The organism is Nonomuraea sp. LPB2021202275-12-8, assembly GCF_037044575.1.
GTDB lineage: Bacteria > Actinomycetota > Actinomycetes > Streptosporangiales > Streptosporangiaceae > Nonomuraea.
In genome coordinates, this window is record NZ_JBAHWD010000037.1 from 1 (window position 1) to 92843 (window position 92843).

Consider the following 92843-nt stretch of genomic DNA (forward strand, 5'->3'; position numbering starts at 1 on the left):
TTATCTAAACGGCATTGGTGACCAGCCCAGGGGACCCCAAATCTTGGCCCGTGTGTGGCCCGCGAATGGCCAGTCACGGTGAGACTCAGTGAGATTGCGCGAGACGCCATGCTCCGGCCGCCGTCTGTACTTCCGCAGGTCAGACAGCAGATAACCCCCTGACCAGCTATGGACGATCTCTTTCGAGACGATCCACGGGCCGCCTGTGTGTTTCCAGGGAAACGGCCGCTGACCGGATGATGGCGAGCCGCCGTTACGCGAGCCCCCACTTGCCCACTCTCCACGGAAAGTGTCATCCGGACCCGGGAGGTCACCGGGGCTGGCGGGGGATCTTCACCATGGTCGTGAACGGCTCGCCGTTGTTGAGGCGATGGATCAGGGTGCGCAATCCCGCTCGATCGCCGTTCTGGTCAAGCCAGCGGCTCACCTGGCACGCGGACTTCGCGTAGGTGGCCGGGTCCTGACCTGCGGCGCGGAGCCAGTCTTCCAGGGTCACCGGCAGGGGCTCGCTCGGCTCGGTCAGGCAGCGGTCGGGGGCCGACTCGGGGGCGAGGTAGCGCGGGTCGTTCGAGACCGCCACCGCCAGACCCTCGTCGAACCACTGCGGGATGTCCGACCCTCCGCCGAGCCGCTCGTGCAGCTCCACGTGGGACAGCTCGTGCGAGGCGATCACCGGGTCCAGCCCTCGTGGCGAGAGCATCACCGCCCGGTTGAGCACAGCGATCCCCCGCTCCTTGCCGCCGCCGATGCGCTGATAGCAGTCCTCGGTCAGGCAGATGAGCAGTGCCGGGGAGCCGGCCTGGCCGCCGTAGAAGTCGCTGACCCGTCGCCGTGCCGTCTCGACCACCCGGGTCACGTGCGCCCGCTGCTCGTCGGACAGGCCCTGCTCGGTGTAGACGCCGGGGTGGAGCTCCGTCAGGCCGTAGCAGCCGGGGCAGGTGGTCGCCGCGACGGACGGGTAGGCCACCACGACGCCCAGCGTGCCGGCGATGAGCAGGGCGACCAGGCCGGCCAGGGCCCTCGTCCAGATGGTGCGAGATCTCCTGCGCGTCGCCTGCATGTCGCGGCCCCCAAGGATTGTCAGGTCGTTGCCGTGAGGATTTTCGCGCATACCCCAGGGAGGCGCATCGGCCCGAGGTATGTCATTCCGGAGGTGGAGACGTGTCCACGGGAGGACAAAGGCCGCATAATGCCAAGCTCAGAGCTAGGCAAAAGATGCCCAATATAGGGAGTTAAGTCGGGATTTGTGAGCATTACTCCCCGATGGACTGGAGATTCCGTCCTGAAGGGAGTCCTATGGGGATCGCCACCCGCACGTTCGCAGGTCTCGCCGCCGCGACGGTGATCGGCGGTGTCAGCCTGCCGATCGCCGAAGCAGGAGTGAGATCCGTGATCACTCCAGACCCCGACACCTGCCGGTATGCCGTCGTACCCGATGGGCAGGTCCCGCTCAGATCCGGCCCGGGCAAGAGGTTCGAGACCACCGGCGAGCTCCAGCCGTCGCAGGACCCGCTCGCGGGCAGCTGCGCCATCAGCGGGAAGGGCGGCATGCAGAACTGGGTGCGGATCCTGCGCGAGGAGCACCAGAACGCGTGAGTCCGGCGGAACCGGCTCCAGCCGTGGGGCGGCTGGTCGATCGTCGCTGTCTCCCGCCACCCTCGCCCGGGCGTCTGCTCGACGTCACACACCATCCGGATGGCGGCCCCGCCGGGCCGCACTGAGCGATCAGCGCCCCAGGAAGGCGAGCAGCCGCTCCAGCGGCCAGGTGTTGATGACGTCCTCCGTCGTCAGCCACGCGCGCTGCGCGATCCCCACCCCGAACCGCTGGTGGGCCAGATGCGGGATCGCGTGCGAGTCGCTGTCGACGGAGAACTTGACCCCATGGTGCTTGGCCAGCCGCACCAGGTCAGAAGGCAGATCGGAGCGGTCGGGGTAGGAGTCGATCTCCATCGCCGTGCCCGTCCGGGCGGCCGCGCGGAAGACTTCGTCCCAGTCGGCGTCCACCGGCGGGCGCTTGCCGATCTTGCGGGTGGTGGGGTGGCCGATGATGTCGACGTACGGGTTCTCGCAGGCGGCGATGAAACGGCGGGTCATCTCGTCGCGGGTCATCCCGAAGTGGGAGTGGACCGAGGCGACGCAGACGTCGAACTCGCGCAGGATCTCCCCGGGCCAGTCGACCGAGCCGTCGGGGGCGATGTTGAGCTCGGTGCCGTGCAGCAGGCGCATGCCGGGGTAGAGCTGCTGCAGCTTGGCCACCTGCTGGCGCTGCTCCAGGGCCTTGTCGAGGGTCATGCGCTGCATGGTGAGGTCGGGGGCGTGGTCGGTGACCGCGTAGTAGGAGTAGCCGCGGGCGTGGCCGGCCGCGACCATGTCCTCCAGCGAGGCGATGCCGTCGGTGAGGTCGGTGTGCGTGTGCAGGTCTCCGCGCAGGTCGCCCAGCTCGACGAGGGTGGGCAGCTCGCCGCGGAGCGCCGCGCGCACCTCGCCGCCGTCCTCTCGCATGGGCGGGGGCACGAACTGCATGCCGAGCGCGGCGTAGATCTCCTCCTCGGACTCCGAGGCGATCACCCGGTCACCCTCGAACAGTCCATACTCCGACAGCTTCCAGCCCTTCTTCACCGCCAGCTCCCGGATGGCGACGTTGTGCTCCTTGGAGCCGGTGAAGTACTGCATCGCCGCCCCCCACGACCCGGCGGGCACCACGCGAAGGTCCACCTGCATGCCGGAGGTGGTGCGCACGGACGTCTTCTTGTCGCCTGCCGCGATCACCTCGGCGACGTAGGGCTGGGCGCGGAAGGTCTCCATGATCGACTCGGGGGCCACGGCCAGGATGTCGATGTCGCCGATCGTGTCCTTCATCCGCCGCAGCGACCCGGCATAGGCGATGCGCTCGGCCTCCAGCGAGGCCATCACCTGCTCGGCCACGGCGGTCGCGACCCCGATGTGCACCCGCAGCCCCGACTGCTCCAGCTGCTCGATCCCCTTGCGCAGGTTTTCGAGCGTTTTCGGACCGAGCCCCTTGACCCCGTCGAGCCGTCCGGCCGAGATCGCCTCGCCGAGCGCCGTGGGGGAGTCGATGCCGAAGTCCTCGAACAGCATGATCGCCGTCTTGGGGCCCAGCGTCGGCACGCGCGTCAGCCTCCGGACCCCGTCGGGCACCCGGCCGCGCAGATCGTCGAGCTGCCGGAAGCTCCCGCGCTGCAGGAACTCCTCCATCTTCTTCGCGATCGCCTCGCCCACTCCCGGAACGCCGCGCACGTCGACCGCGGAGATGTCCTCGGGGAAGCCGGCGATCGCCTTCGCGGCCTTCTGGTAGCTGCGCACCCTGAAGGCGTCGCCGCCGGTCAGCGCGAACAGCTCGGCATACTCCTGGAGGGCGGCGGCCGCCTCGTCATTAGCCCGTGCCATGGCCCCAGCTTAGAAGGGCACCCCGACACAATCGCGCGCCGGAGCGGTCCGGTTCCGCCCCGTCCTCTCCGGCCCGGGACGGTGCTCCTGGTCGGGACGAAGGTGCGCCGGTCAGCGGTTGAGACGGTCGGTGACCAGGTCGGTGAAGCCGTTGGCGAGCAGGATGACGGCGATGGCGGTGAGCAGGATGCCGGCCACCCGGTCGAGGAGCATCGCGCCCTTGAGGGAGATGCGGCGCTGGACGTGGCCGGCGGCGTACATGGTGAGGCCGGTGACCGCGGCGAAGAGCAGCAAGGCGATCGACAGGAAGAGCTTGTCCCGGAGGCTGTCGGCCTCGGCGGCGGCGGCGACGCAGAAGGCGAAGGTGGTCCCGCCCACCGTGAGCGGGAAGGTCACCGGCGTGAACAGCACCGACTGGACGTTCGCCGGTGGCTCGGTCTCGTCGGCCGGTTTGTCCAGCTCCTCGACGGCTCCGGCCTTGCCGAGCATCAGCGGGATGGCCGCGAAGGCGAGGGCGATGCCTCCGGTGGCGGTGAGCGCGGCCGTGCTGATGCCCAGCAGCTTCAGCAGCGGCTCGCCGACCCAGAGCGCGATCAGGACGAACACGGTGACGTTGAGGGCCAGCCCCAGGGCCAGCCGGATGAGCTGCCCTTCGTCGAAGGTCCGCACGATGGGCAGGTAGGAGGCGAGCGCGGCGACCGGGCTGTAGAGGCCGAACAGCGCCAGGAACAGGATGAGAGCCGGGTGGCTGGTCATCTGACACCCGCCCGATAGTTGATGATCATGCGTTCCCCCGATCCGCGGCTGATGTCGCGGATCGGGTACCCGGGCCTTTCTCCAGGAAAACGGGCTGTTTGTGCAAGTTAGTACCCGCGGGTGCGGCGAGAGGCGGGCCGGATCCGCCGGGCCACGTCGCGCCTTCGGACCGCGCGCAGCGCTTCCGCGCCCAGGATGACGCCCGTGCCGATGCCCAGGGCGATCGACAGCGCCTCCACCAGGTTGCGCATCCCGGCCGCCAGGTCGCCGAGGCTGAGCTTGAGCATCCCCCGATACAGCGCCGAGCCGGGCAGCAGCGGCCCGATCGCCGGGATCACGAACACCATCGGCGGCACCCGTACCCGGCGCGCGAAGGCGTTGCCCAGCAGCCCGATCACCGCCGCCGCCAGCATCGCCGCCATGACCGGCGGGAACTCCCAGCGGACGGCCAGGACGTAGCAGATCCAGACCAGCCCGCCGCCGAGCCCGCCCGCCAGCAGGTGGCGCGGCGGCACCCGCAGGGCCACGGCGAACGTCAGGCCCAGCCCGAGCGCCCCCGCCAGCTGGGGGATCGCCAGAGACAGCGGCGCGGTCGGCGCGTCGTCCACGGTGATCGGCACACCCACCTTGACGGCGAGGGCGAGCATGGCGCCGATGCCCGACACCACGGCGGCCACGATGAAGACGACCTCGGTGAACCTGGCCGTGGCGGTGACGTACTCGCCGGCGATGCCGTCCTGCACGCAGGCGACGAGCGGCCGGCCGGGCAGCAGCGCGACCACCGCGCCGACCACCACGGCGGAGGCCTGCACGGGCATCTCCCGCCAGATCATCAGCACCGCGATCAGCGTGCCGATCAAGGCGGCCACGGCGAGCTGGAAGAACTCCGCCACCCCGCGCCGGGCGAGCCAGGCGCCCGTCCGGTCGCCGAGCACGGTCGCGACGAACGCCGCGCCCGCCACCATCGGCCCGCCGCCGTTCAGCACCGCCGCCGAGGAGGAGACCAACGCCAGCCCGGCGACCACCAGCCATCCGGGGTAGACCGCGGCCCGCCGGTTCACCGCGCGCAGCCGCTCCTGCGCGATGTCGAGCGGGAGCTTCTGGCGGGTGATCTCACTGACCAGGGCCTGCAGCGCCACCAAACGGTCGAAGTCCGGCTGCCGCCTGCGCACCCGCCGCTCGGCCGTCGCCGCTGGACGGCCGTCGTCGGGGACGTGCGACAACGTGATCGCAGACAGGTTCACGTCCGTCTCGACCTGGCGCAGGCCGTACGCCCGCAGGATCGCGCGCATCGCGCCCGTGACGTTCTCGGTCGCCTCGCCGCTGGCCAGGAGCAGTTCGCCGACGCGCAGCGACAGGCTGATGGCGCGGTTGGCCTGCGCGGTCAAATGCCGTCGCGCTCGATGGGGCAGGTCATGCAGTGCGCGCCGCCCCGGCCCTTGCCCAGCTCGAAGCCTTCGATCTCGATGACCTCCACGCCGTGCTCACGCAGCTTGCGGTTGGTGAACTGGTTCTTGTGGTAGCCGATCACCACGCCGGGCGACAGAGCGAAGAAGTTGTTGCCCGAGTCCCACTGCTCGCGGGCCATCTGGAAGTCGTCGCCGCCGGTCGGGATGACGTCCAGCGCGCTCAGGCCGAGCGCGTCCTCCAGGGCGCCCACGAAGCTGTGGTCGCGGTGCACCTCCAGCGTGCCCTCCTTGTCGCCCGGCCGCAGCGAGAAGGTGGCGGCGGCGTCCAGGAACGGCGGGTAAGCCGTGGCCTTGTCCACGTCCAGGAAGGTGAAGACGGTGTCGAGGTGCATGTACGAGCGGCTCTTCGGGACGTTGACCGCGATCAGCCGCTCGGCCGCGCCGGACGCGAACAGCGACAGCGCGATGTGCTCGATCGTGCGGGGGTTGGTGCGCTCGCTCATGCCGATGGCCACCGTGCCGTGGCCGATGGGCATCATGTCGCCGCCCTCCATGGCCGCGTTGCCGTAGGACTCCTCGTTGAAACGCTCGTCCTCGCCCGCGAACGGGTACCAGAACGAGAAGTCCTCATGGGCGAACATCGGGTGATAGTGGTAGATCGTGGACTGGTTCATGGTCTCCAGCAGGCGGACGTGCCAGAACATCGGGTTGAGCGACACCCCGCCGTACAGCCACGCCGACGGGTCGCGCTGATAGAGCGAGTTCGGCAGTGGCGGCAGCAGGAACGCCCGGGGATCGCCGGACGCCGCCACCAGCGAGCGGGTGTCCATGTCCGCGACGCCGAACTCCTCCTTGGTCAGGCCGCCGATCAGGTGGGTGGCGAGCTTGTCGCCGCTCCAACCGGACAGCGTCTCCCGGACGACGTCGACCAGTGACGGGCCCACGGTCAGGTGGGTGACGGCCTGCTCCAGGGCGTGCTGCTTGGCCTCGAACCCGGCGTCCAGCGCCTCGGCCAGCAGTTTCTGGTGATAGAAGACCTCGACGCCGCGCTCGCGCATCACCGCCACGAACGCGTCGTGCTCCTTCTGCGCCTGCTCGACCCAGAGGATGTCGTCGAACAGCAGCTCGTCGTTGTTGGCGGGGGTGAGCCGTTTCAGGCTGAGCTCCGGCCGATGCACGATCACCTTGCGCAGCGTCCCGACCTCGGAGTGGACACCTAGGTTAAGGTCGATCATTTCCGCTCCCCCATCACGCGGGCCAACAAGGCAGAGCGCATCATTCCACCCCCTCATTGCCGTCAATCCCGACATGTCGAAGCTTTGCCGACTCGGGTGGTAGCCATGCTCATGTCGGTCCGATGAGTTCCGCCGGGTACGCGAGTCGTAACCGTGCAAAGGACCGCAGGGGCAGGAGGCATCAAGTGAGCGATTCAGTGAAAACCGAGATCACCGGCATCCGGACCGTCGGCGTCCCCGTCACCGACCAGGACCGGGCCCTCGACTTCTACGTGGGCACCCTGGGCATGGAGAAGCGGCTGGACGCCCCGGTCGAGCAGCTCGGCGGGCGGTGGATCGAGGTGGCGCCCGCCGGATCGAGGACGACAGGCGTTCCGCCGATGTTCGCCCTCCGCGACCCGGACGGCAACGGGCTGGAGATCGTCGAATAGCGAGGAATCCCGCCGGGACGACGGGCACACCTGGTGAGGGCGGCGAGCCCGCCCTCACCAGCTGCTAGATCCGCACCTCACGAGGCGTGTACGGCTCGGCCAGGGAGGCGAGCTCCTTCTCCGTGAGCGTGACGTCCACCGCGGCCACCGCGTCGTCGATGTGCCGGTCCTTGGTGGCGCCCACGATCGGAGCGGTGACCGTGGGCTGGTGGAGCAGCCAGGCCAGGGCGATCTGGGCGGCCGGCAGGTCGCGCTCGCGTGACAGCTCCGCCACCCGGTCTAGGATGAGCCGGTCGTTGTGGGGCTCGTACAGGTAGTCGATGCGCGCGTCGGTGCCCGTCCTGGCCGTGGAGTTGTCGGCGGACCCGGCGCGGGCCAGCACGCCGCGCGCCAGCGGGCTCCACGGGATCACGCCCACCCCCTGGTCGGCGCAGAGGTCGAGCATCTCGCGCTCCTCCTCCCGGTAGAGCAGGTTGTAGTGGTTCTGCATGGACACGAACTTCGTCCAGCCGTGCCGCTCGGCGACGTGCTGCGCCTTGGCGAACTGCCACGCCCACATGGACGAGGCGCCGAGGTAGCGGGCCTTGCCCGACTTGACCACCTCGTGCAGCGCCTCCATCGTCTCCTCGATCGGCGTCTCGTCGTCCCACCGGTGGATCTGGTAGAGGTCCACGTAATCGGTGCCGAGCCGCCGCAGCGAGTCGTCGATCGCGGCGTGGATGTGCTTGCGCGACAGGCCGCGGTCGTTGCGCCCCCGGCCCATCGGGTAGAACACCTTGGTGGCCAGCACGTAGTCGTCGCGCCGGGGGAAGATCCCGCGCAGGACGTCGCCGGTGACGGTCTCGCTGGCCCCGTCGCTGTAGACGTCGGCCGTGTCGAAGAAGGTGATGCCGGCGTCGGCCGCCCGCCGGACGATCGGCTCGGCCTTGTCCTCCGGCAACGCCCATTCCTGCTTGGCGGGGTCGCCATAGCTCATCATGCCGAGACAGATGCGTGAGACGTTCAATCCGCTGTTACCCAGTCGCGTGTAGTCCATGGCGTCAACCATATGGTCCAGGTGATCCGGGGGGTGGGGAGGCAATAGTTTGCCCAAATGTGGGCGCATGTCCCCTGGAGACTGGCCGAGCGCTGCGCACCGGACAGGTCACGTTATCGGTATAGGTCCTCTGCAATAGTCGGCCAAAATAATCAATGGCGATATAAGCCCTTGTTCGTATGGCCGGCCGGTTCAGAGCGGGTACTGGGGCGTGATCATGGTGACGCCCGGGACGGAGCCGATCGCGGCCAGGGCCTTGCCGGCGTCGGCGAGTCCGATGGTCCTGGTGATGAGCTGGTCGGGGTGAAGGAGCCCGGCCCTGATCATCTCCATCATCGGCGGGTAGGCGTGCGCGGCCATGCCGTGGCTGCCCAGTAGCTGCAGCTCCAGCGCGACCACCCGGTCCATCGGGACCTGCGCGCCGCCCGGCAGCAGGCCGACCTGCACGTGGCGGCCGCGGCGGCGCAGGCTCTCGACCGAGGCGGCACAGGTCTGGGCGCTGCCCAGGGCGTCGATCGAGGTGTGCGCGCCGCCTCTGGTCAGCTCCCTGACCTGGGCGGCGGCGTCGCCCGCGGAGCCGTCGACGAAGTGCGTGGCGCCGGCCTGCTCGGCCAGGTGGAGCGCGTCGGTGCTGATGTCGACGGCCACCACCCGGGCCCCCGCCGCGCTGGCGATCATGATGGCGGACAGCCCGACCCCGCCGCAGCCGTGCACGGCCATCCACTCACCCGGCCGCACCTGCCCGACCTGCGACACCGCGCGGAAGGCGGTGGCGAAGCGGCAGCCGAGGCCGGCCGCGGTGATGTAGGACATCTCCTCGGGGATCGGGATCAGGTTGACGTCGGCGTGGTCGATCGCCACCAGCTCGGCGTAGGAGCCCCAGTGGGTGAAGCCCGGCTGCGTCTGCCGCTCGCACACCTGCTGGTCGCCGGTGGCGCAGGCCGTACAGGATCCGCAGGCGCAGACGAACGGGACCGTCACCCGCGCGCCGGGCAGCCACCCGCGCACGTCGGAGCCGACCGCCTCCACCACACCCGCCAGCTCGTGGCCGGGAACATGGGGCAGGACCCGGATGTCGGAGTCGTGCCCCTGCCAGCCGTGCCAGTCACTGCGGCACAGCCCTGTCGCCTCGACCCTGATGATCGCCCCGTGCGGGGCGGGGGACGGGTCGGGCAGCTCGCGCACGTCGAGCTCTCCACCGAAGATGTCAAAGGCTACCGCTCGCATCTCATGAGCTTAGGGTCAACTGCCGCAGCTCGCGCAAGGCCTGGTGGGAGGGGGAGCCGGGTTCGGTGGTGTAGAGGACCAGACGCAGGTCGTCGCGGTCGGGCACCGGCATGACCTGGCAGATCGCGTCGATCGGGCCGACCGCCGGGTGGTTGATGCGTTTGCGCTGCTCCCTGCGCGGCCGGACCTCGTGCTCGGCCCACAGCCTGGCGAACTCGGGGCTGAGCGCCAGCATCTCCGTGACCAGCGCCTGAATGCCGGTGTCGTCGGGGTAGCGGCCCGCCGCGACGCGCAGGTCGGCGACCGACGCGCGGGCGAAGCGGCCCGGCTCCTCCTCGTCGAGGTGCGCGGCGATGTCGGGGGAGCGGAAGACCCAGCGGATGACGTTCAGGTCGTCGCGCGGCCGGCTGTCGAGGTCGCCCATGACCACGCTGGCCAGGGGATTCCAGGCGAGGACGTCGTACTTGGCGTCCAGGACGTAGGCGGGCACCTCCTCCAGGTAGCCGATCAGGTGCAGGACGCCCTCGGGCACGTCGGCCCTCATCCGGGGCGGGTCGAGGGCCTGGCCGGCCAGCCGGAACAGGTGGGCCCGCTCGTCCTGGTCGAGCATCAGCGCCCTGGCCAGCGCGTTGAGCACCTGCCTCGACGGGTGCGGGCCGCGGGACTGCTCCAGCCTGATGTAGTAGTCGATCGACATGCCCGCGAGCTGCGCGACCTCCTGCCTGCGCAGCCCGGGGGTGCGCCGCCGCCCGGCCTCGGGCAGGCCGACGTCCTGCGGAGTGACGCGGGCCCGCCTGCTGCGAAGGAATCCGGCCAGCTCGTCGCGGTTCATGCCGCCATCCTCCGTCATGAGGCGCCGGCGTGGGTGGTATCGCTGATCCCAGCTTCGGAAGGTCTCTCCCCCTCGCCCGCGGGCCGGGCCAGCGTTGGGGGCATGACGACGACGGCCCTCATCACGGGCGCCAACAAGGGAATCGGTTTCGAGATCGCGCGGCTGCTGGGCGAGCGGGGCGTCACCGCCATCGTGGGAGCGCGCGACGAGGAGCGTGGGCGCGCCGCCGCCGAGCGCCTCGGCCAGCCGTACGTCCGGCTCGACGTGACGGACGAGTCCAGCGTCCTGGCCGCGGCCAAGTGGATCGAGCAGGAGTACGGCGCGCTCGACATCCTGGTCAACAACGCCGGGATCGTGGTGTGGCAGGACGATCCGGCCCCCAGTGCCACCCCGGCCGACAGGCTTCGGGAGACCTACGAGGTCAACGTGTTCGGCGTGGTCACCGTGACCAACGCGATGCTGCCGCTGCTGCGCGAAGCGCCCGCGGCGAGGATCGTGAACATGTCGAGCGAGCTCGGCTCCCTCCAGCTCGCGATGGACCCGGACAGCCCCTTCTGGCCGCTCACCTTCGTGGCCTACAACTCCTCCAAGTCCGCCCTCAACATGGTGACCGCCGCCTACGCCAAGGAGCTGTGGGACACCCCGATCAAGGTGAACGCCGCCAACCCGGGCTACTGCGCCACCGACCTGAACGCGCACTCCGGGTTCCGCACGGCCGAGCAGGGTGCGGCCATCGCGGTGCGGCTGGCCACGCTGGACGCCGACGGCCCCACCGGGGCCTTCATGCAGGACGACGGCCCGCTGCCCTGGTGAGGTGTCAAACCCTTTCCGCAGGACAGAAGGGGGTCATGGGACAGGATTTGGATAAGGCGCGTTTCTCCGAGGCAGAGTTCTTCCAGTTCGGTGAGCGGCTCCGGGAGCAGCTCGCGGTGCTGCGCGAGCTGCTCGACAGGCCGGGATTCGGCGAGGGCCCGGTCACCATCGGGGCCGAGCTGGAGCTGTTCCTGATCGACGAGGCCGGCCGGCCGTTGCCCCGCAACAGCGAGGTGCGCGAGGCGCTCGACGACCCGCGCGTGGTGCTGGAGCTCGGCCGCTACAACCTCGAGGTGAACCTCACCCCGTTGCCGCTGGCCGGGCCGTCCTTCGAGCGGCTCGGCGCGGAGATCCAGGAGACGCTGCTCAAGGTGGACGCGGCCGTCGAGGGGGGCGGGGCGTTGCCCATCGGGATCCTGCCCACTTTGGACACCGAGGACTTCACCGCGGAGGCCATCAGCGACGAGAACCGCTATGAGGCGCTGAGCAGGGGCATCCGGCGGCTGCGGCTGGAGCCGTTCCTGGTCAAGATCGACGACCTGGAGCTCTCGGTGGAGAACGTGATCCTGGAGAGCGCCAACACCTCCTGGCAGGTGCACCTGCGCACGCCGCCTGACCGGTTCGCCCGGCTGTTCAACGCCGCCCAGCTCGCCATCGGCCCGGTCCTGGCCGTCTGCGGGAACTCGCCGCTCTTCCTCGGCAGGACGCTGTGGGAGGAGACCAGGATCGCGCTGTTCGAGGAGGCGGCCGACGACCGGGACGTGGAGCGGCTCTACCGCAAGGACGGCCGGGTCACCTTCGGCTCCGACTGGGTGCGCGAGGGCGCGTACGAGGTGTTCGAGAGGTACGTCAACGACTACGACCCGGTCGTGCCCGATCTCACCGAGGGCGGCGACCCCGACGACGTGCCCGAGCTGCGGCTGCACCAGGGCACCATCTGGCAATGGAACAGGCCCGTCTTCGACCCGGCCGACGGCGGCCACCTGCGCGTCGAGATGCGCGCCCTGCCCGCCGGCCCGTCGTGCGCGGACATGACGGCCAACACGGCCTTCCTGCTCGGTCTCACGCTGGCGCAGGCGGAGCGGGATCTGACCGGCTACCGGTTCGCGGAGGCGTACCAGAACTTCTACCGGGCGGCCATGCACGGGCTGGACGCCAAGCTCTCCTGGCCGGGCAGGGACGGCGAGTTCGAGGCCGCCGACCTGGTGCTCAGCCTGCTGCCCGAGTCGCGGGCCGCGCTGCTGGCGGCCGGGGTGGCGGGGAAGGACGTGGACGACGCGTTCGAGATCATCGAGGCGCGCACCCGCCTGCGCCGAACCGGGGCGGTGTGGCAGCGGGAGGCGCTGGCGGCGTTCGGCGGTGACAGGGAGCGGCTGGTACGGCGCTACCGAGAACTGGCGCTGTCCGGATTGCCGGTCCACATGTGGCCATAATTCGCAACCTTCATTGCTCCCCACTCGTCAGAACTAGTCAGACGACGAACGAGTGGGGAGCGTATGGCTGCGAAGGGAATGGTCCCGGCCGATACGGCGCCTTTCGTCTTACGGCGGGCGACGGGCACCCTGGCCGAGGGGGCGGCCAAGCTGGCCGGCGAGCTCGGCGCCGTCACCGTGGAAGCGGTCCTGGCCGAGGCCAACAGGACGGCGGTGCGCAAGGGAGCGGCCGCGGCGCTCGGCTCGATGCGCCCCAGACCCAGCGAGTGGTACGCCTTCGACGGCGGTGACCAGGAGACCGCCGACTGGTATCCGCAGGGGCTGACCTGCGGCGAGGACTCCGGCTCCATCGGCGTGCCGGTCTTCATCGCCACCTGGTACTACCGGCCGGCGGCGGGGGAGCGGGGGATCAGGGTGTCGTTCCTCAGCCCCCAGACGCTGAAGTACCGTCACGCGCTGCTCGTCGAGGCCAGGCCCGACGGCTCCTATGGGCCGATCAACATCCACGCGGGCGGCGTCGCCTGCCACGGCGACCTGCTGTACGTGGCCGACACCGTCAGAGGGCTGCGGGTCTTCGACCTCACCAAGGTGCTCGACCTGCGTTCGGTGCAGGGCGACCTGGGCGACGCCGAGCGGATCGGCAGGCACGAGGGCAGATTCCACGCCTTCGGCTACAGGTACGTGCTCCCGCAGACGGACTCGTGGCGCCTCGCCGCCAAGGGCGCCGTCTTCTCCTTCGTCGGCCTCGACCGCACCACCACCCCGCACACGCTGATCTCCGGCGAGTACGCCGAGACCGCCCTCACCGGCCGGGTCGCGCGCTGGAACCTGGAGCTGGACGGCACCCCCAGGGACGTGCACGTGATGGGCCACGCGAAGATCCAGGGGGCGATCTCCCGCGGCGAGACGTGGTATTTGAGCCAGACCGTCGACAGTGACTCCAACGGCAGGCTGCTCGTCCACTCCGGAGGCAAGCTCGACAAGCGGCCGTTCCCGGTCGGGCCGGAGGACCTGACCGCCCGGGGGAGCAAGGTGTGGAGCGTCACGGAGTTCAGGAGGAAAAGGGTGATCTTCGGCGTCAGCCTCTGAGATGCCGGTTGAGCAACTCCCTGTAGCCGCGGTCGAAGTCGTCGTAGCGGGCGCGTAGCTCGCCGCCCGGCCAGCCCGCCGGCAGCAGCTCGCCGGGCAACAGCGGGTCGGCCAGCAGGTGGCGCAGCACCGCCGCCGACACCAGGAAGCCCTCGGCCAGCCCCTCCGCCCGGTCGAGCGAGCGCTCCAGCCCGCGCGCCTCGGCCGCCCACCCGTCCAGGTCCCACAGCAGCGCGGTGGGGTCGCCGTGCGGACGGCCGTCGATCAGCGTGCACTGCGCGGTGACGGTCTTCGGCCACTCGCGCACCAGGTTGGCCGGGCGCATCCAGGTGCCCTCGCGCAGCTCGGCCAGGCGCAGCGTGGCCATCGTGTGCCGCAGCGCCGCCCGGTCGGCGGGGGCTCGCCGCTCGGCCGTGACGACGGCCAGCTCCCACGTGCCGTCCCACGGCCTGATGTGCGGGGCGCGGCTCTCGTCCTGCCTGGCCTGCCGCTCGATCAGCCGCTCCGACAGCGTGTAGAGGCCGCCGGACTGGATCAGGTCGCCCGCGGCCACCATGCGCGACAGCGCCACCCGCACCGTGCCCTCGGCGATGCCGAACAGGGCGCCGATGCGCACCAGGTGGCGGGCCGGCAGGCTCGGCGGGTGGCTGCCCAGCAGCGCGCTGAGGACGGCCGATCGGGCACTCAGACCATTACGCTCTTCCATCGCGTGTCGATTATATGTAACACTCCGGGGTATGGGGCGCTATCTCATCGAACCGTTCGACAGCAGCGACCGTTACGCCACCGAGCGCTACCAGGGCGCCGCCGGGCGCAACTGGTGGCGCTGCGACCCGTCGCTGCACCTGCTCATGCGCCGCCACCTCGGTGACGGCTACGCCTGGGCCGAGCCGCACCTCGACCGGCTGGGCGCGCTGATGGGCGGGCTGATCGCCGAGTGCGCGGAGGAGACCGACCGCAACCCGCCGCGGCTGGAGAAGTACGACAAGTGGGGGCGCGACGTCAGCCAGGTCGTCATGCCGCCGTCGTTCCACGCCGCCAGGCAGGCGCTCATGGCCGACAACTTCACCTCCCCGGCCTTCGCCGAGCAGGCCCGCGCCAACGGCGCCGACCCCGCCGCGCTCAGCGCGGCCTGGACCTACCTGCTCGACCAGGCCGACATCGGGATGGGCTGCGCCCTCGGCACCGGCGGCGACATGGTGGTCTCGCTGGCCGAGCGGCACGCGCCCGACGACGTCAAGGAGCGGGTGCGGGACATCTTCGCCGACGGCTTCTACTCCGGCGAGGCCGCGCAGATGTTCACCGAGCGGACCGGCGGCTCCGACCTGGCCGCGCTGGAGGCCACCGCCGTCCCGGACGGCGACTCGTGGCGGCTGTCGGGGTTCAAGTGGTTCGCCTCCAACGCCAACGGCTCCGCCTTCGTGGTGCTGGCCAGGCACGGAGGCCACGAGGGCTCGGTCGCGCCGTTCCTGGTGCTGTGGGAGCGCCGCGACGGCACCCGCAACGGGGTGCGGATCAGGCGGCTCAAGGACAAGCTCGGCACCCGCTCCGTGGCCTCCGCCGAGGTGGAGTTCGCCGATGCGGAGGCGTTCCTGCTCGCGGGACAGGGCTCCGGCTCCGGGCTCGGCACGATGATGAAGCTCACCAACGGCTCACGGCTCGGCGTGGCCATGATGGGCCTCGGCGTGGCCAGACGCGCCCTGGTGGAGTCGCTCTGCTACGCCCGCGCCCGGGAGGCGTTCGGCCGGCCGCTCGCCGAACAGCCGCTGATGCGCCGCAAGCTGGCCGAGCTGATCGTCGAGGTCGAGGCGGTCCAGGCGCTGGTCTTCGACGGCCATCTCGGCCCACGGCTGCGCCTCGCGCCCGCCCTGGTCAAGCTGCGGGCCGCCCGGCTCGGGGTCACCGCGGCGAGCGACGCCGTCGAGGCGCACGGCGGCAACGGCTACATCGAGCAGTGGCCGGTGGCCAGGCTCCTGCGCGACGCCCAGGTCAACCCCATCTGGGAGGGCGGGGACAACATCCTCTGCCTCGACGTACGGCGGGCGATGCTCCGCGAGAACGCCCACGAGCCGTTCATCGACCGCCTGGCAGCCGCCGCCGACCAGGCCCCGCCCGGCGACGCCACCGTGGACCTCGTACGCGGCCGGATCGACGACCTCCGTAAGGCGATCACCGTCTGGGCCTCGCTGCCTCCGGCCGTGGCCGAAGCAAGGCTGTTCCCGCTGGCCCAGTTCATGGCGGACGTCTACGCGGCGGCGCTGCTGCTGGAGCAGGCGGGCTGGGAGGAGCGCAACGGCCACGGCGACCGCAAGGCCCTGGTCGCCCGCCTCTACGCCGACGCCCACCTGGCCGACCAGGGTCCGCTCCGCGGGATCGATCGCCCGGGGGACGAACTGGAGCACTTCGACGACCTCCTCGCGGGAGCCCTCGCGCCCTGACGCGACTCAGCCCAGGATCTGGCGGGTGATGGACGGGTCGGCGATGGCGGTGTCGTTCGCGAGCAGGAAGGCCTTGCTGAGGATGACCGCCAGCCGCCCGTCCTCTTCGAACGGGAGGAACAGCCCCGCGTGGGGGTCGGCAGCCGCGACGACGCACAGGTAGGCGTCGTTGGGTTCCATCAGGATGTTGCCCGATCCGAGGTGGATCCTGTAGGTCCGCAGGTCGCCGCGGACCCGCAGGAAACGGTCGGTGAGCTCCACCCGGTCGGCGATGGCCGTGCGGCCGATGAGCCGGGACAGCGCGTCCCGGCGCACCTCGGCGGACGGCGGCAGCGGCCCGAACGAACCCGTCCGCCAGTAGTCCCGCAGCCGATCCGGCCCGCCGTCGGCCCATTCCGGGTCGGTGGTGATCGAGGTGACCGCGATGAACAGGTCCACGTCGCGCATCGCCTCGCTGAACACCAGCAGCGGCACCTCGGCCAGCGGCGCCGGGCGCCACACACCCTCCGCCAGCCGGTGGAAGCGGACCTGGTCGGTGACCGCGCACGCCTCCTCCTGCCAGAGATACTCGTGGTGGAACGCCACCCGCCAGCGCCCCCCGGCCAGCACCCGAACCGCCTCTCCGGAGCCGCCGTCGTCCCAGGGCCCGAGGAAGTCGGCCCGCCAGCCCCGCTGCTTGAACAGCGCGTACAGCTTGCGGTAGTCCACCACGTGCCCGGCGAACCTGTTGGAGTAGATCTCCGTCGCCTCCTCGGCGGGCGTCAGCAGATAGATCTCCCGGAACGCCTGCTTGAACGGCTGACGCAGCTCCTTGTCCTGCACGGCCTCCCGCCAGGCGAGCACCGCCTCCGGCGACGTGCGCGCCGGATGCCACAGCCGCACCGGCACGTCCGGCACCTCCAGCCCCAGCTCGCTGCGCCACACGCCGGGCGAGACCTCGAACTCCCAGATCAGCTGCCCGGCGATCGGCTGCCCGGCCAACTGCCGGTAGGGAGGCGGAACCTCGCTCGTGTAGGCGGCCTCGATCGCCCTGACCAGGGTCGCCTGCTGCTGCCGCACCTGCTTGGCCAGGTCCCGCAGCCGCTTGACCTCGCCCGCGTGCTCGCGCCTGACCGCCGCGGGCACTGCCTTGAGCCTCTTGTCGCCGTGCCACCACGACAGCTCGACCTCGCCTTCGGTCGAGATCACCGCCGTGTGCTCGCCCACCGCCTGCCGCACCCGCCCGTCGGGCAGCCGGAAGGCCACCTCCATCCGGCCTGCCAGGGCGGGCTCGATCCGCTTGAGCATGCGGTCCAGCTGTTTGGGCACCCCCGAGTGCCGGGTCGCCTGACGGGCGGCCCGCAGCGCCGAGATCGCCTCCGGAGTCGGGTGGTCCTCCACCGCTCGGGCGATCTCGAACAGCACGCCCTGCGAGGGCAGCGTCCTGGCCTGGGTGGGCGCCACCGCGACCCCGTGAAGGAGCCGGGAGAGCAGGCCGGGCAGCCAGGGCTCGTCCCGGAAGAGCGCCAGCCGTGCGGCACGGCCGATGGTCTCCTTCTCCCCGCCGTCGAACGCCTTGTCCGCCCGATACGGGATCTCCCCCGCGTGGATCGCCGCGACGCGGGCCTCGGCCGCCTCCAGGGTGGCCCGCGCGAAGTCCAGGTAACCGGGCATGCCGCCGAGCCGCTCCGGAACGTCGGGCAGCGGCGGAGAGGAGTTGTACGACGGCTCCCGGATCCACTCGGCGAACAGCGCCCGCCGCTCCACGTCCCAGCCGAGCAGCAGGTTCACCTCGGCGACCGCGAGCGGCCCGCGCCCCTCGGTGAGCCGCGCGGCCACCTCCGCGTCCAGCCCCGCGAGCCCGGCCGCCGCCAGCAGGGAGAAGGGGCTGTCCAGCCGGTTCTCGCGCAGCAGGAACGCGACCAGCGTGCGGGCGGGATCGGCCAGCCGCTCCAGCGGCGCCCCAGCCGGGCACCGCACCAGCGCACCGACTCCGACGCACATGTCGGCCCACTTCCGGGTCTGCAGTCCCTCGACCAGGGCCTCGAACAGGTCGGCGCACGCCTGCGGCGTGAACAGCGGCTGCCTCTTGCGTGCCTGCTCCTCGATCGAGGAACGCGCCATCCTGGCGCCTCCGGCACTCTTGACGACCCGGTAGGCCGCAGGGATCAGCGTGCCCAGCTCGACCGCGCTCAGCTGGGAGGTGTCCGGCCATCCGGCGTGGTCCTGCCTGGCGCCGGTCATCAGATCCAGCAGGTGCTGCGCCTCGGGGGAGAGCTTCATGCGGAAGATCCTGCCGGACGCGGCCGACACAACGGGCCGCCCCGCCGGCCCGGACCGCTTCGGGACGCCGCCGGCGGGCGCGCTGGCGTGAGCCGGGATCCGGCCGTACGTTGGAGCTTTCTCCTCAGCAGGAGGCACGCATGACCGTGCGAGTGGAGCGCGACGGTGCGGTGACGACCGTCGTGCTCAGCAGGCCGGAATCGCGCAACGCCGTCGACCGCAAGACAGCCGACGCGCTCACCGACGCCTTCCGCGAGTTCGACGACTCCGACGCCGACGTCGCGGTGCTGTGGGGCGAGGGCGGCACGTTCTGCGCGGGCGCCGACCTCAAGGCGCTGGACAACCACGTCGGCGAGGACGGCGACGGCCCGATGGGCCCGACCAGGCTGCGCCTGTCCAAGCCGGTCGTCGCCGCCGTCGCCGGGCACGCCGTCGCCGGCGGCCTGGAGCTGGCGCTCTGGTGCGACCTGCGGGTGGCGGAGGAGGACGCGGTGTTCGGCGTGTTCTGCCGCCGCTGGGGGGTGCCGCTCATCGACGGCGGCACGGTCCGGTTGCCGCGCCTCATCGGCCTGGGCAGGGCGATGGACCTGATTCTCACCGGCCGCCCGGTCGGCGCCCGGGAGGCCCTCGACATGGGCCTGGCCAGCAGGGTCGTGCCCACCGGCACGGCCAGGCAGCGCGCCGAGGAGCTCGCCCGCGAGCTCGCCCGCTTCCCGCAGGCCTGCCTGCGCGGCGACCGGCTGTCGGCGCTGGAGCAGCACGGCCTCGGCGAGGCCGACGCCCTGCGGAACGAGCTGCGCCACGGCCTGGTCTCGCTGCCCGACGCCGCCGGCGGCGCCGCCCGGTTCGCGTCCGGGGCGGGCCGCCACGGCGACTTCGGCCAGATCTAGCTAGCCCGCCAGGACGGGGAAGTTGGCCCTGAGCACGCCGCGCGGGTCGCGGGCGCGCTTGAGGTCGCGCAGCCTGTCCAGCGTCTCGCGCGGGAAGGCGGAGGCGGCGTGCTCGCCGCCGTGCAGCATCGTGTACGGCTTGCGGCCGCTGGTGTGCGGCACCAGGCCCTTCGCCAGCCCCTCGATCCGGTCGGCCGTGGCCTGCGACGGCAGCCCGAACAGGTAGGCCAGGTACGGCTCGGCCAGGTGCCCGCCCGCCCCGCCGCCCGGGGCCGGCCTGGACAGGGCGCCGCCCAGGTGCCTGATCTGCACGCTGATGAGCGGATCGATCGGCTCGGCCAGCAGCACCTGCGCCACCGCGTCGTCGAGGCCGGTCAGCAGCTCCGCCCGGCTCATGCCGGGACCGGGGTCGGTGGGCTCGGCGCAGATGCCGCCCAGCCCGGCCACCGGCAGCGGGCCGCGGCTGTCGCTGACGGCCCCGCCGATCAGGTCGAAGGGGCGCAGCAGGGCGCCCGGGTGCTCGCCGAGGAAGGTGCAGTCCACCGCGACGAACCCCGGCCCGCCGGGGAACTTCAGCAGGTCGAACCAGACGGTCAGCTCGTCGGGAGCCGTCGCGGTGACCTCACGGTAGGCGGCCAGCACCTCCGGCGCCCGCTCCACCGGCCACATGATCCGCCCGCCGTAGAGGAAGGGCGCCGGATGCAGGTCGAACTCCAGCGACGTCACCACGGCGAAGTCGCCGCCGCCGCCCCGCAGCGCCCAGAACAGCTCCGGGTCGGATTCCGCCGTCACCCTGATCTTCGAGCCGCCGGCGTCGACCGCCTCGAAGGCCCGCACGCTGTCGGCGGCCAGCCCGTGCTTCCTGCCGAACCAGCTCAGGCCGCCGCCCAGCGTGTAGCCCGTCACGCTCACCACGGGCGAGCTGCCCGCCAGACCGGCCAGGCCGAGCGGGCTCCCGGCGGCCAGCACCTGCCCCCACCTGGCTCCCGCCCCGGTGCGGGCCACCCTGCCGTCGATCTCCACCTGGTCCATCCGGCCGGTCCGCAGCAGGATCGCGCCCTCCGTCGAGCCGCTGGCGCCGTGCCCGCTCGGCTGGGCCGTCACCGCGAGGCCGTGCAGCGCGGCGTAGCTGACGGTCGCCGCCACGTCGTCGGCGCCCGCCGCCTCGACCACCGCCACGACCGGCTGGTCCACCGCGAGGTTCCACGGTGTGCGAGCCTCGTCGAACCCGGCCTCGCCCGGTGTCCAGGTCCTGCCCTCGATCGCACTCTTCAGTTCGTTCATGACAAGAGCATGCGTTTTCCCGTTTGCGGGGGGCTTGGGGTTGACTTGGGGTTCGTGGACGTACGACTGTTCGGCCCTCTTGAGGTCTACGGCGCCGACGGCGGCAGGCTCGACCTCGGCACCCGCAAGCAGCGGGCCGTGCTCGCCATGCTGGCCCTGCGCCCCGGCCGCGCGGTCGCGCTCGACCGGCTCGTCGAGGAGCTGTGGGCGGGGGAGGCCCCGGCCAAGGCGACGGCGACGCTGCAGGCGTACGTCTCGCATCTGCGGCGGGTGCTGGAGCCGGACCGCAGGCCGCGCACGCCGCCCGCGCTGCTCCTCACCCGCGAGCCCGGCTACCTGCTCGACATCACGCCCGGCCAGACGGACGTGGGCCGGTTCGCCGCCTGGGCCGCCGATGGCCGCCGCCTGGCACGGTCGGGCCGGCCCGCCGAGGCCGCGGCGGTGCTCGACCGGGCGCTGGAGCTGTGGCGGGGCGATCCGCTGGCGGAGTTCCCCACCCTGGACTTCGCCCGCGCCGAGGCCGCCCGGCTGGCCGAGCTGCGCCTGGGCGCGCTGGAAGACCGGCTGGCGGCCCGGCTGGAGCTGGGGGAGGCCGGGGTGCCCGATCTGGAGGCGCTGGTCGAGGCCAACCCCTACCGGGAGCGGGCCTGGGGCATGCTGGTGCTCGGCCTGTACCGGGCCGGCAGGCAGGCCGAGGCGCTGGCCGCCCTGCGCCGCGTGCGCTCCCTCCTCGCGGACGAGCTCGGCATCGAGCCGGGCCCCGAGCTGAAGCGCCTGGAGCAGGCGGTCTTCGACCAGGCCCCCGACCTGGAGGCCCGCCCAGCCCCACCGGACACCGCCGCGGCCGTCGCGGCCGGCAGCGAGCGGCTGGTCGGGCGGGACGAGGAACTGCGGACCGTCGAGGCGCGGCTGGCCGAGGCGCGCGTGGGCCGGGGCGGGCTGATCGTGGTCACCGGCGAGGCCGGGATCGGGAAGACCAGCCTGGCCAGGGCCGCCGCCGAGCTGGCCGCCGCCCGCGGGTTCAGGGTGGCGTGGGGGCGTTGCCTGGACGGGGGCGCGGCGCCGGCGTTCTGGCCGTGGAGGCAGGCGGGCGTGATCTCCGCGCGGGCGCACGACGAGCTGTTCGACCTGTACGACGACGTGATCGCGCACCTGCGCGCCGGGCCGAACCTGCTGGTGCTGGAGGACCTGCACTGGGCCGACGCCTCCTCGCTGAAGCTGCTCGGCCACGTCGCCGGCGAGCTGGCCCGCACCTCGACGCTGGCCGTCGCCACCCTCAGGCCCGAGCCGGGCGAGCACCCTGACCAGCTCCGCGACACCCTCGGCGCGCTGGCCAGGGAGAGCCTGCGGATGCCGCTGGCGCCGTTCGACGCCGAGGACGTGCGGCACTACCTGCGCCTGCGCCAGGTGCGGGCCGACCCGGTGGCGCTGCTGGACCGCTCGGCGGGCAACCCGTTCTACCTCACCGAGCTGCTGCGCCTGCCGGAGGGCGAGCGCGATCTGGTCCCGCCGGGCGCCCGCGACGTCATCGACCGCCGTCTGGCCAGGCTCCCCGCCCCCACCCAGGACCTGCTGAGGGCCGCGGCCGTGGCGGGCCGCGAGGTGGACCTGGACCTGCTGTCCGCGCTCGCCGAGCGGCCGGTCGAGGACGTCATGTCCCTGCTGGAACCCGCCCTGGCCGCCGGGCTGATCACCGAGGCGGCCGGTTACCGCTTCTCCCACGACCTGGTACGCCAGGCGCTCGACACCGGGCTCAGCCGCCTGGCCCGCGCCCGGCTGCACCTGCGGGCGGGAGAGCACCTGGAGACGGTCCCCGGCGCCGACCCCGCCCTGCTCGCGGGCCACTTCGCCGCCGCCGCCCCGCTGGGCGGCCCGGCCAGAGCCGTCGAGCATGCGAGCGAGGCGGCCCGCCAGGCCGCCGCCAGGCACGGCTACCAGGAAGCCGCCGAGCTGTGGGAGCTGGCGCTCGCGCACCTGCCGCCCGGCGACTCGCCCGCCCGCTGCCGCACCCTGACCGAGCTCGGCCAGGCCCGCCGCGCCGTCGGAGACGCCGGTGGCGCGCTCCGCGACCTGAGCGAGGCCGTCGCCCAGGCCCACCGGCTCGGCGACCGGCGGGCGCTGGTGGCGGCCGTCTCGGCGTTCGGCGCCCAGTCGGTGTGGAACTGGCGGCCGTACGGGGTCGTGGACGAGGAGATGGTGGACGTCCTGGAAGAGCTGCTCTCCGGGCCGCTGCGCGACCACGACAGGGCCACGCTGCTCGGCACGCTGGGCGTCGAGCTCCACTACGGCCCGCGCCGAGCCGAGGGGGAGCGCCTGGCCACCGAGGCGGTGGAGCTCGCCCGCGCCCTGGACGATCCGGCCCTGCTCGCCAGGACGCTGAACAACTACCTGCTCGCCGCGTTCGTCCCGGGCCGCAACCCGCAGCGGCTGCGCGCGGCCGAGGAGATGCTGGACATCGCCTGCCTGCGCAGGGAGCCCCGCCTGATCGCCGGGATCTTCCGCATGTCCTGCCTCCTGCGCGCCGGAGAGGTGGCCGAGTGGGAGCGGGAGCTGGCCCGCTGCGAGGGGCTCCTGCGCGAGATGAGCCGCCCGGAGCTGGAGGCCATGGTCAGGGTGGCCGAGACCGCCGGGCACACCCTGCACGCGCGCTGGACGCAGGCCGAGTCGCTGCTCGACCGCTTCCCCAGCATCAGGTACGGCGCGAGCCTGTGGGGCCTGGACGCCCGCCGCCTGACGGCCCTCTACACCTGCAGGCGCGGGCAGGGCAGGGTGGCCGAGATCGTCGACGAGCTCGCCGAGGCGGCCGAGTACCCGACGCTGACTCCCGTTCGCCCCATCGCCGTCCTGGCCGCGCTGGAGGCCGGCCAGGACCGCCTGGCCCGCGACCTGCTCGCCAGATGGGGCGCCGACCTGCGCGAGGACTGGTCCGCGGACTTTCTGTGGCCCGTCTGGGGACTCGTCGCCGCCCGGCTCGGCGACCCCGACCCGGCGGACCTGTACGCCCGGCTGCTGCCGATCGCCGACCAGCTCATCGTCATGGGGTCGGGCAGCGTCGCCTGGGGCTCGGTCAGGGACGTGCTGGCACAGCTCGCCCTGCGGCTCGGCCTTACGGAGGAGGCCCAGGCGCACGCGCGGGCGGCGATCGACGCCCACCACCGCCTGGGCCTGCCGTACTGGGAGGCCCGCAGCCGCGACCAGTGGGAGTCGGCGAGCTCCCGGTCGTAGGCTGCCCGGCGCCGCAGGGGAATGTCGGGGCCGCCGCGTATCGTGACCTCATGCCTGACATCGAGGTCGCCGGGCGCGAAGTGCGCATCACCAGCCCCGACAAGGTGGTCTTCCCGTCCAGCGGTCACACCAAGCTCGACCTCATCCGCTACTACCAGGCGGTCGGCGAGGCCGCGCTGCGCGGCGTGCACGGCCGCCCGATGGTGCTCAAGCGGTTCGTGCACGGCATCGAGGAGGAGCCGTTCTTCCAGAAGCGGGCCCCGGCCAAGCGGCCCGACTGGATCGAGGTGGCCGAGCTGCGTTACCGCTCGGGGCTCGGCGCGCAGGAGGTCGTCTGCACCGATCTGGCGCAGCTCGTCTGGGTGGTCAACCTCGGCTGCGTCGACCTCAACCCGCATCCGGTGCGGGCCGACGACCTCGCCAAGCCCGACGAGCTGCGCATCGACCTCGACCCGGTGCCGGGCGTGGCGTGGGCTGACGTGCTGCGCACCGCGCAGGTCGCCCGGGAGGTGCTGGCCGACCACGGGCTGACCGCCTGGCCGAAGACGTCGGGTTCGCGGGGGTTCCACGTCTACGCCAGGATCGACAGGAGCTGGTCGTTCGCCCAGGTGCGCAAGGCCGCCGAGACGGTGGCGCGCGAGGTGGAGCGGCGCGCCCCCGACCTGGCCACCAGCCGGTGGTGGAAGGAGGAGCGCCACGGCGTCTTCGTCGACTTCAACCAGAACGCCTACGACCGCACCGTCGCCTCCGCCTACTCGGTGCGCGCCGTCCCCGACGCCCGCGTGTCCACGCCGCTCACCTGGGACGAGGTGCCGGGCTGCCGCCCGGAGACGTTCACCCTCGACACCGTGCCCCGGCGGCTGGCCGAGATCGGCGACCCGTGGGAGGACATGGACCTGCACCCCGGCTCCCTCGACGGCCTGCTGGAGCTGGCCGAGAAGCTCGGCCCGGCGCCCAAGCCGCCCAAGGGCAGCGGCCGCAGGCAGCAGACCAAGCCCGTCATCGAGATCGCCAAGGCTCAGCACAAGGACGAGGCGATGGCGGGCTTCGAGCGCTGGAAGGCCCGCCACCCGGACGTCGCCGCCAAGCTGGAGCCCGCCGATGTGCTGGTGGACGGCATGCGGGGGCGCAGCAGCGTGTGGTATCGGATCCGGGTCAACCTCCAGCACGTGCCCGAGGCGGAGCGCCCGCCCCAGGAGCCGTTGGAGGTCGACTACGACCCGTGGACCTAGAGGTCTGCGGGCACAGGAGCAGTTCCGCCGTCAGCGCGACCTGGTCGTCGCGCGTGTCCGGCCCGGCCCACGCCCACAGCGGCGGCCGGCCCGCGCAGTCGATGCCGCGCCGTGCCATCTCCGCCACCATCTCCTCGTAGGCGGGACGGTAGGAGGGGCTCATCACCCTGGCCCAGTCTCCGAGCACCTCGCCCGTGTCCTCCAGCGCCTGGAGAACCGCTCGATGCTGCACTGTCCACAACCGCATCGACGCATCATCTCAGCGCCGGGCGAACGGTTGTCAGTGGAAGGCGCCGACGCCGGTCAGGGCCCGGCCCACGACCAGCGTGTGGATCTCCGACGTGCCCTCGTAGGTGAGCACGGACTCCAGGTTGACCGCATGCCTGATCACCGGATACTCCAGGGTGATGCCGCTCGCGCCGAGCAGCGTGCGGCACTTCCTGGCGATGTCGAGGGCTTCGCGCACATTGTTCAGCTTGCCGGCGCTCACCTGCTCGGGGGTGAGCGTGCCCGCCTCCTTCAGCCGCCCGAGGTGGATCGCGAGCAGCATCCCCTTGCCCAGCTCCAGCGCCATGTCGGCGAGTTTCTCCTGGGTGAGCTGGTAGGAGGCGAGCGGCCTGGCGAAGATCTCCCGGTCGGCGGCGTAGGCGAGGGTCGTCTCCAGGCAGTCCAGCGCGGCGCCCATCGCCCCGAACACGATGCCGAACCTGGCCTCGTTCAGGCAGCCGAGCGGTCCGGACAGGCCGCGGGCGCCGGGAAGCAGCGCATCGGCCGGGAGCCGGACGTCGTCGCAGACCAGCTCGCTCGTCACGCTGGCGCGCAGCGAGACCTTCCGCTTGAGGTCGTGGGCGGAGAAGCCGGGCGTGCCCGCGGGCACCAGGAAGCCGCGGATGCCGTCCTCGGTGCGGGCCCAGAGGACCGCGACGTCCGCCACCGAGCCGTTGGTGATCCACATCTTGGTGCCGTTCAGCACCCAGTCGGAGCCGTCTCGCTTGGCCGTCGTGCGCATGCCCGCAGGGTCGGAGCCGAAGTCGGGCTCGGTCAGGCCGAAGCAGCCGATGCGCTCGCCCGCCGCCATCGGGGGCAGCCACTCCTGCTTCTGCTCCTCGCTGCCGTACTTCCAGATCGCGTACATGGCCAGCGAGCCCTGCACCGAGACCAGGCTGCGCAGCCCGGAGTCGGCCGCCTCCAGCTCCAGGCAGGCCAGGCCGTACGCGACCGCGCCCAGGCCGGCGCAGCCGTAGCCGTCCAGGTGCATGCCGAGCACGCCGACCGAGCCGAGCGCGCGCGCCAGATCGCGGGCGGGCAGCTCGCCGGATTCGAACCAGCCGGCCACATGCGGCCGGATCTCGCGGTCGCAGACCTGGCGGACGGCCTGGCGGATGGCGCGCTCCTCGTCGGTGAGCAGACCGTCCAGGGCGAACAGGGTCGAGGGGTGCACGAGACCTCCTGGTACTTTTGGATCCAATATTCAATGTTCAATATGACACAGTGAGGGATGAATTGACCAAGCAGATCTTGAACCTGGCGGACGGCCGCCGGACCGAGGGGTCCGGGGCGGCGGAGTACTTCGGCGCCCCGGCATGAGCGGCGCGCTGTCGGGGCTGCTGGTCGCCGACTTCAGCCGGGTGCTGGCCGGGCCCTACGCCACCATGCTGCTGGCCGACCTCGGCGCCGACGTCGTCAAGGTGGAGCGGCCGGGCACCGGCGACGACACCCGCTCCTGGGGGCCGCCGCACGCGGGCGGGCAGGCAACCTATTACCTGGCCGTCAACAGGAACAAGCGCTCGATCGCCCTCGACCTGCGCGAAGGCGCGGACCTTGAGGTCGCCAGGGCGCTGGCCGCCCGCGCCGACGTCCTGGTGGAGAACTTCAAGCCGGGCACGATGGACCGGCTCGGCCTCGGCTACGACGAGCTGAGCGCGCAGAACCCGGGACTGGTCTACTGCTCGGTGACCGGCTTCGGCACCGGCAAGGGCGCCGAGCTGCCCGGCTACGACCTGATCGCGCAGGCGGTGGGCGGGCTGATGAGCGTCACCGGCGAGCCGGGAGGGACGGGCACCAAGACGGGCGTGGCCCTCGTCGACGTGATCACCGGGCTGCACGCCGCACTCGGCGTGCTGGCCGCCCTCCGGCACCGCGACAGCACCGGGCGGGGCCAGCGGGTGTCGGTGTCGCTGCTGTCGTCGCTGCTCTCGGCGCTGACCAACCAGGCCTCCGGCTATGCCGCCGCCGGCGTGGTGCCAGGGGCCATGGGCAACCGGCATCCCAGCATCGTCCCCTACGAGGTGTTCCAGGCCGCCGACCGGCCGATCGTCATCGCGGCGGGCAACGACGGCCAGTTCGGCGCCCTGTGCGAGGCGCTGGGCCGCGCCGACCTGGCGCAGGACCCCAGGTTCGGCGCGAACGCGGGCCGGGTCGCCCACCGGGAGGAGCTCGTCGCCGAGCTGGACGGCACGCTCGCCACCCGCACCGCCGCCGAGTGGTTCGCCGCGCTCACCGCCGCCGGGGTGCCGTGCGGGCCGATCAACGATCTGGCCGCGGCCTTCGCCTTCGCCGAGGAACTGGGCCTGGAGCCGCTCGCCGGAGATCAGGTGGCCAACCCCATCACCCTGGGCGCGACACCGCCGGCGTACCGGCTCCCACCACCGGCGCTCGGGCAGGACGACCAGTGGGTCCGTGAGATATTGGGGCAATGACCTCGGTAGAGGGACACCGGAGGCCGCCGACGGCCCAGCAGTTCGTCCTGGCAGAGCTCAGGAGGGCCATCACCACCGGCCGCCTGCGGCCCGGCGAGCCGATCAGGCAGGAGGCCCTGGCCGAGGAGCTGGACGTCAGCAGGGTCCCGCTGCGCGAGGCGCTGAAGACCCTGGAGGGCGAGGGGCTGGTCGGCTACCGCCCGCACCGCGGCTACTCCGTCGTCCAGCTCTCACTGGACGATCTTCGCGAGGTCTACCTCATCAGACGGATCCTGGAAGCCGAGGCGGTCAGGCGCGCCGTCGCGCTCCTGACCCCCGAGGTCCTGGAGGCCGCGGAGAAGGCGCAGGCCGACGTCGAGCGGGCCGCCGAGGCGGGCGACGTGCCGGCGATGACCGAGGCCAACCGCCGGTTCCACATGACCGTCTTCGAATGCGCCGGCCTGCCGCGGCTGGTCAGGCTCATCAGGACACTGTGGGACTCCACCGACGCCTACCGTTCCATGTACTACGGCGACGACCCCAACAGGGAGCGGGTCATCGCCGAGCACCACGCCATGCTCGACCTGCTGCGCCGCCGGGACGCCGAAGCGGTGGTCCGGGTGCTGGACGAGCACCGGTCCGCGGCCGTCGGCGCCCTGGAGGCGCTGCTCACCCCCGGCGGCTGACGCCGCTCAGCGCCCGTTCAGCGTCTTGCAGCGTCTTTTCAGCGGCCGGAGATGAGGTCGGCGAGGCGGGCGTAGGGCGAGGTGGTGGTGCCGCGGTCGTTCTCCTGCCGGTCGGCGGCCCTGAAGAGGGCGTAGATGAGCTGCACCCCCGCCCACCGCAGCGGCTCCGGCTCCCACTGCCTGACCTGGCGCCCCACCCACGGCAGCGCCGTCAGCTCGGTGTCGCGGCGCAGCACCAGGTCGCGCAGGGTGCGCCCGGCCAGGTTGGTGGTGGTGACGCCGCTGCCCACGTAGCCGCCGGCCCAGCCGAGGCCGCTCGCGTGGTCGAGGTGCACGGTGGAGCACCAGTCGCGCGGCACGCCGAGCACCCCGCACCAGGAATGGTGGACACGCGCGTCCGCCGCCGCGGGGAACAACTTGACCAGCATCCGCCACAGCAGCGCCACCGTCTGCGGCTGGGTGGCGCCCCGGTCGTCGGTACGGGACCCGTACCGGTAGGGGACGCCGCGCCCGCCGATCGCGATGCGGTCGTCGGCGGTGCGCTGGGCGTAGATGTAGGCGTGCGCCTGGTCGCCGAGCAGTTCGTTGCCCGCCCAGCCGATGTGCTTCCACACCTCGCCCGGCAGCGGCTCGGTGACGATCATCGAGCTGTTCATCGGCAGCCACTGCCGGTGCTGGCCCGCGAGGCCGGCCGTGAACCCCTCGGTGGCGCGGATGACGTAGTCGGCCGAGACCGTGCCGCGGGCGGTGACGGCGGACGCCTTGCCGCCGTCACGGGGGCGGATCTCGGTGACCGCGGTGTCCTCGAAGATGTCCACGCCGAGCGCGGCGACGGTGCGGGCCAGGCCGACGGCCAGCTTGGCCGGCTGGATGCGAGCGCAGTGCGGCGAGTAGGCGGCCTCGATCGTGCCCGCGACGCTCAGCCGTTCGCGCTGCTCGTCGCGGTCCAGCAGCCGCATGTCGGCCTCGCCGTACCCCCAGGTGCGCAGGTCCGCGAGGTCCGCGCGCAGGCGGGCGCGCTGGGCGGGATTGGTGGCGACGTGGACGAGCCCGCCCTTGTGGATGTCGGCGTCGATGCCCTCCTCGCGGGCCACGCCGATCACCTCGTCGACGGAGCTGAACATCGCGTGCTGCAGGTCGATCATGGCCTGGCGGCCCCGCGCCTTGGCGTGCCGCTCGCGCGAGCCGGCGAACTCGGCCGACAGCCAGCCGCCGTTGCGCCCGGACGCGCCGAACCCGGCGAACTCCTTCTCCAGGATCGCCACGCGCAGGTCTGGCTGCTCCTTCTTCAGGTAGTAGGCGGTCCACAGGCCCGTGTAGCCGCCGCCGACGACGGCTACGTCGTACTCGCGGTCCCCGGGCAGCGCTGCGCGGCGCTCCGGCATGCCGATCTGCCGGTACCAGTAGGACACGCCGCCGTTGGCGAAGTCCTCGGTCAGCGGGATGCCTCTGGCCACTTTCTGTCTCCCTTTCAGCAGCCTGGTCATGCGGGGGTGGGCGGGCTGATCACCCAGAGGATCTCGGCGACCTCGTCACCCTCGTTGACCACGCGGTGCGGGACGGACGTGCGGTACTCGACACTGTCGCCGGGCTCCAGCACACGCGAGGGCGCCGTTTCCGCCGGCCCGAGCAGGACGGTCACCTGACCGCGGAGCACGAGAAGGATCTCCTGCGAGTCGCCGTGGGTGTACGGCTCGGCCCCGGTGGACGCTCCCGGGTCGAACTCGCCCGCGTACACCTCCAGGTTCTGGAGGGGACGCTGGGAGATGAGGTATTTACGGGTTCCGGGAGCCGGATGCAGCTCCGGCCGTTCCGCACGGCGCACGACCCGGTGCCCCGCCTCCTCCTCGTCGTTGAACAGGTCGGCGACGGTGAGCCCGAGCGCTCCGGCGATCCGCCGCAGCATCCCGATGCTCGCGCTGGTCCGGCCGCGCTCCAGCTGGCTGATGAAGCTCGGGCTGGCCTTCGCCTCGCCGGCCAGGCCGCGCACGGTCATCTGACGCAGGTTCCGGTACGCCTTGATGCGCGCACCCAGACGTGTGGTCTCCGACTCGGTCATCGAACCCCTTGATCGGCTGCACTGTACAGCTTGTTAAGTCGGACCGTACAGACGGACGAAGAAGACCGGCAAGCGGGCCTCGCGTAACGAATGCGCAAAGGGCCGGTCTCCGAGGTTCATGACGGCCCGGCTAGCGGCGGGTCTGCCGCTGGTAGCCCTCGTCGCCGCCGTAGACGTGCCGGTCGGGGTCGCCCTCCGGCTGGTTGGCCGGGCTGGTCGGCGATGCCGTGTGCTCGGAGGCGAAGTCGTCGGACGGCACGGGCGGCGGCGGGTAGAGGTAGTCGTGCCAGGAGATCCGGCCCCGGGGCGTGGCCTCGGTGATGAGCGCGCCCGCCCGCTGCGCGGCGAGCAGCCTGCCCGGGTAGCGCACGGACAGGCACAGCCGGCGCAGGTGGCGGCCCTCCAGCCAGACGTCGACCAGCTCGTCGGTGCGCAGCACCTGCGGCCCGCCGAACTCGACCGCCTGCTGCCGCGGGCCCCCGGCCAGCAGGCCGGTCAGGTGGGTGGCGACCTCGCCGGTGTGGACCGGCTGCCAGGGCACCGAGCGGTCCACCGGCAGCACGGGCGAGGCGGCGTATTCGCGCAGCAGCTTGTCCAGCCACTGGTGGAAGTGGGTGGCGCGGAGCACGGTGTAGCCGAGGCCGCTCTCCCTGACCACCCGCTCGGCCTCGAACTTGCACCGCAGCAGTCCGGAGGGCGCGCGGTCGGCGCCGACCACCGTCACGTACAGCAGGTGTGCCACGCCCGCCTCGCGAGCGGCGGAGACGAGGGTCCGGGCGCCGGCCACGTCGACGCGCTCCGCGCCCGGCCCCTTGCGGCCATGGGTGGCCAGGTGCACGAGCGCCTCGCAGCCGCGGACCGCCTGCTTGACGCCGTCGCCCGAGGCGAGGTCGCCCCGCACCCAGGTGGCGTCCTGCCCGTCGCGCTCGCGGCGGCTGAGCGCCCGGACCTGATGGCCCGCCCTGACCAGGGCGGGCACCGCCGCCCTGCCGAGTGTGCCGCTCGCTCCCGTCACCAGAATGCGCATGACCGATACCTACCCGCCATGTGCCGGAAATGTCCGGTGTCTGCCTCTGCGTCGTCAGGGTAGGTCGCCCCACATGGCGCGAATCGCAGCGGAATCACTGATAGAGCGGCTGGCCGCCTGGGACGTCGACACCGTCTTCGGCATGCCCGGTGACGGCATCAACGGCATCATGGAGGGCCTGCGCCGCCACCGCGACCGCGTGCGCTTCGTCCTCGTGCACCACGAGGAGGCCGCCGCCTTCATGGCCACCGGCTACGCCAAGGCCACCGGCAAGATCGGAGTCTGCCTCGCGACCTCGGGTCCCGGGGGCATCCATCTGCTCAACGGGCTCTACGACGCCAAGCTCGACCACGCGCCCGTGCTGGCCGTCACCGGCATGCAGGAGACGTCCGTGCTCGGCACCGCCTACCAGCAGGAGGTCCACCTCGACAGGTTGTTCGAGGACGTCGCCGAGTACAACATGATGATCACCAATCCGGCGCAGCTCCCGTCGCTGGTGGACGTGGCGATCAGGACCGCCTACGCCCGGCGCGGGGTCGCCCATCTCACGATCCCCAACGACGTGCAGGTCGCCGACGCCGACGCGGAGCCGTACAAGAGCGTCGGCCCCGTCCGGCCCCCGCAGACCGCGCCCGTCTACCTCAGCCCGTCCGGGCTGCCGCGCCAGGAGGACCTGGAGTGGGCCGCCGAGGTGCTCAACGCGGCCGAACGCCCCGCCATGCTCGTCGGCGCAGGAGCGCTGCACGCCAGGGACGAGGTGCTGGCCGTGGCCGAGGCGCTGGGCGCTCCCGTGGTCAAGACGCTGCCCGGAAAGGCGGTCATCCCGGACGACTCGCCCTACACGACGGGCGGCATCGGCCTGCTCGGCACCCGGCCCAGCGAGGAGCTGATGGACGAGGCCGACGTGCTCTTCATGGTCGGGACCAACTTCCCCTACACCAAGTTCCTGCCGGAGCCCGGCCGGGTGCGGGTGGTGCAGTTCGAGGCGGATCCGGCCAGGGCGGGCACCAGGATCGCGACGGACGTGCCGGTGGTGTGTGACGCCAAGGAGGGGCTGCGCGAGCTGCTGCCGCTGCTCTCCCGCCGGAACGGCAACTCCCATCTGGCGAAATATCAGAAGAAGATGGCGGAGTGGCGCGCCGACATGGACGCCCTGGAGAACGCCGACCGCGACCCCATCGCCCCGCAGTACGCCGTGTCGGTCCTCGACGAGCTGGCCGCCGACGACGCCATCCTGACCTGCGACAGCGGCACCATCGCCACCTGGGCGGCCCGGCACTGGACGATCCGGGACCGCCGCGAGTTCTACCTGTCCGGCACCCTGGCGACGATGGCGCCCGGTCTGCCGTACGCGATCGCCATGCAGCACGCCCGTCCCGGGCGGCAGGTCATCGCCTACGTGGGCGACGGCGGCTTCGCCATGCTCATGGCCGAGTTCCTCACCGCCGCCCAGCACCGCCTGCCGGTCAAGGTCGTCATCAACAACAACAACTCCCTCGGCCAGATCCTCTGGGAGCAGATGGTCCTCGGCTACCCCGAGCACGGCGTCCGCTTCCCCGAGCCGGAGGCCGACTTCTCCACCTGGGCCAGAGCGTGCGGCGGCTTCGGCGTCAAGGTCACCAAGGCGGGCGACCTCGTCGCCGCGGTGGCGCAGGCGCTCGCCCACGACGGCCCGGCCCTGGTCGACGTGGACGTCAACCCGAACGAGCCGCCCATGCCCGGCAAGGTCTCCTACGAGCAGGCCAAGAACTTCGCCCAGGCCTTCCTCAAGGGCCAGCCGCACAAGGCCGCCATCGCCACCACCCTGTGGAAGGACCGCATCCAGCGGCTGGGCGACTAGGGCCAGCCTGATGCTAGGCCGCCTGCGACCAGGCGCGGGCGATCCCGGCCGCAGCGCCGCGCAGCGGCTCCACCAGGCGGGGCAGCTCCCTGGACCGCCTGGACGACAGCACGATGCCCAGCGCCGCGATGGCCCGCCCCTCCACCAGCACGGGAGCCGCCGCCGAGCACGAGCCCAGCGTCATCTCCTCGAACGTCAGCGCGTAGCCCTGCGCCCGGACCGCGACCAGCTCGCGCGCCAGCCGGCCCGGCTCGGTGATCGTGTGCGCGGTCGGCCGCTCCAGCTTGCGCTCCAGATAGGCCTGCACGAACCAGTCCGGCTCGTACGCCAGCAGCGCCTTGCCCACCCCCGTCGGGTGCATGGGCAGCCGCATCCCGGTCCTGGACACGATCGGCACCGCCCGCCTGCCGTGCACCTTGTCCACGTACAGCACCTCCAGGCCGTCGCGGACGGCCAGGTGCACGTTCTCGCCGGTGCCGCCGAACAGCTCCTGCAGCCACGGATGCGCCACGTCGTACAGCCGCCCGGGCGCGAGCTGGCCGAGCTCCCACAGCCGCAGCCCGATCCGCAGCCGCCCGTCGGAGGTGCGGCTCAGCGCCTGCCACCGCACCAGCTCCCCGACCAGCCGGTGCGCCGTCGTGAGCGGCACCCCGCTGCGGGCGGCCAGCTCGGTCAGGGAGAGCTGCGGGTGCGCCGCGTCGAACGCGCCCAGAATGGCGAGCACCTTGGAGGTGACCGTACGACCCGGCTCCCGCGATCCGCCTGACATGAAGCCATCGTGCAACTTTCTTCCGCTCAGTGGAAGTGTCCTCTCGGCTTATCCACCGTCCAGGCACGATGCTTCCATCATGCGGACACAGGTAGGGATCATCGGGGCCGGCCCCGCGGGCCTGCTCCTCTCCCACCTGCTCCACCTGCGGGGCATCTCATCGGTGGTGCTGGAGAAACGCAGCCGCGACTACGTCGAGCGGCGGGTGCGAGCCGGGGTGCTGGAGCAGGGAACGGTCGACACACTGATCGAGGCGGGCGTCGGCGACCGCCTGCTGAGGGAGGGGCTGCCCCACCACGGCATCGAGCTCAGATACGGCGGCGAGGGCCACCGCATCGCGTTCGAAAAGCTCGTGCCCGGCCGGGCCATCACCGTGTACGGCCAGCAGGAGGTGGTCAAGGACCTCATCGCCGCCAGGCTGGAGGCGGGCGGCGACGTCCGCTTCGAGGTCGAGGACGTGGCGGTGCACTCGCTGGAGGACAGGCCGTATCTCACCTTCGGCGGCGAGCGGCTCGACTGCGACGTGATCGCCGGCTGCGACGGCTTCCACGGCGTGTCGAGGCCGTCCATCCCGCCGGGCGTGCTGAAGACCTTCGAGCGCGACTACCCGTTCGCCTGGCTCGGCATCCTGGCCGAGGTGGCGCCGTCGTCGGAGGAGCTGATCTACACCAGGACCGAGCGCGGCTTCGCCCTGCACAGCATGCGCTCGCCCACGATCAGCCGCTTCTACCTGCAGGTTCCGCCCGACGCCACGGTGGAGGAGTGGCCGGACGAGCGCATCTGGACCGAGCTGAAGGCCCGGCTGGAGAGCGTGCCCGGATTCACCCTGACCACCGGCGAGATCATCGAGAAGGGCGTCACGCCGATGCGCGGCTTCGTCGCCGAGCCGATGCAGTACGGCAGGCTCTACCTGGCGGGCGACGCCGCGCACATCGTGCCGCCCACCGGCGCCAAGGGCCTGAATCTGGCCGTGGCCGACGTCCGGGTGCTGACCGAGGCGCTGGCCACGTTCTTCCGCGACGGCTCGACCGGGCCGCTCGACGGCTACTCGGCGGCGTGCCTGAAACGGGTGTGGCGGGCGCAGCACTTCTCCTGGTGGATGACCACGCTGCTGCACACCTTCGACTCCGACGACGACTACGGGCGGCGGCTGCAGCTGTCCTACCTGGACTACGTCACCTCCTCCGAGGCGGCCGCGACCACCCTGGCGGAGAACTACGTGGGGCTTCCCTGGTGAGGTCCGCTGTGAATGCACGTCGTGAAATCACCCGCGAAGGAGCGCCATGACCCATCCGCCTTATCTGAGCCCCGGCTACGGCAGCACCATCCTGCGAGCCCCCTCCCAGCCGCCGGTCGCGTTCAAGGCCGACCCGGACGCGATCGAGCTGACCAGCCCCGTCTTCGGTCACCAGGAGGTCGGCTCGCTCGACGCCGACCTGACCAGGCAGCATCCTGGCGAGCCGATCGGCGAGCGCATCATCGTGACCGGGCGCGTGCTCGACTCCGACGGCCGGCCGGTGCGGGACACGCTGGTCGAGCTGTGGCAGGCCAACGCCGCCGGTCGTTACGCCCACGCCGGCGACCAGCACCCCGCCCCGCTCGACCCCAACTTCACCGGCGGTGGCCGCTGCCTCACCGACCAGGACGGCCGCTACCGCTTCGTCACCATCAAGCCGGGCGCCTACCCGTGGCGCAACCACGCCAACGCCTGGCGCCCCGCCCACCTGCACTTCTCGGTCTTCGGCCGGGCGTTCGCGCAGCGGCTCATCACTCAGATGTACTTCCCCGGCGACCCGCTGATGGCCCTGGACCCGATCTACCAGTCGATCCCCGACGACCCGTCCAGGCGCCGCCTGATCTCCTCCTACGACCACGACGTCACCGAGCCCGAGTGGGCGCTCGGCTACACCTTCGACATCGTGCTCGGCCGGACCCCCGTGGAGCCCTCATGACGACGCACGCCGCCACCCCCTCGCAGACGGTCGGCCCCTTCTACTCCCACGCCCTGCCGTACCCGAAGGACTGGGAGCTGGTCGACGACACCCACCCCGACGCGATCACGCTGTCGGGCCTCGTGCGGGACGGCGCGGGCGACCCGGTCCCGGACGCGCTCCTGGAGATCTGGCTCGGCCGGACCGGCGACCGGGGCGCCCTGCGCCGCGGCGAGGGCGGCCTGTCCGGTTTCGGGCGCTGCGCCACCGCCCCTGACGGCTCCTACCGCTTCCGTACGACCCGGCCGGAGGGACCGTACGTGTCGATGCAGATCTTCGCCCGCGGCCTGCTCCGCTCCGTGCTCACCCGCGTCTACCTGGCGGATCGCCCCGACCCGTTCCTGGACAGCCTCGACCCCGCCCGCCGCGCCACCCTGATCGCCACCGGCGAGGGCAGCGCCTACCGGTTCGACGTGCGGCTCCAAGGCGAGGGGGAGACGGTGTTCCTTGACTTCTGACCCACCACCGCCGACCGGCTCGGACGGCGGGCTGCTGGCCCCCGTTCGGGCGGGCACCCGGGTGGAGGCGCTCACCTCGGACAGGGCCTGGGTACGGGCCATGCTGGACGCGGAGGCCGCCCTCGCCCGCGCCCAGGCGCGCGCCGGCCTGATCCCCGGCGAGGCGGCGGCCCTGATCGACGGCACGGCGGCGGCGCTCACGGTGGACGCCGCCGACCTCGCCCGGCGCGCCCGCCAGTCGGCGGGCCCCGTCGCGCCCCTGGTCTCCGACCTCCGCGAGGCCGTGACCGGGGCCGGCGGCAAGAACGCGGCCCGCCTGGTCCACCGGGGAGCCACCAGCCAGGACATCCTGGACACCGCCGCCATGCTGGTCGCCACCCGGGCGATCGCCGCGATCACGGCGGATCTGGAATCCGTCATGCGGCTCCTGGCCGACCTCGCCCAGCGGCACCGCGCCACCGTGATGGCCGCCCGCACCCTCGGCCAGCACGCGGTGCCGACGACCTTCGGGCTCAAGGCCGCGGGCTGGCTGGCCGGGCTGCTGCACGCCCGGGACCGGCTGCGCGTCCTACGCCTGCCCGCCCAGCTCGGCGGCGCGGCCGGCACCCTCGCCGCCCTGGTCGAAGCCGCCCGCCAAGAGGCCGCGCACGATCCGCAGGCGCGGGCGCTCTCGCTCGTGGAGACGTATGCCGAGGAGCTCGGCCTGAGAACGCCGCTGGTGCCGTGGCACGCGGAGCGGTCGGTGGTCGGCGAGCTCGGGGCCGCGCTGTCGGGGACGGCGAGCGCGCTCGGCAAAGCGGCGACCGACGTGATCCTCATGGCCCAGACCGAGGTCGGCGAGGTCGCCGAGTCCTCGCAGGGCGGCTCCTCGACCATGCCGCACAAGCGCAACCCCGCCCTGTCCGTGCTGATCCGCTCGGCGTCCCTCCAGGTGCCCACGTACGCCCAGGTGCTCGGGCGCGAAGGCGGGCACGAACGGGCGGCGGGCGCCTGGCAGGCGGAGTGGTCGCCGTTGCGCGAGTGCCTCAGGCTGACCGGAGGCGCGGCGGAGACGGCCGTGGAGCTGGTCGCCGGCTTGCGGGTCTTCCCCGACAGGATGCGCGCCAACGCCGAGCTCAGCGGCGGCCGCATCGTCTCCGAACGGCTCGCCGCCCACCTCGACCGCGACGAGCTGCGCGCCGCGCTGGACCAGGAAGGCCCGCTCGGCGGCCCGCCGGAGCTGCTGGATCCGGCCGGTTATCTGGGCGCCGCCCCGGAGCTGGTCGACCGCGTCCTCGCCGCATATCGGGAGCGATCGTGACCCCTCGGAGTACGCACGTGAAGCTGCATCACCGCCTCGACGGCCCCTCGGACGGGCCGCTGCTCGTGCTCGGCCCGTCGCTGGGCACCACCCTGGACGTCTGGCGCCCCCAGTTGCCGGCGCTGACCGGCTCGTGGCGGGTGCTCAGGTACGACCTTCCCGGCCACGGTGATTCGCCGCCGGGCGAGGAGTTCACGATCGACGACCTCGCGCAGGCCGTGCTGGACCTCGTGGACGAGCCGTCCTTCGCGATCGGCGGGATCTCGGTCGGCGGCGCGATCGCCGCCACGGCGGCGATCAAGGCACCGGAGCGGGTACGCAGCCTCGTCCTGTGCTGTACGTCGGCCCGCTTCGGCGAGCCGGGACCGTGGCTGGGACGGGCGGCGCTGGTGCGGGGCAAGGGGGTGTCAGCGCTCGCCCCGACGCTCGCGGCCCGCTGGTTCACCGAGGGCTACGACGGTCGCTGGGTCCTCGACATGCTGGGACAGGTGGACGCCAGGTCGTACGCGGCCTGCTGCGAGGCACTGGCCGCCTTCGACCTGCGGCCGCGCCTGCCCGAGATCACCGCTCCCACCCTGGTCGTGGCCGGAGCCGACGACCCCGCCACCCCCGTCGAGCACGCGATCACCCTGGCCACCGGCATCCCGGGCGCGCTGCTCGCCTCGGTCCCGGGCGGCTCCCACCTGGCGAGCGTGGAGCGCGCCGACGTGGTGACGCCCGCGATCCTGCGCCACCTCGCTGGCGGCCCGGCCGCCGTACCGCGGGCCGGGGCGGAGGAGCCGGCGGGCGCCGGCCGGGAGGCCGGGATGCGGACCAGGCGGGAGGTCCTCGGTGACGCCCACGTCGATCGCGCCAACGCCGCCACGTCCGACTTCACCCGGGACTTCCAGGACTTCATCACCCGCTACGCCTGGGACGGGATCTGGAACCGCCCCGGCCTGGACCGGCGTACCCGCAGCTGCGTCACCCTCACCGCGCTGGTCGCGGGGGGACACCTCGACGAGCTCGCCATGCACGTGCGAGCGGCTTTACGCAACGGCCTCACCCAGGAGGAGATCAAGGAGGTGCTGCTGCAGAGCGCCGTCTACTGCGGGGTTCCGGCGGCCAATGCCGCCTTCGCCGTGGCCCAGCGCACGCTCGCGGACATCGACCGGGAGGAGTAAAGGGGTTTTTTCATGTTTTAGGGTTTAAAGGTGCGCTTTCAGGATGGATGGGCGAATTCGCCGCTGAGCTGGGTGATGGACACGCTCGGCCACGTTCAGCTCGCCAGGATGACCACCGACCCTGGCCTCGTCGCCGCGGTGGACCAGCATGCAGCGGTGCTGAGGGACACCATCCCGCTCGACTCCGAGACCCTGGGCGACTACGTGCTCGGATTCCTCGACGAGCTGCGCGAGCGGGACTGGGTGTTCGTCGGCGAACTCGACACCGCCGCCCTGCGCCTGACGGCGGCCTGCTGGCTCGCCCGCGAGCTGGGCTTCCTGGGCGGGGAACTCCCCGCCTGACCGCCCGCGGCTCCGTGCGGCCGCGGGCGCGGCCACACGGAGCCCGTGGCTCCCTCGGGATCCCGCCGTTCCGGCCGGTCCGTTCCGGCCGGTCCGTTCCGGCCGGCCCGATCCGGTCAGGCCGGTCCGGCCGGCCGGGCGGGGCCCTCCGGCATGTCCGAACGGGTCGCACCACCCGTGTGGACGGACGACGGCTGCGCCATCTGCTGGGCGTCGCTGCGTCCCCGCTGGTAGGCCTCGGCATGTGCTCTGGCCTGCGGCGCCTCCTGCTCGATCCGGCCCAGCCACCGATCCCAGCGCTGCTGCATCGGCCGTACCAGACCGCCTCCGACGCCGATCGCGACGATGGCGCCCAGCGTGGCGAGCACCGTGATCAGCACCGGGGTCGTGACCGTGGTGGCCACGCCGATCTGGTTGAGCGCCGCGATGATGCCGAGTGCCCAGATGAACACCGCGGCGGCGGTTGCCAGCATGCGGCCGTAGGACAGCCCGCCCAGCGCGCCGGCGAGGATGTCCCTGACGGCCCTGGCCACGAGCCCGGTCACCACGATGATGACGATGGCGACCACGGCCTTCGGCAGCCATGCCACCACGCTGGTCAGCAGCGCCGAGATCGGGTTCGGCCCGAACACGCTGAAGGCGATCTGCAGGGTGATCAGCAGGATCGCATAGTAGACGATCTTGCCGATCAGGCTGCTGGCGTCGTACTGGCTGCGCTGCAGCCACCGCTGCACGCCGCTGCGCTCCACCGCCCGGTCGAAGCCGACCCGTTCGAGAATCTTGTCGACGATCTTCGCCAGCACCTTGGCCACGATCCAGCCGATGATGAGCACGACCAGGAACGCGATCAGTTTCGGGACGAATGTCGCGATCTGTCGCCAGGCATCTGTAATGCCTTGGCCTATGTTGATGTCCACAGTTTCCTCCTCCGAGGAGCCAATGCCAACGCGCTACCCGCTCAGAAGCCCTCTCATGCACAGAGCGTAATCAATGGGGCACATTTTGCATTTTCTGGACGATCGACGTAAAGGCCAGATCTCGGACACTCGCGGTCCCTCGGCTTGGAGGCCGAACGGCGCCCGAGGGGGAGCGGTCGCACCCGGCGCCGGACACCAGAAAAGCCCCAGACTTCCGGCGTCTGCCATAAGTCTGGGGCTCTGTGTGGTGGACGATACTGGGATTGAACCAGTGACCTCTTCCGTGTCAGGGAAGCGCTCTCCCGCTGAGCTAATCGTCCGTATTGAGTTGTGAACTCAGAGCGGAAGACGGGATTCGAACCCGCGACCCTCACCTTGGCAAGGTGATGCTCTACCACTGAGCCACTTCCGCATGGCGCTGTTCTTTACTTTAGCGGATCCCGAAGGGTCCGCGGACCTGCGTCGAGGTGGAGACGGGATTTGAACCCGTGTAGACGGCTTTGCAGGCCGCTGCCTCGCCTCTCGGCCACTCCACCAGGAGTGTGTACTCCGAGCGGAAGACGGGATTCGAACCCGCGACCCTCACCTTGGCAAGGTGATGCTCTACCACTGAGCCACTTCCGCGTGCGGTCCGGCACCGAGCCGGCCACGGGAAAACCATATCGTCTCCACGGAGTGCACGTGTGCACTGATGGCCGGTGAGGCCGAAATCAGTTGATCACGCGTACGTCTTTGGCCCTGACGAACATGACACGGTGGCCGAGTTGGATCTGGTGATAGCGCAGGCTGCCCTTGACCGTGACGTGCTTGGCCGGCTTGAAGGACTTGGCGGAGTGGTAGGTGCCGGTCAGCGTGAGGCCGACAGTGTAGGACTGGCCCGAGCGGATGGTGTAGGGGAGCGGGGTGTGGGGCTGGTAGGCGGCCCCCGTGCCGCGATAGGCGGATTTCTCGGGATAGGCCCGGCCGTACACCTTGACCACCGGCTTGGTCGGAGTGACGAGCGGACCTCGGGCCGGGATGGCGGTGGGTCGTGCGGGCGGGTTGCGGAACCAGGCCTTCTGGCCGAGATACCAGATGGCCGTCCAGTCGCCGCGCCGCTCGGCGACCGCGAACCGCTGGCCGGTCGAGGCGCGGGCGCTGTGGTCGTAGACGCTGTAGGTGCTCGGCTGGCCGACGCGCTTGCCGATGTCGTCGATCAGCGTGGCGCCCTGCCGCGGCTCGGTGCGCAGCCACACCGCCGCGGCGCCGTGCGAGGGGCAGGCCTGGTCGGGTTTGGCGGTCGTGCAGCCGGTGAAGCGCGGCCGGTGCTCGTCGTAGGACGGCCGGATCAGGACCGACGCGCTCTGGCCCGCCTCCGCTGCGGACGCGTCCCACTCGGCGTCCGCCGACGCGTTCTGGAAGATGTGCTCGAACGGCTCCCTCTGCCAGGCGTGCTCGAACGACAGGTCGTCCTCGAAGGTGTCCTGCCAGGCCTTCTTGTGCGCGGCGTGCTGGTCGGCCTTCCCGAACGGCTTGCCCAGCAGGTCGAAGTAGTGGGCCCAGTCCCAGTAGGGGCCGGGGTCCTCGTGCATCCCCGGCACGGTCTCGGGGCTCGTGCCGGGCACGTTGTCGTGGCCGAGGATGTGCGCGCGGTCGAGGGGGATGCTGTGCTTGTTCGCCAGATAGCGGACGAGCTTGGCCGAGGCCCGGTACATCGCCTCGGTGTACCAGGTGCCGCCCTTGGCGAGGTAGCCCTCGTGCTCGATGCCGATCGAGCGGCTGTTGACATCCCAGTTGCCCGCATGCCAGGCGATGTCCTTGCTCTGCACGTGCTGGGCGACATGTCCGTCGCTGGAGCGGATGGTGTAGTGCCAGCTCACATACTTCGGGTTCTTCACCAGCGACGGGATGCCCTGATAGGACCCCTCGACGTCGTGGATGACGATGTAGTCGATCCGCCGGGCGCGGTCCAGGCGGTCGTGGTTGCCGTAGTCCTTCTTGCCGGTCCGCTTGTACGCCGCGGGCATCCACTCGCAGGCCAGCGAGTCCGGGCACTCGGCGGAGCCCGCCGCCATCCGCAGCGGGGCGGGTGAGCGCAGGCTGGGATCGGCCGGCAGCCGCACCACGGAGCCGTCGTCCGTGCGGCGCGTGACTCCGGCCCGCATCACCGACAGCACCTCGTCGGCGAAGTCCCGCGAGCCCGCGTAGCGGACGATCGCGCCGTACCACTGGGCCGGGTCGGCGCTGGGCCGCTCCTGGTAGGAGGCGAGCAACGCGGCGCCGCCTCTGATGTTCGCGGCCGGATCGGTGCGCAACCGCGCGGCACCGAGTCCCGTCAGCCGCCCGGCCTCGCGCACCGTCGCGTCCCCGGGAGCATCGCCGGCGACGGGCGCCGCCTCGCCGGCGGTGTGAGCGTCCGAGCCTCGCGGGATCGGCCGTGCGCTGTCGCCGCGGCCGTCACCGTGCGCGTGGCCGCTCTCCGCCTCCGCGGCCCGGTCCGCGAGATCCACGAGGTGCATCGGCCCGTAGCCGCCCGCCGTGCTCGGCTCCCCGGCGTGCGCGTCCCACCGCGACTGCAGGTAGGAGACGCCGAGCAGCACGCTCTCCGGCACCCCGTACTCACCGGCCGCCTCGGCGAAGTCGCCCTGGCGCTCCGCCTGCTGTCCAGGTACGGCCAGGACGCCGGCGGTGGCGGCGAGCGCGACCCACAGCAGCATGACAACCCCCACGTAAATGGCATCAGATGAACACTCACCGTAACCATTCCCAGAAAGGGGCGTGTCAGACGGGACGGGTGTTACACATGAGACCAGCCGAGTCCACGCCAAACTTCACACCTTCTCGTGGTGCTTCACCCAGTTTGGCGGGGGTATGCCGCTGTGGCTCATGGGATGACGATGGCGGCCCGGGGAAGTGCTTTAGGGCTATTCCTTGCCCGATATCGGGCAGAAACTTGGCGTGACTCGTTCGATCTGCGTAATGTCCTCGTCTGTGTCCACGGCACGGCATCCCTACGAGGACCTCATCGCCCACCTGACCAGAACCAGCCCCCTGGGGCCAGGCGAGGCGGCGCGCGTGGTGGCCGACGTGCTGTCGTACTTCTCCGAGTCGACCGAGGAGTTCGTACGGCGGCGCCACGGCGAGCTGCAGGCTCGCGGCCTCACCAACGACGAGATCTTCCCCAGGGTCGCTGCGGAGCTGCGGGGCCGCCGGGTCGCGGCGCCGGAGCTGTCACTGCGGCAGCTGCGCCGGATCGTCTACGGATAGGAGAGCTCGGATGTGCGGAATCGTGGCGTATGTGGGGCCCAAGGACGCGGCTCCCATCCTGCTCGAAGGGCTGCAGCGGCTTGAGTACCGCGGTTACGACTCCGCCGGGGTCGTCGTCTCCAACAAGGGCCTCAAGGTGCGCAAGGTCAAGGGCAGGGTGGCCGACCTGGCCAAGGTGGTGCCGGCCCGGTTCAAGGGGGCCCTCGGCATCGGCCACACCCGGTGGGCCACGCACGGTGTGCCCAGCGACGTGAACGCGCATCCGCACCTGTCCGCCGACGAGCGCGTCGCGGTCGTGCACAACGGCATCATCGAGAACGCCGACGAGCTGCGCGCCAAGCTGATCGCCGACGGCGTGACGTTCCTGTCGGAGACCGACACCGAGGTCCTCGCCCACCTGATCGCCCGTGCCGTCGACGAGAACGACTCGCTGGAGGAGGCCGTCAGAAAGTCGCTCAAGAGCGTCGTCGGCACGTACGGCATCGCGGTGATCGACGCGGAGCGGCCGGGTGAGGTGGTCGTGGCCCGCAACGGCAGCCCGATCGTGCTCGGCATCGGCGAGAAGGAGATGTTCGCGGCCTCGGACGTGGCCGCTCTCGTCCGCTACACCCGCCAGGTGGTCCACCTGGAGGACGGCGAGCTGGCCGTGCTGCGCGCCGACGGCTTCCACACGTTCTCCAGCGACGCCCGCGAGACGGCCAAGGAGCCGCTCACCGTCGACTGGGACGCCGGCCACTACGACACCGGCGGCTACGAGCACTATCTGCTCAAGGAGATCTCCGAGCAGCCGGACACCGTCGCCCGCACCATGAGCGGCCGCCTGGACGAGCGCTTCAACGTCGCCCACCTGGGCGGGCTGAACATGGACGCCCGCGAGACCCGCTCCTTCCGCCGGGTGAAGATCATCGGCTGTGGTTCGGCCTACTACGCCGGCCAGATCGGCGCGCAGCTCATCGAGGAGCTGGCCCGCATCCCGGCCGACGCCGAGCCCGCCAGCGAGTTCCGCTACCGCAACCCGGTCGTCGACCAGAACACCCTCTACGTCGCCATCAGCCAGTCCGGCGAGACCTACGACACCCTGGCCGCCGTACAGGAGCTCAAGCGCAAGGGCGGCCGGGTCATCGGCATCGTCAACGCGGTCGGCAGCGCCATCGCCCGCGAGGTCGACGGCGGCGTCTACCTGCACGCGGGGCCGGAGGTGTCGGTGGCGTCCACCAAGGCGTTCACCTCGACCGCGGTGGCGTTCGCGCTGCTCGCGCTGCACCTGGGCCGGGTGCGCGACCTGTCGCCCGCCGACGGCCGGCGCATCTGCGAGGGGCTGCGCAGGCTGCCCGACCAGATCGGCGAGATCCTCATGCAGGGCGACAAGATCGCCGAGCTGGCGCGGAAGTACGCCGGGCACGCCAGCATGATGTTCGTGGGCCGGGTGCGCGGCTATCCGGTGGCCCGTGAGGGCGCGCAGAAGCTCAAGGAGATCTCCTACGTACACGCCGAGGCCTACCCGGCCAGCGAGCTCAAGCACGGCCCGCTCGCGCTGATCGGCCCGGAGATCCCGACGGTGGCGATCGTCCCGGACGACGAGCTGCTCGACAAGAACCTCACCACGCTCGGCGAGATCCGCGCCCGGGGCGGCAACGTCCTGATGGTCGGGCACCGCGAGCCGGACGCCAAGCTGGCCGACGACGCCATCGTGGTGCCGAAGAACGAGATCGAGCTGGACCCGATCCTGCTGACGATCCCGCTGCAGCTCCTGGCCTACCACGCGGCGGTCGCGCTCGGCCGCGACGTGGACAAGCCGCGCAACCTGGCCAAGAGCGTCACGGTCGAATAGGCGCCGAACGCCGGTAAGACAATGCTTACCGTTCGGATGGGTCATAGTCGGAATCGGCCCCGTGACCCTCTTGACAGCGAGCCCATAGTGTCGGGAGTGTGCCCCAGTTCGACCCACACACTCCCAATCTCGCCCGTATGTACGACTACCTCCTCGGCGGCAAGGACAACTTCGCGGTCGATCGCGAGGCCATCGACAGGCTGACGGATCTGATCCCGGAGGCCCTGCCGCTGGCCCGCGCCAACCGCGGCTTCCTCCAGCGCGCGGTCCGCTACGTCGCCGAGGCCGGGGTCGACCAGTTCCTTCACCTGGGCAGCGGCCTGCCGACCCAGGGCAACGTGCACGAGGTGGTGCCGGACGCCCTGGTCGTCTACGTCGACCAGGATCCGATCGTGGCCGCGCACGCTCGTGCGCTGCTGGAGGGGGAGGACAGAGCGGTCTTCGTGGAGGCCGACCTGCTCGACCCCGACGAGGTGCTGGCCACGGCCTCCGGATTCCTCGACCTGGACGAGCCGGTCGCCGTGCTGATGGTGTCGATGCTCCACTTCGTCCCGGACGGCCGCGATCCGCATGGCATGGTCGCCGGACTGCGCGAGGCGGTGGCGCCCGGCAGCTACCTTGCGCTCACCCACGCCACCTCGACCAGCAGGCAGGAGAACGAGGAGGGCTCGTCCACCGGCGCCGACCGCAGCCCGGAGGAGATCCGCGCCTTCTTCGGCGACTTCGAGCTGGTGCCGCCGGGCCTGGTGCAGGCGGCCGAGTGGCGCCCGGACCGGCCCCGGCTGGTGGGCGGCGCGCCGCTGCCCTCGTACGTGCTGGCGGGGCTGGCGAGGAAGCCGTAGCCCCATGTCGGGACTTTTCGCGATCACAAGGGACCGCGACCCGGATGTGTAACTCTGCGTAATGTGTCAATAACCTGAGGTAGAGCTCGGGGGAGGCACGTCATGCGGCGAAGGCGGTTTCTCGCGGTGGGACTGGGGGTGGCCGGCTGCCTGGCCGGTTGCGGCACCGAGCAGCACCCGCCCGGCCGGGCGGGCATGCGGGGACCGTACTCGATCCTGCCGGGAGGAGAGCGGTGGCGGCAGGTCACCCGGGCGTTCAGCAAGGCGATGCACAAGGTCGGCGTCCCGGTTGCCACGCGTGGGCCGGCCGTCCGGATCACCGTCACCGGGCTGCCCGCGCTCGCCGCGGCCGAGCTCAACAACGGGCACCCGCTGGCCGAGACCGCGACGCCGCTGGCCAGGCTGGCGGGCGAGGTGGAGGTCGTGCTCGTGCCCGGCGACTCCCGTTTCAAGACCTTCGAGGACTTCGGCGCCCACCTGCGTGCCAAGCCGGGTGAGACGCCGCTGGCCGGAGGGCCGCAGGGGGAACCCGACCACCTGTTGTTCGGGCTGATCGCCAAAGGGGTCGGCGCCGACACCCGGCAGGTCGACTACACCGGCTACCCGAGCAGCGTCGAGGCCGGAACCGCGCTGTTCGGCGGCCGGGCCGCGGCCGCCGCCGGCACGCTCGCCGACTGGCGCGCGCACATCGAACGGGGGCGCGTCAGGGTGCTCGCCGTCTCCTGCGCCAAGCGCTTCCCCGGGGTCGACGCGCCGAGCCTGCTGGAGAGCGGGGTCCGGGTCGACTTCGCCAACTGGTGCGCCGCGGTCGGGCCGGCAGGCATGGCGGATGACGTCCGCGCCTCGGCCGTCCGCATGTGCGAGGAGGTGACGGGGTCGACGGCCTGGCAGCAGGCGTGCCGTGCCGGAGGGTGGGCGCCGATCCCGCTGGCGGGCGAGCAGTTCGAGCAGTGGCTGGCCTCCGAGGTGCGGCGGACCCAGGCCGTGATGCGCGACCTCGGACTGCGAGAAGCGGCCGGAGGCACAACATGCTGGGGTAGTTGCGGACACGGCCACTAGATGTAGGATCCTGCTCGTCGCTGGTTCGCCTCCTTGAGGCGGAGCAAAAGGGAACCCGGTGCGATTCCGGGGCTGCCCCGCAGCGGTGAGCGGGAACGACCGCCGTCACACGCACTGGAGAGATCTGGGAAGCGACGGCCACTAGGACCGCGCCGGATCTCCGGCCGGGCGCCCGCAAGCCCGAAGACCTGCCGGCGATGGGATTGTCCAGGGCCTCGAGGGAGGGCCCGGGGGCGTCGCGGCCGGGGATCTGAGACGAGCCGCCGTGCTCTCGCGTGCCCTCACGGGGATGAGCTCGCGAGGAGAGAGCACATGACGCAGATCGTTGAGGGTGACCGGCGGCTGGCCATCGAGGAGGCAGCCGCGCGGGTTATCGCCGACCCGGCCAACTCGCGGGTGGCCGCCAGGCTGCTGGCTGAGGAGATCGCCGACGAGGCCGCCGGGCACGGGGTGCGCTCGTTCTCCGAGTCGGTGGCCGCCACCCACGCGGCCGAGCTGGTCCAGGACTCGCTGGCGGCGTTCGTCGCGGCCAACGCCGCCGAGCTGGACGCGCTGATCTCGGACGAGGCCGACGATCGCTTCGAGTATTTCGGGCTGCGCACGGTCTACGACCGCTACCTGCTGCGCCACCCGGTCACCCGGGCGGTGCTGGAGCGGCCACAGCACTTCTTCCTGCGGGTGGCGTGCGGGCTGTCGGCGACGGTCGCCGAGGCCGCCGAGCTCTACAGCCTGATGTCCACCCTTTCCTACCTGCCGAGCTCGCCGACGTTGTTCAACTCGGGCTCGCGCCGGCCCCAGCTCTCCTCCTGCTTCCTCCTTGACTCGCCCCGCGACGACCTGGAGGGGATCTACGACAGGTACGGCCAGGTCGCCCGGCTCTCCAAGTACGCCGGGGGCATCGGCATCTCCTGGACCCGGGTGCGCTCGCGCGGCTCGCTGATCAGGGGTACCAACGGGCACTCCAACGGCATCGTGCCGTGGCTGCGCACCCTGGACTCCTCGGTGGCGGCGGTCAACCAGGGCGGCCGCCGCAAGGGCGCGGCCTGCGTCTACCTGGAGACCTGGCACGCCGACATCGAGGAGTTCCTGGAACTGCGGGACAACACCGGCGAGGACGCCCGCCGCACCCACAACCTCAACCTGGCGAACTGGGTGCCGGACGAGTTCATGCGCCGGGTGGAGGCGGACGAGGTCTGGTCGCTGTTCGACCCGAAGCAGGTCCCCGACCTCACCGACCTGTACGGCGAGGCGTTCACCCGCGCCTACCGGGCCTACGAGGCCGAGGGGCGATCCGTCCGCCAGATCCCCGCCAGGACCCTGTACGGCCGGATGATGCGCACCCTGGCGCAGACCGGCAACGGCTGGATGACCTTCAAGGACGCGGCCAACCGCACCTCCAACCAGACGGCCCGCCCCGAGAACGTCATCCACCTGTCGAACCTGTGCACCGAGATCCTCGAGGTCACCAGCGACACAGAGACCGCGGTGTGCAACCTCGGCTCCATCAACCTGGCCGCCCACCTGCTCGACCGGGACGGGATCGACTTCGACAGGCTGCGCCGGACCGCCCGTACGGCCGTGCGCTTCCTCGACGCCACGATCGACCTCGGCTTCTACCCGACCCCCGAGGCCGAGGCGGCCAACAAGCGGTGGCGGCCGATCGGGCTGGGCGTCATGGGGCTGGCGGACGTGTTCTTCGCGCTCAGGCTGCCGTTCGACTCGCCCGAGGCGCTCGCGCTGTCGACCCGCATCGCCGAGGAGATCGCGCTCGCCGCCTACGACACCTCCGCCGACCTGGCCGTCGAGCGCGGCCGGCACCCGTCGTACGGCGACACCCGCGCCGCCGGGGGAGTGCTGCACCCCGACCACTACGGCGTCGCCGCGTCGCCGCGCTGGGACGCGCTGCGTGCCAAGGTCGCCACCACCGGCCTGCGCAACTCGCTCATGATCGCCATCGCCCCGACGGCCACGATCGCCTCCATCGCCGGCTGCTACGAGTGCATCGAGCCGCAGGTGTCCAACGTGTTCAAGCGCGAGACCCTCTCCGGCGAGTTCCTCCAGGTCAACCGCTATCTGGTCGCTGACCTCCAGGCCCGCGGCCAGTGGACCCAGCAGGTGCGCGACGACCTCAAGCGTGCCGACGGCTCGGTGCAGAACGTGCCCGGCGTCCCCGAGGACCTCAAGACGCTCTACCGCACGGCCTGGGAACTGCCGCAGAAGGCCCTCATCGACCTGGCGGCCGCGCGGCAGCCGTACATCGACCAGTCGCAGTCGCTCAACCTCTTCATGGCCAGCCCGACCATCGGCAAGCTGTCGTCGATGTACGCCTACGCGTGGAAGAGCGGCCTGAAGACCACTTACTACCTGCGTTCCCGGCCTGCCACCCGCATCGCGCAGACCACAGTCCAGCAGGCGGTGCCGGTCCAGGCCGCCGCCGAGGCGGTCGCCTGCTCCCTGGAGAACCCGGAAATCTGCGAAGCCTGCCAGTAACTCGCCAAATGTACGGAGAAACCCCCAATGCTGCTTGACCCTGGAATGGACCTCACGCTCCGCCCCATGCGCTACCCGGACTTCTACGAGCGCTACCGGGACGCGATCCGCAACACCTGGACGGTCGAGGAGGTCGACCTGCACACCGACCTGGCCGACCTGGCCAGGATGACCCCGCAGGAACGCCACCTGATCAACCGGCTCGTGGCCTTCTTCGCCACCGGCGACTCCATCGTCGCCAACAACCTCGTGCTCAACCTCTATCAGCACGTCAACGCCCCGGAGGCGCGCCTCTACCTGAGCAGGCAACTGTTCGAGGAGGCCGTGCACGTGCAGTTCTACCTCACCCTGCTGGACACCTACCTGCCCGACCCGGACGAGCGGGTCAAGGCGTTCGCCGCCATCGAGCACATCCCGTCCATCCGGGACAAGGCGGAGTTCTGCTTCAAGTGGATCGACTCCATCAACGGGATACAGCGCCTGGAGACACCCGGCGAGCGCAGGCAGTTCCTGCTCAACCTGATCTGCTTCGCCGCCTGCATCGAAGGCCTGTTCTTCTACGGCGCGTTCGCCTACGTCTACTGGTTCCGCTCCCGCGGCCTGCTCAGCGGGCTCGCCACCGGGACGAACTGGGTGTTCCGCGACGAGTCCATGCACATGGAGTTCGCGTTCAGCGTCGTGGACACGGTCAGGGCCGAGGAGCCCGAGCTGTTCGACGACGAGCTGAGCAAGCAGGTGACCCGCATGCTGGAGGAGGCCGTCGAGGCGGAGCTGGCCTTCGCCGGCGACCTGTGCGGCGACGGCATGCCCGGGATGAGCGTCGCGCAGATGCGCGCCTACCTGGAGTACGTCGCCGACCAGCGGTTGGCCAGGCTCGGCCTGTCCGCGAGATACGGCACCGCCAACCCGTTCGCGTTCATGGAGTTGCAGGACGTGCAGGAGCTGGCCAACTTCTTCGAACGGCGTGTTTCTGCTTACCAGGTGGCTGTTGAGGGCAATGTGAGCTTTGATGAGACGTTCTAGACATTTGGGGGCATGAGCGTGCAGTCGACGTCCGACTGGCTGATCCTCGCGGTTTCCGTCGCCGGAGCGATCCTCCTGGTGGAACTGTTCAGGCGAGTGCTGTCCAGAGTCGGGCGCAAATGGGACCTGGCTCGTCACCTCGTGGAGCGCTGCACCTGGCCGGCGTTCTCGGTGGCCGCCGTGATGTCGTTCAACATCGTGTTCGCGCCGAGGATGCTCGGCGACACGATGCAGGAGCGGGAGTTCGGCGCCGCGATCGAGCGGGTGGCCGGTCTGTTCACGATCGCGGCGCTGACCTGGCTGATCATCCAGGCCAGCTACGCCCTCACGGACGTCGCGCTGGACCGCCTGGTCCGGATCGAGGGGGAGCGCAATCGGCGGGCCCGGCGGATCATGACGCAGATCGGGCTGGTCCGCCGGGTCGCCACCGCGACCGTCATCGTGGTGGCCTTCGGCGCCATGCTGTTCTCCTTCCCGCAGGTGCGCGCGCTGGGAGCCGGACTGCTCGCCTCCGCGGGCATCGCGGGCGCGGTCGTCGGCATCGCCGCCCAGCCGACTCTCGGCAACATGCTCGCCGGCCTCCAGCTCGCCTTCAGCGACGCGCTCCGCCTGGACGACGTGGTCGTGGTCCAGGACGAGTGGGGCAGGATCGAGGAGCTCACGCTCACCTACGTGGTCGTGAGGCTCTGGGACGAGCGGCGCCTGGTCCTGCCCGTCTCCTACTTCACGCAGAACCCGTTCGAGAACTGGACCAGGCACGGCAGCCGGGTGATCGCCGTGGTCCACCTGAGAGTCGACTGGTCGGTGCCGGTCGACAAACTCCGCGAGGAGCTCTACCGGTTCATCCAGGGCAATCCGCTGTGGGACCAGAAGGACTGGACGCTCCAGGTCACCGACGTGCTGCCGAACGGCCTGGTGGAGCTGCGGGGCCTGATGAGCGCCGCGGACTCCCCGTCCGCCTGGGACCTCAAGTGCGACGTACGCGAGCACCTCGTCACCTACATCAGGGAGAACTACCCCGACGCGCTGCCCCGCTTCCGCGTCGAGACGCCTGAGACCCGCGCCGGGGTGCCCTGGCCGGACGCCGAACGCGGGTGAGCGGACGGCGCCGTTTTATTCGGTGGCACCCGAAGCGATCACGCGGCTACCGTGGACAGCGTCGGACGAACGGAAAGGCGGAGACGGTGAGCGAACTGAAGAACCTCGGCCCGTGCCCCCTTGACGCGGGGCCGGCTTCCGGCTGATCTCAACAGTCAGCAGGACGGCCGCCCGGGCATCCCCGAGGCGGTTTTTTCATGCACGGCCTTCCTCATCCACATCCGAGTGTGGGGCAGCTTGGTAGCCCGCCTGCCTTGGGAGCAGGAGCACCGCAGGTTCGAATCCTGCCACTCGGACCACGGCCCTGAAAGGAAAGGGCCGCGGGCTTCGGCCTGGCCGACGGGAATGGCGCCCCCCGGCCGGACGCGAGCCCTCGCCCCGGGCATGGCCCACGCCAGCCCGGCCCGGGGCCCAAGCCGCTCTGGCCCAACTGGCAGAGGCGCCGCCCTCAGGAGGCGGAGGTTCAGGGTTCGACTCCCTGGGGCGGCACCCCGTTGATCATTGCCGCCACGCCCAGCGTGGCGTCTCCATCACTCGCAAGATCGCTCCGTATAGTGATGCGCTGATGACACTTCGTGATCACGGGGGGAATATCATGAGAGGCACTCTTATGGCTGCCGGCGGCGCCGTGCTGGCCACTGCCGCGCTGGCCGCCGTCCTGGCGAGCCCGGCCACCGCTTACGCCAACGACCGCCACTCGGGGGAGAGCTGCAGCCTGGAGACGCAGGAGGTCAAGACCTGGCAGGAGGTGCGTGGCGACAAGGTGTCGCAGGGCACCCGTGACGCCGCCGCCTGCGCCGACCATGTCCGCCGTGACCACGACTACGACTACGGCAACTGGGTCAGGCGCGCCCTGGACAACGACGACTGGCGTCTCGACGACTGAACAAGCGGGCTTACCCAGCCTGACCGGTCCCGGAGCTCACATCCCGCGCTCCGGGACCGAACCCTTTTCCTGCCGCCTGCCGGTCACCCGCCGGCCTCCCAGACGGACTGGAACGCCGACTCGCTGATCTCGGTCAGCTCCCAGATCTCCAGCGCCTGGTCGGTGAGAAACCCGTGCTCGTCCTGCAGGTGGCGCCACCAGTAGAGGTGCACGCCGCGCTCGGCGTCGATCTCGATCTGCCGGATCGCCCAGTGCTCACCGTCGCCCTCGACGCTCTCGAACAGCCACACACCGCCGTCGTCGTCGTCCCCGCGCCAGTGCCGCCGCGGCAATTCGGACTCGCTCAGCTCGCGGATCATTGGCTGACGAAGATCTGGAAGCACGCCCCCACTCTAGGCCAGGGGCGTTGATCAGCTGACGAAGAGCTCGTCGATGGTGGTCGCGGTGGCGGCGCGCCGTACCCATTCCTCGAGCTGGTCGAGGTCGGTGCAGGTGGTGATGCGCGTGCGGGTGTCATCTGTCACGGGGATGCCGCGCGCCTGCAGCACGGTGAGTACCGCCTGCGCCTCCCCCTCGACCCTGCCCTCCGCCTTACCTTCGGCCTTACCCTCCGCCTTGCCCTCGGCCTTTCCTTCGACCATGCCGCGGCCGAAGTGCTCGCGGGCGAAGGGGCTGTAGACCGGCCAGGTGGTGGATGACATGAGCTCCTCCAAAATGCGACGGGCATCGGGCGAGGACAGGCGATATGCGTATTCATAGTACTGCGGAGCGTGTTCGTCGACGGCCTTCACCAAGGCCGTCCAGAATGTTTCGGTCACCTCTCGCCGGTGGCCGTGGGCCATCACCGACAAGGCGGCCAATTCGGGGGATTCGAAGGCTCTGGCAGTGTCGGTGATGGGTGGTATCTGGTCCGGGCCTACGACTCGCGCGTGGAGCACATAGCCCGGTAGCTTCGTGCGGATCGGTTGTGACGCCCATTGTGCGACCTTCGCGTTGGGCGTGAGCACCAGCAGTTCCACCTCGCAGTCCTCGCGGAGCCAGAGCGCCGCCGCGTAGCGGGCCCAGGTGATCGGCTTGGAGTCGACGATCTCGAGCTGAGTCTCGACAACGGCCGCGAAAGAGCGGTCGTGGCGTGGTCCGATGGTGACGACCGTGTCGGCCGCGCAGTCGCGCGATGGCCGATCGTTGAAGTCGGCCGCGGCCACTTCAACGCACGCGTCCTCGGGCATGTCGATGCCGAAGAGGTCGCGAAGGATCTCGATGGCGAACGCCGGGCGGTTGCGGAACAACTCGTTCAGCGTGTCATGGGTGACGGAGGGCATGTCACGGAACGTTAGCGCACTTATTCGATTAGTGATGGCCGGCAGGTAGAAGTCTTTCCCCCTCAGCGGTCCACGATCTCGTTCTTGCCGATGACCACGACCCCACCGCGGGTCAGCGCGAACCTGGTGCGGTCGTAGTCGAGGTCGAAGCCGATGCGTGCGCCGTCAGGGATGACCACGTTCTTGTCGATGATGGCCTTGCGGACGACCGCGCCCCTGCCGACCTTGACGTTCTCCATCAGGACCGAGTCCTCGACCAGCGAGTGGGAGTGCAGGACGACCTTCGGCGACAGGATGGACCTGATGGCCAGGCCGCCGGAGATGATCACGCCGGGGGAGACCAGCGAGTCGATGGCGCGGCCGACCCGGTCGCCGTCGTTGTGCACGAACTTGGCCGGCGGCAGCGGGTCGTGGCCGGTGTGGATGGGCCACTTGTCGTTGTAGAGGTTGAAGATCGGGTGGGCGGAGATGAGGTCCATGTGCGCCTCGTAGTAGGCGTCCAGGGTTCCCACGTCGCGCCAGTAGCCGCGGTCGCGCTCGCTGGAGCCCGGCACCACGTTGTGGGCGAAGTCGTAGACGTCGGCCCCGCCGGACTTGACCAGCATCGGGATGATGTTGCCGCCCAGGTCGTGCTTACTGGTGGGGTCGAGGGCGTCCTCGCGCAGCGCGTCGATCATCGACTGGGTCTTGAACACGTAGTTGCCCATCGAGGCGAACACCTCGTCGGGCGAGTCGGCCAGGCCCACCGCGTCCTTGGGTTTCTCCCTGAAGGCCACGATCCGGCGGCCCTGCGGATCGGTCTCGATCACGCCGAACTGGTCGGCCAGCGACAGCGGCTGCCGGATGGCCGCCACCGTCACGTCGGCGCCGGAGTCCTCGTGCTGGTCCACCATCTGCCGCGGATCCATGCGGTAGATGTGGTCGGCGCCGAACACGATCACGTGCTCGGGCATCTCGTCGTAGATCAGGTTGAGGTTCTGGAAGAGCGCGTCGGCGGAGCCGGAGAACCAGCGCGGGCCGAGGCGCTGCTGCGCGGGCACCGGGGTCACGTAGTTGCCGAGCATCGCCGACAGCCGCCAGGTGCGCGAGACGTGGCGGTCGAGACTGTGATTCTTGTACTGGGTCAGCACGACGATCTTGAGATAACCGCCGTTGGCCAGGTTGGACAGCACGAAGTCGATGAGCCGGTACATCCCCCCGAACGGCACCGCCGGTTTCGCCCGGTCCGCCGTGAGAGGCATGAGCCTCTTGCCCTCTCCACCTGCCAGCACGACCGCAAGCACCCTCCGGGACCTCATGCCCAGGACGCTACCCTCATTTGGCCGATCTATCGAAGAAACCTCGTCCGGCTCCCTCCCGTCGTGTCCTGTTCCCCTGAGATATGTACGGCCATAGCCTTGCGGCCGATCCTGGTGTCGGGGGCTTGTCGATGTGTCCGGGACCCGCTGCTTCCTCGTAAGGTCGTGTCATGCGTGTTGATCTGCTCAGCAGGGAGTACCCACCGGAGGTCTACGGCGGGGCCGGCGTGCACATGGAATACCTGGCCAGGCAGCTGCGGGAGCTGGCCGACGTGCGGGTCCGGTGTTTCGGGGCCGATCGTGACGAACCGGGCGTGTCGGCCTACCGGGTGCCCGGCGGGCTGGAGTCCGCGAACGCGGCCCTGCAGGTGCTCGGCGTGGACCTGGAAATCGCCGCCGCGTGCGAGGGTGCCGACGTCGTCCACTCGCATACCTGGTACGCCAACTTTGCCGGGCATGTCGCGAAGATGCTCCACGACATCCCGCACGTGATCACCACGCACAGCCTCGAGCCGCTGCGGCCGTGGAAGGCCGAGCAGCTCGGCGGGGGCTACACGATCTCGTCCTGGGCCGAGCGTACCGCCCTGGCCGCCGCCGACGCGGTGATCGCGGTGTCGGAGGGGATGCGGCGCGACGTGCTGGCCGCCTACCCGCAGATCGACCCGGCCAGGGTCAGCGTCATCCACAACGGCATCGACACCACCGAGTACGCCCCCGACGACGGCCACGAGATCCTGGAGAAGTACGGCATCGACCCCGGCAGGCCGTACGTCATCTTCGTCGGGCGGATCACCCGTCAGAAGGGGCTGGTCCATCTCCTGCACGCGGCGCGGTCCTTCGCCCCCGACGCGCAGCTCGTGCTCTGCGCGGGCGCGCCCGACACCCCGGAGATCGCCGCCGAGGTGGCGGGGCTGGTGCGCGGCCTCGACCGCGAGGGCGTGTTCTGGATCTCCGAGATGCTGCCCAAGCGCCAGGTCATCCAGCTCCTCACGCACGCGGCCGTGTTCGTGTGCCCGTCGGTCTACGAGCCGATGGGCATCGTGAACCTGGAGGCGATGGCGTGCGAGACGCCCGTGGTCGCCACGGCCACGGGCGGCATCCCCGAGGTGGTCGCCGACGGCGAGACCGGCTTGCTGGTGCCGATCGACCAGGGCCCCGACGGTACCCCGCACGACGCCGACCGCTTCGCCGCCGACCTCGCCGCGCGGGTCAACGCCCTGCTGGGCGACCCGGCGCGGGCCACGGCCATGGGCCGGGCGGGCAGGGACAGGGCGGTGGAGCACTTCTCCTGGGAGCGGATCGCCCGCCGCACCGCCGACCTCTACGCCTCACTGCGCTGAGCGCCTCGATTGGGTCTTGTCGCGGCCCGTATTCAGGCTCACCCTGAATACAGGAGGCAGTGAGATGTCGCACCCGCTCGGAGTCAGCCGCCCGGATCTCGAAATCGCCGACCTGCCCACGCCGGAGGAGGTCTTCAAGGTCTCCAGGATCGGGCCGGTGCAACTGTTCAAGTATGCCGTCGGGCCGAGCCTGATCGCCCTCGGCATCTCCATCGGCAGCGGCGAGTGGCTGCTCGGGCCACTGAACGTCGGGCAGTACGGCTTCGTCGGCGTCGGCTGGGTCATCCTGGTGTCGGCCATCCTGCAGACGTTCTACAACGTCGAGTGCTCCCGCTACGTCATGGCGACGGGGGAGACGCCGGTGGTCGGCTGGGGCCGGGTGCCGCCTGGGTGGCGGCTCTGGATCCCGCTGTCGGTCCTCATCGTCATCTTCGCCTTCATCGCCGGCGGCTGGGCCGCCTCGGCCGGGCAGGGCGTGTACGCGCTCATCCACGGCACGGTGCCGCCCACCGGGGCCGAGGAGCCACGCCTGTGGGCCATCGCCCTGCTGCTCCTGGTCTTCGCGATCACCGCGCTGGCCCGCCGCATCAGCCGTGTGCTGGAGCTGGCCAACTGGCTGATGGTGAGCGCCATCCTCATCGCCCTGCTGGTCATCGACCTGTTCGTGGTGCCGTGGGAGCTGTGGTGGGAGGGCATCCGCGGCTTCTTCACCCCCGCCGCCCCGCCTGCCGGGATCACCGCCACCCAGCTCGGCGCGCTGGCCGGGTTCACCGCCCTGGCCTCCGGCCTCAACTGGTACGTCATGGGCCACTACCGCGACAAGGGCTACGGCATGGGCTACCGCGCCGGGTTCATCTCCGGGCTGCGCGGCGAGCGGCGCGAGATCCTGGCCAGCGGCGTCACCTTCCCCGACAACGACCTCAACCGCGGGCTGTGGCGCAGGTGGTACCGCCTGCTGATGGTGGACATGTGGGGCGTGTTCTTCGTCGGCGCCATTCTCGGCATGCTGCTGCCCACGATCCTCATGTCGCAGGCCGTCGCGCTTTCCGGCGAGAAGCCCACCCGGGCGAACGTCCCCACGTTCGTCGCGGCCGCGCTCGGCGACGAGTACGGGCGCGGGATGTTCTACGTGGCGCTGGTGCTGGGGGTGGTGATCCTCTTCTCCACGCAGCTCGGCATCTTCGAGGCGATGGTGCGGGTGACCACCGACGCCGCCCACGCCACCAGCCCGCGCCTGCGCCGCCTGGTGGAGGGTGACCCGCGCCGGTTCTACTACCCGTTCATGATCATCCTGCTGGTGATCATCTCCATCGTCATCCACGCCAGCTTGCCGGTCGCGCTGGTGGAATGGTCGGCGAACATGTCCAACCTGGGTGCGCTGATCTACCCGTTCTTCCTGATGTATCTCAACAGCAAGCTGCCCCGGCCCGCCCGGCCGCGGCCCTGGCACTATGTCATCCTCGTGCTGAACTTCCTGTTCTTCGGGTTCTTCTTCGTCAACTTCATCGCCGACTTCGTCGGCGAGCCGCTGATCACCTTCTGACGCGGTCGTACCTGATCGGGCGGGGTTTTCCGTCCCGCCGCACGGGAGTGCGGCGGGACGGCTTTCACTTGACGGTTTCGAGGACGACGAGCGGGATCTGCCGGTCGGTCTTCTTGGTGTACTCGTCGTAGTCGGGCCAGGTGGCGGCCATCAGCCGCCAGAGCTCCGGCCGCTCCTCCTCGGTGGCCGTGCGGGCACGGGCCTTGAACTTCTCGCCCTTGACCTGCACCTCCACCTCGGGATTGGTCCGCAGGTTCTTGTACCAGTCGGGGTGGTCGGGGTCGCCGCCCTTCGACGCGACCACCACGTGGGCGTCGCCGTGCTTCTGGTAGATCAGCGGTGTCGTGTATGGCTTGCCGGACCTGCGGCCCTTGGTGGTCAGTAGAAGGACCGTGGTGTTGTTCCAGTCGTGTCCCTCCGCGCCGTCGGTCTCGCGATAGCGCTGGACGTGTTCCTTGCCGTAGAGCATGTGAGGTCGCCTACCCCGGCGGCGCGTGGCCTCACCGTTACGCTCCGGGCCTGTACGAAGAGTTGAAGGGCGTGGCACACTACAAATCTGAAAGCGCTTACACAGCATTGTGAAAGCGCTTACAGGAAAGGCGGAGTCTTGGTTGACGTGACCATCTACGAGGTGGCCCGGCGAGCCGGGGTGTCGATCGCGACCGTGTCCAGGGCGCTGCGCGGCACCGGTCCCGTCGCCGCCAGGACGCGCGAGAAGGTGCTCAAGGCGGTCGAGGAGCTCAACTTCACGCCCAGCCGCCTCGGCGTCAGCCTCGCCGAGGGCCGCCACGCCGCCAACGGCATCGTCTTCCCCGACCTGGCCGGTCCCTACTACACGCAGGTGCTGCTCGGCTACGAGGAGGTCGCCTCCGAGCTGGGGCGGTCGGTGGTGATCCTGTCCACCAAGGGGCGCACCCGGGTGCACGAGCTCGTCAGGGATCTGGCCGGGCGGGTCGACGGCCTTCTGGTCTTCGGCCACACCGTCTCCGACGCCCAGGTCGCGGAGCTGGTCGGCGTCGGCATGCCGCTGGTGTTCGTCTCCCGTGAGCCGCTGCCCGGCGCCGACACCCTGCGCAGCGAGAACACCGCCTCGGCCCGGGCGCTCGCCGGTCACCTGCTCGGCCACGGCTACGAGCGATTCACCTTCCTCGGCGCCCCGCTGGCGACCGGCGACGACGTGGACGAGCGCTGGCAGGGCGTGCGCTCGGTGCTCGGCGGTGCGATCGAGGCGGTGCCCACCGGCGAGTACACGGTCGAATGCGGCTACGACGCCGCCCTGCGGCTGCTGCGCTCGGCCGCCAGGCCGCGCGCCGTGGTGTGCTCCGACGACGAGGTGGCGCTGGGCGTGCTGCTCGCCGCCGAGGAGCTCGGCCTCGCCGTGCCCGACGACCTGGCCGTGACGGGATGGGACGACATCATGGCCGCCCGCCACGCCCGTCCCGCCCTTACCACGATCCGCCAGCCCATGCGCGAGCTGGGAGCGCGTGCCGCGCGGGCGCTCGACGAGCTGATCACCGGCGCCCGCGACACCCCGGCCCACCTCGTGCTGACCACCGAGCTGGTCGTGCGCGCCAGCTGCGGTCACCACCACCAGGAGGAATGCACGTGAACACCACCCCCCGGCGCGCCGCCGCCGGTCTGCTCGCCATGGCGTTACTGGTCACCGGCTGCGGGCGCGACGCCGGTCAGACCCCCGAACAGGCCCAGGACGTCACCACGGGCGCGCTCAGCGGCCAGATCACCGTCTGGGCGATCGGCGAGGAGGGTAAGGCGCTCGGCGCCTTCGCCAAGGAATTCGAGACCGCCAACCCCGGCGTCAAGGTGAACGTGACCCCCATGGGCTGGGACGTCGCCCACGACAAGATCACCTCGGCCGTGGCGGGCGACGCCACCCCGGACATCAGCATGATCGGCTCCACCTGGGCGGGCGAGCTGTCCAAGACCGGCGCCCTCGACCCCACGCCCGGCAACCTCTTCGACAAGGCCGACTTCTTCCCCGGCGCCTGGCAGACCGTCGACGTGGGCGGCACGGCCTACGGTGTGCCGTGGTACGTCGAGACCCGCGTCCTGTTCTACCGCACCGACCTGGCGGAGAAGGCGGGCGTCGAGCCGCCGAAGACGTGGGAGGAGCTCAAGACCTTCGCCCGGGCGCTGAAGGAGAAGGGCGGCGCGAAGAAGGGCTTCAACCAGGGCTACCTCGAAGGCTCCTGGCAGGAGGTGGTGCCCCTGATCTGGCAGGCGGGCGGCGAGATCGTCAAGGACGGCCGGTACACCTTCGACACGCCCGAGGCGGTCACCGCGCTCAAGCACTACGCCTCCCTGTTCACCGAGAAGCTGGCCCCGAACGACACCCCCAGGGGCGCCTTCCCGCAGAACTTCATCAAGGGCGAGGTCGGCGCCTTCTTCCTCGGCCCGTGGATGCTCGGGGTGCTCGACAACGACGGCGGCCCGGGATTCAAGGACAAGTTCGACGTCGCCCCCTACCCCAAGGGACCGGTGTCGGCCACCAGCTTCGTCGGCGGCTCGGACCGGCGGCGCCCTTATCATTGCCGATCACCCCTGTCCTGGACCACTTGACGACCGTGACCTGCGGCTCAGCGCCAGTAGTTGCCCGGCGAGTACGCCAAGCCCCGCTCGATCAGCTGCGGCAGGTTCCCGATCCGCGCGGCGGCGACGCGGTGTCCGCCCACGCGCTGGCCCTCGATCCTGACGATCACGGCGGGCCGCCGTCCTGGCGCGGGGCGCGGTCCTTCACCGCCGTCGCCGAATGGATCGCCGATGCCCCCTGCCCAGGTCCAGGCCACGCTGGAGGTCCGGCACGACCCCATGGCTGGCGCCGACACCTGCGCCTGGACCGCCCGATGGCCCTGGGCCCATCAGGTCATCACCGCCCTGGACCGGCGTCATCCAGGCTGAGGCGCTTTAGCGGGCGACGCCAATTACTAAGCGTGTTCGTCAAGAATCCGAACGTAACCCTGTCGAGGATTCTGCAAAAATGGTGCATAGAAGCATCTGATGATCGAAAATACAAGTCTTGATCATCGCCAAGTTTTGCCTCAATCTTAGGCGGCGGACGCGTCGAACCACCGGAATTTAAATGACTACTCAATGGAGTTGTCGTTCCAGTCATGCCTTAGGTGGTTCACGCATCTCCGCTAGCTTTTGTATTGCCTCATCCCCAAGCAGGAAAGGGCCGAATGAAGATTCGCCTAGTAGCCGCTGCATCTTTAGCCGCAGCTTTCGTCTTATTCCCGAGCATCGCCAGCGCCACCGATACCCCTTCGCCGGCTCCTGAATCCACCTCGGCACCGTCCCTGGCGGGCACCACAGCGCAGGTCCTAACCCGGGACCAGCAGCCGAAACCGAACCGCCCCACTCTAGACAAGCTGTCCGAGGAGGCACGCGCGCAGGGTATTACCCTCAAACAGGCGCTTGACCAGTACGCCGCCGAAGCCGAGAAGAACAACCCCGGCATCCAGAGCGCCTTGCCCGACGGGCCGGTACCCGACCCGATAATCAAGATCGACGGAATCCCTTTCGCCGAACTGATCGACCTCAACCGTATTGCTACCGGCAAGGGCATCACCCTCGAAGAAGCCATCGACCGCTACGCCTGGGCGCCAACCGTCAACGATGTCGCGGTGCAGTTGACGAAAAAATTCCCCGATGAGGTCGCTGGATTCTCTCTCGTAAATGACGGCCGGACCCTCCGCATGGGCTTCAAGGGAGAAGTCCCATCGGAAGCTGCGGAAATCGCGAGGACCCTTCCGGGCGAGGTAGTGCTCATCAAGAACAGAGGGTTCTCTGAAGCTGAACTCAAGGAGGTCGGCATCAAGCAGCGGGAAGCTCTCGCTGCCCGGCCTGACGTGGAGATGGTTAAGAGAAGTTACGACACCGAGTCGGGAGCGATCATACTTGAGATTCAGCCGAAAAAGTCGATCCGCAGCATAGATTACGACCGTCTTCGCACCGAGCTGCAACCCGCGCCGTCGGCAAATCCCAGCATAACCTTCCAAGTCACGGTAGTTGACGATCTAGGGATCAAGCCAGTGGACAACTATATCCGTGGAGGAGGATATGGGGTTTTGAACGGCGCCCCCTATTGCACGATGGGATTCAACGTCATTAGCAACAGTGGGGTGAAAGGCATCACGACGGCGAAGCATTGCGCCGACGATGGCGCCCGGTACCTCACATACGAAAATCATTCTAACTATGATACCAACAGGACGACAGTAAGCCGAATGTTCCGCGCGTCAGGGTACGACCTAGCTCGATACCAAGGGGGGGACCTAACCTATACGCGCACCTTCTACTATGAGCTCAATTTGCCGCGCTACGCCACCATGATGAGCGTGCCCCTGGTTACCGGCATACCTATGTGTTCGTTCGGGCGCACCAGCGCAGAAGCAGGCCTCGGAGCACGCTGCGGAGAAGTCACCGCAGTGAGCGAAGGATGGGATACAGGATACGAAGACAACTATAAAACAAACTACCCTATGCGCCATGGCGACAGCGGCGGGCCCGGCTACTTCGCAAGCAAGGCTTACGGGATCACCTACGCTACCGGCGTTGACGGCGCTAATGAATCATGGCATGCCAAGGTGGCAAACATGACTAAGTCGGACGGCTTCGGTTCCACCTGGCAGGTCTGGACATGTGAGACTTGCTGACAAACACGCTGAATGTCACTCCAGATTGCCGGAGGATCGGGATGTGACGTGCTGCGACATGGTGTCCTGCGGTTGATCTAGCCGGGAGGATGCGCTGGCTGAGACCGGCACATCCTCCCGGCTAGATCTTAAGCCCATATGAGACCTGTCGGTTGAAGCGCGTCGGCCTATCCTGGAGCGGCAGGGCCGATCCCCTTTTGGCATTTCGGTCAAACGTATTGGGTGTTCGACCAACTCGTGATTTACTGCAGCTATGACTCCATCACGCCAAGGCAGTACAATTTTATCTCGGCTGCCACTTCTACTGCTCGCACTTCTCTCATGCATTACCACAGCGTGCTCAGAATCTCCCGATAGATACGCAGTGGACGATCGCCCGCTTATTGTCACGCACACCATAAAGCGTCATATGGCGGCCAGTCTTACTGCCACTCTGGATTACGATGCCACCCACAACTGTTTGACGCTTACATTCGGTTCACCCCCACAGCATGTTGTTCCGGTATGGCCTAAAGGCGCTGAGCCTGTGGTTGCTGAAGGCAAACGTGGCATCGAGATACCGCCGATAGGGCGAATCCTGCAGGGTGATCGGCTCGTCCTCATGGGCGGATTCATCAAATGGAGCGACAGCGCGCCATTCAGCGTACAGGTTGGCAACGCTGCCGAATGTCTCAAAATCGATCCTGAGGGCACGGGTTTTCGCATAGGGCCCATAATCTCCGTTAATGGCAGGCCGTACCCTGAGAGGTAGAGAGCACGGCCCGGCGTAGCGGTGTGCCGGCGCAACTCATCGGTCCGCATGGGCGATGACCAATTCAGGTCCGGTGGTGAACGCGACGCCGACGGACGGCCTCGGACACCATGGCCATCAGCGCCACTTTGCCGGGGCCCTGAGGTGCCGGGCGGTTGCTTCGCCGCACGTGCCTCCCTTAGCCGGCGAGTTCGAGCCCATCTGGGCTAAGCTCCATGCCGGTAATGGCCACGCGCGGGTCGTGGCCAGTGGGGTGCAGCACCACGCGAACCTCAAACTCTGCGAGCATTTCCCGCTGCTTGACGGAATCTCCTGCGTCCCATTCCTGGGCTATCGTCCGGCCGGTGGGTACCATTCGCATTCCCGGCTTGCGTTCCGGTAGCGCCTTCAGCGCCGCGATTTCCTCCCGAGCCGCCGATATTCGGTGCGGTACCACTCCGCTTCCTCTGGGTCGTCGTATAGCCCGGCTTGGCGGTCCTCGCGCAGCCGCGTGCGTGTAGCCTTCAACTCCGCGATTTGGGCAGCGTGCCCGGTGCCGGGATCGTAGACTTTTCGCATGACCTCTCCAGAGCCGTACCGGGAGAGGAACCATTTGCTTACGAGGGCATCCAATGCCGCGATCGGCATGAAGGGAGCGGGCTTGCAATGCGCCGACGCGGGAATCCCGCGTACCCGCGCGGTGCATCCGTACCGACCGGTGACGTAGAGCCGCGCCCCGCAGTTACCGCAAAACGCGATACCCGCCAGCAATTGTGTGCTCTTCGGCGCGCGGCTTCCACTTCGTTTCGGTGCAGTTTTCTTGACGAGCGCGTCATGGGTCGCCCGATCCCACAACGGATTTGCGATGCGGACGGGCCGTCCGTCAGGGCCAATCACCGGCCTCAAATTGTGCATGAGATATCCGAGAGCGGCCTCGCTGCACAAGATGTACTTGACTGCTTTCGCCCTCCATGGCCTGTCCTTCGTTGGACGGCCATATAGTTGGGCGCGCCGATCGGACGGGCAGGGAATCCCTTCGCGTGTCAGACGTGCCGCCTCTGTCGCACATGTGATTTTCCCCGTCTCGTCCGACAGAATTCGCTGCGCCACTTCCCGAATAATCTGTGCGGCTTCGGGATCGATCGCTATGTGATCGATTTTTGCCGTTGGGGCGAGGCGGATATACATGTACCCATACGACGGGCGTTGTCTGGGCTCTCCTGCTGCCCGTGCGCGTAGCGCTTCGTCGCGGTTGCGTTTTTGGATCATACGCAGTTCCATTTGCGACCCCCACGCCTTTATCAGCCATTCGTTTTCCTGGTTCGGGTCGCTGAAATCCCAAACCCCCACGTGATCGGCCGTAACGATAACGCGATCCTGATCGGTCAATAGAGCCTGCGTGTTCAACGTGTCCCACGTTGCGCCCGACACGATCGACGGTGGCCGCCGCGATACCGTCATACGGCCCCATCTCTCCCCGCAGCCACGGCCTGAACCCCCGCCGCGTCAACGGGTCTGTGGCACCGGAGACCTCCCAGTCATCCGCCCACGCCACGATGTGCCCCCCGACATCCGCTGCGGCCCGTAGGATCTGGTCTCCCTGGCGCTGCGGGCTACTGGTGGCGTCGGTCTTCCTGCTCAGCCGCCGCACCCCCACCAAGCAGCGCCCGCACCCGTCGTACTCCGTCGTGAGCATGTCTTCCATGGTGCCCCGCTTCCTCTGTGTGGATAGCGGAAGCAGCCGCGCTGCAGGGGATCCCGCGCGAGCTGTACGAGGCCGCCGAGGTGGACGGGGCCGGGCGGTGGCAGCGGTTCAGGTCGGTCACGCTGCCGCAGCTCCGGCCGGTCATCCTGTTCTGCTCCGTCTACAGCTCGACCGGGTTCCTGCAGTTCCTGGAGGAGCCGCTGATCATGACCGGGGGCGGTCCGCTGAACTCCACGATGTCGGCCTCGCTGGCCATCTTCCGGCAGTTCGGCGTGGGCAACTACGGCTACGCCAGCGCCGCGGCCACCGTGCTGTTCACGGTGATCATCGCGCTGGCCGTACTCCAGCTCAGAATCGGGAGGGCACGGTGAGGCGGACGCGCAAGCAGAACCTGATCACCTACCTCGGGCTCGGAGCCGGGCTGCTGCTGGCCGTCGGGCCGTTCCTGTGGGCGGGGCTCAGCTCGTTCAAACCGGAGGCGGAGATCCGCCGCGACCCGCCCACGTTCTGGCCCGAGACGTTCACCCTGGGCAACTACGCCGAGCTGCTGGAGCGGGTGCACCTCGGCCAGGCGTTCGTCAACAGTGTGATCGTGGCGCTGGCGATCGTGGCGGGCAACCTGATCTTCTGCTCGATGGTCGGCTACGGCTTCGCCAAACTGCGCTTCCGGGGATCCCAGGCGGTCTTCGGGCTGGTCCTGGTGCAGATGGCGGTGCCGGCGATCGTGCTGATGATCCCGCAGTTCGTGCTGATCGCCAGGCTCGGCATGGTCAACACCTTTCTCGGCATCATCCTGCCGGGGCTCGTCACGCCGCTGGGCGTGTTCATGATGCGGCAGTTCATCGCCGACCTGCCCGACGAGCTGATCCATGCCGCCCGGGTGGACGGGGCGGGGGAGTTCAGGATCTTCGCCCGGATCGTGCTGCCGCTGTGCAGACCCGCTATGGCCACGCTCGGGCTGATCACCTTCCTGGGAGCGTGGAACAACTTCCTCTGGCCGGCCGTGGTGGCGCAGTCGGAGGACGTCTACACCCTGCCCGTGGCGCTGAACATCCTCAACGGGCACGAGGGCACCCACTACAACCTGCTGGTCGCGGGCGCGATGATCGTGGTCGCGCCGGTCCTGGTGCTCTTCGTGTTCCTGCAGCGCTTCTTCATCCAGGGCATCGCCACCTCCGGACTCAAGTAGAGGAGCATCCCCATGCGCGCAATCGTCCTGTCCGGGATCCTGGTCCTCGCGCTCGCCGTGCCGGGCACGGCAAACGCCGAAAAATCGGGAAATTCCACGTTATACAGGTACGCGAAGGACACGTGGCGGTCCATGGACGCCATGGTCGACCCCGGCACCGGCGTGCCCGCCGACAAGGTGACCGGCGACCTCAGGACCCGGGCCAAGGTCACCTCGCCCACCAACGTCGGCACGTACATCTGGAGCACGCTCACCGCCCGCGACCTGCGCATCATCAGCCGCCACGACGCCGCCGCCCGGGTCGGCAAGGTGCTGACCGCGCTGGAGCGGATGGACCGCCACACCCCGACCGGCCAGTTCTACAACTGGTACGACCCCGCCACCCTCCAACTGGTCCGCACCTGGCCCGAGAACGGGGACCCCGTCCGGCTGTTCGCCTCCAGCGTCGACAACAGCTGGCTGGCCACCGCGCTGATGATGATCCGCACCGCCGTGCCGCAGCACGCGGCCCGCGCCACGCGCCTGGTCACCTCGATGAACTTCGCCTCCTACTACGACCCCGCCGCCCGCCCCGACGCGGGCACCGGCCTGATGCGCGGCGGCTTCTGGCCGGAGCGGCCCGAGGGCTGCTCGGTCGAGAGCGACTACGCGGGCACCGGCACCGTCGTCCACTCCACCTGCCACCACTACGGCGCGCCCGCCGAGACCCGCATCGGCCAGTACGTGGCCATCGCGCTCGGCCAGATCCCGCGCGAGAGCTACTTCGGCCCCTACCGCACCTTCCCCGACAACGCCTGCGACTTCGGCTGGCAGGAGCAGAAGCCGGTCGGGTCGTGGCAGCGGCACCTGGGCGTCAACGTCTGGGAGGGCACGTACGGCTACCGCGGCATGCGCTACGTCCCCAACTGGGGCGGCTCGATGTTCGAGGCCCTCATGCCCGACCTGGTGGTGCCCGAGGCGTCCTGGGCCAAGCGGAGCTGGGGGCGCAACCACCCGGTGTTCGTCCGCGCCCAGATCGAGCACGGCATGAACGAGGCCGCGTACGGCTACTGGGGCTTCTCCCCGTCCAACGACCCGCACGGCGGCTACCGCGAGTACGGCGTGGACCAGCTCGGCATGGACGAGCCCGGCTACACCTCCGACCGCGAGCGCACCGCCACCGACCCCGGCTACGAGGGCTGCCGCCCCGCCCAGCCGGCGCCGACGACCTTCGGCGACGGCGTCGTCACCCCGCACGCCAGCTTCCTGGCCCTGCCGTACGCCCGTAGTCAGGCCATGGGCAACCTGGCCAAGCTGCGCGCCGACTTCGACGCCTACGGCCCCGGCGGCTTCTACGACGCCGTGGCCGTCCGCTCCGGCGTCGTGTCGAAGTGGTATCTCGCCCTCGACCAGGGCATGGTCATGGCCGCTCTCGGCAACGTGCTCGCGGACGGCAACATGCACCGCTACTTCGGCACGCGCGCCGTCGAGGCCAGACTCCGCCCGGTGATGGCCCTCGAGGAGTGGGCCGTCGTCCCAGCCGCCAACTGACCGTCCAGCAGATCGGGGACCCTGAATGAGCACGGCCGACGCACGTCGTGACTGGCAGGCACGCATCCACCGGGCCTCGGGCGGCCTGACACCGGCCGCCCCGCCCGCCCTGGCCCCACCCACGGGCCTGCGGGCACACCCGGGCGCGGGCCACGTCACCCTCACCTGGGACCCGGTCCCCGGCGCGGCCGGCTATCTGGTGTCCCGCGACGGCCGCCCGGCCGACCAGCCCGACGTCGACGTCACCGCGGTCCCGGCCTGCCGCTACGTGGACACCGGCCACGGCCCGGCCGCCTACACGGTCGCGGCCCTCACCTCCATGGAGACCCCCGGCCCGGCCTCGCCCCCCGTCACCGCCGCCCCGGGGGAAGGCCACCTCCCGGCCACCGCCGAGGTCCGGGTCGACGCCCGGACCGTCACCCGGCCGCTGCCTCGCCCCTGGACCGCGATGGTGGGCGCCGAACACCTGTCCCACCTGCTCAGCCAGGACAGGACCGGCGGCCGGCCGATCGGCGAGGAACTGGCCGGGGCCCTGCGGACCGTCCGCGCCGAACTGGGCGTGCGGACGGTCCGCGCCCACGCGATCCTCTGCGACGACCTGGGCGTCTACAAGGAGGTCGGCGGGCGCCCTGTCTACGACTTCACCAAGGTGGACCAGGTCTACGACACCGTCCTGGGCCTCGGCCTGCGGCCCGTCGTCGAGCTCGGCTTCATGCCCCGCGACCTGGCCGCGGACGCCTCGCGGCGGGTCTTCGGCTACGAGGCGATCATCTCGCCGCCGAAGGACTACGAGGCGTGGGGCGACCTGGTCCGGGCCCTGGTCGAGCACCTGGCCGGCCGGTACGGCATTCAGGAGCTCGTCGACCACTGGGCCTTCGAGGTCTGGAACGAGCCCAACCTCGCCGTCTTCTGGTCCGGCACGCCCGAGGAGTACTTCCTCCTGTACGACGTCAGCGCCGCCGCGGTGAAGAACGTGCACCCCGACCTGCGCGTCGGCGGCCCGGCCTCGGCGGCGAACGGCTGGGTCGAGGAGCTGCTCGCGCACGTTGCCGGGTCGGGCGCGGCGCTCGACTTCGTCTCCACGCACACGTACGGCAACGCCCCGCTCGACTGGCGTCCGGCCCTGGCCAGGCACGGCAGGCAGGGCACCCCGATCTGGTGGACGGAGTGGGGCCCCACCCCGACCCACTTCCACGGCATCGGCGACGGCCCGTTCGGGGCGACGTTCCTGCTGCACGGGATGAAGTCGGCGGCGGGCAGGCTGGCGGCGCTGTCGCACTGGGTGGCCTCCGACCACTTCGAGGAGCTCGGCCGGCCGCCCCGGCTGTTCCACGGCGGCTTCGGCCTGCTGACCGTCGGCAACCTCCGCAAGCCCCGCTTCCACGCCCTCACGCTGGCGGCCCGGCTCGGTGACGACGAGCTGGCGGCGACGGTGGACGGCGACGCCGCGGGGGTGGAGGCGTGGGCGGCCAGGCACGAGGACGGCCGGGTCGGCGTGCTCGTCTGGAACGGCACCCTCAACCAGGCGCAGGCGGGCGGCGCCCCCGAGCTGGCCCGCACGGTGTCCCTGACGATCTCCGGCCTGGACGGCGACCACACGCTCACCCACCACCGCATCGACCAGCGGCACTCCAACATCGAGGCGGTCTGGCAGTCGATGGGCGGCGGCGACTGGCCCGACGCCGCCCGGTGGGCCGACCTCCACGCGGCCAACGGGCTCGACCAGCTCGTCCCCGCCACCAGGGCCGCGGCACCGGGCGGCGTGGTACGGCTGGAGTTCGAGCTGCCGATGCCGGGAGTCTCCTTCGTCGAGCTGACCCCCTGAAAGATCGCCCGCCGTGGGGCCGGTTCTGTACGGCGGGGCGCGCTGGTGAGAGCCTTTCCCCATGAACGATCCGGCAGGGGCGCTCGCTGCCCGCATCGAGGAGTTCGAGCGGGCCGCCGACCCCGGGCTGGTGATGGACGACGCGGCGTCGGCCGACGCCGAGCAGGCGATGCGCGGCTGCGCCGGCGACCTGACCGACGCCGCGACCTGGCGCCTGATCGGGGTGCTGCACCTGGCCCGCTACCGGCTGGGGGCGCCTGGCGGCGAGGGGGAGGCGGCGGTGGCGGGCGTGTTCTTCGCCGCCGTGGCCGTGCTCGATCCGGCCGGGCTGCCGGCGAAGCTGCGCGGGCCGCACCTCCCCTCGGCCGACACGCCCGAGACGTGGGCGGCGCTGGTCGAGGAGGTCCTGCGCCATGTGGATCCGGACGGCTACCCGCACGTCGGGCTGCTCCTGCACGCCCTGATCCGGCGCGCCGTCAGAACGCCGTCGGAGCAGGCGTGCGACCGGCTGGGTGAGGTGCTGCTGCAGGAGGCCACGGGCGCCGCCTGGGCGCCGGAGGCGCTGTCGATCCTGGGCGGCGGGCTGATGCGGCTGTTCGGCACCACCGGCCGGCCGGAGGCGCTCGACGACGCGATCCACGTGCACTTCCGGGCCGCGCTGGCGGCCTCCGGCAACACCCGCCACCTGGCCGATCTCGCGGCGGCGCTGGGCCTGGCGGCGCCCGGCGACGACGAGCTGATCGGCGCCTATCTGGCGGCCGCCCAGCGGCGGGCGGGCAGCCAGGAGCGGTCGCAGGCCCTGCTGGTCCTGCTCGACCTCGCCCAGGCCCGGGCGGCCGAGTCGTGTGTCGACGCCGACCTGCTGGGGTTCATCCGGGCGGGACAGGCCGCGCTCGACTTCTGGCACGAGGCGCGGGCCCATCCGGGCGTCCTCGCCGGCTACGCCGCCGGGCTGGTCGAGTGGTACGTCGTCACCGGGGACGAGCGGTCGCTGGAGGCGGCCCGCGAGATGCTGGAGGCGCTCGGCGCACCGGCGCAGGAGGTTCCCGAAAGGCTCGGCCGTGATCCGGTGGCCCGGCTCGACCTGCTCGCCAACCGGCGCTGGCGGCGCTGGCGGGTGGGGGACGACCCGGCCGACCTGGAGATCGCGATCCAGACCCTGCGGCAGGCTGCGGCCCGTGCCTACGCCGGGCATCCCGACCGCCCCAGGGTGCTCGCCAACCTGGCCAACGCCCTGGTCCATCGCGCCATCCGGGGAGGCCACCCCGGCGAGGCGATCGCCGCGGCGCGCTCGGCCGTCGCGGCGTGCGGCCCGGACGACCCGCTGCGCCCGAACGCCCTGCTTCTCCTCGGCCAGGCTCTGCGGCTGGATCTGAGCATGAGCGCCGCCGACGAGGCCGTCGCCGCGCTCCGCGAGGCGCTCGAACAGGAGCAGGCGGAGCCGTTCCAGGCCGAGGCGCACGCCCTGGTCTCCGAGGTGCTGCGATGGCGGGCGATGGCGGGCGAGGAACGGCAGGAGGCGGACCTGGACGACGCCGTGCTGGCCGCCCGCCAGGCCGCCGACGCGGCGGCCAAGAGCTCGCACAACCAGCCGGTGACGATGGGCGCGCTCGCCAAGGCGCTGCTGCTGCGGTTCACCGTGCGCGGCGACACCGGCGACCTCGCCGAGGCGCTGGTGCTGGCCAGCAGCGCCCCGCAGAGCGACCTGGAGCTGCGCTCCCAGCTCGGCCGGGTGCTGGAGGCCGCCGACCGGCTGCCCGGCGCTCCGGGCGAGCACCTGGCGCAGGCGGCGACGCGGCTCGCCCTGGTGTCCGACGACGAGGAGGCGGCCCGCGTCCTGCTCCGGATCGGCGAGCGGCACGCCAGGGCGGCCGGCGAGGCCGGCCCGTTCCTGGCGGCCACCGCCGTCCAGCTCGCCGAGCGCGAGCGGTTCCGGCTCGCGATCGAGCTGCTCGAACGGGCCGGGCCGGTGTTCGCCGCGGCGGGCGATCCGGCCGAGGCGGCGGACGCGCTCTCGCGGATCGGCCGCCACCACGAGGAGCTCGGCGAGTGGGAGCAGGCGCTGCGCGCCTTCGAACGGTCCGCCGCCGCCTACCGCGATCTCGGCGAGAGCCTCCCGGAGGCGTCGCAGGCAGGCCACATGGGGGCCGTGGCGGCCAGGGCGGGCGAGCCGCGCCGGGCCATCGAGTTCCACCTGCGCGCCGCCGACCTGTGCGGGCGGGCGGGCCTGGCCGGGCAGGAGGCGACCCACCGCGGCCACGCGGCCGGTGCCGGCCTCGCCGCGGGCGATCACGCCGCCGCGCTGGAGTGCGCGGGCCGGGCCCGCGAGCTCCACCTGGCGGCCGGCGAGACCGAACGGGCCGCCACGGTTCTGATCAGCGGCGCCAGAGCCCACGCGGGGCTGGGAGACCTGCCCGCCGCCGCCGAACTGATCACCACCTGCGCGGCCGAACTCGAGGCCATCGGCGCCTGGGACGACGCCTGCCAGGCGCTGGACTCCCACGCGCTGCTGCTGTACGCGCTCGGCCATCCGGACCACGCCGCGGCCTGCGAGGCGAGCATCGTCGACATCGTGCGCCGCCGAGGGCAGCGGCTCGACCCCGCCGACGAGTGGTTCCACATCGCCCGCCGCCGCCGTGCCCGCGGCGACCTGCCCGCCGCCAGACGCGCGTTCGAGCTGGCCGAACGCGCCTACAACACGCTCGGCCACGCCGACGGCATAGCCTCCGTCCGCTACAACCTCGGCGCCCTCGGCCATGGCGAGAACGCGGCGGAGCAGGCGGCTCAGGACTTCGGGACGGCCGCCGAGGCGTTCGCCCGCCTCCAGATGCCCGTCCGGGAGGCCGCCGCCCGCACCATGCGCGGCGCCTGCCTGACCGAGCTGGGCCGCTTCGACGGCGCCTCGGCCGAGCTCGGCAGGGCGCTGGAGCTGGCCGCCGGCGAGACGGACCTGGCGGCGCTGTTCTCCGTCACCCTGGCCCAGGCCGAGCTGTCGATGGCTGCCGGCCGGCTGCCCGAGGCCGAGGAGCGCCTGTTCTCCGCGCTCGGGACGGCCGCCGCCGACCCGGTGCGCGAGGCGATCGTCCGCGAACGGATGGCGCTGCTGGCCGCGCGCACCGGCGACCCGGAGGGCGAGATCGAGGCGCTCGGCATGGCCGCCGCGGGCTTCCGCGCCGGCGGCAGGCCCCACCTCGGCGCCCTCGCCGCCATCCGGCTCGGGCTCGCCCTCGAAGAGCTCGGCGACCTCGCCCGTGCCAGGACGGCGCTGGAGGAGGGACTCGCCGGCCTCGGGCCCTCGCCGGCGCGGCCACCCGCCGACGCGCCGTACGAGCTGATGGCGGCGCGTGACCCGGACCCGTGGGTGCTGACCCGTCTGGCGGCGATCCAGCTCGCGCTCGGCGAGAGCGCGCGCGGCCGCTCCACCCTCGCCCGGGCCCTCGCGGCGGCTCGCCGGGGCGCCGGCCCGTCCCTCGCGGACGAGCTCGCCGAGCGGTTGCGCATCGAGGAGGCCGAGGCGGCCGGAGACCTGGCCGGCGCGCTGGCTCTGGCCAGGCAGGCGCTGAAGGCCGACGACGACCCGCCGCGCCGCTCCCGCCTGCTGTCCAAGCTGGCGAGGCTCACCCTCGACGCCGGCGAGCCCGCCGCCGCCCGCGACCACGCCATCCAGGGGCGCGACCTCGGCGACGGCCACCTGGCCGAGCACCTCGTCAACCTCGGCGCGGCCACCCGCGCGCTGGGCCACACGGACGAGGCCATCGACGTCCTCACGCAGGCCGTGAGCCTCGCCCGCGCGTCCGCACGGCCCACGGCGCCCTCCGGCGCGGAGGGTGGTGCGGGCCCGTCCTCGCCATCGGGAGACGGCGCGGCTCCGCCGGTGGGGGACAGGGCCTGGGCGTCGTGGTCCGGTGCGGCGGCGTTACCGGTACGGCTCGTCGAGGCGCTCGGCGCGCTGGGGCAGGCGCTGGCGGACGGCGGCCGGTGGGCCGAGGCCGACGCGGCCCTGGCCGAAGGGCTGATGCTGACGACCGAGCCCGCCTGGCGTGCCATGCGAGCCGGCCTGCTGGCCGGCCGTGCCCGGCTACGCCTGCAGCGGGGAGGCCTGGAGGGGGCGGCGGCGGGGTTCCGGGAGGCGATGGGCATCAGGGAGGCGCTCGGCGAGCCGGCCGCGCTCGCCGACGACTACCTCGGCCTCGCCCGGGTGCACGCCTTACGCGGGGAGGAGGCGCAGGCCGTGCGGCTCGTCAAGCGCGGCCTGGAGGTCGACCGAGCCCGGGGCCGCCGGCGTGCCGCCGTGATCGGCATGATCAATCTGGCCCGCCTGGAGGAGCCGGAGGGCGCCAGGTCCTGTCTGGGAGAGGCACTGGCACTCGCGCAGCGGATCGGGCACCGGCAGGGGCAGGGAGTGGCCCTCGGCGACCTCGGCGCGCTGGACGTCCGCGCCGGAGAGCACGCCCGCGCGCACGAGCGCACGTCGGTGGCCATCGAGCTGCTCCAGGAGCAGGGACACGCCCGCGAGCTGGCACTCGCCCATCACCACAGGTCCACCGCCGCCGAGCACCTCGACGACCTGCCCGGCGCCCTGCTGGACGCCGAACACGCCTGCGAGCTGTACGAGCAGGCCGCCGACCGGCCGTCAGTGCTGGACCTGATCGAGCCGTACGAGCCGGGTCGCGGCGGGGCGGTGGACGTGTCGGCGCTGCGGGGCAGGGCCGCGGAGCTGGCCGTGCGGCTGGGGAGGGCGGCGGTGGCCTGGGCGCACGTGGAGCGGGCCAAGTCGCAGGCCTTGGCCGCTCAGCTCGGACGGGATCCGAGGGCCTCCTGGCAGGCGGCGGTTCCGGGAGCGACCGGCGTAGGCGGGCGCTTCACGGCGGAGCGACTCCAGGCCCTGGTCACGCCCGGCCTCGCGACCGGCGCTGAGGTCCGGCCCAGCACGAGTGCCACGACGGCCCCCGGGGAGGGCGCCGCCGTCGGGCTGCTCGGCTTCTACGTCGGCGACGTCGGCGAGGGCGACGTCACGGTGCTCGCGCACCGCACCGGCTGGGAGGAGCCGCGCGCCTTCGCCACTCTGGCCGGACGCGACCTGCTGGCGGAGTTCGCCGGCGGCGGGCTGGGTGGACCGCTCGGCGACGGAGGGTCCCGGCATCGGGCGGACAACTGGCGGTTGCTCGCCGATCTGCTGCTGGGCGACGCCCTCGACGCGCTCGGCGACGACCTGGCCGTGCTGTACCTGATCCCTCACGGCGACCTGCACGCCATGCCCCTGCACGCGCTCGCTCCCGGCGGGCGGCTGCTGCTCGAACGCTTTCCGGTGGCGTACGCGCCGTCCGCGGCGATGCTGGCACGCCGGACGCGGCGAGCCGGGGCGGCCCGCTCCCTGGTGCTGGGGTTCGGCGCGGACGCCGGGGAGGCGGCCGCGTTCGAGCGCGAGGCGGCGGACGTCGCCCACCTGCTGGCCGCCGGCCGCGACCCCGGTTCGCAGACCGGCGGGGGACCGCGTACGGGGCGGCTCGCCACCGCGGCCTCGCTGGAGGGCGCCTGGGACGTGGTGCACCTCGCCTGCCGGGCCGCGATCGACGGGGGCGACGCGTTCGGCTCCGGCATCCGGCTCGCCGACGGCCTGCTGACCGCGCGCACGATCATGGACATGCGGATCGACGCGGAGCTCGTCGTACTCGGCTCGTGTGAGGACGCCGTGCCGGCAGGCAGCCGGCCATCGGGAGGCGAGGGACCGGCCGGGGGCGGACCGGCCCACGGCGCGGCGCCTGGTGGGCCCCGCAGCGCTGCGGCGCACGGCGTGGCGGCGCTCGGCCACGCACTCCTCCACGCCGGAGCCCGCAGCGCGCTGCTGCCGCTGTGGCCCGTGGCGGCCGAGGTGTCGCGAGCGCTGCTGCTCTCCTTCCACGCCAGGCTCGCCGAAGGCGCCGGGCGGGCCGCCGCGCTCAGGGAGGCGACGCTGGAGTCACGCGAGGTGCACGGCTCCGCCCGCCCGGAGCTGTGGGCGCCGTATGTCCTGGTGGGCCTGGCCGCCTGAGAGACCGGCGACGACCGTCCCGGCGGCCATGAGGACACCACCCGCGGCCGATCCGTCGCGTCGGAGCGCGGCAATCATGACGCGCGGCTGCCTCCTCGCCATGGCCATGCCCGCTCCCACCCGGGAACCACTGCGACCAGCAGGTCAGATCGAGGCGCACCGGCAGCCTGCCGGAAGACGAGATCATCGAGTGCTACGACAAGGCGAGCTCGGTCGTGGAACTCTCCGACAGCACGGACGCCGGGCTGGATCCGCGCTGTCACCGATCCGGGTCAGTGACCGGCGCTCCTAGAGGTAGGGCCGGGTCACGGTGACGAGGTCGGCGGAGGCGTCGCGGGTGTCGACGTAGACGGCGGAGTCGGGGGTGCGCTCACGCACGTCGCGGTCGCGGATCGCGAACACGGCCGGGGCGACCCCGACATCGCCGTAGCGGGCCGTCACCGCCGCGCCGATCGCCAGCCGGACGTCGGCGAGCACGCCTCTGGCCGTGTGGCCGCCCCCCGAGGCCGCGAGGTAGCCCAGCATGGCGGCGAAGCGCGACTCCGCCTCGGCCGGGGGCCGCTGCTGGGGCAGCACGGGGCGGTCGAGCCAGAACACCTTGCCCGCCAGGAAGGCGTCGTAGCTCGCGCCCTCGTGGCTGAGCGTGCGTGCCGTCTCGGCGAGCAGCTCGCCGAACTCCGCCAGGTCCGCCCGCGGCGGCAGGTCCGTGGTGACGAACAGGGGCACGATCAGCGAGTCCAGCATGTTGCCTTCCCTCCTTGAGGAGGCTCATCGTAGGGGGCGCCACCGACAAACTCCGTCGCTGCCGCTCCGGCGGGTCTTCAGCCGCCCGGCACGGCCGTACGGGCCGCGTCGGCGAGGCGGCCGGACAGCACCTGGAGGTGGGCCGCCAGCTCGGGCGGCTGGTGCACCTCGAAGGGGACTCCCAGGGTCGCGAGCCAGAACGCGAGCTCGTCCAGCGAGTTCGCGCCGGCGGTCAGCAGGCAGGTCGAGGCGTCGACCGGCTCGATCGTGGCCGCCGCGGGGGTGACCCGCTCGGCGACGGCCGCCGCGGGGGCGTGCACGGTGAAGCGGCCCTGATAGCGGTAGGGCGCGCTGGAGATCTTCCGGGCGGCGTAGCCGGCCAGGTCGGTGTCGGGCGGGTCGCGGGGCTCGAACCGCGGCCCGCCCGGCGTGCGCAGCCGCAGCCTGTCCACCCGGAAGATGCGCCAGTCGTCGCGGCCGGTGTCATAGGCGACGAGGTACCAGCGGCGGCCGGTCGCGACCAGGCGGTACGGCTCGACCAGGCGGGTGCTGGCTGTGCCGTCCTGGGTGTTGTAGTCGAAGCGCAGGCCCTCGTGGTCACGGCAGGCTGCCGCGATCGCCGACAGCGTGTCCGCGTCGACGGTCGGCACGATGCCCGTCATCGGCACGGTCATCGACTGCAGCGCGTTGACCCGGTGCCGCAACCTGGACGGCAGCACCCGCTCCAGCTTGGCCAGCGCCCGCAGCGAGGTCTCCTCGATGCCTGCCACGCTGCCCTGCGCTGCGGTGCGCAGCCCCACGGCCACGGCCACCGCCTCCTCGTCGTCGAGCAGCAGCGGCGGCAGGTCGCTCCCGGCGCCGAGCCGGTATCCGGCCAGCCCGGCGGTGGCGTCCACGGGGTAGCCGAGCTCGCGCAGCCGGTCCACGTCGCGGCGGACCGTGCGGGTGGACACGCCGAGCCGGTCCGCCAGCTCGGAGCCGGACCAGTCGCGATGGGTCTGCAGGAGGGACAGCAGCTTGAGCAGCCGGGCCGAGGTTTCCAACACCCGTCCAGTCTGCCGCACACCTAGGACCGAGGTTGTCCTAAGCGGGTTCTAGCGTGGTGGCCATGAGCGACAACGACATCCGCCCCTTCCGCATCGACATCCCGCAGGCCGACCTGGACGACCTGCGCGAGCGCCTCGCCCGCACCCGGTGGCCCGACGAGTTGGACGGGGCCGGCTGGTCGTACGGCGTGCCCGTCTCCTACGCCGAGCAGCTGGCCGCCTACTGGCGCGACGGCTACGACTGGCGCGCGCACGAGGCCGCACTCAACGAGTTCCCGCAGTTCACCACGGAGATCGACGGTCAGAACATCCACTTCCTGCACGTACGCTCACCCGAGCCGGACGCGCTGCCCCTGCTCGTCACACACGGTTGGCCGGGCTCCGTCGTCGAGTTCATGAACGTCATCGGCCCCCTCACCGACCCCCGCGCGCACGGCGGCGACCCCGCCGACGCCTTCCACGTCGTCGCCCCGTCCATCCCGGGCTTCGGCTTCTCCGGCCCGACCCGGGAGCGCGGCTGGGACATGAACAGGGTCGCGCGCGCATGGAAGGAGCTGATGAGCCGCCTCGGCTACGAGCGCTACGGCGCCCAGGGCGGCGACACGGGCGCGGTCATCTCGCCTCAGGTGGGCAGGATCGACCCCGCACGGGTGGTGGGCGTGCATGTCAACGGCGGCCTGGGCTTCCCCACAGGCGACCCGGCGGAGCTCGAGGGGCTGTCCGAGGCCGAGCAGGCGCGGATGAGCGTGTACGGCGACCAGGACGGCCTCGGCTACGCGATGATCCAGTCCACCCGCCCGCAGACGCTCGCCTTCGGCCTGCACGACTCCCCGGCCGGGCAGCTCGCCTGGATCGCCGAGAAGTTCAAGGAGTGGACCGACCCGGCACACGAGCTGCCCGAGGACGCGGTCGACCGCGACCTGCTCCTCACCGACATCAGCGTCTACTGGCTGACAGGCACCGCCGGCTCCTCGGCCCGCCTGTACAAGGAGAGCGCCGCGATCTGGGGCCGGCCGGTCGAGCCGTCCACGATCCCGCACGGTGTGGCCGTCTTCCCCGGCGATTCCGGGGTCCGCCGCATCGCCGAGCGCGAGCACAAGGTGATCCACTGGTCGGAGTTCGACAGGGGCGGTCACTTCGCCGCCATGGAGGCGCCCGACCTGTTCGTGGACGACGTGCGCGCGTTCTTCCGGCTCGTGCGCTGACCGCTCAGCGCTCGGTCCACTCCTCTTCCAGTGCGGCGTGGATGACGGAGTCGCGCCAGCCGGCCGGTGTGGAGACGTGGTGGCGCAGGCGGCCCTCCTCCACCATGCCCGCGGTCAGCATCGCGAGCTGCGCCGGCAGGTTGGCGGGGGAGCGGGCGCCCCAGATGCGGTGCAGGCCGAGCTGCCTGAAGCCGAACGCCAGCAGCAGCCGGACCAGGTCCGTCCCCATGCCGCGCCCCCACCGGTCGGGGCGCAGGCCCAGGCCGATCTCGGCGCTGTGCGGGTGGTCGGCGTCGATGTGCAGGCGCGCCACGCCGATCACCTCCTGGCTGTCGACGTCGAGCACCGACAGCACGTACAGCGTGCGCGGCTCCGCCGCCGCCGACCGCGCGCCCTCCTCGACCAGCGCCGCGACCTGCTGGAGAGTGCGGGGCCCGAACGGCATGTGCTGGGTCGCCTCGGGGTCGCCGTAGATGGCGTGGAGAGCCGCGACATCCGTCTTCGTGACCTCATAGAGCCACAGACGCGCACCTTTGCACACGACTCGCCGCATGCGCAGAAGGTAACGCGACATCACCGATCTTTACAAGCCTCTGTCAAGTCGCGAGTTGACTCCCGTAAGCCCGGGCGACAAGTTCGGCGATCGCGCTGTGGGCGCCGAGTGGCTCGGCGTGCCCCGCGCCGGTCTCGGCGGCGGCCTTCTCCACGATGCCGGGCGGGGCCTCGTGGCCGATCAGGCAGGGCGCGATGGCCAGCCGCTCGGCGCCGGCCGCGCGCAGCCGCTGGGCGGCCATCGGCACGCCGGGCTCGCTGTCGAGGGAGGCCGCGACGACGGGCAGCGTGAGCCTGGAGGCCAGCAGCACGGCGGTGGCCTGCACGGCGTGCACGGCGCGCTCGCCGCCGACCGTGCCGAGGATGACCCCGTCGACGGGGCTGGAGACGTTCAGCAGGCGGACCCGGTCGGCCCTGGCCAGGCCCCGCTCGGCCAGCCTGATGTGCAGCGCCTCGGCGAGCAGCGGGTGCGGACCAAGCGCCTCGGTCACGGTCGCACCGGATCCGCTCGCGGCCACGGCCTTGTTGATCTCCGCCATGACGGCCGGGTCGTCCCACGTGACCAGAGGCACCACGACGGCGTCCCGGCCGCCCGGCAGCGATTCGGCCAGCGTTTCGACGGCGGTGAGCCGTACCTCGATCTGGGGGTTGTCGACCCGCACGACGGCGGCGATCTCGGCGGCCACGCCGGATGCGCTGCCAGGCGCCGCGAGCACGAGAACGGGCGCGTCCGGTGGCAAGGACGTGGGGACGGGACGGCGGTGGCGGCCGCCCCCCGGCCGGGGGGAACGTTCGCGTACGGGGAGGCTCACAGGCGCGCAGTTTATGCCTTATCGGGGAGGTAAGTTCCGGGAATCGATGGCGATTCCGTCACAACGGTCCCGCTCTGTGGCCGAGATCACATCGTAACGATCGGAAACGTTGACTTACCGACATAAAACGGCAAACTCTGGAACTACTAGAAACGCGTTCTAGAGCGACAGTCAACACCGTCCCCGGAGGATGGGAATGAAGCCGTTCTATGTCCGCGAGCTCAGTGTCTACCCCGTAGGCGCCCGTCGGGTCCGCCTGCTCGCGATCGCCGTCCTGGCCAGCCTCGTGGCCAACTTCGAGACCACGATCGCCACCATCCTGCCGCTGCTGATGACCGACCTCGACATGTCGCTGACGGAGTACGGTCTGATCGCCGCGCTGTCGGTGCTGGTGGGCGGGCTGTCGGCCGGATTCGGCGGAATCCTGTCCGACAGGTGGGGGCGGGTCACGATCCTGGTGCCGACGCTCACCGTGACGGCCGCCTGCAACTTCCTGTTCGCCACCGTGGACTCGGTCGGCTCCCTGCTCGCGATCCGCTGCCTGATGCTGTTCATCGAGGGCGCGGGCATCACCATCACCGCCTCGTTGGTCCGCGACTTCTCGCCCCGGCTGGGCCGGGCGCAGGCGTTCGCGTTCTGGACCTGGGGGCCGGTCGGCGCGTCCTTCCTCGCCTCCGCGCTGGCCAGCTTCACGCTGCCGCTCTTCGGGTACGCCTGGCAGTCGCAGGCGATCATCATGGGCATCATCTCGCTGACGCTCTGCGCGATCATCATCTGGCAGATCGCCGAGCCGTCGGCCGCGCTGCGCGCCCAGGTGATGAGCGCCGAGACGGACGTCGCCGTCACCGAGTCGATCGACCCCGGCAAGGTCAGGAAGCTCTTCGGGCATCCCCACCTGTGGGCGCACGTGTTCGGCAACACCGGCTGGCAGGTGCTCTACTGGACGTTCGCCATCTTCGGCCAGACGATCCTGGTCACCTCCTTCGCGATGGACGCGGCCTCCGCCAACGGCGTCGTGGCGCTCGGCATCGTGCTCAACGCGATCACCGTCATCCTGGTCGGGCGCGTGTCGGACCGGCTGCAACTGCGCAAGCCCTTCACCGCCGCGGGGACCGTGCTGACCATCGCCGTGCTCGCCTACTTCATCGGCCTCATCGGCAGCCAGGTCTCCGTGACGCACGTCGTGGTGGTCTACGGCCTGCTCTTCCTGGTGCTGGGCATCGCCTACGTGCCGTGGATGGCGAACTTCTCCGAGAACGCCGAGGACGTCGACGCCCGCCTTCAGGGATCCGCGCTCGGCATCTGGGGCATGGTCGTGCGCGTCATGATCGTGGTGCTGCTGGTGGTCTCGCCGCTGGTGGTGGAGGCTGCCGGGTGGGAGACCTGGCTGCTGGTCGCGCTGGCCGGACAGGTGGTCTTCCTGGTGTCCATGGTCGCCTTCAAGGGCCGCTGGCGCGCCGAGCGCGCCACGCCGCCCAAGGTGACCGCCTGAACGTGGCGCGGCCCGCCGTCCGGGGAGGCCTGCCGGACGGCGGGCGCCCCCGCCACGGGCGGCTCAGCGGGTGGGCACGACGACCGCCTGAGGATTGCCCGGCGCGTACACGGTGATCCCCTGCGGCAGCGCCTTGAGTTTCTCGATCTCCGCGCACGCGGGGCACTTGTCGTAGCCGTCCTGCCTGGCCTGGTTCGCGTCCGACTCCGCCCTGGCCTGGGCCACCCTGGCCTGTGCCTCCGAGACGGCGGCGTTCGCGGCCAGCGAGCGGTCGACGGCCTGCTGCACCTCGCCCGGCAGGGTGACCTTGACCAGCGTGAACCGCAGCCCGGTCAGGAAGTCGCCGCCCAAGGCCTGCGGCAGGTCGCGGGCGAGCGTCGAGTTCACCGCGTTCTGCACCGCGGCGATGTTGGTGTTGCTGTCCTGGGACTTGAGCGAGGAGCTCGCCAGCAACGCGCAGGACGGTACGAGCTGGGCGCAGCGCATGGCTCCGATCTGGGTGCGCAGCGCGTTGTCGATCAGGGGTCTGACCGCCTGGCCGAAGAAGGCGGTCCAGCCCTCGTCGCCGTCCCACGCGTACAGCGAGCTGTCGTCCTGCCCGCGGAAGGTGCGGGTGCCGTACTTGTCGTCGAACCTCTTGAGCGTCTCGTGGTCCAGGTTGAGAGTGAAGTAGAGGGTGCCCTCGATGCCCAGGTTCACGCCGTCGCCGCTCGGCACCGTCACCACGTCCACGCCGAGTGTGGTGGCCCGCTTGGCGTCGGCGGTGATCGTGTAGAAGCGCTGCTGCGCCGGGTAGCTGTGCGTGGACGACCACAGGCCGGTCCAGGTCAGGCCGGAGCCGGGGTCGATGACCTGGCGGATCTGGTTGTCGTCGAGCGGGCCGCCGTCGCGGACGACCGCGACGACGCCGGCGTCGGTGCTCTCCAGGGCGGTGACGGCCCCGAAGAGCAGAGGGAGCGCGAATAAGGCGGCGATGACGGCCAGGGCTGTCTTCAACGTGGTCCTCCCCACGCGGGCGGCGGTGGCAGCCGCCGCCCGCGGCTTTCGCGGCGAACTACTGGAGGGGCGGCCTCAGGCGCGCTGCGGCACGGTGCCGTGCTCGCCGGTGAGGTCGAGGTCGCGGGGCTCCGGCGCGATGGCCAGGCCCACGGCGGTGATGGCCAGCGCGGCCACCACGTAGATCGACACCGCCACGGTGGTGCCGAAGGAGTCGAACAGCTTGATCGCGATGATCGGGGCGAGCGCGCCGCCCACGATCCCCGCCACCTGATAGCCCATCGAGGCCCCGCTGTAGCGCAGCCTGGTGCTGAACAGCTCGGCGATGAAGGCCGCCTGCGGGCCGTACATGGCGGCGTGGCAGACCAGCGCCACGATGGCGGCCAGCGCGATCAGCGGGAAGGACTTGGTCTCGAGCAGCGGGAAGAACGCGAACACCCAGACCGCGGCCCCGATGACGCCCGCCAGGTAGACCGGCCGCCTGCCGAACCGGTCCGACAGCGAGCCGAACAGCGGGATCAGCGCCAGTTGCAGCGCGGAGGCGATCAGCACCGCGTTCAGCCCGACGGAGCGATCCAGATCCAGCGGCCCGGTGACGTAGACCAGGATGTAGGCCGTGAAGGTGTAGAAGGCCACGTCCACGCCGATGCGCGCGGTGAAGGCCGACAGCAGCGCGCGCGGGTGCGTGCGCAGCACCTCCAGCAGCGGCATCTTCGCCTTCGCGCCCTTCTGCTCGACCTCGGCGAACAGCGGCGACTCGGCGATCTTCAGGCGCACCCACAGGCCGACGAACACCAGCGCGCCCGACAGCAGGAACGGCACCCGCCAGCCCCACGACAGGAACGCCGCGTCGGACAGCGTGAACGACAGGATCGTGAGCAGCCCCGTGGCCAGCACGAAACCCGCGGGCACGCCCACCTGGGGCCAGCTCGCGTTGAAGCCGCGACGGCGCGGATCACCGTGCTCCAGCGACATGATCACCGCGCCGCCCCACTCGCCGCCGAGCCCGAGGCCCTGCACGAATCGGAGTGTGGCCAGCATGACGGGGGCGAGCACGCCCACGCTGTCGTAGCCGGGCAGCACTCCGATGAGGAACGTCGAGATGCCCATCAGCAGCAGGGTGACGACCAGCACGGTCTTGCGGCCGTTGCGGTCGCCGAAGTGCCCGAAGATGATCCCGCCGAGCGGCCGGGCCACGAACGCGACCGCGTTGGTGGTCAGCGCCAGCAGGGTCGCGTTGAGCGGGTCGAAGGTGGGGAAGAACAGCTTGCCGAAGACCAGCGTCGCGGCCGTGGTGTAGAGGAAGAAGTCATACCACTCAAGCGACGTGCCGATCAGGCTGGCGAGGATCACCCGCCGGGTCTGCTGGGTGGAGCTTGCCATCCTTCGCTCCTTCCGAGGGGGGTTGGTATCAACATAAGAATCGTTGAACAATTCGACAAGAGGTTTGTTCGATGATTTCCTGGCGATTGTGGAAAACGCCGCCGCTGATCTCGCGCAGGACCGCTCCCGCCTCGGGCGCAGCAGCACGGCCGAGCGGGTGGCCGACATCCTGCGGGACCGCATCATCGAAGGCCTGTTCAAGCCCGGCCAGCGCCTGTCGGAAGAGGCGATCTGCGAGGCGCTCGGCGTCTCGCGCAACACGCTGCGCGAGGCCTTCAGGCTCCTCAGCCACGAACGGCTGCTCGACCACCGCCTCAACAGAGGCGTGTTCGTGCGGGTCCTGTCGGCCGAGGACGTCGCGGACCTCTATCAGGTGCGCCGGGTGATCGAGGGCATGGCCGTGCGCCGGAAGCCGACCGAGCAGGCCCTGCAGGTCATCAGAGAGGCCGTGGCCGACGCCGAGCGCGCCGCCGGGGACGACGACTGGCAGGGCGTCGGCACCGCCAACATCCGCTTCCACCAGGCGCTGGTGACGCTCAACGACAGCCCGAGGCTGGACGAGGCGATGCGACAACTCCTGGCCGAGCTGCGGCTCGTCTTCCACGTCATGGAGAATCCGCGCGCGTTCCACGAGCCGTTCGTGGAGCGCAACCGCGAGCTGCTCGAGCTCGTCGAGGCCGGCGAGCCCGACCGCGCCGCCGCCTTCCTCGACGCCTATCTCGACCACGCCGAGCAGCTCCTCATCCACGCCTACGAGCCGAACCGCTAACGTTCGGCCATGGAAAGGCTTTTCACCCTCGACGAGGCCCGCGCCCTGATGCCGTCGATCATCGAGGACGCCCGCGCCCTGATCGCCGCGCGCGCCGACCTGGCCGAGATCGCCTTCGACCGCGACACCGCCGGCACCTCCCCGCTCGGCGGGCTGCCCGAGCTCAAGGCCGTCGAGGCGCGCATCGAGGAGATACTGAGCGCCTGGAACGACCAGGGACTGGAGGTCAAGGGCATCGCTCCCGTGCTGCTGGACTTCCCCTCCATGCTCGGCGGCGTGTCGATCCGCCTGTGCTGGATCGAGGGAGAGCCAGAGCTCGGCTGGTATCACCGCACCGACCTGGGCTTCCCCGGCCGCCGCCCGCTGCCGTCCTGATCCGCCCAAGCGTGGCTGACCTGTGACCAACCGGGCGGTCGGACCACGGGTCTAACGGGTGAACGAAGGGATCACCCATGAGGCTCATCTCAGCGACCGCCGACCCCGAGACGGGCGCCGTCGAGCAGCGGGACTCCTACAAGATCAGCAAGTCCAGGTACGTCTCCAACGCGGCAGGGGAGTGACGGCATGAGAATCGTGACAACGCTGGCCATGGTGATCGCGGCACTGCTCGTGGCGCCGGCGGCACAGGCCGAGCCGCACCACGACAGCGTCCGCTACGCCTCCGTCAAGGGCTGCGAGAACAAGGACGGCGCCCACGTGCCGTGCGGCCACTGGCGCCTGGTCATGCACAGCGGCGAGCAGCGCCTCCTGCGCGACGCCCAGGTCGTGGCACGCCAGGCGAACGGCAAGTCGGCCGTCTTCCTGCCCGCTCCCGTCTCCGTCAGCGGCGACGGCCAGAAGGTCGCCTACTTCACCAAGTCCGGCCGCCTGGCCGTACGGAGCCTGCACGGAGACGTCACGCTGCTGCCCTCTAACACGCTGCCGCGGGTGGCCCAGGCAGAGGTGGCGCTCCAGCTGTCCGGAGACGGGGCCAGGCTCGCCGTCGCCACCGGCGACGACCGCTACGGAACCCGCGTCTTCGACACCGCCGGCGGCGCCCGCCTCGGCGTCATCCCGGGGCCGCGCAGCCTGGCCGGGTTCAGCGGGGACGGGGGCGAGCTCCTCATGATCGAGGACTCCGGCGAGGCCGTCACCCTGGCCGTCCACGCCGACACCGGCGAGCGGCTCACGCGCGTGACACCGCCGCAGACCGTCTCCGCCAACCCGCCGCCGGCCCTGTCCGGTGACGGCAGGACCGTCGCCGTGTTCATCGCCGGCAAGTCCCAGATCGTGCTGTACGACGCCGAGACCGACGAGGTGCTCAAGCGGGTGACGGTCAAGCTGCCGGCCGGGGAGCTCCACCTGATCGACTGGATCGGTGAGCAGCAGGTGACCGTCCACCTGACGCGCCAGCGGGCCGCGGAGACCCGGATGACGATCGCGCAGATCGACACGGAGACCGGCGACGTCACGATCAGAGACCGCTACACCGTGCTGAAGGACACGTTCGTCTTCGCCACCTGCGGCGGCTGAGCCCAGGCCCGGGTCGAGCCGCAAGCCGGAACAGGCTCGGGGGCATACGCTCGGCAGCGTGGAGGACCACTCGACCAAGGCGATGGCCGCCAGGGCCGTGGAGCTGTGCGTGGTGCTGCTGCACGAGGAGCCCACGGCGGAGTCGGTGTCCCGGGTGCTGCGCCGGCACGGCGAGCAGGGGGCGCTCGACCTGGACGAAGGCGACGTGCGGGCGATGCGCGGGGCGGCGGCGCGGCTCGTCGAGGTGCTCGGCGCCCCCGACGCCGGAGCCGCGGCGGCCCTGCTCAACCGCCTCCTCGCGGAGGTCGCGGGGCCGCCGCGGCTGACCAGCCACGGTGGCGCCACGAGCTGGCACCTGCACGTGGACAGCCGGGACGACGCGCCGTGGGGGGAGTGGTTCCTGGCCTCTTCGGCGATGGCCCTGGCCGTGCTGCTGGCGGACTCGCAGCAGATCCCCGGCGGGCTGTGCTCGTCGGGGACCTGCCGCAGGCCGTACCTGGGCGCGGGAGGCGGCAGCCCGCGACGTTACTGCAGCAGCCGGTGCGCCACCCGGAGCCGCGTCGCCGCCCACCGCGCCGGCCGCTCGACCGCGTGACGGCCGATCGAAGCCGCCGCCCCGCAGATGACCTGCCGGGGTTCAGCGGGTCCGGCGATCGGGGAGCATGTCGTCACCGGGGATGGCCGCCGTCGAGATCCGCTGTGCCGGCTGCGCGCCCGCCCAGCGCCGCAGGGTGGCCGTCGCCGCCGCACGATCCGCTTCGGACAGCCGCGAGATGTTGGCGCCGTGATTGGAGCCCGGCGCCACGTAAAGGTGGGAGTCGCGCCTGTTCGGCGTGAACCGCTCGGCGCTCCACGGATCGTTCTCGCCGTAGATGAACAGCATCCGCTCCGACCGGGTTCGGACCCAGTGGTCCACGTCCAGCATCGGCCGCGCATCGTGCCGGGAGCGCAGTGCGGCGGGGAGCACCGAATTGGGCTGGTAGAGGCCGCGGTGGCGGACCAGCCCGCGCAGGTGCCTGAACTCCAGGTCGGGCCAGCCGAGCTGGGTGGCCGCCTGGTAGTAGTACGGCCAGTAGTACTCCAAGCCCTGGTCGGTGTAGAACCCGAAGAAGGCGACGTTGTCGATCCAGGCGTACAGTTCCTCGTCCGTGGCGGTCACGGGCGGCACGGCGGGGCAGTCCGCCGCGGAGGCGTACTGCCAGAACGCCCACGCCGTGTCGAGGATCGTCATCTCGAACGACCGGTCCGCGCTGCCGAGTGTCCTGGTGAAGGTGTAACCGTTGCGCGCGGCGTCCGCCTCCAGCAGCGCCACCATCCGGTCACGCCGCTGGAGCGCCTCACGCTGCACGTTCTCCAGCGCGGTCCGGCAGGACTCGGAGCCGACGGCGGCGAAGAACCTGTCGTACTCGTGATCGAGGGGGTTCAGCCGGTCGTTGGGGGCGACGTAGGCCACCACCCCGTCCACGTCACCGGGGTAGAACCGCCGGTGGTAGACCGACGTCATGCCCCCCTTGCTCGCGCCCGTCTGGATCCACCTGCCCGAGTAGACCGTCTTGAGCGCCTGGACGATCCGGTGCTCATCCGTCGCCTCCTGCCAGATCGTCAGGTCGTCCCAGTCGGCCGGCGCCGGCCGCGAGGAGCGGAAGAACCGGTGCTCGACGGACACCTGGTTGCCGTCGAGCAACTGCGTCGGCTCGGTACGCGAAGCCGTGGGGTTCACGGGCAGGCCGTACCCGCCGGTGAAGAGGACGACGGGGGCGTCGGCCGACCGGTGGAGCAGCGTGAGCCGCTGCTGGAACGTCCCCCTGCGCGGATGCCTGTGGTCGACCGGCTGGGCGAAGCTCAGGACGAAGAACCGGTAGCCGCCCGGCTGCGACTCCGACACCACCGTGAGACCGGGGATGGCCGTGAGCCTGTCGAGCAGGTCGTCCTGCGTCGCGGCGGACGCCACCTGGGCTGCCGGCCGGGCGGCGGCGGGCAGAGCGTGAAGACTGAGGGCCGTCGCGACGGCCAAGGATGCCGCCAGCGCGGTCAGGTACCGGGATCGCACGTCGCGTCTCCTTCAGGGGGGACCTGTGTGGCCCGACCGTATACCGATCAAGGCCGGCCGAACAGCGCCTCCGCCGGGTGCGCCTCTCTACAGATGAACAGCATTTGTCACCAGAAATTACGCCATTGTTGACTCATGGCTGGATTTCGGTCCGTACCATAATTGTCCGCGGTGATCACCGGTGAGAGCCTCCGGTGCAGATGCCGCAGGGAGTTTCACGTGCGCAAGATCGCAGTCGCCACCCTCGCCGTCCTCACCCCCCTCACCGGAGCCGGCGCGGCTCCGGCCGCGGCCGAACCCCCGCCAGACCGTTCCCAGGTCGTCATCGTCGGCCACCGCGGCTCGGCGGGCCACCGCCCCGAGCACACCCAGGGCAGCTACGAGCTGGCCGTGGCCATGGGCGCCGACTGGATCGAGCCCGACCTGGTGCCGACCAAGGACCACGTGCTGGTCGTCAGGCACGAGAACGAGATCTCCGGCACCACCGACGTGTCGCTGCGCCCCGAGTTCGCGGCGCGCAGGACCACCAAGGTCATCGACGGGCGCAACGTGACCGGGTGGTTCACTGAGGACTTCACGCTGGCCGAGCTGAAGACGCTGCGCGCGGTCGAGCGGCTGCCCGCGATCCGCCAGCGCAACACCGTCTACAACGGCTACTACCAGGTGCTCACCTTCCAGGAGGTGCTCGACCTGGCCAAGAAGCTCCGCCGCCAGTACGGCAGAGCGGTCGGCGTCTTCCCCGAGACCAAGCACCCGACCTACTTCAGGTCGATCGGGCTGCCGCTGGAGGAGCCGCTGATCGAGACCGTCAAGCGCAACGGGCTCGACCGGCCGAACAGCGCGGTGGTGGTCCAGTCGTTCGAGCCGTCCAGCCTCAAGCGGGTGGACAAGGAGCTGCGCGTACCGCTGTGGCAGGCGCTGGGCACCACCGGCCGGCCGTACGACCTGACGGCGGCAGGAGACCCGACGACCTACGCGGACATGATGAAGCCCGAAGGGCTCGCGAAGATCGCGGAGTACGCGCAGTGGATCGGGCCGGACAAGTCATCGGCGATCCCGATCAACCCGGACGGGAGCTCGGGCACCCCGACGACGCTGGTGTCCGACGCGCACAAGGCGGGCCTGAAGATCGGCGTGTACACCTTCCGCAGCGAGAACCAGTACCTGCCCCTGCAGCTGCGCCACGGCCAGATCCCGACCGACCACGGTGACGCGCTGGCGGAGTACCGCGCGCACCTGGACCTGGGCGTGGACGCCTTCGTCACCGACTACCCCGACGCCGCCGCCCTGGCGAGGTCCGAGCGGGACAGGCCGCACAGGCACGTGCAGCCGCAGCCGTTCGACAACGGCCTGCCTGAAGAGGGCCGGGAATAGACCACCGGGCCGCCTCCACACGGAGGCGGCCCGGTGCCCAACAGATCGCCAGATGCCGGCTAGGTAGATCATGTAGGGTGAGCCCGGCATATCCTCCAACGGCCTGGAGCCCGCCGTGCCGCACATGTCCCGCCGCCAGGTTCTCTCCCTGCTCCCCGCCGCCGGTCTGCTCGCCGTCGCCTCCCCCTCGCGCGCCGCAGTGGGAATCGATCACGCGCGGCTGCTCGCCAACACCGTGGCGATCTTCGCGGGGACCCCGGACGTCAACACCCGGCCCGAGGTCGCGGGCAAGCTCGCGGCGATTCTCGGCACCGCCAGGCAGCGGCTGGCCGCCATGGACCAGGCGGGCGAAGGCGAGCTGTTCGCCGGCCTGAGGCTCGGCACCGACGACGCCAACCTGCGGCTGGCCTTCCAGTACCTGTACGAGATCGCGCTGGCCACCCGCACCCCGGGCAGCCAGCTCATCGACGACCTCGCCGCCCAGCGGCGGGTCGCCGACGGCCTGTCATGGCTGCACGAGCGCCACTACGGCGACCAGTCGGCCGGCTACTACGGCAACTGGCACAACTGGGAGATCGGCATCTCCACCCACGTCAGCAGGACCCTGGTGCTGCTCGCCGACCGGTTACGGGAGGAACGGCCCGACCTGACGGCCACCTACATCGCCTCGATGGACGCCTACCTGCGCACCGGCAAGAACGGCGACGTCGACCTCGACTCGCGCTTCCACACCGGGGCGAACCTGGCCGACATCACCGCCAACCGGATCCTGCAGGGCGCGCTCACCGGCGACGACGCCCGCGTCGGCAAGGCCATCTCCGACCAGGCCACCGTCTTCGCCACGATCGACCCCTACAACCTGCGGCACGGCGTCACCGACGGCTACTACCGCGACGGCTCCTTCATCCAGCACCACTCGGTCGCCTACACCGGCTCCTACGGCCGCATCTTGCTGACCCGCGTCGTACAGACCCTCAAGATGCTCCAGGGCGCGACGGACGACGGCGGCGCCGACCTGGCCTCAGTGGTGTATCGCTGGATCGCCGACGGCTTCGCCCCGCTGATCTTCGAGGGGTGGATGATGGAGATCGTCAAGGGGCGGGCGGTCTCGCGCACCGCAACCGGCTACGCTGACGTCGGAGTGATCGTCGAGGCCATCGCCGACCTGGCCGATCACGTCGAGGCCGGCGACGCCCTCGCCCTGAAGAAGTACGTCAAGCACCTGCCGGCCGCCGACACGGCCGCCTTCGTCTCCCCGGTCAGCATCGCCGGCTACGCGGCCATCCGCGCCGACTCCGCCATCCCGGCCGCCGACCTGAACCCGCCCGAGCGCTGCGTGGCGTTCAACGCCATGGACAGGACCGTCCACCGCCGCCCCGGCTACGCCTTCGCCCTGGCGCGCAGCTCCGACCGGATCAGCAAGTACGAGTACATGAACGGCGAGAACCTCATGCCCTGGTTCCAGGGCGACGGCGCGCACTACCTATACCTCGCGGGCGAGGACCAGCGCGAGGTCTACGGCGTCGACTACTACACGGCCGTCTCGCCGTACCGGCTGGCCGGGATCACCGCGCCGGTGGAGGAGCGGCGGACCGTGCCCGAGCTGTACGGCCGGTTCTGGTACGACAACCCGGGGCATCCGCTGAACTTCACCTCCTCCTCGGAGTCCCAGAACACCTACGTGTACTTCCCCCGCGGCGGGAACGCCTTCTCCGGCGGCGCGACGCTCGGCGCGTACGGCGCGGCCGGCATGGTCCAGTCCGACGACGCCGCCTACACCGCCAAGCAGGCGGACATCCTGCCCGACGACTTCGTCGCCTACCGCAACGCCCGCGCGACCAGGTCCTGGTTCATGCTCGACGACGAGATCGTGGTCCTGGCAGCGGGCGTCTCCGGCCAGGGCGGCCGCGCCGCCGTGACCACCGTGGACAGCCGCATCGCCGCTCCCGGCGACGCGATCGCGCTCACCGGCGAGGGCTGGAAGGGCGGGGCCTGGCAGGCGGGCGACACCGCCCCACCGCGCTGGCTGCGCTACGCCAACGGCACCCGCGGCACCGCGGTCGGCTACGCCTTCCTCACCAGGCAGCCCGTCGGGGCCGGGCTGGAGACGGTGACCCGCAGCCGCAGAGCCGTGCGCACCGCCAACCCCGACACCAGCGTGACCAAGAACGTCTTCACCGCCTCGGTCACCCACCCCGCCACCGGCGATGTCCCCGCCCTCGCCTACGCCCTGGTCCCGAACGCCACCGAGGCACGCCTGCGCGGCTACGCCGACGGCCCGCTGACCGTTCTGGCCAACAACCGGCACGTACAGGCGATCAAGCACGAGACCCTCGACATCGTCGCAGCCAACGTCTTCGCCGACGGCCCCCGCCACGCCGGGCGCCTGCTCATCGACGGCCCCGCCTCGGTCATCGTCCAGTCCGGCGAACGCACGACCGTGGCCCTGTCCGACCCCACGATGCGACGCGACCGCGTCTCCGTCGTCGTGCACGGCGCACCTCTCAGACTCGGCACGGCCGACGAGGGGGTGACGGTGCGGCGCGTCCCGGGCGGCACCCTGATCCAGGCGACCACCCGCCACGCCCACGGCCGTACCTTCACCGCCACCCTCCGCTGACCCGCCCCTCGCCACCCGGGGCGTGATCCCTTGCGGCGGGATTTCGTGGCTGGCGCGTCACGCTGTGACTGCGTGATTCCAGCTCTGAGACCCGGAAGGCTTCTCGACCGCCTTGCCGATGGAGGCCTGAGGAGGGACGCGGTCGCTGTATGGGCTGCCGTACAGCGACCAACAAGAGCCTCTTCCAGCCTCAGAGGGGTCGTTTACCTTGGGGTGGATTCCCCGACCGGAGGCAGCGCTTCACCGGCGAAAGGCTCCAAGCAGGGGTCGACCTGGCGACCGCCGGTAGGGGCCAAATGAGGTCGATGCGTCACGCCGCCGGCGGCGCAGCCGAGCCTCCATACCAAATCCCATACGTACGGCCACGGCTTGACGCTTAGGCAGATCGGATTTCTGC

Annotated in this window: 76 protein-coding genes, 6 tRNA genes and 1 riboswitch; of the genes, 47 read left to right on the forward strand and 35 right to left on the reverse strand. The window is 70.9% G+C overall.

Annotated features, from left to right (window positions below; genetic code table 11):
* Positions 1-310 precede the first annotated feature (310 nt).
* Complete coding sequence (locus tag V5E28_RS40560; protein WP_336215115.1) at positions 311-1060, reverse strand: hypothetical protein; 750 nt, start codon at positions 1058-1060, stop codon at positions 311-313.
* A gap of 236 nt (positions 1061-1296) precedes the next feature.
* Between V5E28_RS40560 and V5E28_RS40565 the strand changes: the two genes are divergently transcribed.
* Positions 1297-1596, forward strand: a complete 300-nt coding sequence (locus V5E28_RS40565; protein WP_336215117.1) for a hypothetical protein — start codon at positions 1297-1299, stop codon at positions 1594-1596.
* A gap of 129 nt (positions 1597-1725) precedes the next feature.
* On the opposite strand, the gene polX is transcribed toward V5E28_RS40565, so the two are convergent.
* The 4 genes from polX to V5E28_RS40585 all read right to left on the reverse strand — a co-directional run bounded on the left by polX (position 1726) and on the right by V5E28_RS40585 (position 6808).
* On the reverse strand, positions 1726-3408 hold the full coding sequence (polX, locus tag V5E28_RS40570) for a DNA polymerase/3'-5' exonuclease PolX (RefSeq protein ID WP_336215118.1): 1683 nt from the start codon (positions 3406-3408) through the stop codon (positions 1726-1728).
* A gap of 111 nt (positions 3409-3519) precedes the next feature.
* Positions 3520-4164 (reverse strand): MarC family protein, encoded by a 645-nt coding sequence (locus V5E28_RS40575; RefSeq protein WP_336215119.1) that lies wholly within the window; start codon positions 4162-4164, stop codon positions 3520-3522.
* Positions 4165-4271: 107 nt separating this feature from the next.
* On the reverse strand, positions 4272-5552 hold the full coding sequence (locus V5E28_RS40580; protein WP_336215121.1) for a threonine/serine ThrE exporter family protein: 1281 nt from the start codon (positions 5550-5552) through the stop codon (positions 4272-4274).
* Positions 5549-6808 carry an arginine deiminase gene (locus tag V5E28_RS40585; RefSeq protein WP_336215122.1) on the reverse strand — a complete coding sequence of 420 codons (1260 nt, stop codon included), beginning with the start codon at positions 6806-6808 and terminating at the stop codon, positions 5549-5551. Before V5E28_RS40585 ends, V5E28_RS40580 begins: the two co-directional genes overlap by 4 nt.
* Positions 6809-6993: 185 nt before the next feature.
* Here V5E28_RS40585 and V5E28_RS40590 point away from each other — a divergent pair, with 185 nt between their 5' ends.
* Complete coding sequence (locus V5E28_RS40590; protein WP_336215124.1) at positions 6994-7239, forward strand: VOC family protein; 246 nt, start codon at positions 6994-6996, stop codon at positions 7237-7239.
* A gap of 64 nt (positions 7240-7303) precedes the next feature.
* Here the strand turns inward: V5E28_RS40590 and V5E28_RS40595 are convergent, their stop codons facing one another.
* The 3 genes from V5E28_RS40595 to V5E28_RS40605 form a co-directional block, all read right to left on the reverse strand.
* Positions 7304-8275: an aldo/keto reductase gene (locus tag V5E28_RS40595; RefSeq protein WP_336215126.1), complete on the reverse strand. Its 972-nt coding sequence runs from the start codon at positions 8273-8275 to the stop codon at positions 7304-7306.
* Between the two features lie 192 nt (positions 8276-8467).
* Entirely contained in the window at positions 8468-9502 is a 1035-nt protein-coding gene (locus tag V5E28_RS40600; RefSeq protein ID WP_336215127.1) for a zinc-dependent alcohol dehydrogenase family protein, read from the reverse strand.
* 1 nt (position 9503) lies between these two features.
* Complete coding sequence (locus tag V5E28_RS40605; protein WP_336215128.1) at positions 9504-10334, reverse strand: helix-turn-helix transcriptional regulator; 831 nt, start codon at positions 10332-10334, stop codon at positions 9504-9506.
* A gap of 102 nt (positions 10335-10436) precedes the next feature.
* Between V5E28_RS40605 and V5E28_RS40610 the strand changes: the two genes are divergently transcribed.
* The 3 genes from V5E28_RS40610 to V5E28_RS40620 all read left to right on the forward strand — a co-directional run bounded on the left by V5E28_RS40610 (position 10437) and on the right by V5E28_RS40620 (position 13669).
* On the forward strand, positions 10437-11147 hold the full coding sequence (locus V5E28_RS40610; RefSeq protein ID WP_336215130.1) for an SDR family oxidoreductase: 711 nt from the start codon (positions 10437-10439) through the stop codon (positions 11145-11147).
* A 35-nt stretch (positions 11148-11182) separates the two neighbouring features.
* Entirely contained in the window at positions 11183-12580 is a 1398-nt protein-coding gene (locus tag V5E28_RS40615; protein WP_336215131.1) for a glutamate--cysteine ligase, read from the forward strand.
* A gap of 63 nt (positions 12581-12643) precedes the next feature.
* A complete protein-coding gene (locus V5E28_RS40620; RefSeq protein WP_336215132.1) occupies positions 12644-13669 on the forward strand; it encodes a hypothetical protein in 1026 nt (341 codons plus the stop codon).
* Here the strand turns inward: V5E28_RS40620 and V5E28_RS40625 are convergent.
* Positions 13659-14375, reverse strand: coding sequence for a PaaX family transcriptional regulator C-terminal domain-containing protein (locus V5E28_RS40625; protein WP_336215133.1), 717 nt, complete (start codon positions 14373-14375; stop codon positions 13659-13661). The genes V5E28_RS40620 and V5E28_RS40625 overlap by 11 nt on opposite strands.
* A 31-nt stretch (positions 14376-14406) precedes the next feature.
* On the opposite strand from V5E28_RS40625, the gene V5E28_RS40630 reads away from it, so the two are divergent.
* On the forward strand, positions 14407-16107 hold the full coding sequence (locus V5E28_RS40630; RefSeq protein WP_336215134.1) for an acyl-CoA dehydrogenase family protein: 1701 nt from the start codon (positions 14407-14409) through the stop codon (positions 16105-16107).
* Between the two features lie 6 nt (positions 16108-16113).
* Here the strand turns inward: V5E28_RS40630 and V5E28_RS40635 are convergent, their stop codons facing one another.
* Complete coding sequence (locus V5E28_RS40635; protein WP_336215135.1) at positions 16114-18369, reverse strand: DUF4132 domain-containing protein; 2256 nt, start codon at positions 18367-18369, stop codon at positions 16114-16116.
* A gap of 140 nt (positions 18370-18509) precedes the next feature.
* Here V5E28_RS40635 and V5E28_RS40640 point away from each other — a divergent pair, with 140 nt between their 5' ends.
* Positions 18510-19259: a crotonase/enoyl-CoA hydratase family protein gene (locus V5E28_RS40640; RefSeq protein WP_336215137.1), complete on the forward strand. Its 750-nt coding sequence runs from the start codon at positions 18510-18512 to the stop codon at positions 19257-19259.
* On the opposite strand, the gene V5E28_RS40645 is transcribed toward V5E28_RS40640, so the two are convergent.
* Positions 19260-20543: an FAD-binding oxidoreductase gene (locus V5E28_RS40645; RefSeq protein WP_336215139.1), complete on the reverse strand. Its 1284-nt coding sequence runs from the start codon at positions 20541-20543 to the stop codon at positions 19260-19262.
* A gap of 54 nt (positions 20544-20597) precedes the next feature.
* Here V5E28_RS40645 and V5E28_RS40650 point away from each other — a divergent pair, with 54 nt between their 5' ends.
* Both V5E28_RS40650 and ligD read left to right on the forward strand, forming a co-directional pair.
* Positions 20598-23768 (forward strand): BTAD domain-containing putative transcriptional regulator, encoded by a 3171-nt coding sequence (locus tag V5E28_RS40650; protein WP_336215141.1) that lies wholly within the window; start codon positions 20598-20600, stop codon positions 23766-23768.
* A gap of 50 nt (positions 23769-23818) precedes the next feature.
* Entirely contained in the window at positions 23819-25000 is a 1182-nt protein-coding gene (ligD, locus tag V5E28_RS40655; protein WP_336215143.1) for a non-homologous end-joining DNA ligase, read from the forward strand.
* A gap of 280 nt (positions 25001-25280) precedes the next feature.
* Here the strand turns inward: ligD and V5E28_RS40660 are convergent, their stop codons facing one another.
* Entirely contained in the window at positions 25281-26441 is a 1161-nt protein-coding gene (locus V5E28_RS40660) for an acyl-CoA dehydrogenase family protein (protein WP_336215145.1), read from the reverse strand.
* Between the two features lie 142 nt (positions 26442-26583).
* Here V5E28_RS40660 and V5E28_RS40665 point away from each other — a divergent pair, with 142 nt between their 5' ends.
* Positions 26584-27699: a CaiB/BaiF CoA transferase family protein gene (locus tag V5E28_RS40665; protein ID WP_336215146.1), complete on the forward strand. Its 1116-nt coding sequence runs from the start codon at positions 26584-26586 to the stop codon at positions 27697-27699.
* Positions 27696-28364, forward strand: a complete 669-nt coding sequence (locus tag V5E28_RS40670) for a GntR family transcriptional regulator (RefSeq protein WP_336215147.1) — start codon at positions 27696-27698, stop codon at positions 28362-28364. The genes V5E28_RS40665 and V5E28_RS40670 overlap by 4 nt, the downstream gene beginning before the upstream one ends.
* A gap of 38 nt (positions 28365-28402) precedes the next feature.
* Here V5E28_RS40670 and V5E28_RS40675 read toward each other — a convergent pair whose 3' ends face one another.
* The 3 genes from V5E28_RS40675 to V5E28_RS40685 form a co-directional block, all read right to left on the reverse strand.
* Positions 28403-29821 carry an NAD(P)/FAD-dependent oxidoreductase gene (locus tag V5E28_RS40675; RefSeq protein WP_442945941.1) on the reverse strand — a complete coding sequence of 473 codons (1419 nt, stop codon included), beginning with the start codon at positions 29819-29821 and terminating at the stop codon, positions 28403-28405.
* A 26-nt stretch (positions 29822-29847) separates the two neighbouring features.
* Positions 29848-30423 carry a helix-turn-helix domain-containing protein gene (locus tag V5E28_RS40680; RefSeq protein ID WP_336215150.1) on the reverse strand — a complete coding sequence of 192 codons (576 nt, stop codon included), beginning with the start codon at positions 30421-30423 and terminating at the stop codon, positions 29848-29850.
* A gap of 130 nt (positions 30424-30553) precedes the next feature.
* Positions 30554-31450, reverse strand: coding sequence for an SDR family oxidoreductase (locus V5E28_RS40685; RefSeq protein ID WP_336215151.1), 897 nt, complete (start codon positions 31448-31450; stop codon positions 30554-30556).
* Positions 31451-31523: 73 nt separating this feature from the next.
* Here V5E28_RS40685 and V5E28_RS40690 point away from each other — a divergent pair, with 73 nt between their 5' ends.
* Positions 31524-33290, forward strand: coding sequence for a thiamine pyrophosphate-dependent enzyme (locus V5E28_RS40690; protein ID WP_336215152.1), 1767 nt, complete (start codon positions 31524-31526; stop codon positions 33288-33290).
* Between the two features lie 13 nt (positions 33291-33303).
* Here the strand turns inward: V5E28_RS40690 and V5E28_RS40695 are convergent, their stop codons facing one another.
* On the reverse strand, positions 33304-34059 hold the full coding sequence (locus V5E28_RS40695) for an IclR family transcriptional regulator (RefSeq protein ID WP_336215154.1): 756 nt from the start codon (positions 34057-34059) through the stop codon (positions 33304-33306).
* 79 nt (positions 34060-34138) lie between these two features.
* Here V5E28_RS40695 and pobA point away from each other — a divergent pair, with 79 nt between their 5' ends.
* The 6 genes from pobA to V5E28_RS40725 are packed head-to-tail and all read left to right on the forward strand — an operon-like array spanning position 34139 to position 39313.
* Entirely contained in the window at positions 34139-35296 is a 1158-nt protein-coding gene (pobA, locus tag V5E28_RS40700) for a 4-hydroxybenzoate 3-monooxygenase (protein WP_336215156.1), read from the forward strand.
* A gap of 46 nt (positions 35297-35342) precedes the next feature.
* Entirely contained in the window at positions 35343-36011 is a 669-nt protein-coding gene (gene pcaH / locus V5E28_RS40705; protein ID WP_336215158.1) for a protocatechuate 3,4-dioxygenase subunit beta, read from the forward strand.
* Positions 36008-36508, forward strand: a complete 501-nt coding sequence (locus V5E28_RS40710; RefSeq protein WP_336215159.1) for a dioxygenase family protein — start codon at positions 36008-36010, stop codon at positions 36506-36508. The genes pcaH and V5E28_RS40710 overlap by 4 nt, the downstream gene beginning before the upstream one ends.
* Positions 36498-37808, forward strand: a complete 1311-nt coding sequence (locus tag V5E28_RS40715; protein WP_336215161.1) for a lyase family protein — start codon at positions 36498-36500, stop codon at positions 37806-37808. Before V5E28_RS40710 ends, V5E28_RS40715 begins: the two co-directional genes overlap by 11 nt.
* A gap of 17 nt (positions 37809-37825) precedes the next feature.
* Positions 37826-38971 carry a bifunctional 3-oxoadipate enol-lactonase/4-carboxymuconolactone decarboxylase PcaDC gene (pcaDC, locus tag V5E28_RS40720; RefSeq protein ID WP_336215163.1) on the forward strand — a complete coding sequence of 382 codons (1146 nt, stop codon included), beginning with the start codon at positions 37826-37828 and terminating at the stop codon, positions 38969-38971.
* Positions 38972-39001: 30 nt separating this feature from the next.
* Positions 39002-39313 (forward strand): DUF6401 family natural product biosynthesis protein, encoded by a 312-nt coding sequence (locus V5E28_RS40725; protein WP_336215165.1) that lies wholly within the window; start codon positions 39002-39004, stop codon positions 39311-39313.
* Positions 39314-39429: 116 nt separating this feature from the next.
* Here V5E28_RS40725 and V5E28_RS40730 read toward each other — a convergent pair whose 3' ends face one another.
* The 6 genes from V5E28_RS40730 to V5E28_RS40755 all read right to left on the reverse strand — a co-directional run bounded on the left by V5E28_RS40730 (position 39430) and on the right by V5E28_RS40755 (position 42926).
* Complete coding sequence (locus V5E28_RS40730; protein ID WP_336215225.1) at positions 39430-40224, reverse strand: mechanosensitive ion channel family protein; 795 nt, start codon at positions 40222-40224, stop codon at positions 39430-39432.
* A 251-nt stretch (positions 40225-40475) separates the two neighbouring features.
* Positions 40476-40550, reverse strand: a tRNA-Val gene (locus V5E28_RS40735).
* Between the two features lie 20 nt (positions 40551-40570).
* Positions 40571-40642: transfer RNA gene (locus tag V5E28_RS40740), tRNA-Gly, on the reverse strand.
* A 53-nt stretch (positions 40643-40695) separates the two neighbouring features.
* A tRNA-Cys gene (locus tag V5E28_RS40745) sits at positions 40696-40766 on the reverse strand.
* 16 nt (positions 40767-40782) lie between these two features.
* Positions 40783-40854 (reverse strand) — tRNA-Gly (locus tag V5E28_RS40750).
* 86 nt (positions 40855-40940) lie between these two features.
* A complete protein-coding gene (locus V5E28_RS40755; protein ID WP_336215166.1) occupies positions 40941-42926 on the reverse strand; it encodes an N-acetylmuramoyl-L-alanine amidase in 1986 nt (661 codons plus the stop codon).
* A gap of 262 nt (positions 42927-43188) precedes the next feature.
* Here V5E28_RS40755 and V5E28_RS40760 point away from each other — a divergent pair, with 262 nt between their 5' ends.
* From V5E28_RS40760 to V5E28_RS40805, 10 genes are all read left to right on the forward strand, one after another.
* Positions 43189-43476 (forward strand): hypothetical protein, encoded by a 288-nt coding sequence (locus V5E28_RS40760; RefSeq protein WP_336215167.1) that lies wholly within the window; start codon positions 43189-43191, stop codon positions 43474-43476.
* Between the two features lie 10 nt (positions 43477-43486).
* Positions 43487-45307 (forward strand): glutamine--fructose-6-phosphate transaminase (isomerizing), encoded by a 1821-nt coding sequence (gene glmS, locus V5E28_RS40765; protein WP_336215168.1) that lies wholly within the window; start codon positions 43487-43489, stop codon positions 45305-45307.
* A gap of 98 nt (positions 45308-45405) precedes the next feature.
* Positions 45406-46149 (forward strand): SAM-dependent methyltransferase, encoded by a 744-nt coding sequence (locus V5E28_RS40770; RefSeq protein ID WP_336215169.1) that lies wholly within the window; start codon positions 45406-45408, stop codon positions 46147-46149.
* 102 nt (positions 46150-46251) lie between these two features.
* Complete coding sequence (locus tag V5E28_RS40775) at positions 46252-47208, forward strand: tripartite tricarboxylate transporter substrate-binding protein (protein ID WP_336215171.1); 957 nt, start codon at positions 46252-46254, stop codon at positions 47206-47208.
* A 4-nt stretch (positions 47209-47212) separates the two neighbouring features.
* Positions 47213-47418, forward strand: a riboswitch (cobalamin riboswitch).
* Positions 47419-47520: 102 nt separating this feature from the next.
* Positions 47521-49698 carry a ribonucleoside-diphosphate reductase subunit alpha gene (locus V5E28_RS40780; RefSeq protein WP_336215173.1) on the forward strand — a complete coding sequence of 726 codons (2178 nt, stop codon included), beginning with the start codon at positions 47521-47523 and terminating at the stop codon, positions 49696-49698.
* Positions 49699-49725: 27 nt separating this feature from the next.
* Entirely contained in the window at positions 49726-50721 is a 996-nt protein-coding gene (locus tag V5E28_RS40785; protein ID WP_336215174.1) for a ribonucleotide-diphosphate reductase subunit beta, read from the forward strand.
* Positions 50722-50733: 12 nt separating this feature from the next.
* Complete coding sequence (locus V5E28_RS40790; RefSeq protein WP_336215175.1) at positions 50734-51819, forward strand: mechanosensitive ion channel family protein; 1086 nt, start codon at positions 50734-50736, stop codon at positions 51817-51819.
* A gap of 221 nt (positions 51820-52040) precedes the next feature.
* Positions 52041-52118 (forward strand) — tRNA-Pro (locus V5E28_RS40795).
* 116 nt (positions 52119-52234) lie between these two features.
* Positions 52235-52308: transfer RNA gene (locus V5E28_RS40800), tRNA-Leu, on the forward strand.
* 106 nt (positions 52309-52414) lie between these two features.
* Entirely contained in the window at positions 52415-52705 is a 291-nt protein-coding gene (locus V5E28_RS40805; protein WP_336215177.1) for a hypothetical protein, read from the forward strand.
* 83 nt (positions 52706-52788) lie between these two features.
* Here V5E28_RS40805 and V5E28_RS40810 read toward each other — a convergent pair whose 3' ends face one another.
* The 3 genes from V5E28_RS40810 to glgC form a co-directional block, all read right to left on the reverse strand.
* Entirely contained in the window at positions 52789-53064 is a 276-nt protein-coding gene (locus V5E28_RS40810) for a hypothetical protein (RefSeq protein WP_336215178.1), read from the reverse strand.
* A gap of 51 nt (positions 53065-53115) precedes the next feature.
* Positions 53116-54027 carry a hypothetical protein gene (locus V5E28_RS40815; protein ID WP_336215179.1) on the reverse strand — a complete coding sequence of 304 codons (912 nt, stop codon included), beginning with the start codon at positions 54025-54027 and terminating at the stop codon, positions 53116-53118.
* A gap of 62 nt (positions 54028-54089) precedes the next feature.
* Positions 54090-55325, reverse strand: a complete 1236-nt coding sequence (glgC, locus tag V5E28_RS40820) for a glucose-1-phosphate adenylyltransferase (RefSeq protein ID WP_336215181.1) — start codon at positions 55323-55325, stop codon at positions 54090-54092.
* A 170-nt stretch (positions 55326-55495) separates the two neighbouring features.
* Between glgC and glgA the strand changes: the two genes are divergently transcribed.
* Positions 55496-56665 carry a glycogen synthase gene (glgA, locus tag V5E28_RS40825; RefSeq protein ID WP_336215182.1) on the forward strand — a complete coding sequence of 390 codons (1170 nt, stop codon included), beginning with the start codon at positions 55496-55498 and terminating at the stop codon, positions 56663-56665.
* A 64-nt stretch (positions 56666-56729) separates the two neighbouring features.
* On the forward strand, positions 56730-58208 hold the full coding sequence (locus tag V5E28_RS40830) for an Nramp family divalent metal transporter (RefSeq protein ID WP_336215183.1): 1479 nt from the start codon (positions 56730-56732) through the stop codon (positions 58206-58208).
* Between the two features lie 64 nt (positions 58209-58272).
* On the opposite strand, the gene V5E28_RS40835 is transcribed toward V5E28_RS40830, so the two are convergent.
* Positions 58273-58677 carry a nitroreductase family deazaflavin-dependent oxidoreductase gene (locus V5E28_RS40835; RefSeq protein ID WP_336215184.1) on the reverse strand — a complete coding sequence of 135 codons (405 nt, stop codon included), beginning with the start codon at positions 58675-58677 and terminating at the stop codon, positions 58273-58275.
* 147 nt (positions 58678-58824) lie between these two features.
* On the opposite strand from V5E28_RS40835, the gene V5E28_RS40840 reads away from it, so the two are divergent.
* Together V5E28_RS40840 and V5E28_RS40845 are read left to right on the forward strand one after the other, a co-directional pair.
* The gene (locus tag V5E28_RS40840; RefSeq protein ID WP_336215226.1) at positions 58825-59817 is read left to right on the forward strand and encodes a LacI family DNA-binding transcriptional regulator; all 993 of its coding nucleotides are present in this window, start codon (positions 58825-58827) and stop codon (positions 59815-59817) included.
* On the forward strand, positions 59814-60785 hold the full coding sequence (locus V5E28_RS40845; RefSeq protein WP_336215185.1) for an extracellular solute-binding protein: 972 nt from the start codon (positions 59814-59816) through the stop codon (positions 60783-60785). The genes V5E28_RS40840 and V5E28_RS40845 overlap by 4 nt, the downstream gene beginning before the upstream one ends.
* Before the next feature lie 17 nt (positions 60786-60802).
* On the opposite strand, the gene V5E28_RS40850 is transcribed toward V5E28_RS40845, so the two are convergent.
* A complete protein-coding gene (locus V5E28_RS40850) occupies positions 60803-60925 on the reverse strand; it encodes a hypothetical protein (RefSeq protein ID WP_336215186.1) in 123 nt (40 codons plus the stop codon).
* A gap of 61 nt (positions 60926-60986) precedes the next feature.
* Here V5E28_RS40850 and V5E28_RS40855 point away from each other — a divergent pair, with 61 nt between their 5' ends.
* Positions 60987-61124, forward strand: coding sequence for a hypothetical protein (locus V5E28_RS40855; protein ID WP_336215188.1), 138 nt, complete (start codon positions 60987-60989; stop codon positions 61122-61124).
* Positions 61125-61405: 281 nt separating this feature from the next.
* Positions 61406-62881: a S1 family peptidase gene (locus tag V5E28_RS40860; protein WP_336215190.1), complete on the forward strand. Its 1476-nt coding sequence runs from the start codon at positions 61406-61408 to the stop codon at positions 62879-62881.
* 1138 nt (positions 62882-64019) lie between these two features.
* On the opposite strand, the gene V5E28_RS40865 is transcribed toward V5E28_RS40860, so the two are convergent.
* Positions 64020-65072 carry a hypothetical protein gene (locus V5E28_RS40865; protein WP_336215192.1) on the reverse strand — a complete coding sequence of 351 codons (1053 nt, stop codon included), beginning with the start codon at positions 65070-65072 and terminating at the stop codon, positions 64020-64022.
* A 261-nt stretch (positions 65073-65333) separates the two neighbouring features.
* Here V5E28_RS40865 and V5E28_RS40870 point away from each other — a divergent pair, with 261 nt between their 5' ends.
* The 5 genes from V5E28_RS40870 (at position 65334) to V5E28_RS40890 (ending at position 75891) form a co-directional block, all read left to right on the forward strand.
* Positions 65334-65687 carry a carbohydrate ABC transporter permease gene (locus tag V5E28_RS40870; protein WP_336215194.1) on the forward strand — a complete coding sequence of 118 codons (354 nt, stop codon included), beginning with the start codon at positions 65334-65336 and terminating at the stop codon, positions 65685-65687.
* Complete coding sequence (locus tag V5E28_RS40875; protein WP_336215196.1) at positions 65684-66505, forward strand: carbohydrate ABC transporter permease; 822 nt, start codon at positions 65684-65686, stop codon at positions 66503-66505. Before V5E28_RS40870 ends, V5E28_RS40875 begins: the two co-directional genes overlap by 4 nt.
* 12 nt (positions 66506-66517) lie before the next feature.
* A complete protein-coding gene (locus V5E28_RS40880; protein WP_336215198.1) occupies positions 66518-68035 on the forward strand; it encodes a glucoamylase family protein in 1518 nt (505 codons plus the stop codon).
* Between the two features lie 25 nt (positions 68036-68060).
* Positions 68061-69860, forward strand: coding sequence for a GH39 family glycosyl hydrolase (locus tag V5E28_RS40885; protein WP_336215200.1), 1800 nt, complete (start codon positions 68061-68063; stop codon positions 69858-69860).
* Between the two features lie 61 nt (positions 69861-69921).
* Positions 69922-75891 (forward strand): CHAT domain-containing protein, encoded by a 5970-nt coding sequence (locus V5E28_RS40890; RefSeq protein ID WP_336215202.1) that lies wholly within the window; start codon positions 69922-69924, stop codon positions 75889-75891.
* Between the two features lie 288 nt (positions 75892-76179).
* Here V5E28_RS40890 and V5E28_RS40895 read toward each other — a convergent pair whose 3' ends face one another.
* Both V5E28_RS40895 and V5E28_RS40900 read right to left on the reverse strand, forming a co-directional pair.
* Entirely contained in the window at positions 76180-76635 is a 456-nt protein-coding gene (locus tag V5E28_RS40895; protein WP_336215203.1) for a hypothetical protein, read from the reverse strand.
* Between the two features lie 77 nt (positions 76636-76712).
* Positions 76713-77681 carry a helix-turn-helix transcriptional regulator gene (locus V5E28_RS40900; protein ID WP_336215204.1) on the reverse strand — a complete coding sequence of 323 codons (969 nt, stop codon included), beginning with the start codon at positions 77679-77681 and terminating at the stop codon, positions 76713-76715.
* A gap of 62 nt (positions 77682-77743) precedes the next feature.
* On the opposite strand from V5E28_RS40900, the gene V5E28_RS40905 reads away from it, so the two are divergent.
* Positions 77744-78886 carry an epoxide hydrolase family protein gene (locus tag V5E28_RS40905; RefSeq protein WP_336215206.1) on the forward strand — a complete coding sequence of 381 codons (1143 nt, stop codon included), beginning with the start codon at positions 77744-77746 and terminating at the stop codon, positions 78884-78886.
* 4 nt (positions 78887-78890) lie between these two features.
* Here the strand turns inward: V5E28_RS40905 and V5E28_RS40910 are convergent, their stop codons facing one another.
* Both V5E28_RS40910 and V5E28_RS40915 read right to left on the reverse strand, forming a co-directional pair.
* Positions 78891-79439, reverse strand: a complete 549-nt coding sequence (locus V5E28_RS40910) for a GNAT family N-acetyltransferase (RefSeq protein WP_336215207.1) — start codon at positions 79437-79439, stop codon at positions 78891-78893.
* Between the two features lie 43 nt (positions 79440-79482).
* Complete coding sequence (locus V5E28_RS40915) at positions 79483-80250, reverse strand: sirohydrochlorin chelatase (protein WP_336215208.1); 768 nt, start codon at positions 80248-80250, stop codon at positions 79483-79485.
* Positions 80251-80446: 196 nt separating this feature from the next.
* Here V5E28_RS40915 and V5E28_RS40920 point away from each other — a divergent pair, with 196 nt between their 5' ends.
* The gene (locus V5E28_RS40920; RefSeq protein WP_336215209.1) at positions 80447-81742 is read left to right on the forward strand and encodes an MFS transporter; all 1296 of its coding nucleotides are present in this window, start codon (positions 80447-80449) and stop codon (positions 81740-81742) included.
* Between the two features lie 63 nt (positions 81743-81805).
* Here V5E28_RS40920 and V5E28_RS40925 read toward each other — a convergent pair whose 3' ends face one another.
* Both V5E28_RS40925 and V5E28_RS40930 read right to left on the reverse strand, forming a co-directional pair.
* On the reverse strand, positions 81806-82738 hold the full coding sequence (locus tag V5E28_RS40925) for an SPFH domain-containing protein (protein WP_336215211.1): 933 nt from the start codon (positions 82736-82738) through the stop codon (positions 81806-81808).
* 75 nt (positions 82739-82813) lie between these two features.
* Positions 82814-84121 carry an MFS transporter gene (locus V5E28_RS40930; protein ID WP_336215212.1) on the reverse strand — a complete coding sequence of 436 codons (1308 nt, stop codon included), beginning with the start codon at positions 84119-84121 and terminating at the stop codon, positions 82814-82816.
* Between the two features lie 88 nt (positions 84122-84209).
* On the opposite strand from V5E28_RS40930, the gene V5E28_RS40935 reads away from it, so the two are divergent.
* From V5E28_RS40935 to V5E28_RS40950, 4 genes are all read left to right on the forward strand, one after another.
* Entirely contained in the window at positions 84210-84890 is a 681-nt protein-coding gene (locus V5E28_RS40935; RefSeq protein ID WP_336215214.1) for a GntR family transcriptional regulator, read from the forward strand.
* A gap of 9 nt (positions 84891-84899) precedes the next feature.
* Positions 84900-85265: a DUF2203 domain-containing protein gene (locus V5E28_RS40940; RefSeq protein WP_336215216.1), complete on the forward strand. Its 366-nt coding sequence runs from the start codon at positions 84900-84902 to the stop codon at positions 85263-85265.
* A gap of 189 nt (positions 85266-85454) precedes the next feature.
* On the forward strand, positions 85455-86402 hold the full coding sequence (locus tag V5E28_RS40945) for a hypothetical protein (RefSeq protein ID WP_336215218.1): 948 nt from the start codon (positions 85455-85457) through the stop codon (positions 86400-86402).
* Positions 86403-86460: 58 nt separating this feature from the next.
* Positions 86461-86997 carry a CGNR zinc finger domain-containing protein gene (locus V5E28_RS40950; RefSeq protein ID WP_336215220.1) on the forward strand — a complete coding sequence of 179 codons (537 nt, stop codon included), beginning with the start codon at positions 86461-86463 and terminating at the stop codon, positions 86995-86997.
* Between the two features lie 42 nt (positions 86998-87039).
* Here V5E28_RS40950 and V5E28_RS40955 read toward each other — a convergent pair whose 3' ends face one another.
* Positions 87040-88452: a S28 family serine protease gene (locus V5E28_RS40955; RefSeq protein ID WP_336215222.1), complete on the reverse strand. Its 1413-nt coding sequence runs from the start codon at positions 88450-88452 to the stop codon at positions 87040-87042.
* A gap of 219 nt (positions 88453-88671) precedes the next feature.
* Between V5E28_RS40955 and V5E28_RS40960 the strand changes: the two genes are divergently transcribed.
* Positions 88672-89826: a glycerophosphodiester phosphodiesterase gene (locus V5E28_RS40960; RefSeq protein WP_336215224.1), complete on the forward strand. Its 1155-nt coding sequence runs from the start codon at positions 88672-88674 to the stop codon at positions 89824-89826.
* Positions 89827-89950: 124 nt separating this feature from the next.
* Entirely contained in the window at positions 89951-92446 is a 2496-nt protein-coding gene (locus tag V5E28_RS40965) for a polysaccharide lyase family 8 super-sandwich domain-containing protein (RefSeq protein WP_336215227.1), read from the forward strand.
* Positions 92447-92843 lie beyond the last annotated feature (397 nt).

What these genes read in the sequence shown, in the direction of transcription:
- V5E28_RS40560 (WP_336215115.1), bottom strand. Translation starts at nt 1,060, where the DNA reads ATGCAGGCGACGCGCAGGAGATCTCGCACCATCTGGACGAGGGCCCTG.
- V5E28_RS40565 (WP_336215117.1), top strand. Translation starts at nt 1,297, where the DNA reads ATGGGGATCGCCACCCGCACGTTCGCAGGTCTCGCCGCCGCGACGGTG.
- polX (WP_336215118.1), bottom strand. Translation starts at nt 3,408, where the DNA reads ATGGCACGGGCTAATGACGAGGCGGCCGCCGCCCTCCAGGAGTATGCC.
- V5E28_RS40575 (WP_336215119.1), bottom strand. Translation starts at nt 4,164, where the DNA reads ATGACCAGCCACCCGGCTCTCATCCTGTTCCTGGCGCTGTTCGGCCTC.
- V5E28_RS40585 (WP_336215122.1), bottom strand. Translation starts at nt 6,808, where the DNA reads ATGATCGACCTTAACCTAGGTGTCCACTCCGAGGTCGGGACGCTGCGC.
- V5E28_RS40595 (WP_336215126.1), bottom strand. Translation starts at nt 8,275, where the DNA reads ATGGACTACACGCGACTGGGTAACAGCGGATTGAACGTCTCACGCATC.
- V5E28_RS40600 (WP_336215127.1), bottom strand. Translation starts at nt 9,502, where the DNA reads ATGCGAGCGGTAGCCTTTGACATCTTCGGTGGAGAGCTCGACGTGCGC.
- V5E28_RS40605 (WP_336215128.1), bottom strand. Translation starts at nt 10,334, where the DNA reads ATGAACCGCGACGAGCTGGCCGGATTCCTTCGCAGCAGGCGGGCCCGC.
- V5E28_RS40610 (WP_336215130.1), top strand. Translation starts at nt 10,437, where the DNA reads ATGACGACGACGGCCCTCATCACGGGCGCCAACAAGGGAATCGGTTTC.
- V5E28_RS40615 (WP_336215131.1), top strand. Translation starts at nt 11,183, where the DNA reads ATGGGACAGGATTTGGATAAGGCGCGTTTCTCCGAGGCAGAGTTCTTC.
- V5E28_RS40620 (WP_336215132.1), top strand. Translation starts at nt 12,644, where the DNA reads ATGGCTGCGAAGGGAATGGTCCCGGCCGATACGGCGCCTTTCGTCTTA.
- V5E28_RS40625 (WP_336215133.1), bottom strand. Translation starts at nt 14,375, where the DNA reads ATGGAAGAGCGTAATGGTCTGAGTGCCCGATCGGCCGTCCTCAGCGCG.
- V5E28_RS40630 (WP_336215134.1), top strand. Translation starts at nt 14,407, where the DNA reads ATGGGGCGCTATCTCATCGAACCGTTCGACAGCAGCGACCGTTACGCC.
- V5E28_RS40635 (WP_336215135.1), bottom strand. Translation starts at nt 18,369, where the DNA reads ATGAAGCTCTCCCCCGAGGCGCAGCACCTGCTGGATCTGATGACCGGC.
- V5E28_RS40640 (WP_336215137.1), top strand. Translation starts at nt 18,510, where the DNA reads ATGACCGTGCGAGTGGAGCGCGACGGTGCGGTGACGACCGTCGTGCTC.
- V5E28_RS40645 (WP_336215139.1), bottom strand. Translation starts at nt 20,543, where the DNA reads ATGAACGAACTGAAGAGTGCGATCGAGGGCAGGACCTGGACACCGGGC.
- ligD (WP_336215143.1), top strand. Translation starts at nt 23,819, where the DNA reads ATGCCTGACATCGAGGTCGCCGGGCGCGAAGTGCGCATCACCAGCCCC.
- V5E28_RS40665 (WP_336215146.1), top strand. Translation starts at nt 26,584, where the DNA reads ATGAGCGGCGCGCTGTCGGGGCTGCTGGTCGCCGACTTCAGCCGGGTG.
- V5E28_RS40670 (WP_336215147.1), top strand. Translation starts at nt 27,696, where the DNA reads ATGACCTCGGTAGAGGGACACCGGAGGCCGCCGACGGCCCAGCAGTTC.
- V5E28_RS40680 (WP_336215150.1), bottom strand. Translation starts at nt 30,423, where the DNA reads ATGACCGAGTCGGAGACCACACGTCTGGGTGCGCGCATCAAGGCGTAC.
- V5E28_RS40685 (WP_336215151.1), bottom strand. Translation starts at nt 31,450, where the DNA reads ATGCGCATTCTGGTGACGGGAGCGAGCGGCACACTCGGCAGGGCGGCG.
- V5E28_RS40690 (WP_336215152.1), top strand. Translation starts at nt 31,524, where the DNA reads ATGGCGCGAATCGCAGCGGAATCACTGATAGAGCGGCTGGCCGCCTGG.
- V5E28_RS40695 (WP_336215154.1), bottom strand. Translation starts at nt 34,059, where the DNA reads ATGTCAGGCGGATCGCGGGAGCCGGGTCGTACGGTCACCTCCAAGGTG.
- pobA (WP_336215156.1), top strand. Translation starts at nt 34,139, where the DNA reads ATGCGGACACAGGTAGGGATCATCGGGGCCGGCCCCGCGGGCCTGCTC.
- pcaH (WP_336215158.1), top strand. Translation starts at nt 35,343, where the DNA reads ATGACCCATCCGCCTTATCTGAGCCCCGGCTACGGCAGCACCATCCTG.
- V5E28_RS40710 (WP_336215159.1), top strand. Translation starts at nt 36,008, where the DNA reads ATGACGACGCACGCCGCCACCCCCTCGCAGACGGTCGGCCCCTTCTAC.
- V5E28_RS40755 (WP_336215166.1), bottom strand. Translation starts at nt 42,926, where the DNA reads ATGCTGCTGTGGGTCGCGCTCGCCGCCACCGCCGGCGTCCTGGCCGTA.
- V5E28_RS40760 (WP_336215167.1), top strand. Translation starts at nt 43,189, where the DNA reads ATGTCCTCGTCTGTGTCCACGGCACGGCATCCCTACGAGGACCTCATC.
- glmS (WP_336215168.1), top strand. Translation starts at nt 43,487, where the DNA reads ATGTGCGGAATCGTGGCGTATGTGGGGCCCAAGGACGCGGCTCCCATC.
- V5E28_RS40775 (WP_336215171.1), top strand. Translation starts at nt 46,252, where the DNA reads ATGCGGCGAAGGCGGTTTCTCGCGGTGGGACTGGGGGTGGCCGGCTGC.
- V5E28_RS40780 (WP_336215173.1), top strand. Translation starts at nt 47,521, where the DNA reads ATGACGCAGATCGTTGAGGGTGACCGGCGGCTGGCCATCGAGGAGGCA.
- V5E28_RS40785 (WP_336215174.1), top strand. Translation starts at nt 49,726, where the DNA reads ATGCTGCTTGACCCTGGAATGGACCTCACGCTCCGCCCCATGCGCTAC.
- V5E28_RS40790 (WP_336215175.1), top strand. Translation starts at nt 50,734, where the DNA reads ATGAGCGTGCAGTCGACGTCCGACTGGCTGATCCTCGCGGTTTCCGTC.
- V5E28_RS40805 (WP_336215177.1), top strand. Translation starts at nt 52,415, where the DNA reads ATGAGAGGCACTCTTATGGCTGCCGGCGGCGCCGTGCTGGCCACTGCC.
- V5E28_RS40810 (WP_336215178.1), bottom strand. Translation starts at nt 53,064, where the DNA reads ATGATCCGCGAGCTGAGCGAGTCCGAATTGCCGCGGCGGCACTGGCGC.
- V5E28_RS40815 (WP_336215179.1), bottom strand. Translation starts at nt 54,027, where the DNA reads ATGCCCTCCGTCACCCATGACACGCTGAACGAGTTGTTCCGCAACCGC.
- glgC (WP_336215181.1), bottom strand. Translation starts at nt 55,325, where the DNA reads ATGAGGTCCCGGAGGGTGCTTGCGGTCGTGCTGGCAGGTGGAGAGGGC.
- glgA (WP_336215182.1), top strand. Translation starts at nt 55,496, where the DNA reads ATGCGTGTTGATCTGCTCAGCAGGGAGTACCCACCGGAGGTCTACGGC.
- V5E28_RS40830 (WP_336215183.1), top strand. Translation starts at nt 56,730, where the DNA reads ATGTCGCACCCGCTCGGAGTCAGCCGCCCGGATCTCGAAATCGCCGAC.
- V5E28_RS40835 (WP_336215184.1), bottom strand. Translation starts at nt 58,677, where the DNA reads ATGCTCTACGGCAAGGAACACGTCCAGCGCTATCGCGAGACCGACGGC.
- V5E28_RS40855 (WP_336215188.1), top strand. Translation starts at nt 60,987, where the DNA reads ATGCCCCCTGCCCAGGTCCAGGCCACGCTGGAGGTCCGGCACGACCCC.
- V5E28_RS40860 (WP_336215190.1), top strand. Translation starts at nt 61,406, where the DNA reads ATGAAGATTCGCCTAGTAGCCGCTGCATCTTTAGCCGCAGCTTTCGTC.
- V5E28_RS40865 (WP_336215192.1), bottom strand. Translation starts at nt 65,072, where the DNA reads ATGACGGTATCGCGGCGGCCACCGTCGATCGTGTCGGGCGCAACGTGG.
- V5E28_RS40880 (WP_336215198.1), top strand. Translation starts at nt 66,518, where the DNA reads ATGCGCGCAATCGTCCTGTCCGGGATCCTGGTCCTCGCGCTCGCCGTG.
- V5E28_RS40885 (WP_336215200.1), top strand. Translation starts at nt 68,061, where the DNA reads ATGAGCACGGCCGACGCACGTCGTGACTGGCAGGCACGCATCCACCGG.
- V5E28_RS40890 (WP_336215202.1), top strand. Translation starts at nt 69,922, where the DNA reads ATGAACGATCCGGCAGGGGCGCTCGCTGCCCGCATCGAGGAGTTCGAG.
- V5E28_RS40895 (WP_336215203.1), bottom strand. Translation starts at nt 76,635, where the DNA reads ATGCTGGACTCGCTGATCGTGCCCCTGTTCGTCACCACGGACCTGCCG.
- V5E28_RS40905 (WP_336215206.1), top strand. Translation starts at nt 77,744, where the DNA reads ATGAGCGACAACGACATCCGCCCCTTCCGCATCGACATCCCGCAGGCC.
- V5E28_RS40910 (WP_336215207.1), bottom strand. Translation starts at nt 79,439, where the DNA reads ATGCGGCGAGTCGTGTGCAAAGGTGCGCGTCTGTGGCTCTATGAGGTC.
- V5E28_RS40920 (WP_336215209.1), top strand. Translation starts at nt 80,447, where the DNA reads ATGAAGCCGTTCTATGTCCGCGAGCTCAGTGTCTACCCCGTAGGCGCC.
- V5E28_RS40930 (WP_336215212.1), bottom strand. Translation starts at nt 84,121, where the DNA reads ATGGCAAGCTCCACCCAGCAGACCCGGCGGGTGATCCTCGCCAGCCTG.
- V5E28_RS40940 (WP_336215216.1), top strand. Translation starts at nt 84,900, where the DNA reads ATGGAAAGGCTTTTCACCCTCGACGAGGCCCGCGCCCTGATGCCGTCG.
- V5E28_RS40945 (WP_336215218.1), top strand. Translation starts at nt 85,455, where the DNA reads ATGAGAATCGTGACAACGCTGGCCATGGTGATCGCGGCACTGCTCGTG.
- V5E28_RS40965 (WP_336215227.1), top strand. Translation starts at nt 89,951, where the DNA reads ATGTCCCGCCGCCAGGTTCTCTCCCTGCTCCCCGCCGCCGGTCTGCTC.